110 protein-coding genes and 2 tRNA genes (1 of these 112 only partly in view) are annotated in these 112,518 nt (G+C 66.8%); 56 read left to right on the top strand and 56 right to left on the bottom strand.

What is annotated here, in order from left to right; all coding sequences use genetic code 11:
• Positions 1 to 1,833: the 5' portion of a M16 family metallopeptidase gene (locus VI08_RS08595; protein WP_045829147.1), read on the bottom strand. Its footprint begins 1,044 nt before the window's first position; 1,833 of the gene's 2,877 nt are visible here — the first part of the coding sequence; the start codon lies at positions 1,831 to 1,833; its stop codon lies off the left edge, out of view.
• Between the two features lie 268 nt (positions 1,834 to 2,101).
• Here VI08_RS08595 and VI08_RS08590 point away from each other — a divergent pair, with 268 nt between their 5' ends.
• Genes VI08_RS08590 through VI08_RS08570 form a run of 5 tightly spaced genes read left to right on the top strand, consistent with a single transcriptional unit; the run spans position 2,102 to position 5,808 of the window.
• Positions 2,102 to 2,311 (top strand): hypothetical protein, encoded by a 210-nt coding sequence (locus tag VI08_RS08590; protein ID WP_045829146.1) that lies wholly within the window; start codon positions 2,102 to 2,104, stop codon positions 2,309 to 2,311.
• Positions 2,312 to 2,318: 7 nt separating this feature from the next.
• Positions 2,319 to 2,783: a tRNA (cytidine(34)-2'-O)-methyltransferase gene (locus VI08_RS08585; RefSeq protein ID WP_045829145.1), complete on the top strand. Its 465-nt coding sequence runs from the start codon at positions 2,319 to 2,321 to the stop codon at positions 2,781 to 2,783.
• Between the two features lie 21 nt (positions 2,784 to 2,804).
• Positions 2,805 to 3,446, top strand: a complete 642-nt coding sequence (locus tag VI08_RS08580) for a ubiquinone biosynthesis accessory factor UbiJ (protein ID WP_045829144.1) — start codon at positions 2,805 to 2,807, stop codon at positions 3,444 to 3,446.
• 5 nt (positions 3,447 to 3,451) lie between these two features.
• Entirely contained in the window at positions 3,452 to 5,092 is a 1,641-nt protein-coding gene (ubiB, locus tag VI08_RS08575; RefSeq protein WP_428992139.1) for a ubiquinone biosynthesis regulatory protein kinase UbiB, read from the top strand.
• A gap of 8 nt (positions 5,093 to 5,100) precedes the next feature.
• A complete protein-coding gene (locus VI08_RS08570; protein ID WP_045829142.1) occupies positions 5,101 to 5,808 on the top strand; it encodes a pseudouridine synthase in 708 nt (235 codons plus the stop codon).
• A gap of 8 nt (positions 5,809 to 5,816) precedes the next feature.
• Here VI08_RS08570 and VI08_RS22510 read toward each other — a convergent pair whose 3' ends face one another.
• Together VI08_RS22510 and VI08_RS21990 are read right to left on the bottom strand one after the other, a co-directional pair.
• A complete protein-coding gene (locus VI08_RS22510) occupies positions 5,817 to 6,110 on the bottom strand; it encodes a type II toxin-antitoxin system RelE/ParE family toxin (RefSeq protein ID WP_198148883.1) in 294 nt (97 codons plus the stop codon).
• A gap of 7 nt (positions 6,111 to 6,117) precedes the next feature.
• Positions 6,118 to 6,543, bottom strand: coding sequence for a hypothetical protein (locus VI08_RS21990; RefSeq protein WP_198148882.1), 426 nt, complete (start codon positions 6,541 to 6,543; stop codon positions 6,118 to 6,120).
• A 211-nt stretch (positions 6,544 to 6,754) separates the two neighbouring features.
• On the opposite strand from VI08_RS21990, the gene arfB reads away from it, so the two are divergent.
• Entirely contained in the window at positions 6,755 to 7,177 is a 423-nt protein-coding gene (arfB, locus tag VI08_RS08560) for an alternative ribosome rescue aminoacyl-tRNA hydrolase ArfB (protein ID WP_045829140.1), read from the top strand.
• On the top strand, positions 7,174 to 7,761 hold the full coding sequence (locus VI08_RS08555) for a 1-acyl-sn-glycerol-3-phosphate acyltransferase (RefSeq protein WP_084621377.1): 588 nt from the start codon (positions 7,174 to 7,176) through the stop codon (positions 7,759 to 7,761). The genes arfB and VI08_RS08555 overlap by 4 nt, the downstream gene beginning before the upstream one ends.
• A gap of 9 nt (positions 7,762 to 7,770) precedes the next feature.
• On the opposite strand, the gene VI08_RS21685 is transcribed toward VI08_RS08555, so the two are convergent.
• Positions 7,771 to 7,938 carry a hypothetical protein gene (locus VI08_RS21685; RefSeq protein WP_157006471.1) on the bottom strand — a complete coding sequence of 56 codons (168 nt, stop codon included), beginning with the start codon at positions 7,936 to 7,938 and terminating at the stop codon, positions 7,771 to 7,773.
• Positions 7,939 to 8,031: 93 nt separating this feature from the next.
• On the opposite strand from VI08_RS21685, the gene VI08_RS08550 reads away from it, so the two are divergent.
• Entirely contained in the window at positions 8,032 to 8,481 is a 450-nt protein-coding gene (locus VI08_RS08550) for a hypothetical protein (protein WP_045829139.1), read from the top strand.
• 8 nt (positions 8,482 to 8,489) lie between these two features.
• Here the strand turns inward: VI08_RS08550 and VI08_RS08545 are convergent, their stop codons facing one another.
• The gene (locus VI08_RS08545) at positions 8,490 to 9,521 is read right to left on the bottom strand and encodes a LysR family transcriptional regulator (RefSeq protein ID WP_084621376.1); all 1,032 of its coding nucleotides are present in this window, start codon (positions 9,519 to 9,521) and stop codon (positions 8,490 to 8,492) included.
• A 140-nt stretch (positions 9,522 to 9,661) separates the two neighbouring features.
• On the opposite strand from VI08_RS08545, the gene aceB reads away from it, so the two are divergent.
• A complete protein-coding gene (aceB, locus tag VI08_RS08540; RefSeq protein ID WP_045829138.1) occupies positions 9,662 to 11,260 on the top strand; it encodes a malate synthase A in 1,599 nt (532 codons plus the stop codon).
• A gap of 27 nt (positions 11,261 to 11,287) precedes the next feature.
• Positions 11,288 to 12,577, top strand: a complete 1,290-nt coding sequence (gene aceA, locus VI08_RS08535; RefSeq protein WP_045829137.1) for an isocitrate lyase — start codon at positions 11,288 to 11,290, stop codon at positions 12,575 to 12,577.
• A 231-nt stretch (positions 12,578 to 12,808) separates the two neighbouring features.
• Here the strand turns inward: aceA and VI08_RS08530 are convergent, their stop codons facing one another.
• Together VI08_RS08530 and VI08_RS08525 are read right to left on the bottom strand one after the other, a co-directional pair.
• Complete coding sequence (locus tag VI08_RS08530; RefSeq protein ID WP_045829136.1) at positions 12,809 to 14,308, bottom strand: YifB family Mg chelatase-like AAA ATPase; 1,500 nt, start codon at positions 14,306 to 14,308, stop codon at positions 12,809 to 12,811.
• A gap of 173 nt (positions 14,309 to 14,481) precedes the next feature.
• The gene (locus tag VI08_RS08525) at positions 14,482 to 14,736 is read right to left on the bottom strand and encodes an accessory factor UbiK family protein (RefSeq protein WP_045829135.1); all 255 of its coding nucleotides are present in this window, start codon (positions 14,734 to 14,736) and stop codon (positions 14,482 to 14,484) included.
• Positions 14,737 to 14,911: 175 nt separating this feature from the next.
• Between VI08_RS08525 and glnK the strand changes: the two genes are divergently transcribed.
• The gene (glnK, locus tag VI08_RS08520; RefSeq protein WP_045829197.1) at positions 14,912 to 15,250 is read left to right on the top strand and encodes a P-II family nitrogen regulator; all 339 of its coding nucleotides are present in this window, start codon (positions 14,912 to 14,914) and stop codon (positions 15,248 to 15,250) included.
• Positions 15,251 to 15,269: 19 nt separating this feature from the next.
• Here the strand turns inward: glnK and VI08_RS08515 are convergent, their stop codons facing one another.
• Both VI08_RS08515 and gpmA read right to left on the bottom strand, forming a co-directional pair.
• Entirely contained in the window at positions 15,270 to 15,815 is a 546-nt protein-coding gene (locus VI08_RS08515) for a DUF1453 domain-containing protein (RefSeq protein WP_232309503.1), read from the bottom strand.
• Between the two features lie 177 nt (positions 15,816 to 15,992).
• Positions 15,993 to 16,733, bottom strand: coding sequence for a 2,3-diphosphoglycerate-dependent phosphoglycerate mutase (gene gpmA / locus VI08_RS08510; RefSeq protein ID WP_045829134.1), 741 nt, complete (start codon positions 16,731 to 16,733; stop codon positions 15,993 to 15,995).
• A 146-nt stretch (positions 16,734 to 16,879) separates the two neighbouring features.
• Here gpmA and VI08_RS08505 point away from each other — a divergent pair, with 146 nt between their 5' ends.
• Entirely contained in the window at positions 16,880 to 17,533 is a 654-nt protein-coding gene (locus tag VI08_RS08505) for a hypothetical protein (RefSeq protein ID WP_045829195.1), read from the top strand.
• Positions 17,534 to 17,536: 3 nt separating this feature from the next.
• Here VI08_RS08505 and hemF read toward each other — a convergent pair whose 3' ends face one another.
• Both hemF and VI08_RS08495 read right to left on the bottom strand, forming a co-directional pair.
• A complete protein-coding gene (gene hemF, locus VI08_RS08500) occupies positions 17,537 to 18,439 on the bottom strand; it encodes an oxygen-dependent coproporphyrinogen oxidase (protein WP_045829133.1) in 903 nt (300 codons plus the stop codon).
• An 89-nt stretch (positions 18,440 to 18,528) separates the two neighbouring features.
• Complete coding sequence (locus VI08_RS08495; RefSeq protein ID WP_045829132.1) at positions 18,529 to 19,230, bottom strand: YdcF family protein; 702 nt, start codon at positions 19,228 to 19,230, stop codon at positions 18,529 to 18,531.
• A gap of 89 nt (positions 19,231 to 19,319) precedes the next feature.
• Between VI08_RS08495 and VI08_RS08490 the strand changes: the two genes are divergently transcribed.
• Genes VI08_RS08490 through VI08_RS08475 form a run of 4 tightly spaced genes read left to right on the top strand, consistent with a single transcriptional unit; the run spans position 19,320 to position 23,681 of the window.
• Complete coding sequence (locus tag VI08_RS08490; protein WP_045829194.1) at positions 19,320 to 20,510, top strand: beta-ketoacyl-[acyl-carrier-protein] synthase family protein; 1,191 nt, start codon at positions 19,320 to 19,322, stop codon at positions 20,508 to 20,510.
• On the top strand, positions 20,507 to 21,307 hold the full coding sequence (locus tag VI08_RS08485; RefSeq protein ID WP_045829131.1) for a beta-ketoacyl synthase chain length factor: 801 nt from the start codon (positions 20,507 to 20,509) through the stop codon (positions 21,305 to 21,307). Before VI08_RS08490 ends, VI08_RS08485 begins: the two co-directional genes overlap by 4 nt.
• Positions 21,304 to 22,062: a glycosyltransferase family 2 protein gene (locus tag VI08_RS08480; protein ID WP_045829130.1), complete on the top strand. Its 759-nt coding sequence runs from the start codon at positions 21,304 to 21,306 to the stop codon at positions 22,060 to 22,062. The genes VI08_RS08485 and VI08_RS08480 overlap by 4 nt, the downstream gene beginning before the upstream one ends.
• 23 nt (positions 22,063 to 22,085) lie before the next feature.
• Positions 22,086 to 23,681 (top strand): NAD(P)/FAD-dependent oxidoreductase, encoded by a 1,596-nt coding sequence (locus VI08_RS08475; protein ID WP_045829129.1) that lies wholly within the window; start codon positions 22,086 to 22,088, stop codon positions 23,679 to 23,681.
• Positions 23,682 to 23,686: 5 nt separating this feature from the next.
• Here VI08_RS08475 and VI08_RS08470 read toward each other — a convergent pair whose 3' ends face one another.
• The 4 genes from VI08_RS08470 to VI08_RS08455 all read right to left on the bottom strand — a co-directional run bounded on the left by VI08_RS08470 (position 23,687) and on the right by VI08_RS08455 (position 25,733).
• Positions 23,687 to 24,154: a phosphotransferase gene (locus VI08_RS08470; protein ID WP_232309502.1), complete on the bottom strand. Its 468-nt coding sequence runs from the start codon at positions 24,152 to 24,154 to the stop codon at positions 23,687 to 23,689.
• Complete coding sequence (locus tag VI08_RS08465; protein WP_045829127.1) at positions 24,141 to 25,094, bottom strand: acyltransferase; 954 nt, start codon at positions 25,092 to 25,094, stop codon at positions 24,141 to 24,143. Before VI08_RS08465 ends, VI08_RS08470 begins: the two co-directional genes overlap by 14 nt.
• On the bottom strand, positions 25,091 to 25,396 hold the full coding sequence (locus VI08_RS08460; RefSeq protein WP_045829126.1) for a hypothetical protein: 306 nt from the start codon (positions 25,394 to 25,396) through the stop codon (positions 25,091 to 25,093). Before VI08_RS08460 ends, VI08_RS08465 begins: the two co-directional genes overlap by 4 nt.
• 64 nt (positions 25,397 to 25,460) lie before the next feature.
• Entirely contained in the window at positions 25,461 to 25,733 is a 273-nt protein-coding gene (locus tag VI08_RS08455; RefSeq protein WP_045829125.1) for a phosphopantetheine-binding protein, read from the bottom strand.
• Between the two features lie 176 nt (positions 25,734 to 25,909).
• Here VI08_RS08455 and VI08_RS08450 point away from each other — a divergent pair, with 176 nt between their 5' ends.
• Entirely contained in the window at positions 25,910 to 26,896 is a 987-nt protein-coding gene (locus VI08_RS08450; RefSeq protein WP_045829124.1) for a pteridine-dependent deoxygenase, read from the top strand.
• 36 nt (positions 26,897 to 26,932) lie between these two features.
• Here VI08_RS08450 and glmU read toward each other — a convergent pair whose 3' ends face one another.
• The 13 genes from glmU to queD all read right to left on the bottom strand — a co-directional run bounded on the left by glmU (position 26,933) and on the right by queD (position 37,813).
• Positions 26,933 to 28,306: a bifunctional UDP-N-acetylglucosamine diphosphorylase/glucosamine-1-phosphate N-acetyltransferase GlmU gene (gene glmU / locus VI08_RS08445; protein WP_045829123.1), complete on the bottom strand. Its 1,374-nt coding sequence runs from the start codon at positions 28,304 to 28,306 to the stop codon at positions 26,933 to 26,935.
• Between the two features lie 89 nt (positions 28,307 to 28,395).
• Entirely contained in the window at positions 28,396 to 29,478 is a 1,083-nt protein-coding gene (locus VI08_RS08440) for a DUF748 domain-containing protein (RefSeq protein WP_045829193.1), read from the bottom strand.
• A gap of 108 nt (positions 29,479 to 29,586) precedes the next feature.
• A complete protein-coding gene (locus VI08_RS08435) occupies positions 29,587 to 30,012 on the bottom strand; it encodes a F0F1 ATP synthase subunit epsilon (protein WP_045829122.1) in 426 nt (141 codons plus the stop codon).
• Positions 30,013 to 30,053: 41 nt separating this feature from the next.
• Positions 30,054 to 31,466 (bottom strand): F0F1 ATP synthase subunit beta, encoded by a 1,413-nt coding sequence (gene atpD, locus VI08_RS08430; RefSeq protein ID WP_045829121.1) that lies wholly within the window; start codon positions 31,464 to 31,466, stop codon positions 30,054 to 30,056.
• 72 nt (positions 31,467 to 31,538) lie between these two features.
• Positions 31,539 to 32,447 (bottom strand): F0F1 ATP synthase subunit gamma, encoded by a 909-nt coding sequence (gene atpG, locus VI08_RS08425; protein ID WP_045829120.1) that lies wholly within the window; start codon positions 32,445 to 32,447, stop codon positions 31,539 to 31,541.
• A 126-nt stretch (positions 32,448 to 32,573) separates the two neighbouring features.
• On the bottom strand, positions 32,574 to 34,124 hold the full coding sequence (atpA, locus tag VI08_RS08420) for a F0F1 ATP synthase subunit alpha (protein WP_045829119.1): 1,551 nt from the start codon (positions 34,122 to 34,124) through the stop codon (positions 32,574 to 32,576).
• 58 nt (positions 34,125 to 34,182) lie between these two features.
• Positions 34,183 to 34,716: a F0F1 ATP synthase subunit delta gene (locus tag VI08_RS08415; RefSeq protein ID WP_045829118.1), complete on the bottom strand. Its 534-nt coding sequence runs from the start codon at positions 34,714 to 34,716 to the stop codon at positions 34,183 to 34,185.
• A gap of 2 nt (positions 34,717 to 34,718) precedes the next feature.
• A complete protein-coding gene (locus tag VI08_RS08410) occupies positions 34,719 to 35,189 on the bottom strand; it encodes a F0F1 ATP synthase subunit B (RefSeq protein WP_045829117.1) in 471 nt (156 codons plus the stop codon).
• Positions 35,190 to 35,270: 81 nt separating this feature from the next.
• Entirely contained in the window at positions 35,271 to 35,558 is a 288-nt protein-coding gene (gene atpE / locus VI08_RS08405; RefSeq protein ID WP_045829116.1) for a F0F1 ATP synthase subunit C, read from the bottom strand.
• 81 nt (positions 35,559 to 35,639) lie between these two features.
• On the bottom strand, positions 35,640 to 36,479 hold the full coding sequence (atpB, locus tag VI08_RS08400) for a F0F1 ATP synthase subunit A (protein ID WP_045829115.1): 840 nt from the start codon (positions 36,477 to 36,479) through the stop codon (positions 35,640 to 35,642).
• Between the two features lie 3 nt (positions 36,480 to 36,482).
• Entirely contained in the window at positions 36,483 to 36,848 is a 366-nt protein-coding gene (locus VI08_RS08395; RefSeq protein WP_232309501.1) for an ATP synthase subunit I, read from the bottom strand.
• Between the two features lie 170 nt (positions 36,849 to 37,018).
• Positions 37,019 to 37,345 carry a phasin family protein gene (locus tag VI08_RS08390; protein WP_045829113.1) on the bottom strand — a complete coding sequence of 109 codons (327 nt, stop codon included), beginning with the start codon at positions 37,343 to 37,345 and terminating at the stop codon, positions 37,019 to 37,021.
• Positions 37,346 to 37,459: 114 nt separating this feature from the next.
• A complete protein-coding gene (gene queD / locus VI08_RS08385; protein ID WP_045829112.1) occupies positions 37,460 to 37,813 on the bottom strand; it encodes a 6-carboxytetrahydropterin synthase QueD in 354 nt (117 codons plus the stop codon).
• 186 nt (positions 37,814 to 37,999) lie between these two features.
• Between queD and VI08_RS20805 the strand changes: the two genes are divergently transcribed.
• Positions 38,000 to 38,590: a LuxR C-terminal-related transcriptional regulator gene (locus VI08_RS20805; protein WP_052697784.1), complete on the top strand. Its 591-nt coding sequence runs from the start codon at positions 38,000 to 38,002 to the stop codon at positions 38,588 to 38,590.
• 52 nt (positions 38,591 to 38,642) lie between these two features.
• Here VI08_RS20805 and VI08_RS08375 read toward each other — a convergent pair.
• Positions 38,643 to 38,719: transfer RNA gene (locus tag VI08_RS08375), tRNA-Met, on the bottom strand.
• Positions 38,720 to 38,859: 140 nt separating this feature from the next.
• On the opposite strand from VI08_RS08375, the gene VI08_RS08370 reads away from it, so the two are divergent.
• From VI08_RS08370 to VI08_RS08335, 8 genes are all read left to right on the top strand, one after another.
• The gene (locus tag VI08_RS08370; protein ID WP_045829111.1) at positions 38,860 to 39,405 is read left to right on the top strand and encodes an RNA pyrophosphohydrolase; all 546 of its coding nucleotides are present in this window, start codon (positions 38,860 to 38,862) and stop codon (positions 39,403 to 39,405) included.
• 83 nt (positions 39,406 to 39,488) lie between these two features.
• Positions 39,489 to 39,692 (top strand): (2Fe-2S)-binding protein, encoded by a 204-nt coding sequence (locus VI08_RS08365; RefSeq protein WP_045829110.1) that lies wholly within the window; start codon positions 39,489 to 39,491, stop codon positions 39,690 to 39,692.
• A 122-nt stretch (positions 39,693 to 39,814) separates the two neighbouring features.
• Positions 39,815 to 40,294, top strand: a complete 480-nt coding sequence (gene bfr, locus VI08_RS08360; RefSeq protein ID WP_045829109.1) for a bacterioferritin — start codon at positions 39,815 to 39,817, stop codon at positions 40,292 to 40,294.
• A gap of 116 nt (positions 40,295 to 40,410) precedes the next feature.
• Positions 40,411 to 41,160 (top strand): DUF6776 family protein, encoded by a 750-nt coding sequence (locus tag VI08_RS08355; RefSeq protein WP_045829108.1) that lies wholly within the window; start codon positions 40,411 to 40,413, stop codon positions 41,158 to 41,160.
• Positions 41,141 to 41,569 carry a bactofilin family protein gene (locus VI08_RS08350; RefSeq protein WP_045829107.1) on the top strand — a complete coding sequence of 143 codons (429 nt, stop codon included), beginning with the start codon at positions 41,141 to 41,143 and terminating at the stop codon, positions 41,567 to 41,569. The genes VI08_RS08355 and VI08_RS08350 overlap by 20 nt, the downstream gene beginning before the upstream one ends.
• Before the next feature lie 38 nt (positions 41,570 to 41,607).
• Positions 41,608 to 41,991 carry an iron-sulfur cluster insertion protein ErpA gene (erpA, locus tag VI08_RS08345; protein ID WP_157006468.1) on the top strand — a complete coding sequence of 128 codons (384 nt, stop codon included), beginning with the start codon at positions 41,608 to 41,610 and terminating at the stop codon, positions 41,989 to 41,991.
• A gap of 13 nt (positions 41,992 to 42,004) precedes the next feature.
• Complete coding sequence (gene nudC, locus VI08_RS08340; RefSeq protein ID WP_232309500.1) at positions 42,005 to 42,991, top strand: NAD(+) diphosphatase; 987 nt, start codon at positions 42,005 to 42,007, stop codon at positions 42,989 to 42,991.
• A 44-nt stretch (positions 42,992 to 43,035) separates the two neighbouring features.
• Positions 43,036 to 43,902, top strand: a complete 867-nt coding sequence (locus VI08_RS08335; RefSeq protein WP_045829105.1) for a hypothetical protein — start codon at positions 43,036 to 43,038, stop codon at positions 43,900 to 43,902.
• Positions 43,903 to 43,914: 12 nt separating this feature from the next.
• Here the strand turns inward: VI08_RS08335 and VI08_RS08330 are convergent, their stop codons facing one another.
• The 7 genes from VI08_RS08330 to VI08_RS08300 all read right to left on the bottom strand — a co-directional run bounded on the left by VI08_RS08330 (position 43,915) and on the right by VI08_RS08300 (position 54,168).
• Entirely contained in the window at positions 43,915 to 45,789 is a 1,875-nt protein-coding gene (locus VI08_RS08330) for an MFS transporter (RefSeq protein WP_045829104.1), read from the bottom strand.
• 62 nt (positions 45,790 to 45,851) lie between these two features.
• Positions 45,852 to 47,135, bottom strand: coding sequence for a phosphoribosylamine--glycine ligase (gene purD / locus VI08_RS08325; RefSeq protein WP_045829103.1), 1,284 nt, complete (start codon positions 47,133 to 47,135; stop codon positions 45,852 to 45,854).
• Between the two features lie 39 nt (positions 47,136 to 47,174).
• Positions 47,175 to 48,536 (bottom strand): AMP-binding protein, encoded by a 1,362-nt coding sequence (locus VI08_RS08320; RefSeq protein ID WP_045829102.1) that lies wholly within the window; start codon positions 48,534 to 48,536, stop codon positions 47,175 to 47,177.
• A 16-nt stretch (positions 48,537 to 48,552) separates the two neighbouring features.
• Positions 48,553 to 49,122 (bottom strand): L-threonylcarbamoyladenylate synthase, encoded by a 570-nt coding sequence (locus VI08_RS08315; protein ID WP_045829101.1) that lies wholly within the window; start codon positions 49,120 to 49,122, stop codon positions 48,553 to 48,555.
• 1 nt (position 49,123) lies between these two features.
• On the bottom strand, positions 49,124 to 51,661 hold the full coding sequence (locus VI08_RS08310) for a DNA topoisomerase I (RefSeq protein ID WP_045829100.1): 2,538 nt from the start codon (positions 51,659 to 51,661) through the stop codon (positions 49,124 to 49,126).
• A 96-nt stretch (positions 51,662 to 51,757) separates the two neighbouring features.
• Positions 51,758 to 52,897: a DNA-processing protein DprA gene (gene dprA / locus VI08_RS08305; RefSeq protein ID WP_045829099.1), complete on the bottom strand. Its 1,140-nt coding sequence runs from the start codon at positions 52,895 to 52,897 to the stop codon at positions 51,758 to 51,760.
• A gap of 116 nt (positions 52,898 to 53,013) precedes the next feature.
• Positions 53,014 to 54,168, bottom strand: coding sequence for a LysM peptidoglycan-binding domain-containing protein (locus VI08_RS08300; protein ID WP_045829098.1), 1,155 nt, complete (start codon positions 54,166 to 54,168; stop codon positions 53,014 to 53,016).
• A 208-nt stretch (positions 54,169 to 54,376) separates the two neighbouring features.
• Here VI08_RS08300 and def point away from each other — a divergent pair, with 208 nt between their 5' ends.
• The 3 genes from def to rsmB are packed head-to-tail and all read left to right on the top strand — an operon-like array spanning position 54,377 to position 57,135.
• Positions 54,377 to 54,880 carry a peptide deformylase gene (gene def / locus VI08_RS08295; protein WP_045829097.1) on the top strand — a complete coding sequence of 168 codons (504 nt, stop codon included), beginning with the start codon at positions 54,377 to 54,379 and terminating at the stop codon, positions 54,878 to 54,880.
• Between the two features lie 3 nt (positions 54,881 to 54,883).
• A complete protein-coding gene (gene fmt / locus VI08_RS08290; RefSeq protein WP_045829096.1) occupies positions 54,884 to 55,828 on the top strand; it encodes a methionyl-tRNA formyltransferase in 945 nt (314 codons plus the stop codon).
• Entirely contained in the window at positions 55,825 to 57,135 is a 1,311-nt protein-coding gene (gene rsmB, locus VI08_RS08285; RefSeq protein ID WP_198148881.1) for a 16S rRNA (cytosine(967)-C(5))-methyltransferase RsmB, read from the top strand. Before fmt ends, rsmB begins: the two co-directional genes overlap by 4 nt.
• Here the strand turns inward: rsmB and VI08_RS08280 are convergent.
• Positions 57,105 to 58,232, bottom strand: a complete 1,128-nt coding sequence (locus VI08_RS08280; RefSeq protein ID WP_045829095.1) for a glycosyltransferase — start codon at positions 58,230 to 58,232, stop codon at positions 57,105 to 57,107. The genes rsmB and VI08_RS08280 overlap by 31 nt on opposite strands.
• Positions 58,233 to 58,333: 101 nt before the next feature.
• On the opposite strand from VI08_RS08280, the gene VI08_RS08275 reads away from it, so the two are divergent.
• The 4 genes from VI08_RS08275 (at position 58,334) to VI08_RS08260 (ending at position 62,947) form a co-directional block, all read left to right on the top strand.
• Positions 58,334 to 59,587 (top strand): O-antigen ligase family protein, encoded by a 1,254-nt coding sequence (locus VI08_RS08275; protein WP_052697783.1) that lies wholly within the window; start codon positions 58,334 to 58,336, stop codon positions 59,585 to 59,587.
• A gap of 9 nt (positions 59,588 to 59,596) precedes the next feature.
• Complete coding sequence (locus VI08_RS08270) at positions 59,597 to 60,583, top strand: glycosyltransferase (protein WP_232309499.1); 987 nt, start codon at positions 59,597 to 59,599, stop codon at positions 60,581 to 60,583.
• Between the two features lie 175 nt (positions 60,584 to 60,758).
• Entirely contained in the window at positions 60,759 to 62,627 is a 1,869-nt protein-coding gene (locus tag VI08_RS08265) for an ArnT family glycosyltransferase (RefSeq protein ID WP_428992138.1), read from the top strand.
• Positions 62,624 to 62,947, top strand: a complete 324-nt coding sequence (locus tag VI08_RS08260) for a tetratricopeptide repeat protein (protein ID WP_045829092.1) — start codon at positions 62,624 to 62,626, stop codon at positions 62,945 to 62,947. The genes VI08_RS08265 and VI08_RS08260 overlap by 4 nt, the downstream gene beginning before the upstream one ends.
• Here VI08_RS08260 and VI08_RS08255 read toward each other — a convergent pair.
• The gene (locus tag VI08_RS08255; protein ID WP_045829091.1) at positions 62,922 to 63,827 is read right to left on the bottom strand and encodes a lipid A biosynthesis acyltransferase; all 906 of its coding nucleotides are present in this window, start codon (positions 63,825 to 63,827) and stop codon (positions 62,922 to 62,924) included. The genes VI08_RS08260 and VI08_RS08255 overlap by 26 nt on opposite strands.
• A gap of 55 nt (positions 63,828 to 63,882) precedes the next feature.
• Between VI08_RS08255 and dtd the strand changes: the two genes are divergently transcribed.
• From dtd to VI08_RS08240, 3 genes are all read left to right on the top strand, one after another.
• Positions 63,883 to 64,326 carry a D-aminoacyl-tRNA deacylase gene (gene dtd / locus VI08_RS08250; protein ID WP_045829090.1) on the top strand — a complete coding sequence of 148 codons (444 nt, stop codon included), beginning with the start codon at positions 63,883 to 63,885 and terminating at the stop codon, positions 64,324 to 64,326.
• Positions 64,327 to 64,483: 157 nt separating this feature from the next.
• Complete coding sequence (gene rpoD / locus VI08_RS08245; protein ID WP_045829089.1) at positions 64,484 to 66,352, top strand: RNA polymerase sigma factor RpoD; 1,869 nt, start codon at positions 64,484 to 64,486, stop codon at positions 66,350 to 66,352.
• Positions 66,353 to 66,627: 275 nt separating this feature from the next.
• A complete protein-coding gene (locus tag VI08_RS08240; protein WP_045829088.1) occupies positions 66,628 to 67,269 on the top strand; it encodes a hypothetical protein in 642 nt (213 codons plus the stop codon).
• Here VI08_RS08240 and VI08_RS08235 read toward each other — a convergent pair.
• Genes VI08_RS08235 through VI08_RS08220 form a run of 4 tightly spaced genes read right to left on the bottom strand, consistent with a single transcriptional unit; the run spans position 67,262 to position 71,222 of the window.
• Complete coding sequence (locus tag VI08_RS08235) at positions 67,262 to 67,672, bottom strand: DUF2894 domain-containing protein (protein ID WP_052697782.1); 411 nt, start codon at positions 67,670 to 67,672, stop codon at positions 67,262 to 67,264. The two genes, VI08_RS08240 and VI08_RS08235, sit on opposite strands and share 8 nt — an antisense overlap.
• Complete coding sequence (locus VI08_RS08230) at positions 67,662 to 68,318, bottom strand: OmpA family protein (protein ID WP_045829087.1); 657 nt, start codon at positions 68,316 to 68,318, stop codon at positions 67,662 to 67,664. Before VI08_RS08230 ends, VI08_RS08235 begins: the two co-directional genes overlap by 11 nt.
• On the bottom strand, positions 68,315 to 70,501 hold the full coding sequence (locus VI08_RS08225) for a DUF802 domain-containing protein (RefSeq protein ID WP_045829086.1): 2,187 nt from the start codon (positions 70,499 to 70,501) through the stop codon (positions 68,315 to 68,317). The genes VI08_RS08230 and VI08_RS08225 overlap by 4 nt, the downstream gene beginning before the upstream one ends.
• Positions 70,494 to 71,222 carry a DUF3348 domain-containing protein gene (locus VI08_RS08220; protein WP_045829085.1) on the bottom strand — a complete coding sequence of 243 codons (729 nt, stop codon included), beginning with the start codon at positions 71,220 to 71,222 and terminating at the stop codon, positions 70,494 to 70,496. Before VI08_RS08220 ends, VI08_RS08225 begins: the two co-directional genes overlap by 8 nt.
• A gap of 83 nt (positions 71,223 to 71,305) precedes the next feature.
• On the opposite strand from VI08_RS08220, the gene VI08_RS08215 reads away from it, so the two are divergent.
• From VI08_RS08215 to VI08_RS08195, 5 genes are all read left to right on the top strand, one after another.
• Positions 71,306 to 71,381 (top strand) — tRNA-Ile (locus tag VI08_RS08215).
• Positions 71,382 to 71,517: 136 nt separating this feature from the next.
• Complete coding sequence (locus tag VI08_RS08210; protein WP_045829084.1) at positions 71,518 to 72,009, top strand: YfbM family protein; 492 nt, start codon at positions 71,518 to 71,520, stop codon at positions 72,007 to 72,009.
• 144 nt (positions 72,010 to 72,153) lie between these two features.
• Entirely contained in the window at positions 72,154 to 73,797 is a 1,644-nt protein-coding gene (locus VI08_RS08205; protein ID WP_052697780.1) for a multicopper oxidase family protein, read from the top strand.
• Positions 73,798 to 73,978: 181 nt separating this feature from the next.
• Positions 73,979 to 76,015, top strand: coding sequence for an alkaline phosphatase family protein (locus tag VI08_RS08200; RefSeq protein WP_052697779.1), 2,037 nt, complete (start codon positions 73,979 to 73,981; stop codon positions 76,013 to 76,015).
• Positions 76,016 to 76,086: 71 nt separating this feature from the next.
• Positions 76,087 to 76,533, top strand: coding sequence for a DUF3617 domain-containing protein (locus VI08_RS08195; RefSeq protein WP_045829083.1), 447 nt, complete (start codon positions 76,087 to 76,089; stop codon positions 76,531 to 76,533).
• Here the strand turns inward: VI08_RS08195 and VI08_RS08190 are convergent.
• A complete protein-coding gene (locus VI08_RS08190; protein ID WP_045829082.1) occupies positions 76,530 to 77,621 on the bottom strand; it encodes a J domain-containing protein in 1,092 nt (363 codons plus the stop codon). The two genes, VI08_RS08195 and VI08_RS08190, sit on opposite strands and share 4 nt — an antisense overlap.
• A gap of 142 nt (positions 77,622 to 77,763) precedes the next feature.
• Here VI08_RS08190 and VI08_RS08185 point away from each other — a divergent pair, with 142 nt between their 5' ends.
• The 3 genes from VI08_RS08185 to VI08_RS08175 all read left to right on the top strand — a co-directional run bounded on the left by VI08_RS08185 (position 77,764) and on the right by VI08_RS08175 (position 80,304).
• On the top strand, positions 77,764 to 78,159 hold the full coding sequence (locus VI08_RS08185; protein ID WP_052697778.1) for a lysozyme inhibitor LprI family protein: 396 nt from the start codon (positions 77,764 to 77,766) through the stop codon (positions 78,157 to 78,159).
• Positions 78,160 to 78,364: 205 nt separating this feature from the next.
• Entirely contained in the window at positions 78,365 to 79,948 is a 1,584-nt protein-coding gene (locus VI08_RS08180) for a Gfo/Idh/MocA family protein (RefSeq protein WP_052697777.1), read from the top strand.
• Between the two features lie 116 nt (positions 79,949 to 80,064).
• Entirely contained in the window at positions 80,065 to 80,304 is a 240-nt protein-coding gene (locus tag VI08_RS08175) for a DUF3820 family protein (protein WP_269745832.1), read from the top strand.
• A gap of 8 nt (positions 80,305 to 80,312) precedes the next feature.
• On the opposite strand, the gene VI08_RS08170 is transcribed toward VI08_RS08175, so the two are convergent.
• Positions 80,313 to 81,389, bottom strand: a complete 1,077-nt coding sequence (locus tag VI08_RS08170) for a LacI family DNA-binding transcriptional regulator (RefSeq protein ID WP_232309498.1) — start codon at positions 81,387 to 81,389, stop codon at positions 80,313 to 80,315.
• Positions 81,390 to 81,705: 316 nt separating this feature from the next.
• Here VI08_RS08170 and VI08_RS08165 point away from each other — a divergent pair, with 316 nt between their 5' ends.
• From VI08_RS08165 to VI08_RS08110, 12 genes are all read left to right on the top strand, one after another.
• Positions 81,706 to 82,581, top strand: coding sequence for a sugar phosphate isomerase/epimerase family protein (locus tag VI08_RS08165; RefSeq protein ID WP_045829081.1), 876 nt, complete (start codon positions 81,706 to 81,708; stop codon positions 82,579 to 82,581).
• Positions 82,582 to 82,592: 11 nt separating this feature from the next.
• A complete protein-coding gene (locus VI08_RS08160; protein WP_045829080.1) occupies positions 82,593 to 84,284 on the top strand; it encodes a GMC oxidoreductase in 1,692 nt (563 codons plus the stop codon).
• Positions 84,285 to 84,295: 11 nt separating this feature from the next.
• The gene (locus VI08_RS08155; RefSeq protein ID WP_045829079.1) at positions 84,296 to 84,886 is read left to right on the top strand and encodes a gluconate 2-dehydrogenase subunit 3 family protein; all 591 of its coding nucleotides are present in this window, start codon (positions 84,296 to 84,298) and stop codon (positions 84,884 to 84,886) included.
• Complete coding sequence (locus VI08_RS08150; RefSeq protein ID WP_045829078.1) at positions 84,883 to 85,782, top strand: hydroxypyruvate isomerase family protein; 900 nt, start codon at positions 84,883 to 84,885, stop codon at positions 85,780 to 85,782. The genes VI08_RS08155 and VI08_RS08150 overlap by 4 nt, the downstream gene beginning before the upstream one ends.
• Before the next feature lie 14 nt (positions 85,783 to 85,796).
• Complete coding sequence (locus VI08_RS08145; RefSeq protein ID WP_428992136.1) at positions 85,797 to 86,579, top strand: 3-keto-disaccharide hydrolase; 783 nt, start codon at positions 85,797 to 85,799, stop codon at positions 86,577 to 86,579.
• 78 nt (positions 86,580 to 86,657) lie between these two features.
• The gene (locus VI08_RS08140; RefSeq protein ID WP_045829076.1) at positions 86,658 to 87,569 is read left to right on the top strand and encodes an STM4015 family protein; all 912 of its coding nucleotides are present in this window, start codon (positions 86,658 to 86,660) and stop codon (positions 87,567 to 87,569) included.
• Positions 87,570 to 87,591: 22 nt separating this feature from the next.
• Positions 87,592 to 88,680 carry an STM4014 family protein gene (locus VI08_RS08135; RefSeq protein ID WP_045829181.1) on the top strand — a complete coding sequence of 363 codons (1,089 nt, stop codon included), beginning with the start codon at positions 87,592 to 87,594 and terminating at the stop codon, positions 88,678 to 88,680.
• On the top strand, positions 88,673 to 89,488 hold the full coding sequence (locus tag VI08_RS08130) for an STM4013/SEN3800 family hydrolase (RefSeq protein WP_045829075.1): 816 nt from the start codon (positions 88,673 to 88,675) through the stop codon (positions 89,486 to 89,488). The genes VI08_RS08135 and VI08_RS08130 overlap by 8 nt, the downstream gene beginning before the upstream one ends.
• On the top strand, positions 89,485 to 90,849 hold the full coding sequence (locus tag VI08_RS08125; RefSeq protein WP_045829074.1) for an STM4012 family radical SAM protein: 1,365 nt from the start codon (positions 89,485 to 89,487) through the stop codon (positions 90,847 to 90,849). Before VI08_RS08130 ends, VI08_RS08125 begins: the two co-directional genes overlap by 4 nt.
• Before the next feature lie 5 nt (positions 90,850 to 90,854).
• Positions 90,855 to 91,700, top strand: coding sequence for an STM4011 family radical SAM protein (locus VI08_RS08120; RefSeq protein WP_045829073.1), 846 nt, complete (start codon positions 90,855 to 90,857; stop codon positions 91,698 to 91,700).
• A gap of 62 nt (positions 91,701 to 91,762) precedes the next feature.
• Positions 91,763 to 92,131, top strand: a complete 369-nt coding sequence (locus VI08_RS08115) for a BlaI/MecI/CopY family transcriptional regulator (protein WP_045829072.1) — start codon at positions 91,763 to 91,765, stop codon at positions 92,129 to 92,131.
• 5 nt (positions 92,132 to 92,136) lie between these two features.
• A complete protein-coding gene (locus tag VI08_RS08110; RefSeq protein WP_045829071.1) occupies positions 92,137 to 93,702 on the top strand; it encodes a M56 family metallopeptidase in 1,566 nt (521 codons plus the stop codon).
• 2 nt (positions 93,703 to 93,704) lie between these two features.
• On the opposite strand, the gene VI08_RS08105 is transcribed toward VI08_RS08110, so the two are convergent.
• The 12 genes from VI08_RS08105 to VI08_RS22505 form a co-directional block, all read right to left on the bottom strand.
• A complete protein-coding gene (locus tag VI08_RS08105) occupies positions 93,705 to 94,772 on the bottom strand; it encodes a hypothetical protein (protein WP_052697776.1) in 1,068 nt (355 codons plus the stop codon).
• Positions 94,773 to 94,794: 22 nt separating this feature from the next.
• Entirely contained in the window at positions 94,795 to 96,501 is a 1,707-nt protein-coding gene (locus VI08_RS08100; RefSeq protein ID WP_045829070.1) for a bifunctional sulfate adenylyltransferase/adenylylsulfate kinase, read from the bottom strand.
• Between the two features lie 2 nt (positions 96,502 to 96,503).
• A complete protein-coding gene (locus VI08_RS08095) occupies positions 96,504 to 97,328 on the bottom strand; it encodes a sulfotransferase family protein (protein ID WP_045829069.1) in 825 nt (274 codons plus the stop codon).
• Between the two features lie 12 nt (positions 97,329 to 97,340).
• The gene (locus tag VI08_RS08090; RefSeq protein ID WP_045829068.1) at positions 97,341 to 98,351 is read right to left on the bottom strand and encodes a LacI family DNA-binding transcriptional regulator; all 1,011 of its coding nucleotides are present in this window, start codon (positions 98,349 to 98,351) and stop codon (positions 97,341 to 97,343) included.
• A 10-nt stretch (positions 98,352 to 98,361) separates the two neighbouring features.
• Complete coding sequence (locus tag VI08_RS08085) at positions 98,362 to 101,049, bottom strand: glycoside hydrolase family 2 protein (protein ID WP_045829067.1); 2,688 nt, start codon at positions 101,047 to 101,049, stop codon at positions 98,362 to 98,364.
• A 4-nt stretch (positions 101,050 to 101,053) separates the two neighbouring features.
• Positions 101,054 to 102,415 (bottom strand): APC family permease, encoded by a 1,362-nt coding sequence (locus VI08_RS08080; RefSeq protein ID WP_045829066.1) that lies wholly within the window; start codon positions 102,413 to 102,415, stop codon positions 101,054 to 101,056.
• 8 nt (positions 102,416 to 102,423) lie between these two features.
• Positions 102,424 to 105,624: a TonB-dependent receptor gene (locus VI08_RS08075; protein WP_045829065.1), complete on the bottom strand. Its 3,201-nt coding sequence runs from the start codon at positions 105,622 to 105,624 to the stop codon at positions 102,424 to 102,426.
• 145 nt (positions 105,625 to 105,769) lie between these two features.
• The gene (locus VI08_RS08070) at positions 105,770 to 108,097 is read right to left on the bottom strand and encodes a beta-N-acetylhexosaminidase (protein WP_052697775.1); all 2,328 of its coding nucleotides are present in this window, start codon (positions 108,095 to 108,097) and stop codon (positions 105,770 to 105,772) included.
• Between the two features lie 14 nt (positions 108,098 to 108,111).
• The gene (locus VI08_RS08065; RefSeq protein WP_045829064.1) at positions 108,112 to 109,116 is read right to left on the bottom strand and encodes a glucokinase; all 1,005 of its coding nucleotides are present in this window, start codon (positions 109,114 to 109,116) and stop codon (positions 108,112 to 108,114) included.
• A gap of 150 nt (positions 109,117 to 109,266) precedes the next feature.
• A complete protein-coding gene (locus VI08_RS08060; protein ID WP_045829063.1) occupies positions 109,267 to 110,853 on the bottom strand; it encodes a glycoside hydrolase family 30 protein in 1,587 nt (528 codons plus the stop codon).
• Positions 110,854 to 110,986: 133 nt separating this feature from the next.
• A complete protein-coding gene (locus tag VI08_RS08055; RefSeq protein WP_045829062.1) occupies positions 110,987 to 111,724 on the bottom strand; it encodes a type 1 glutamine amidotransferase in 738 nt (245 codons plus the stop codon).
• Between the two features lie 59 nt (positions 111,725 to 111,783).
• Positions 111,784 to 112,470, bottom strand: a complete 687-nt coding sequence (locus VI08_RS22505) for an NYN domain-containing protein (protein WP_045829061.1) — start codon at positions 112,468 to 112,470, stop codon at positions 111,784 to 111,786.
• Positions 112,471 to 112,518: the final 48 nt, after the last annotated feature.

Genomic DNA, 112,518 nt, shown 5'->3' with positions numbered 1-112,518 from the left:
CGTGATGTCGGCGAACAGCTTGATCGACGGGTCGAGGTCGGTGTTCAGCGCATTGAGCGAGACACTGCAGGAATCCAGTGCGCAGCCGGCACCGATGCTGGCGCCGAGGCGCTCCTTGCGGCGGGCGACCTCCACCGAATCGAGCGCCTTGGTGCTCTCGTTCATCATGGCGGCGGTGAACGCGGCCGTGCCGAGCTTGTGGCCCTGGTCGGCGGCGTAGCCCGCGTTGAACAGCAACTGCACCTGGGTGACCGGGATGGTGTGGCGCTCGGCCAGCACCACTTCGATGCCGTTCTTCAGCTTGCCGCGCTGCAGTTTGGGGAAGGTGAGGTCGGGGAAGCGGGTGACGGCGGGCACGCCACCGGCACGATCAACCGTCGACTTATCGACCTTGTAGGTGGCGGCCGGCGGCATGACGGCCGCGGGGCGGCCCGACGCATCGGCCAGGCCCTTCACGGCCTTGTCCTCGGCGGCCGGGTCGAAGCCCGGCTTGGCCGGCAGCACCGTCAGCGTGTAGCTGCCCTTGCCCAGCCATTCCTTCGATGCGGCAAGCACCGAGGCCACGGTGGCCGACTGCGCGCGCTGCAGGTCCTTCTTATAGGCCTCGGGGTCGTTCCGGTAGACCTGGCCCTCGGCCAGGATGACGGCCTTGCCACCAAAACCACCCACCTTCTCGAGCCCGCGCACGAAGCTGGCGCGGTTGGTGACCTTGGCGCGGGCAAGCTCGTCGTCCGTGGGGCCCTTCGCGAGGAAATCGTTCCACACGTCCGCAATGGCCGCCTCGACCTTCTTCTGGTCCACGCCCTGCTTCACGTCGACCGAGAGCTGCACCTGGCTGGCCAGCGCGAACGGCGAGATGCCCACGCTGACGTCGTCAGCCAGCTTGTCCTGGTAGACCAGGCGCTGGTACAGGCGCGATGTCTTGCCGCCGCCGAGCGCGGTGGTGGCGAGGTCGAGGTTGACGGCGTCGTCGGTGCCCAGTTGCGGCACGATCCACGTGCGCACGATGCGCGGCTGCGCCACCTGGTCGTGCTGCACGCCCGTGGTGTCTTTCTGCAGCGGCGTGATCCACGCCTGCTGGCGCGGCACCGGCGGCCCGGCGGGGATGTCGCCGAAGTATTTTTCGGCCTTTTCCTTCGCCTGGGCCACGGTGATGTCGCCGGCCATCACCAGGGTGGTGTTGGCGGCGCCGTAGTAGTCGTGGAACCACTTCTTGACGTCATCGAGCGATGCCGCGTCGAGGTCGGCCATGGAGCCGATGGTGTCGTGGTGGTACGGGTGGTTGGCCGGGTAGGTGTTGACGAGGATGTTCTCGTCGACGCGGCCGTAGGGGCGGTTCTCGCCCTGGCGCTTTTCGTTCTGCACCACGCCACGCTGGGTATCGAGCTCCTTCTGGCCGATGGCGCCGAGCAGGTGGCCCATGCGATCGGATTCCATCCACAGCGCCATGTCCACGGCGGTGGTGGGCACGGTCTCGAAGTAATTGGTACGGTCGAACCAGGTGGTGCCGTTCATGTCGGTGGCACCCGCCAGCTCGAACGGCTGGAAATACGTGCCCTTGTGGTTCTCGGAGCCCGAGAACATGAGGTGCTCGAAGAGGTGGGCGAAGCCCGTCTTGCGTGCCGGCTCATCGGCCGAGCCGACGTGGTACCAGATGCTGACGGCAACGACCGGTGCCTTGTGGTCTTCGTGGACGACCACGGTAAGGCCGTTGGGCAGCTGGAAGCGGGTGTAGGGGATGTCCGGGATGGTGTCGGTGGACGGCGCTGCCGCGTAGGCGGCGCCAACGACGCCCATGAGGCCTGCGGCGAGCAGGGTGAGGCGCTTCTTCATGCACGGCTCCTATGGGGCCTTCTTGGCCCGTTGTCTCCCGGAGGCTAGCCGTGCGCCGCGGTTTCCGCAATGAGCCGCCCGGCAGGGGGGCGGACGGTGTCCGCCATGGCCACGTGCGTGTCCGCGGACACTCAAGCGCGGCCAGGCAACCTGACAAACCTCATGCGAATCAGCTGATTGGCGCCCCTGAAAAGATGGCACGCGGTTTGCGTTACTACCCATGCCCCGGGGCAACCGCCCCACCCCTGATCCCCTGAAGGAGTACGCCATGAAACACGAACTTCTCGTCCTGCGTAGCCTGCTGGTCGCCTCGCTGCTGGTGTGCGGCCTGATCCTCGGCAACATGCTCACCTACAAGGGCGCGCCGGTGCAGCTGGCCCACGCGGCCCAGCCGGCGCCAAACGCCCTGGGCATGGTGACGGCCCCGGCCTGCGCCCTGCCGCCCGATGGCATCGTTTGCCCGCTCTCGGCCTCATAATGGCGGCATGCCCCACGTCATCCTGTTCCGACCCGAGATCCCGCCGAACACCGGCAATGTGATCCGCCTCTGCGCCAACACCGGTGCGACGCTCCACCTCATCCGCCCCCTGGGCTTCACGCTGGACGATGCCCGGCTGAAGCGGGCGGGCCTGGACTACCACGAGTTCGCCAGCGTGGCCGTCCACGACAGCCTCGACGATTGCCTTGCCACCCTCGGCCAGCCACGCGTGTTCGCCTTCTCCACCCGCGGCAGGCACCTGCATACGGACGTGGCCTACGCCGACGGCGATGCGCTGCTGTTCGGCTGCGAAACCGCCGGCCTGCCGGATGAGGTGCTCGATGCGATCCCGGAGCCGCAGCGCATCCGCCTGCCGATGCGCCCGGGCAACCGCAGCCTCAACCTCTCCAACGCCGTGGCCGTGGCGGTTTTCGAGGCCTGGCGCCAGGCCGGGTTCGACGGCGCGGCCTAGCCAGCGGCTACAATCGAGGGCATGACCCAGAACGCCTTCCTGCCCCGCCCCTTGCGCGTCCTCGCCGGCCGCGCCATGGAGGCCGCGCTCAATCGCACCGTCGACCTCGACCCCGATACCCGCAGCCGCCTCGACGTGCTCGACGGCCGCAGCGTGCAGGTGCACCTCACGGGGCCGGACCTGGCGCTGCGTATAACCGTGGAGAAGGGCCGCCTGCGCGTGGGGCCGCCCGAGGACGGCGGCAGCCTCCGCGTCACCGCCACCCCGGGCAGCCTGCTTGCCATGGCGCTGCGCGGCGACGACGACGGCGTGGCGCCGGGCAAGGTCGATATCGCCGGCGATGCCGAGCTGGCCCGCCGGCTCGAGCGTCTCGCGCGGCAGTACGCGCCGGACGTGGAAGAAGCCTTCGCCAGGACGTTCGGCGACACGCTCGGCGTGGCGCTGGCGAAAGCCCTGCGCGAGGGCCTGGCCCACGCCCGCGAAACCGGCCGCCACCTTGTCGACGATGGTGCCGACTGGCTGCGCGACGAAGGCCGCGTCGCCGTCGCGCCGGGTGAACTGGAGGGCTACCTCGATGGCGTCGATGCCGTGCGCGAACGCACCGAGCGCCTCGACGCACGCCTTGCCCGCCTTGAGCGCGCCCGCAAGGGGGCTGGCGCATGACGCCGTTGCGCCTTGCCCCGCGCCTGCTGCGCGTCGCCGCCATCCTGCTCAAATACCAGCTCGACGAACTCGTCGAGGGCGCCCACCTCTACCGCCCGCTCAAGCTCCTCCGCGCCTTCTTCCCGAAGCCGGCCGCCGATGTGCGCGGCCTGCCGCGGGGCGCGCGCCTGCGCCTCGCGCTGACCGAACTGGGCCCCATCTTCGTCAAGGCGGGCCAGGTGCTGTCCACCCGCCGCGACCTGGTGCCGGCCGACGTGGCCGACGAACTCGCGCTGCTGCAAGACCAGGTCCCGCCGTTCCCCGGTGCCGAGGCCCGCGCCATCGTTGAGCGCGAACTCAAGGCGCCGGTGTCGACGCTGTATGCCTCGTTCGATGAAGTGCCGCTCGCGTCCGCCTCCATCGCCCAGGTGCACGCGGCGACGCTGCACGGCGGCCGCGAGGTGGTGGTGAAGGTGCTGCGCCCGGGCATCGACCAGCGCATCGCACGCGACGTGTCGCTACTGCACTCGCTCGGCGCGCTGGCCCAGCGCTGGCACCCCAATGCCGACAAGATCCGCCCGCTCGAAGTGGTGGCCGAGGTCGAGAAGATGCTCGACAACGAGCTCGACCTGCAGCGCGAAGGCGCCAGCGCCAGCCTGCTGCGGCGCAACTTCGCCAGCGGCATCGACCTGTACGTGCCCGAGGTGATCTGGGACCTGAGCAGCGAAGGCGCGCTCACGCTTGAACGCGTGCGCGGCGTGAGCGCCGACGACATCGCCGCCATCGATGCCGCCGGCCTCGACCGCAAGCAACTTGCCGAGAAGGGCGTGCGCCTGTTCTACGAGCAGGTGTTCCGCGATAACTTTTTCCATGCCGATGCGCATCCTGGCAACATCTGGGTCGATACCTCGCGCATCGACGAGCCGCGCTTCATCGCGCTCGATTTCGGCATCATGGGCTCGCTGCCCGAGGCCGACCAGTACTGGCTGGCCGAGAACTTCATCGCGCTGTTCGAGCGCGATTACGCCCGCATCGCGCAGTTGCACGTTGCCGCTGGCTGGATGCCCTCGACCATCCGCCTCGACGAACTCGAAGCCGCGGTGCGCACGGTGTGCGAGCCCTACTTCACCCGCCCGCTGTCGCAGATATCCATCGCCGAGCTGGTGGTGAAGCTGTTCCAGACCGCACGCCGTTTCGAGTTGACCCTGCAGCCGCAGCTCATCCTGCTGCAGAAGACGCTGCTGAACATCGAGGGTGTGGGCCGCATGCTCGACCCGGAGATCGACATCTGGGCGGTAGCGCACCCGGTGCTCCGGCGCATCCTGCGCGAGCGCTACAGCGTCCGCGCCACGCTGCGCGATGTGCGCCGCCGGCTGCCGGAGTGGATCCACACCGCGCCGCGCGTACCCGAACTGGTGCGCGACGCGCTGCGCCAGGTGGCCAGCGGCGAGCGCCGCGAGGTGGCTGATCCGCGGACACTGCTGCTGGCCCAGGACGAGGCGCGCCGTACGCGGCGCCTGCTGGCGTGCGGCATGCTGGGTTCGTCGCTGCTGATCTGCGCCGCCCTGGTCGGCACGCTGGCGCCGCACGGCGTGTGGCCGGCCGTGGCTGCCGCTGTGCTGGGCGTGGTGGCATTCATCGCCGGCTGGCCCCGCCGCCACGCGTGAGCCGAGCTATGCTTGAGATCCTCTACCAGGACGACGATCTTGTCGCCGTCAACAAACCCGCGAACCTGGCGGTGCACCGCTCGACCTTCGTAGGGCCGGACGATGCTTTCCTGATCGACCTGCTCCGCGAGCAGGTGGAAGGGCGCCTGCACCTCGCCCACCGCCTGGACCGCGCCACGTCGGGCGTGCTGCTCGTGGCACGTTCGCCGGAAGTCGCTGGCTTGATGGGCGAGCAGTTCATGGGCCGCACGGTGAGCAAGCGCTACCTCGCCGTGGTGCGCGGCTGGCCCGACCCTGCAGAGGGCACGATCGACTACCCGCTGCCCGGCTCGCGCGACACGGGGCCGCGCCGCGATGCGACGACGGACTACCGCCAGCTCGCCACGGTGGAAGTGGATATCCCGCTGGGCCGCTACGAGAAGCAGCGCTACGCGCTGGTCGTGGCCGAACCCCGCACGGGGCGCTTCCGGCAGATCCGCAAGCACTTCGCGCATATTCACCACCCCATCGTAGGCGACAGCCAGCATGGGCGTGGCGATCATAACCGGTTGTACAAGCAGCACTTCAACTCGCATCGGTTGCTGTTGCATGCGGAGCGGCTGATGTTCACGCACCCGGTCTCGGGGCAGCCGATGGCGATTTCGGCATCGCTGGATGAGACGTGGGCGCGGCTTGTTGAGCGCTTCGGGTGGCAGGATGCGTTTCCGCTTTCCTGAAGCGCTGCCTAGCGTAGCGATGGCTGCTCGCGACGCGAATGCGAAACCGATAGAACGTGTACCCAATCACACGCCTGCTCGTATTCGTAGCTGATGCAGTAAGGCAATCGGGACAGCGGACTCCTTCGAATGCCGCGTGCATCGACGGGCAAGACAAGTGGATGGGCGGCCACGAGCTGAATTCGATCAAGAAGAGCGCTGATGACGCTGTCACCGGTGGGCGTTGCTCGGTGCCAGGCATAAAACAACTTGATACTTTCGAATTCCTGCTCAGCCGCCTGGGAGAAAGACCAGGAAGCCATGGCGGTGTCAGTCCTTGCGACGATGCTTGCCGTACCGCGCAAGAATCTCCTCAGACGAGATCGCCTGCTCCGTGCCCGCCCTGAGCCGGTCCCGCACGGCGCACGCCTTAGCCGTAATCCTTGCATCGTGCTCGGCCTGCTGCCTGGCAAGCGCCGCGCGATCGACTCGCGGAGCACGCATGCCCTTCAGGTCGAGATCGTCCGCATCAAACTGCATGCGGGTGACCCCCAACTCCAAAAGCTGCTGAATGACGCTGTCCGCCGAAGTGAACAGGCGAATGGCACCGCTGGGCGCCGCCAGGATCGGTGGCGAGGGATCGCCGGTGTGCACGCGGATCACCCAACCACCGACGCGGCCGACAACGTCGATGTCGCCGATGATGTCCGCCTCAAGGAACTCCTGAAGACGGGCGAGTGTGATCGTATCTTCCATGTCGTAACCAAAGGCCGGGTCGAATGCCGGCTCCGCAGCGAGTCTAGCGTTAAGCATAGGGGGCGCTCCATCGAATGAATGAGGAGTGCCATGGTTACGAATCGGAATGAGGCCGCCAATCGGCGTTTTCCGACACCGCGTGTAGGCGTCGCCCACGCTGATTGCGTCGCGTCATGACGCCAGCCGCGACGCTGCTAGAATCCACGCCAACATGCTTATCGTCACCGCCACCATCGCCATCCCCGAGTCCGAGCTGATCGAGCGCTTCACGCGCGCCGATGGCCCGGGGGGCCAGCACGTGAACCGCACGGAAAGTGCCGTCGAGCTGCGCTTCGATGTCGCCAGCTCGCCCTCGCTTCCGGAGGAAGTGCGTGAGCGGCTGCTGATGCGGCGCGACCGTCGCATGACCGATGCGGGCGTCCTGGTGATCCAGGCCCGCCGTTTCCGCGAGCAAGCCCGCAACCGCGATGACGCCCGCGAGCGACTCGTGGAGATCATCCACGCCGCCACGCTCGTGGCCAAGAAGCGCGTGCCCTCGAAGCCCACGCGTGCTTCGAAGGAACGCCGCCTCGCTGGCAAGGCCCAGCGCGGCCAGACCAAGCGCTCGCGCTCGCGCGACTGGAGCAACGATTGAGCAGCGTCTCCGCCGAGCTCCCTCCGAACGCACCGCGGCTGCCCGACTCGTGGTTCAAGCGCCTTTGCCTCTGGGCCATCAAGCTCACGGGTTGGCGCATCGTCGGCACCATGCCGAATGAGAAGAAACTGATTCTCATTGGCGCCCCGCATTCGTCGTACTGGGATGGCGTGTACGGCCTGCTCATGCGCCAGGCCATCCGCCTCGATCTCGGCGTGATGATCAAGCGCGAAGTGCTCAATGGCCCCCTCGGCCCGATCGTGCGCGGGCTACGCCTCATCCCCATCGACCGGAAGGCAGCGACCAATGTGGTCGACCAGATGGTGGCCCGCTTCGCCGCAGCCGATACGCTGTGGCTGGGCATCATGCCCGAGGGCACCCGAAAGCCAGTGAAGCATTGGAAGTCGGGCTTCCTGCGCATTGCGCGTGCCGCGGGCGTGCCGATCCAGACCGTGTTCATCGATTACCCGACGAAGACCTTCACGCTGGGTCCGCTCGTCCATGCAACCGACGACACCGAGGCCGACATGGCGCGTATCCGCGCCATGTTCGTGGGTTACCACGGGAAGCATCGGGACGCCTGATTTCAGGCGTTAGCCGCCCGAGATTCGGTAGCGGACGGTGTAGGTGATGGTCCCGACGGCAGCGGAAATGTTCTGCAGCACAAGCCGGTAGCTGCCGGGGCCGAGTTGCGGCTTATGGATGAATGCACCCGTCGCGATGTCGATCCATTCTCCGCCCGCCTTCACCTGCAGGACCAAACATCACGCCGTTTTCCGACAGCGTGAGTCGGTAATCGCCTACAGCGAATCGTCGCGCACTCCCACAAGGTGGCTCTGTTGACGGAGCCGCCCATGTACATTCCCCCGAAGCGTCCCCTGCCCCTCCTCAGAATCGATCAGCTTGGCTCATCGCACGGCACCGACGATCAGGTCAGACGAACGGTGCGTGGCATATCCGGGCCGCTAAAGAACGATGTCGGCAAACTGGATCTGACGAACGTCCGGCCCAGCGAACTCAACCCCATCGCTGCACGCCTGTGCGAGGAAGGTAAGATCACGGAGGATGTTGCATCCAAGCTGATGCTGCTCAGGGCACCGGGCGCCAGGGGCCTCACGGACAACAGGCCATTCAATCTCATTGAAGCAACGAAACGCGTCGCGCGCATGGTCGGAGCGCTTTCGCCCATGCATGCCGCCGCTGGGCAGCAAGGCGGGTACACGAGCGCACTGTATTGCGCCAAAGGACTGACGACGGTGATCAATGCGCTCAAGACCGGCACGAACTTCGACGCCGAGGCATAGCCTGTGTTCTAGCGCTCCGAATGCCCCGGCTCATCATAGTCGCGATGGGTCAACAACCCTGGCTTGATCAAGTCGATGAACGCGCGCGCTTCGGGGCTGAGGAACTTGCCCTTGCGCATGACGACACCGTAACTGCGCTGCGGGAAATACTGCCGCAGGTTTCGCACCACCAGCCGCTCGCGATCGGCATCAGTGATGCAGATGCCCGTCACGATCGAGATGCCCAGCCCCATCGCCACGTATTGCTTGATCACATCCCAGCCGCCCACCTCGATCGCCACCGTGTAGGGCACGCGGCGCTGCTGGAACACCATGTCGACGAGGCGGAAGGTGGTGAGGCGTTGCGGGGGAAGGATCAGGCCGTAAGGTGAGAGGTCTTCCAGACGGATCGCCTCTTTCTCTGCCAGCGGATGGTCGGGCGGCATGATCAGCATCGGGTCGTAGTGGTACACCGGCGCCCACGCGATGTCGTTGGGCACGTCGAGCATCGAGCCGATGGCGATGTCGGCTTCGTCGGCACGTAGCAGCGCCATGCCGTCCTTGCCGGTGACATTGGCGAGTTGCAGTTGCACGTCGGGGTAGCGCTCGCGGTAGGCCTTCACCAGGTCCGGCAGCAGGTACTGGATCGTCGATGCACCAGCGGCGACGGTGAGCCGTCCCGACTGCTTGCCCCGCGTCTTCGCTTGGAACTCGCGGTCGAGGTTCTCGAAGCCCTCGACCAGGGGCCGGGCCATCTCGTAAAGCGCCTCGCCGGCATCCGTGAGGGTGATGCGCCGGCGCGTCCGCTCCACGAGCGGCATGCCCATTTCGCGTTCCAGCGCCTGCAACTGCAGGCTCACAGATGGCTGCGACAGGAAGAGTGCCTCGGCCGCGCGGCTAAGGGTGCCCAGGCGGGTGATGTAGACGAACGCCCGGAGCTGCTTCAGGCGGTTCCCCTTGTAGTAGAAACGGCCCGAAGGATCATCGGCGCCGCTGACGCGTGCACGCGCCTTCGACGTCTTCGCGGGAGCCTTCTTCGGTGGATTCAGCTTCCGAGGCATCGTTTTTTCCTAAATAAAAACGGTAGCTTGCATTTGCCATTAACAAAGTCAATGTTATGAATTGAAACATATGCTTTGTCAACGCCATGCGGCGGGACGTAGCGTGGCCTCCAGACCCGAAACCACTGGAGGCAGGCCCCATGGCAGTTCCCAAGAGCGAGATCGACCCGCTGGCTGGCGTCCGCCTGTATGGCGGCACCGATGCCTTTGCCGATGTACTGACCCCGGCCGCCCTCGCTTTCGTGGCCGGCCTGCACCGCCGCTTCGATGCCCGACGCCTGGCCCTGCTGGCCGAGCGCACCGCGCGCCAGCTTCGCTACGACGCCGGCGACCTGCCCGATTTCCGCACCGACACGGCAGCCGTCCGCGAGGGGAACTGGACTGTCGCGCCCATCCCGGCCGCACTTCAGGATCGCCGCGTCGAAATCACCGGCCCCGTCGAACGCAAGATGATCATCAATGCCCTGAATTCCGGCGCGAAGGTGTTCATGGCCGACTTCGAGGACTCGAGCGCGCCGACCTGGGCGAACCAGGTGCAAGGGCAGCGCAACCTGCGCGACGCCGTGGACGGCACCATCGACTTCACCAGCCCCGAAGGCAAGCACTACGCGCTGTCGGATTCGCCCGCCGTGCTCGTCGTCCGCCCCCGCGGGTGGCACTTGCCGGAGCGGCACGTGGAGATCGACGGCGACGTGCTCGCCGGCGCCCTGCTCGACTTCGGCCTGTTCGCCTTCCACAACGCGAAGGCGCTGCACGGCAACGACCGCGGCCCCTACTTCTACCTGCCCAAGCTGCAATCGATGGAAGAAGCCGCGCTGTGGGACGACGTCATGGCGCACGCCGAAGACACACTCGGCCTGCCACGCGGCTGCATGAAAGCCACCGTGCTCATCGAGACGCTGCCGGCCGTGTTCCAGATGGACGAGATACTGCATGCGCTGCGCACGCGCGTGGTCGGTCTCAACTGTGGGCGGTGGGACTACATCTTCTCGTACCTGAAAACATTCCGCGCACACGCCGACCGGCTGCTGCCGGAACGCGGCCAGGTGGCGATGACCGTGCCGTTCCTGAAGGCCTATTCCGAGCTGCTGATCAAGACCTGCCACCGCCGTGGCGCGTTCGCCATGGGCGGCATGGCGGCGCAGATCCCCATCAAGGGCGATGACGAGGCGAACCATGCCGCGCTGGCGAAGGTGCGCGCCGACAAACTGCGCGAAGTGACCGCGGGCCACGACGGCACCTGGGTGGCGCACCCGGCCCTCGTGCCGGTGGCCCAGGCCGTCTTCGATGAGCACATGCCCACGCCGAACCAGCTGCACGTGATGCGCGACGACATCGTCGCAAGCCGCGATGCGCTGGTCGCACCCGCGATCGGCACCGTCACGCGCGCCGGCTTCGACAACAACGTGGAGGTGTGCCTTCGCTACACCGCGGCATGGCTCGATGGCCAGGGCTGCGTGCCCATCCACCAACTGATGGAAGACGCCGCCACCGCCGAGATCGCCCGCGCACAGCTGTGGCAGTGGCTACACCACGGCCCGGTGGAATTCAGCGACCACGCGCCTATCACCTTCCCACTTTTCGACCACGCGCTGGCTTCGCATACGCACCGGCTTCGCGAGTCGTCGCACCCGGGCGCGAAGCGTGCCGACGAAGCGGCCGCCCTCATCAGCGCACTAACCCACGCAAGCGAACTGCGCGACTTCCTCACCCTGCCCGCCTACGAACAGCTGGCCTGACCTCACACCCTCCAAGGAGCACCGACGATGAAGACGCATACCGCTGAACAGATCACGCTCGACTGGAAGAACAACGACCGCTGGAACAGCGTCGAGCGCCCCTACACCGCCGACGACGTGGTGCGCCTGCGTGGCACCGTGCAGGTCGAGCACACGCTCGCTCGCCGAGGCGCCGAACGCCTGTGGCGCTCGATCCACGAGCGCCCCTACGTCAATGCGCTTGGCGCGCTCACCGGCAACCAGGCCATGCAACAGGTGAAAGCGGGCCTGCAGGCCATCTATCTCTCCGGCTGGCAGGTGGCAGCCGATGCGAACACAGCGGGCGCGATGTACCCCGACCAGTCGCTATACCCGGTCGATTCCGTGCCGAACGTGGTGCGCAAGATCAACAAGACGCTGCTGCGCGCCGACCAGATCCACCACGCCGAAGGCAAGGATCAACTGGACTGGCTGGTGCCGATCGTCGCGGATGCCGAGGCCGGGTTCGGCGGCGTGCTCAACGCCTACGAGTTGATGATGCACATGATCGAAGCGGGCGCCGCGGGCGTGCACTTCGAAGACCAGCTGGCCAGCGCGAAGAAATGCGGCCACATGGGCGGCAAGGTGCTCGTCCCGACGCAGGAGGCCGTGCAGAAGCTGGTTGCCGCGCGCCTTGCCGCGGATGTCACTGGCGTGCCGACGCTGATCGTCGCCCGCACCGACGCGATGGGTGCCGGCCTGGTCACGTCGGACATCGACGACAACGACAAGCCCTTCCTCACCGGCAAGCGCACGGTGGAAGGCTTCTACGAAACCGAGCAGGGCATCGAGCAGGCGATCAGCCGTGGCCTGGCCTATGCGCCCTACGCCGACCTCATCTGGTGCGAGACCTCGACACCCGACATGGCCGAGGCGCGCCGCTTCGCCGAAGCCATCCACGCGCAGTACCCGGGGAAGAAGCTGGCCTATAACTGCTCGCCGAGCTTCAACTGGAAGAAGAACCTCGACGAGAAGACCATCGCCAGCTTCCAGAATGAGCTGGGCAAGCTCGGCTACGCCTTCCAGTTCATCACCCTGGCCGGTTTCCACGCCCTCAACTACTCGATGTTCCAGCTTGCCCGCGGCTACCGCGACCACCAGATGGAAGCCTACGTGGCCCTGCAGGAGGCCGAGTTCGCGGCCGAGAAGGATGGCTATACCGCCGCCAAGCACCAGCGCGAGGTGGGCACGGGCTACTTCGACCGGGTGAACCAGGTGATCGCCGGCTCGCTAAGCTCGCTGTCGGCCCTGTCCGGCTCCACTGAGGAAAGCCAGTTCCACCCGGCCTCGGCGGCCTGATCCCCGGTACGCACAAAAAAAATCGGCCTGCACCGCTGGGGTGGGCCGACTAAGAGAAAGCGTGTATCGAAGGGGATGGTAAAAGGCCGGTCCCGGTGCTGAAGCGGGGGGAGGGAGGGGTATCCAGCACCGGGACGGGGCAGGCGGCCATTAGCGAACCGCCTGGTACAGAATTTTCCACGCCCTCCCCCTATTTGTCAACTACCCAGTACATGAAATAAGTCTTAAAGATCAGAACCGCCGGTAGTGCATCGCCTCGGCCAGGTGCACCTGCTCCACGCACCCGGGCCCGCCTTCGATATCGGCGATGGTGCGCGCCACCCGCAATATGCGGTGGTAGGCACGGGCCGAAGCACCCTTCTTGTCCAGCACGCCCTCGAGCCACTCGCGCTCGGCGGAGGGCAGCGCGCAATCGCGCTCGAGGTTGACGACGCTGAGCTCGGCGTTCGGCTGGCCGGCGCGCATCAGGGCTTTCTCGCGGGCGGCGACGACGCGCTTGCGCACGGTGGCCGTGTCATCGTCGTGCGGCCCGCGCGGGGCGGAAAGGTCGGCGATAGGCACCCGCGGCACTTCCACGCAAAGGTCGATGCGATCGAGCAAGGGCCCCGAGATCTTCGTGCGGTAACGCGCCACCTGGTCGGGCGTGCAGCGGCACTCGTGCAACGGATCGCCCTGGTAGCCGCACGGGCACGGGTTCATGGCGGCGACCAACTGGAACTCGGCAGGGAACGTGGCCTGGCGGGCGGCCCGGGAGATGGCGATCTGCCCCGATTCCAGCGGTTCGCGCAGCACTTCGAGCACGTGGCGGCTGAATTCGGGCAGCTCGTCGAGGAACAGCACGCCGTTGTGGGCGAGCGAGATCTCACCCGGCCGGGGCAATGACCCGCCCCCGACCAAGGCGACACCCGACGCGGTGTGGTGCGGCGCCCGGAAGGGGCGCCGGCGCCAGTCGGCGGGGTCGACCGGTTCGCCGGCGAGCGAACGGATGGCGCAGCTCTCCAGCGCCTCGGATTCGGTCATGGCCGGCATGATGCCCGGCAGGCGCTCGGCCAGCATGGTCTTGCCGGTGCCGGGTGGCCCGATGAGCAGGATGTGGTGCCCGCCCGCGGCGGCGATCTCGAGCGCCCGGCGCGCCTGGTGCTGGCCGCGCACGTCGCGCATGTCGGGGCCGCCGTGGGGCGGGGTGTCGAGGTCCGCCGTGGCCGGGCTTGCCAGCTCGCCCTGGCCCCGGAGCCAGGCACACACCTCGGCCAGGCTATCGGCCAAGAGGATATCGCCCTCGCCGACCAGGGCGGCTTCGGCGGCGTTGGCTCGTGGCACGACGATGCGGCGCCCGCAGCGGCGGGCGCGGATAAGGGCCGGGAGGATGCCGGGGACCGGGCGCAGCTCGCCCGACAGCGCCAGCTCGCCGAGGAATTCGCAATCGTCCAGGCGCTCGCGCGGTACCTGCGAGCCGGCGGCGAGGATGCCCAGCGCGATGGCAAGGTCGAAGCGGCCGCCATCCTTCGGCAGCTCGGCGGGCGCCAGGTTCACCGTGATGCGGCGGCTGGGGTATTCGAAGGCGGTGTTCTGGATGGCCACGCGGACGCGGTCGCGCGCTTCGCGCACCGCCGCTTCGGGCAGGCCAACGATGGACGTGGACGGCAGGCCGCCCGAAAGGTGCACCTCGACGACGACCTGTGGCGCGGCGGCACCTTCCTGCGCGCGCGAGAGTGTGACGGCGAGGCTCATGACGAGACGTATCGTAACCGCTTACGGATCCGTGGCGGTGTACCCATGTCGCACTCCTTTGCGCGGCTGTGGCGGGGCGGAAAATAACCGCCCCCGACCGCTCTCGGGGTGAGGGTGACGGATCGGGGGCGGTCCCGGGACCTTGCGGCCGTCCTTGAGTCAACCTTCCGTGGTTATTGGCCGCTAGGCGCGTCGCTCGCTTCCAGGCTGGCGACACGCTTCTCCATTATTTCGAGCCTTTCGCGGGTCCGTGCGAGTACCTGGCTCTGAACGTCGAATTCCTCTCGCGTCACGAGATCGAGGCGGCGTAATCCCTGCGCCAGGACATCTTTAAAGTTGGCGCGCAGATCCTCGCGCGCTTGTGCCAGCCCTGGCGGAACCAACGATGCCAGCCGCTCAGCGAGCTGGTCGATACCCTGCACTTCCATCCTGCAACCTCGACGTCGTGGAATAAATTCTAGGCAAATCTCGTGTAGGCGCTATCAGCCGATGCCCCTACGTAGTGTAGGGTTTTTCCTACAAAGCACCTACGAAGACCCGGCCGGGCCCTGTGGCACAATGGCCGTTCGCGCGCCGCAGCCGGTGCGCCCCAAGGAGTTCGACATGAAACTGGTGGTCGCCATCATCAAGCCGTTCAAGCTGGACGACGTCCGCGAGGCCCTCGCCGATGTAGGCGTCCAGGGGGTCACGGTGACGGAAGTGAAGGGCTTCGGCCGCCAGAAGGGCCATACCGAGCTTTACCGGGGTGCCGAGTACGTCGTCGACTTCCTGCCCAAGATCAAGCTCGAGGTGGCCGTGGGCGACGACCAGCTCGAGCGCGTGGTCGAGGCCATCCAGCAGGCGGCCCGCACGGGCAAGATCGGCGATGGGAAGATCTTCGTCAGCCCGCTGGAGCAGGTGGTGCGCATCCGCACCGGCGAGCTCGACAACGACGCCCTCTGACGAGGGCGCCGGCCGCGGGTCAGGCCGCCTGGGCCAGGGCCTGCCGCTTAAAGCGGCGGTGGTGCACCAGGATGCCGGCGTAGTACGAAAGGTAGTAACCCAGGGTGAGGCCTACGATGGCCATGGTCAGCGGGCTGTCGCCGGGGCCATGGGCCGGGGCCGGGCCGCCGTGCATGGCGGCGCCAAGGATGACGAAGCGGTAGACCATGCGGCCCACCAGCAGTGCCGTCAGGGCCGCGCCGAGCCAGGGATTGGGGATGTAGCAGTCGGTTTCCCCGGTTCCCAGCTCGAACCGGGTGAGCCGCAGGCCCACCATGCCCATCGCGCCGCCAATGATGAGGCCGGCCAGGGCGCCCTCCGCCAGCGGCAGGCCGGCGAAACCCACCGTGAGCAACAGGCAGGCGAACAGGGCGAACAGGCCCGTGCGCACCGTCATCTTGCGGGTGTGGATGACCTGGCGACCAAAGTTGCGGCGGATGCGCCGGTAGACCACCCACACCATGAGGCCGCCCATGGCGACGGGGATGAGGGCGGACGTGGACTGGGCGGCGGCCTGGGCGAGCATGGCGGAGTCTCGTGTCGTGGGGTGTGGGGGTACCTTATCGGTGGAGCAGTCGATCGATCAGGCGCAGTCGCCACCCTTCTGGGGTGACGACTGTCAGGTGCCTTGTCGCGCGCGAGCGCGCTCCCACAGGGTGCACTCCCACAGGGTGGGCTGGGCTCTCACAGGGTGGGGGGCTTGTCAGGCCTTGGCCTTGCCCTGGTTGGCCACCGCGGCCATCTTCGCGGCGATCTCGGCCTCGTCGCCAAGGTAGTAGTGCTTCACCGGCTTCAGGTTCTCGTCGAACTCGTACACCAGCGGGATGCCGTTGGGGATGTTGAGCTCGGCGATGTCGTCGTCCGAGATGTTGTCGAAGTACTTCACCAGGGCGCGCATGGAGTTGCCGTGGGCGGCCATGAGCACGTTGTGCCCGGCCTTGATGGCCGGGGCGAGCACGTCGTGCCAGTACGGCAGCACGCGGGCCACGGTGTCCTTCAGGCACTCGGTGAGGGGCACGTCGGCGATGGCCGCGTAGCGGGCGTCGTCGGCGAAGGACATCTCGCCCGGCTTCAGGGCCGGCGGCGGGGTGTCGTAGCTGCGGCGCCAGATCTTCACCTGGTCCTCGCCGTACTTCGCGGCCGTCTCGGCCTTGTTGAGGCCGGTAAGGGCGCCGTAGTGGCGCTCGTTGAGGCGCCAGTCGGTCACCACGGGGATCCACATCAGGTCCATCTCGTCCTGGACGTGCCACAGGGTGCGGACGGCGCGCTTGAGGTACGAGGTGTGGGCCAAGTTGAAGGTGAAGCCGGCTTCCTTGAGCAGGCGGCCGGCCTCGCGGGCCTCGGCCACGCCCTGCTCGCTGAGGTCCACGTCGGCCCAGCCGCTGAAGCGGTTCTCGAGGTTCCAGGCCGACTGGCCGTGGCGGATCATCACAAGCTTGTACATGGCGTCCAACGATGCGAGGGGAAAATCCGATGGTGGAACGCCCGCCCGGGGGCGTCAACTCCGGGTACCCCTGCCGAGAGTCACGCTAAACCTTGCCATGGCGCGGCGCATCCTAGGGGTCCAGTCCACCCGTGGAGCAGCACACCATGCGCCGTACCCTGTTTTCCGTCCTCATCGCCCTCTCGTTCGCCGGTGCCGCCATCGCTGGCGCCGACGACGTCAGCAAGGTCAATGGCACCGCCAGCGTCGACGCCGGCCAGCATGCCGGCGACGTCAGCACCGTGAACGGCTCCGTCCGCATCGGCGACCAGGCCGTGGTGCAGAAGGCGCACTCGGTCAACGGTTCGGTCGACCTCGGCAAGGGCGCCACGGCTGAAGAGGTGCATACCGTCAACGGCAGCGTCACCCTCAACGACCATGCACAGGTCAAGGGCGAACTCGACAACGTCAACGGCCGCATCAAGCTCGAGCAGGGCGCCAACGTGGCGGGCCGCCTTTCCAACGTCAACGGCGATATCTCGCTCGACCGTGCGCACGTCGGCGGCGGCATCGAGACGGTCAACGCGAACCTGACCGTGGGCGAGGGCTCGCAGGTGGAAGGCGGCATCCTGGTGAAGAAGCCACGCATGGGCTGGCACAGCAGCGACAGCCGGCCGCCGACCATCATCATCGGCCCGCACGCCGTGGTGGCCGGCACCATGACGTTCGAGCGCGAGGTGGAGCTCTATGTCAGCGACACGGCGAAGGTCGGCAAGATCGAGGGCGCCACGCCGAAGAAATTCAGCGGCAGCGCCCCGTAAGCGTCATACCCAGTCGCGCGGCTTCAGGTATTCCGCCAGCTTCGCCTCGGCGCTATCCGGCGCCGGGGTGAACGCGTACTCGAAGCGCACGCGCGGCGGCAGGCTCATCAGGATGGACTCAGTGCGCCCGCCCGACTGCAGCCCGAACAGCGTGCCGCGGTCGTACACCAGGTTGAACTCGACGTAGCGGCCGCGGCGGTAGAGCTGGAACTCACGCTCGCGCTCGCCGTACGGCGTGTCGCGGCGCCGGCCCACGATGGGCAGGAACGCATCGAGGAAGCCCTGCCCCACGTCACGGGTGAAATCCATGCAGCGGTCGAACCCACCCTCGTTCATGTCGTCGTAGAACAGGCCGCCGACGCCGCGCGTCTCGCCGCGGTGCTTGAGGTAGAAATACTCGTCGCACCACTTCTTGTAGCGCTCGTACACGTCGTCGCCGTAAGGCGCGCAGAGCGCCTTCGCCACGCCATGCCAGTGGCGCACGTCCTCGTCGAAGGGGTAGTACGGCGTGAGGTCGAAACCACCACCGAACCACCACACCGGCTCGGCACCTTCGCGCGACGCCTCGAAATAGCGGACGTTGGCGTGCGTGGTGGGTATGTAAGGGTTGCGCGGGTGGATGACCAGCGATACGCCGGTGGCGATGAAGCTGCCGCCCACCAGGTCGGGCCGGTGCGCCGTGGCGCTGGGCGGCAGGGGCGAGCCGGCGACCCGGGAGAAATTCACGCCAGCCTGTTCAAACACCGCGCCCTCGCGCATCACGCGCGTGCGGCCGCCACCGCCGGCGGCGCGCTGCCATGCGTCCTCGACGAAACGCGCCTCGCCATCGGCCTGCTCGAGGGCGGTGCAGATACGATCCTGCAGCCCGCGCAGGAACGACTCGGCGATATCGGCTTGTTCGGACATGGGGCACCCGGCTCACGTATGGATGACGCCAAGCTTAGCAAGCGCGCACGGCGTGGCCGCTGCGGCACGCCGCCGCGCGGTGCTGATGCTCAGGAAAGCCGCGACACCACGCGCTGGTTGCCGGTGAGCCTGGCCCAACGGAAACCGGTATCGATCCACATCAGGTAGCCGGCCTCGAGGATGAGGCGGGCCAGGTAACGCGTGGTAAGCGCCAGGGCCGGCTCCGCGGCCACGGGCGTGGCATGGAAGGCGAGCCGCCGCGCCAGGTAAGCGCAACGCGCGAGATGGTAGCGGCTTGTGACGAGCGCCACGGGTGGGAGTACCCCCTCCCCACGCAGCATGTCGCGCGCATGGTGCAGGTTCTCCAGCGAGTCGATCGAATGCTGCTCGAGCAACAACGGCACGCCCGGCGGCCAGCCTGCTTCATCCAGCCATTGCAGCCCGGCCTCGGCCTCGCTGCGGCGGCCGCCGTCGCTGACGCCGCCCAGCACCAGCACGCGGTCGGCCATGCCGTCGAACGCATTGGCGCGGGCGCGGCCCAGCCGGCTGATGAAGTCGGCCTCGGGCTCGCCATGCACAAGGCGGCGGCCGAACACCAGCAAGGTACGCGGCGCCGCCAGCCGCGTGGGGCTAAGCCGGGCGATGCGCCAGACGCGGATGAAGTGCGCGATGTAGAGGGTGCCCAGGCTGGCCGCCAGGGCGACCAGCGTCACGACCGCGGCCTGCAGGATGTCGCGGTCGCCCAGGTAACGCCAGGGGCCGCGGCGCATGGTGGAGGGAAGCCCTGGCATCGCCGCAGTCTAGCGGCATGAACCGTCGTCACACGCCCCACGCGACGATTTCGTGCAAAAAGGATAGGCTCCCGGGCATGCCGCACCTCATGCCTCCCCTAGCCATCCGCGCGTTCACCGCCACTTCGGCGCTTGGACGCGGCCTCGAAGCCCACTCACGCGCCATCGCCGCCTCCGCCGGCGGCCTCGTGGCCAACGATTTCAGCACCTCGCCGCTACCCTGCTGGATCGGCCGCGTCGCGGGCGTCGAAGACGAGCCCCTGCCGCGCGAGCATGCCGAATGGGAGTGCCGCAACAACCGGCTCGCCTGGCTGGCGCTGCGCCAGGATGGCTTCATCGACGCCGTTCGCGCCGCCCGTGGGCGCTACGGCGCCTCCCGCGTGGCCGTGCTGCTTGGCACCTCCACCGCGAGCATCGGCGCCACCGAGGAAGCCTACCGCCGCCTCGACCACGGCGTGGTGCCGCGCGACCTGCTGCGGCCCGCCATCCACACGCCGCATTCGCTCGCCGGCTTCGTCACCCGCGTGTTCGACCTCGAGGGCCCCTGCATCACCGTGGCCACCGCATGCTCTTCCAGCGCCAAGGTGTTCGCCAATGCCGAGCGCATGATCCGCCTCGGCCTCATCGACGCGGCCGTGGTCGGCGGGGTCGATTCGCTGTGCGATAGCGTGCTGTTCGGCTTCAACTCGCTGGAGCTGGTATCTGCCGAGCCGTGCCAGCCGTTCGACGCCAACCGCAAGGGCATCAGCATCGGCGAGGCGGCGGGGTTCGCGCTGCTCGAGCGCGCGGGCGAAGGGGAGCAGGCACCGCTGTTCATCGGCTACGGCGAAGCGAGCGACGCCCACCACATGTCCACGCCGCACCCGGAGGGCCTTGGCGCCGAGCTCGCGCTGCGCGATGCGCTGGCGCGTGCGGGCATCGAGGCGGGCGATGTCGACTACATCAACCTGCACGGCACGGCCAGCCAGAAGAACGACGAGGTGGAAGCCGCGCTTGTCGCGCGCAGTTTCCCGGCCACCACGCGCGCCAGTTCCACCAAGGGCTTCACCGGCCACACGCTCGGCGCCGCCGGCATCCTCGAGGCGACGCTGACCCTGCTGGCGATGCGCGATGGCGTCGTGCCCGCGAACCTTGGCGCCACCACGCCCGATCCGCTCTGCGGCCCGCAGATGGCGTGGCAGGTGGAACACGCCGACGTGCGCATCGCGCTCAGCAACTCCTTTGGCTTCGGTGGAAACAATGCCTGCCTGGCCTTCGCCCGCCAGGGGGTGCCCGCATGAGCGCCGCGCTTACCGTGTGGGTGAAGGGCATCGGCCTGTGGGCACCGGGGACGCCGACGTGGCAGGCCTTCCGCGAGGTGGCCATGGGGGGCGCCATGCCGGGTGGCCACGAGCGCCCCGTGGCCGACACCCTGCCGCCGAACGAGCGCCGCCGCGCGCCCGAGAGCGTGCTGTTGGCCGCCGCGGCCGCCGGGCAGGCCGTGGCGATGAGCGGGCTCGATGCCGCCACCTTGCCATGCGTATTCGCCTCGGCGCACGGCGACCAGACCATCACCGACTACATGTGCGCGACGCTGGCCACCGTACCGGCCGAGCTTTCACCCACGAAGTTCCATAACTCGGTGCACAACGCGCCGGCGGGTTACTGGACCATCGCGACGCACTGCCATGCCGCCTCCAGCGCCATCAGCGGTGGCGAGGAAAGCTTCGGTGCGGGCTTGCTCGAGGCGGCCACCCTGGCCGTGGCCGACGACCGCGACGTGCTGCTTGCCAGCTACGACATCGCCGGCACGGGCCCGCTCGGCGGCATGACCGGCACCACGGGCCCATTCGCGGCGGCGCTGGTGCTGTCGCCGCGCGCCGACGGCGCGGCCATCCGCCTCGATATCTCGCCGGAACCGGGCAACAGCGCCGGCGCCGCGACGGGCGATGCGTGGATGGATGGCGTGGCCGCGAGCAATCCGTCCGCGAAGGGCGTGCCGCTGTTCCGCGCGCTGGCCGCCGCCCGCCCCGCGGCCCTGCGGGTGGGCGCCGCCCAAGGCCTCGACCTACACATCGATATCGGCGGCATCCCGTGAATGCCCGCGGCAACCGCTACTGCGTGCTGATCCCCTGCCTCAACGAGGAGCGGGCGATCGAAAGCGTGGTCAGGGGCGCGTTGTCGCTTGGCATGCCGGTGATCGTGGTGGACGACGGCTCGGACGACCACACGGCCGAGATCGTCGCCGCCCTGCCCGTCACCCTGCTCCGTCACGACGCACGCCTGGGCAAGGGCGAGGCACTGCGCGCGGGGTTCCGCGAGGCCCTTCGCCAGGGGTTCGACGGCGTCATCACCATGGACGGCGACGGCCAACACCTGGCCTGCGATATCCCGGCCATGCTCGAGGCCAGCCGCATGCACCCGGGTGCCATCGTCATCGGCGCGCGCCTGCTCGCGCGCGAACAGCAGCCGACCGGGCGCCGGCGCGCCAATGCCGTCGCCGATTGGGGCATCTCGTGGGCCTGCGGCCGCCCCATCGCCGATACGCAGAGCGGCCAGCGCCTCTACCCGCGCGCCGCGCTCGACCTGGTCGACCTGCCTGCGCAAAACTTCGTCTTCGAAGCCGCCGTGCTGATCACCGCCTGCCGCGAGCGCGGCATCGGCGTGGTCTCGGTGCCCATCGCCTCGCGTTACGCGGGCGACCTGCGCATCAGCCATTTCAGCCCGGTGCGTGACGTGACACGCATCACCACGTACACGATCGGCCGGTTGATCCACTACGGCCACATCGTGTCCAGTTACCGACGTTCGCGCGCCACGCCAACGATCATCGGCGACGCCACCACGCACTGAACCAACCGCAAGGGGTACAAGGGATGGACCAGACCACGCACGACGCCGTCATCCTCGGGGGAGGCCTGGCCGGCCTGTCGCTCGCCATGCAGCTCAAGCGGGCCTACCCCGACATGGATATCGTGGTGCTCGAGCGGCACACGCGGCCGCTGCCAGAAGCAGCGTTCAAGGTCGGCGAATCCACGGTGGAGATCGCCGCGCACTATTTCGCCGATACGCTGGGCCTGCTCGACCACCTCGAGACCGAACAGATCCGCAAGTTCGGCTTCCGCTTCTTCTTCTCCGATGGCCGCGACGACCTGGCCGACGTGCAGGAACTGGGCGTCAGCGCCGTGCTGCCCACGCCCAGCTACCAGATCGACCGCGGCAAGCTCGAAAACTTCATGGGCGACGAAGCCGCCCGCCGCGGCATCGATTTCCGCGAAGGCATCACCGTGCGCGGCTTCGACATCGGCAGCGGCGACGCACCCCACACCGTGCGCTACAGCAGCGAGGCGGGCGATGGCGCACTGCAGGCGCGCTGGCTGCTCGACGCCAGCGGCCGCGCCGGCCTGATGCGGCGCAAGCTCGACCTCACGCGTGATAACGGGCACCACGCCAATGCCGTGTGGTTCCGCGTGGACGACCGCCTCGAGATCGATGGCTGGTGCGACGACAGCGAATGGAAGGATCGCTGCCACCCGCCGGAGCGCTGGCGCTCCACCAACCACCTGGTGGGCCCCGGTTACTGGGTATGGCTGATCCCGCTGTCGTCGGGCGCGCATTCGGTCGGCATCGTCGCCGACGCGGCCACGCACCCACTCAGCGACATGAACACCTTCGACAAGGCCATGGTGTGGTTGTGGGAACACCAGCCCGTGCTGGCGAAGGAAATCGAAGCGCGCAAGGACAAGCTCCTCGACTTCGCGTTCTTCCGCCATTTCTCGTATGGCTGCGCGCGCATGTTCTCGTCCGATCGCTGGGCGCTCACCGGCGAGGCCGGCGCGTTCCTCGATCCGTTCTACTCGCCCGGCAGCGACTTCATCGCCATCACCAACACGTACATCACGCTGCTGGTGGGCCTTGACCGCGAAGGCACGGCGCTGGCGCCGCACGCGCGCCTGTACGAGCGCCTGTTCTTCTCGTTCTACGACGGCACGCTGCGTATGTACCAGGGGCAGTACAACCTGTTCGGCGACCCGGAGGTGCTACCGATCAAGGTCATCTGGGATTACGCCTACTACTGGGGCGTGCTCTGCCAGATCGTCTTCCAGAACCGACTGGGCGATGCCGGGTTCATCGCGCACATGAGCCCGGAGCTCACGGCCAGCCAGGAGCTGAACATCCGCATGCAGGCGTTCTTCCAGCGCTGGCATGCCGTGTCGGCCAAGGTGAACCGCAAGCACATGATGGACCAGCGCGACCTCACCTGGTTCGCCGATATGAACCGCACGCTGCACGACGTGCTCGACGACGATGCGCTGGCCGCACGCCTGCGCAATAACGTCAACATGATGCGCCTGCTCGCCGCCGGCATCATCGAGCGCTCGGCCGCGCTGTACCCGTCGCTGATGGACGGCTACGAAGATATGGTGGATATCGAAGGCGCGCGCACGAAGCTGTTCGATCTCGTGGCGTAAACGCGTTACGGCGCCGCCGGGTGGATCACCGCCGCCCGGCCGCTCGCGATCTCGCGGCCCGCGTGCTCGATGCGGAAGGTGTACTGCGCGCCGGCATCGTCCGCGAGCAGGCACTCGGCGAAGACATCCAGGCGGCCGGCCAGGTCGTCGATGCGGTCGACGGCGAGCTTCACGCCGCGCAGGCTCACCAGCATGCCCGGGCGCGGTTGTGTCGCGCCGCTGGCCCTGGCCCGCAGCGCGCCGTGCACGGCCGTGGCCTGGGCGCCGTACTCCGCCAGGTGCACCGCGTGCAGGCCTCGCGGCCCGCGCAGCGGGTGGTTGGCGGCCACGTGGGTGGTGCTGATCGCGTGGATGGTGTTGTCGTCGAACGCGACCACGCCATCGAGCAGGCACATGTCGCCGGCGTGCGGCACCAGGCTGGCGAAGCCGGCCTTGTCGATCGTCGGGGGCGTGGGGCTATCAGGCATCAGCATGCTGCACTGGTGGGGGCGCGGGGGCCGTGGGCACGCGTGCCGTGCTGGTTTCCTGCCAGAAATCGTAGAAGTTGAACCAGTTGAACGGGTACAGGCGGCAGTAGTGCTCGATGCGCGAGGCGAAGCGCGCCACCAGCGCATCCAGCGCCTGTGCACGGTTGGCACGCGGGATATCGATGCCGTCGGAGAAGTGCTCGAAGATGAGGCGGTAGCGGTTGCCGCCCAGGTAGATACCGAAGCACAGCACCACCGGGATCTTTAGCGCCGACGCCAGCAGCCACGGGCCCGCCGGGAACGGCGCGGGCGTACCGAGGAAGGACACCACGCGCGACGCTTCTTTCTCGTGGCCGCGGTCGGCCAGCAGCGCCACCATGCCGCCTTCCGCCGCCCCTTCGCCCATGGCCAGCGCCACCGAGGTGCCGCCACGGGATGCGTCGATCACCGCCGCCCCCACGTCCGGCGCAAGGGCCTCGAGCAGCGCGGTGAGCGCGGGCGTCTTCTGCTTGTCGAGCACCACCCGCAGCGGCACGTCGGGCCGGCGCTGGCCGAGCGCACGCAGCGATTCGAAGCTGCCCTGGTGCGAGCCCAGCAGCAACACGCCACGCCCCTCGTCAAGGCAATCGTCCAGGGCCTGCAGCCCCTCGACGTCGACATTGAAATCGCGCTCGCCGCGGGAGAGGAAGAACATGCGATCGAGCAGCGTCGCCGAGAACATGTGGATGTGGTGGAACACATCGCGGTTCGTGGGCGCGCGGCCCAGCACGCGTGCGAGGTAAAGGCGCGACGCGAGGCGCTCGGCCGGCCGGCGCAGGAAAAAATACAGTGCGATGGGCCACAGCAGCACGCGCGCCACGCGCCGGCCGAGCCGCAGGCCAATGGTGCGGATGAGCCAGATGGCGAAGAAGCCGCCGCCCTCGCGCTGCTGGAAGTGGCTGCTCACGCCGTGCCCTCGAGCGTGCCACGCAGCAGCACGTCATCGCCGCGCCGCACGAGCAGCCGGTAGCGGTGCTCGCCGGCGTCGGCGAGCTCCAGCACGGCATCCTGTTCCGGTAGCAGGGGGGCGAGGAACTTGGCGTCCACCACCTGGCGCACCGCCACGCCGCGCCACGCGCCCAGTGCCAGCGCGGCCTGTTCGAGGATGAGCACGCCCGCGACGATGGGCCGCCCGGGGAAATGCCCGGCCAGGCTGGGGTGGCCTGCGCCGAAGCGGAAGGCGTGGGTATACGTGCTGGCGTCGGTCATGGTCGTGGGGCCCCGGCTTGCCCGAAGCAAACCATGGCGGACCTCAGTGCGGCCTGAACGGCCGTCAGGCGGCCGCGCGGTTCTGTTCGATGTGCTCGGACAGCGTGCGCAGGCTGGTGAAGATGGTGCGGTTATCCGGGTTGTCGGACTTCAGCTGGAAGCCGTAGCGCTTGGACACCGCGAGGGCGATTTCCAGCGCGTCGATCGAATCCAGGCCGAGGTCGCCGCCGAACAGGGGCGCTTCGGGGTCGATGTCGGCAGGCTTCACCGTCTCCAGGTTGAGGCTGGTGACGATCAGTTCAGCGAGTTCTTTTTGTGCTTCGGTTTGCGTTGCCATGGTGCTCTGTGTTCCCCGGATGATGCCTGCCTCCCCCCGGATGGCAGCGGCGGCGGAGTGTAACACAGGGCTTTTCACCGGCTGCCGGGCCTGTATTCAGCCACGTGAAGGGCCCGCCGTGAACGCCGGGGGCGGGCGCAGGATATGATGGGGCCAGCGTCTTTATGGAAGCCTCGATGCGCACTGGTAGCGAAATGCGCGAGCGATCCCCGCTCGCCGCCCCCAACGCCCCCACGGTCACGTACCGCGAACCGCCGGCGGGCGCCCTGCCGCCCGGCACGCTGGCCGCGTTCGGCTTCGGGTCGGCGGCCGCGGTCAGCAACGACCCGCGCTGGCTGCGCGTGGCGCTGGAGCCCCTGGGCGAGGCCCCGGTCGAGCTGTGGACGGTCGATGGCGACGTGGTGGCCGGCAGTGACGGCGACCTGCGCTGGGCGCGCGGTGGCGGCTGGCTCTACGCCGCCGTGGAATGCTTCGAAGCCGACCACGCCGGCCCCGAAGGCGCTGCCGCATACGCCTACCGCCTGCTGTCGGCCTTTGTCGCCGCCGCACCGGAGTGCCACGTCCAGCGCATCTGGAACTACCTCGGCGACATCAACGTCGGCGCCGGCGACGACGAGCGCTACAAGCAGTTCTGCACGGGCCGCATCGCGGGCATGGGCGAGGTCTTCGCCAAGGGCTTCCCGGCCGCCTCCGCCATTGGCCACCACGGGGCGAAGGGGCTGCTGCAGGTGTACCTGCTGGCCACCGACCGCCCGGGCAGCCGCGTGGAGAACCCGCGCCAGGTCAGCGCCTGGCAGTACCCGCGCCAGTACGGCCGCACGCCCCCCAGCTTCGCCCGCGGCACGCTGTTGCCCGCCGACGATGTGCTGGCCATCTCGGGCACCGCGGCCGTGGTGGGGCATGCCTCCGCGCACACGGGCGATCTCGCCGCCCAGTTGGCCGAAACCGGCCGCAACCTCGATGCGTTGCTGGCGAACGGTGGCGTGCCGGCGGGCTTCGACGCCCGCGCGCCCCTGAAAGCCTACGTTCGCCATGCCGGGGATGCCGCCACGGTGAAGGCCTTCGCCGATGCGCACTGGCCCACGGCGCCGCTGCTCATGGTCCACGGCGATATCTGCCGTGAAGAGCTGCTGGTGGAAATCGACGGGTGGCGTTACCGCTGATCCGCTAATCCCTGTTGAAGCAAAGAGAACCGCGGCTTATTTCTTCGTCGGGCGATGCCAGCCGGCGATCGTCGTCTGGCGGGCGCGCGACAGTGTCAGTTCGTTCGCCGGCGCATCGCGATTGATGACGCTGCCGGCGCCGATGGTGGAACCGGCCCCCAGTGTCACGGGCGCCACGAGGGAGCTGTTCGAGCCCACGAACACCCCATCCTCGATGGTGGTGCGGCTCTTGTTGACGCCATCGTAGTTGCACGTGATGGTGCCGGCACCGATGTTCACCTTGCTGCCGATCACCGCATCACCCAGGTAGGTGAGGTGGTTGGCCTTGGAGCCTGCGGCGATCACGGCGTTCTTCGTCTCCACGAAATTGCCGATGTGCACGCCCTCGGCAAGGTCGGTTCCCGGGCGCAGGCGCGCGAAGGGGCCGATGATGCAGGGGCCATGCGTGACCACGCCATCGAGGTCGCAGTGCGCGAGCACCACGGTTCCCGCGGCAAGCTTTGCGTTGCGCACGCGGGTGAAAGGCCCGATGCGGGCATCGTCGCCGAGCTCCACCTCGCCTTCGAATACCACGTTCACGTCGATCTCGACATCACGCCCCGCCGTGACCTTGCCGCGCACGTCGATCCGCGCCGGGTCGGCGAGGCGCACCCCGGCGAGCGCGAGCTGCCGCGCCATGCGCTCACGGTACATCGCCTCCAGCCCAGCGAGCTGCCAGGGATCGTTGGCGCCGGAGGCATCGACCCGGTCGCAGTCGACACATGCCGCGGGCGTGCCTTCGGCGGCTGCCATCTCGAAAACGTCGGTGAGGTAGTACTCGCGCTGCGCGTTGCTGTTGCCGAGGCGCTGTGTCCATGCAAGCAGCTTCGCGGCATCGCCGGCGACGATGCCGGTGTTGACCACGTCGATGGCGCGCTGCGCCGCGCTGGCATCCTTTTCTTCCACGATCTGGCGCACCTTGCCCGCCGCGTCGAGCACCACGCGGCCGTAGCCGGTGGGATTCGCAAGGCGCGTCGCCAGCATGGCCAGGCCGTCGTCGCCCGAGACCAGCTCGGCGAGCACCTCGCTGCGGATCAGCGGCACGTCGCCGTAGAGCACGAGCACGCGACCCGCCAGGTTGCCGCTGGCCTGCAGGGCTTCAAGAGCCGTGCGCACCGCGTGGCCCGTGCCGAGCCGCTCGCGCTGCTCGATCCAGCCCAGCGCGGCATCCGCCTCGTAGGCCTTGCGCACCTGGTCGCCGTTATGGCCGTACACCACGTGGACGCCCGTGGGCCCCAGGGCGCGGGCGGCGTCGATCACGTGGGTGAGGAGGGGCCGGCCGGCAAGCGGCATCAGGACCTTGGCCGAGGCGGATTTCATCCGCTTGCCCTCGCCGGCGGCGAGGATCAGGACGTGCAGCGGTTGGGACATGGGCGTGCCTGCCAGTTCATCAGGGGCGCACTTTCGCGCGTTTGGGGCGGCGATGCCAAGTCCTTCGTCCGCACTAGCCGGTTCGCCGGCTAGTTCTTCTCGTCGTCCGGCCGGGCGGTGAGGTGCTCGAGGTTGGGCTTGTACGCCTCGACGAAGGCGTTGCGGAGAATGCCCACGATGGCCTGCGAGGTGGACATGCTGCGGTCGTCGATCGTGCCGGAGATGGGCACGCGCGTGGCGAACTGGTCCTTCGACTGGTTCTTGAACACCTTCGTGACGCCCTCGGCCACGGCCTCGTACGCCAGCTTGAGCGGGTTCTTCTTTTCCTGCTGCACATCCTGCTTCCAGCTGAAGATCTGCAGGTTGCGGAACAGCGGCTTGGCGTAACCGTTGAGCTTGCGGTCCCTGGCCTGCAGCTCCATTACGAACTCGCCCTCGCCACCGGCGAAGTCCAGGCCGGAGTACGCGCGGACAAGGTCGTTGGCGCGCACCAGCTTGATGTTGCGCACGGTGAGTTCGTAGCTGAAATCGCCGGCCTTCTCGAGCGGATCGAATTCGGCCTTCGTTTGCAGTGGGGCATCGCCAAGAATGTGCGCCGTGGCATCGAGGTGCGCCACGCGCGAGCCGCCCTGGCGCTGCACGTTGGTGAGGTTGGTGACCGTGCCGTTCACGTCGGTCATCTTCAGGTCCACCTTCGGGCTGGACACGAAGTTGTGGAAGGTCACGGTGCCGTTCACCACGTGAAGCTCGTCGATGCGGGTGGGCACGATGGCACGCAGCTGCTCGCGCCAATCCACGCCTTTGCCCGTCTGCGTATCGCCCTCGCCCTTGCCGTCGACGAAGTTGAGCGTTGGCTCATCGAACTCCACCTTGCCGCGCAGGTGCCCGCGGGTAAGCGCGGGCCAGCTCAGGGAGATATCGGTGCGCTGGGCGTCGAATAGCGGGACGGGCAGCTTCCCGTCCACCTTGGTGATGCGCAGGCCATCGAGCGAATACGCGCCACGCCACAGGTGGATGTCGATGTCGTCGATGTGGCCCGCATATGAGCCCATGTGCGCCAAGCGGCTGTTGAGCTGGTTCAGCACCACCCACGGCATGGCGATGCGCGCCGCCAGCAGGACGAGCGCGATGGCAAGGATGACCCACAGGCTGCGGCGGTAACGGACGTGCATGGCGGGCAGTGTGGCGTGCACGAGGTCTTCGCGCGATGAAGACGGGCAAGAAAAAACCCCGCCGGGGCGGGGTTTTTTCAATTAGCCATGGGCGCTTGCGCGATTCGGCTAGTGCTTCAGCGTCTTGCGCAGGCGCTCCAGCGCCTGCAGTTGGGCAAGGGCTTCGGCGAGCTTGGCCTGGGCCTCCGCCACGTCGAGCTGCTCACCGCGGTTGGCCAGGGCGGCCTCCGCTTCTTCCTTCGCCTTGAGGGCCGCGGCCTCGTCGAGGTCGGCCGCGCGGGCGGCCGTGTCGGCGAGGATGGTGACCACCTGCGGCTGCACCTCGAGGATGCCGCCGGAAACGTAGAACTGCTGGCGCTCGCCGTTGGTGCCGACCACGTCGACATGGCCCGGCTTCAGGCGGGTGATGAGCGGTGCGTGGCGCGGCGCGATGCCCAGCTCGCCAAGCTCACCGGTGGCGACCACGAGCGTGGCTTCGCCGGAGAAGATCTCGGCTTCGGCGCTGACGATGTCGACGCGGATGGTGTGGGTCATGGGCTTTTATCCAGTGCGTAGGTGATGGGGAAAGCAGGCGCTTACGCGGCCTTCTTCGCGCCCATCTCCTCGCCCTTCTTGATGGCTTCGTCGATGCCGCCGACCATGTAGAACGCCTGCTCCGGCAGGTGGTCGACATCGCCGTCCACGATCATCTTGAAGCCGCGGATGGTTTCCTTCAGGGCCACGTACTTGCCCGGCGAGCCCGTGAACACTTCGGCCACGTGGAACGGCTGCGAGAAGAAACGCTCGATCTTGCGGGCGCGCGACACGGCTTCCTTGTCTTCCTGCGACAGCTCGTCCATGCCGAGGATGGCGATGATGTCCTTCAGTTCCTTGTAGCGCTGCAGGGTCTGCTGGACGCGACGGGCCGTGTTGTAGTGCTCGTCGCCGATGACGGCCGGGTCGAGCTGGCGGCTGGTCGAGTCGAGCGGATCCACCGCCGGGTAGATACCCAGCGAGGCGATGCTGCGGCTCAGGGTGACGGTCGCATCAAGGTGGGCGAACGTAGTGGCCGGCGACGGGTCGGTAAGGTCATCCGCGGGCACGTACACGGCCTGGATGGAGGTGATCGAACCCGACTTGGTGGAGGTGATGCGCTCCTGCAGCACGCCCATTTCCTCGGCGAGCGTGGGCTGGTAGCCCACGGCCGACGGCATGCGGCCCAGCAGCGCCGACACTTCGGTACCGGCCAGCGTGTAACGGTAGATGTTGTCGACGAACAGCAGCACGTCCTTGCCCTTGCCGCTCTCGTCCTTCTCGTCGCGGAAGTACTCAGCCATGGTGAGGCCCGTGAGCGCCACGCGCAGGCGGTTGCCCGGCGGCTCGTTCATCTGGCCGTACACCATCGCGACCTTGTCGAGGACGTTGGAGTCTTTCATCTCGTGGTAGAAGTCGTTGCCCTCGCGGGTACGCTCGCCCACGCCAGCGAACACGGAAAGGCCCGAGTGCGCCTTCGCGATGTTGTTGATGAGCTCCATCATGTTGACGGTCTTGCCCACGCCGGCGCCGCCGAACAGGCCGACCTTGCCGCCCTTGGCGAACGGGCACATCAGGTCGATGACCTTGATGCCGGTTTCCAGCAGTTCGCTGGCCGAGGCCTGGTCGTCGTACGACGGGGCTTCGCGGTGGATTTCCCAGGCATCCTGCGCGCCGATGGGGCCGGCTTCGTCGATGGGGTTGCCCAGCACGTCCATGATGCGGCCGAGGGTGGCCTTGCCGACCGGCACCTTGATGCCCGCGCCGGTGTTCTTGGCGATGAGGTTGCGGCGCAGGCCGTCGGTGGAGCCCAGCGCGATGCAACGGACGATGCCGTCGCCCAGCTGCTGCTGCACTTCGAGCGTGATCTCGGTGCCGTCGATCTTCAGTGCGTCGTAGATCTCGGGAACCTGGTCACGCGGGAATTCGACGTCGACGACGGCGCCGATGATCTGGACAACTTTACCCTGGCTCATGGATGTGCTCCGGATGAATCTTTCTTAGGTTCTGTAGCGGCGCCGCAGGTTGCGTCGCCATGGCGTGTTCGTTTAAACCGCGGCGGCGCCGCCCACGATTTCCGAGATTTCCTGGGTAATCGCGGCCTGGCGGGCCTTGTTGTAGCTGAGCGTGAGCTCGCCGATGACCTTGGTGGCGTTATCGGACGCGGCCTTCATGGCGACCATGCGCGCGGCATGCTCGGAGGCCAGGTTCTCAAGCGCCGCCTGGTACACCACCGACTCGATGTAACGCGTCATCAGGTGCTCGAGCACCGTGCGCGCATCCGGCTCGTAGATGTAATCCCAGTCGTGGGTCTGCTCGACCTTGACGCCCTCGGCCGCGGCGCCCTTGGCGTCTTCCAGCTCCTTCGCGACCAGCGACACGGGCAGTAGGGCCTCGACGGCCGGCTTCTGCACGATGGTGTTCACGAAATCGTTGTAGGCCAGGAAAACGCGATCGAGCTTGTTGTCGGTGTAGGCGTCGAGGACCACCTTGATGACGCCGACGAGGTCTTCGACCTTGGGCTTCTCGCCGAGGTGCGTGGCGGTGCCGATGAGGTTCACGCCCTTGATGCGGCGGAAGAACTGCACGGCCTTCTGGCCCACGGCCACGATATCGACCTCGACGCCCTTGCCCTGCCACTCGCGGATGGCCGTGAGCATGCGGCGGAACAGGTTCGAGTTGAGGCCACCGGCGAGGCCGCGATCGGTCGACACCACGATGAAGGCGACGCGGGCGACGTTTTCGCGCTCGGTGAGGAACGGGTGGGTGAAGTCGGTGCTGGCCTGGGCGACGTGCGCGATGACCTTGCGCATCAGGCGCGCATACGGGCGCGAGGCCTTCATCAGGTCCTGCGCCTTGCGGATCTTCGACGCCGAGACCATTTCGAGCGCACGCGTCACCTTGCGCATGTTCTGCGTGCTCTTGATCTTGGTTTTGATTTCGCGGCCGCTAGCCATGGGTACTCGCCGTTACGTAAAGCGTGAAAACTGAGGAGGGTAAATCGTCAAGCGTGCGCCGGCGTTGCCGGCTCAATCGTCAGTTACACCGTGCAACTGACGACTGGCGCTTCACTCTTTACGCCCTTACCAACTACCGGTCTTCTTGAACTCGTCGGTGCCCGCCTTGAAGGTGGCCTCGATGTCCTTGTCCCAGTCGCCGGTGGCGTCGATCTTCGTCATCAGGTCGGCGTTGTTCTGGCGGAAGAAGGCGTGCAGGCCCTTCTCGAACGCAAGCACCTTGTTGACCGGCAGGTCGTCGAGGTAGCCCTTCTCGGCCGCGAACACCGACAGGCCGAGCTCGGCGATGGAGAGCGGCGAGTACTGCGGCTGCTTCATCAGCTCGGTGACGCGCTGGCCGCGATCAAGCTGGGCGCGGGTGGCGGCGTCGAGGTCGGATGCGAACTGCGCGAACGCAGCCAGCTCGCGGTACTGCGCGAGGGCGAGCTTCACGCCACCGGACAGCTTCTTGATGATCTTGGTCTGGGCGGCGCCACCAACGCGCGACACCGAGATACCGGCGTTCACCGGCGGGCGGATGCCCGCGTTGAACAGATCGGTTTCCAGGAAGATCTGGCCGTCGGTGATGGAGATGACGTTGGTGGGCACGAAGGCCGAGACGTCGCCCGCCTGGGTTTCGATGATGGGCAGCGCGGTGAGCGAACCCGTCTTGCCCTTCACTTCGCCGTTGGTCATCTTCTCGACGTACTCGGCGCTGACGCGCGAGGCGCGCTCGAGCAGGCGCGAGTGCAGGTAGAAGACGTCGCCCGGGTAGGCTTCGCGGCCCGGCGGGCGCTTCAGCAGCAGCGAGATCTGGCGGTAGGCCACGGCCTGCTTCGAGAGATCGTCGTACACGATGAGCGCGTCTTCGCCGCGGTCGCGGAAGTACTCACCCATGGCGCAGCCGGAGTACGGCGCGACGTACTGCAGGGCGGCGGCTTCGGAAGCCGAGGCCACGACGACGATGGTGTTGGCCAGCGCGCCGTTTTCTTCGAGCTTGCGCACCACGTTCGCGATGGAGCTGCGCTTCTGGCCGATGGCCACGTAGATGCACTTAATGCCCGAGTGCTTCTGGTTGATGATGGCGTCGATGGCGACGGCGGTCTTGCCCGTCTGGCGATCGCCGATGATCAGCTCGCGCTGGCCGCGGCCGATCGGGATCATCGAGTCGATGGACTTGTAGCCCGTCTGCATCGGCTGGTCGACCGACTGGCGCCAGATGACGCCCGGCGCGACCTTTTCGATCGGCGAGGAGCCGGCGGCGTTGATCGGGCCCTTGCCGTCGATGGGGTTGCCCAGCGCGTCGACGACGCGGCCGAGCAGGCCCGGGCCGACCGGCACTTCGAGGATGCGGCCGGTGGTCTTGGCGGTGTCGCCTTCGCGCAGGTGCTGGTATTCACCGAGCACCACGGCGCCGACCGAGTCGCGCTCGAGGTTGAGCGCGAGGGCGTAGGTATCGTTCGGCAGTTCGATCATTTCGCCCTGCATCACGTCGGCCAGGCCGTGGATGCGCACGATGCCGTCGGACACGCTGATGATGGTGCCTTCGTTGCGTGCCTCGGCACCGAGCTTGAACTGCTCGATGCGGGTCTTGATCAGCTCACTGATCTCGGACGGGTTCAGAGTGGTGCTGGACATGGTCGGTTCCTTGGGCTGCGCCGCTTCAGCGGCACCCGGTGGTATGAGAAGCTCGTAATCAGTGCGTCAGCACGCTGGCCAGCCGCTGCAGGCGGCCGCGCGCCGAACCGTCGATGACCTGTTCGCCCGTGTCGATGACGACACCACCGAGCAGCGCCGGGTCGACGTGCGTATCCAGTTCGATCTCGCGCTTGAAGCGGCGCTTGAGCGAGGCGCGCAGCGCCTCGGCCTGGGCGTTGTCGAGATCCAGCGCGCTGGTGACCGTGACTTTCAGGGTCGACTCCGACTCCAGCTTGTACTGGTCGTAGAGCGCGGCGATTTCCGGCAACAGGTGCAGGCGGCCGTTTTCAGCCAGTTCCTCGAGGAAACGGGCGAACGGCGCATCGGCGGCCATGCCTTGCGGGAGGTGGATCGCGACCAGCTGCGCCGGCTGCACGCGCGGATCGTTGCCGAGGCCGGCGACCTGGGGGTCGACCGCGACCGCGGCGGCGAAATTGAGCGCCGCCGACCAGTCGGCGAGCGCACCGGCTGCGTGTGCCACCTCGAAGGCGGCACGCGCATACGGACGGGCGAGGGTGAGCGCCTGGGCCATGGTCAGATCTCGGCAGCGAGCTGGTCGAGCAGCGCCTTGTGGGCCGCCGGATCGATTTCACGCTGGACGATCTTTTCCGCACCCTTGATGGCGAGCGTGCCCACCTGCTCGCGCAGCTGTTCACGCGCGCGCTGCGCCATGGAAGCGATCTCGTCCTGGGCCTGGGCCTTGAGGCGGTTGATCTCTTCGGTGGCCTCGACGCGAGCCTTCTCGATGATGGCGTTGGCCTGGGCCTGCGCCTTGTCGATGATGTCGGTGGACTGCTGGCGGGCCTGCTTGATCTCGGCCGCGACCTTGGCGTCGGCGTCCTTCAGCTCGGCGCGGGCGCGCTCCGCCGCGGCGAGCCCCTCGGCCACCTTCTTCTGGCGTTCTTCGATGGCACCGTTGAGCTGGGGCCAGATGAACTTGGTGGTGAACCAGACCAGGATCGCAAACGAGATCATCTGGCCCAGGAAGGTCATGTTGATTTCCATGATCTCTCCAAAGACTCCGAACGCTGGGGTACTGACGGTCGCCGTGGCACCAGGGCCACGGCGACAAACACGAACAGGTGCTTAGCCGCCGGTGGCGGTGCGCAGCACGTTGATCAGCGGGTTCGAGAAGGCGAGCAGCAGCGCGATGGCGAGGCCGATGATGAACGCCGCGTCGATCAGGCCGGCGAGCAGGAACATGCGGCCCTGGAGCAGCGGGACCAGCTCGGGCTGGCGGGCGGCCGACTCGAGGAACTTCGAGCCCATGATCGCGATGCCAAGGCAGGCGCCGAGCGCGCCGAGGCCGATGATCACGCCGATGGCGATAGCGGTCATGCCCTGCACGTGTGCGAAGAGTGCGGTGAGTTCCATGGTGTTCTCCTGGGATATCTAAGATGACGAAAGGGTGGAAGCGAAACGAAACTGGACTGGGTCTAACGTCGGTGCGGTGAGTTAGTGGTGTTCACGTGCCGTGGCGATGTAGACGATCGTCAACATCATGAAGATGAACGCCTGGAGGGCGATGATCAGGATGTGGAAGATCGCCCACGCCGTGTTGAACAAGACGCCAGGCACGAAGCCGATCCAGCTCACCATCAGGCCGGCGATCAGCATGAACACCAGTTCGCCGCCGTACATGTTGCCGAACAGTCGCATGGCGAGCGACACGGGCTTCGACAGGGTCTCGACGATGTTAAGAAGCAGGTTGGGGATAAGCAGGACGATCTTGGCGCCCGTGCTTTCCGCATGGAACGGCGCGGTCAGCATCTCCTTGCCGAAACCGAAGCCGCCCTTGGCCTTGATGCCGTGGCTGATGACGATGATCAGCACGGCGACCGACAGGCCGACGGTGGTGTTGATGTCGGCCGTGGGCACGGCGCGGCCATAGGTGTGGTGGGCCACTTCGGGGCCCGCGACGGTGGTCACGATCCAGCCGTACAGATCCACCGGCAGCAGGTCCATGGCGTTCATGAGGAAGACCCACATGAAGATGGACAGGGCCAGCGGCGTGACCGTGCGGCGATCGCCGTGGAAGGTGTCCTTCACCTGGGTATCGACGAACTCGATGATGAGCTCGATAAGCGCCTGGCCCTTGGACGGCACGCCCGAGGTGGCCTTGCGCGCGAACAGCCAGAACCACAGGCAGAAGATGGCGCCGAGGACGAACGAGATGATGATGGAGTCAGCACGCAGGTTCCAGAACCAGAAATGATCGGCGCTGAAGTTCACCGTCATGTGGTTAAGGTGGTGCTGGATGTATTCGGTTAGACCGCCCTGCGGTTCGCTAGCCATGCCTCAACCCTTGAATCTGAATGCGAATACGTTGACCGCGTAAGCCGCCACCAGGCCAACCAATGTTGGCAAGAATGGCAGCTTCCACTGAACCAGGATGAGCAGCAGTCCACCAATGAGGATGATCCAGCGAAGGATCATGCCCACGAGGAACCGCATGAACGTTGCCCCTGCCCCGCCCAGCGTGCTGAACGCTCGCGCAGCTAGCAGCGCGGTGGCGAACGCGACGATGAGCGCACCTGCGAACGCGGCCACGCCAGCGGCACGCCCTTGCAGGCAGAAAGCGAGCCCCGCGACGACAGCCACCGCGAGCTGCGTGGAAACCACGCGCATGGCAAGGTGACGACCGGCGACAAGACTGTTCAGCAACGCGAGGCTCCCGTGGTTTCGCTCGAAGGCGGCACCAGATGGTTCAACGGGCCACGGTTTAATCTGGAAAAGTATACCAGTGGCCTAAACGGCCGGACAAGCGACGAAAGTGCATAACCACCCGCCGGCGCGACGATCCGTCGCGTCGTTGGCGAGGGAGCGGCGGTGGGTCAGGCCCTGGCGGGCTGGCCCACCAATGCGCCGAGGGAGGTGGCCGTCTGCACGGCCACGCCCATGATGTCGCCGGCGGCCGTTGCGGCCCGCTCGACGCCCTCCCGCTGCAGTTCGCCGCCTCGCGCCATCACGGCGCGCAGTGCGTCGGCATCCTGCGCCTGCATCGCATCCGCCATGAGGCCCGTGGCCGCGCGCGCATGCCCCTCGAGGGCCTGCAGCTGGAGATCGGCCACGCGCTCCATGCCGCGCCAGGCAAGCGCCTGCGCGGCGGCGGCCTGTTCCACGAACCGGGCAAGGTCGGCGTAAGCGTTTACATGCACCATCGGGATAACCGTCGGGGAAACGGGGAGGTGCCGGAGTGTAGTCCCGCCTGTTGCAGGGCAGCAACCACATTTTATTGCGATGACAGGTTTCAGGTGGCGAACACGCGCCCGGCCTTACGGAGCGTACTCGGCGCCCGAAGTGCAGGTTTCGTGGACCACCACCTTGCAAAGCAGCGGCACGTCCGGCCTGAGGTGGTCGAAGATCCAGCGGGCAAGGTTCTCGCTGGTGGGGTTTTCGAGCCCCGCGATGTCGTTGAGGTAGTTGTGGTCGAGCCGCTCATACAGCGGCTTGAACGCCGCCTTGAGGTCGCCGAAATCCATGACCCAGCCAAAAACCGGGTCGATGGGCCCTTCCACGTGCAGCTCGACATGGAACGAATGGCCATGGAGACGGGCGCACTTGTGGCCCTCGGGCACGTTGGGCAGCCGGTGGGCCGCTTCGATATTGAACGTCTTGAAGATACGCATGGCGCGCATTGTAGCGAATGGCGGCGGCGTGACCGGGGCCGTGGCCGCTTCACGACGGCCATCGCAGTTTGGCCGATCCGGCCGCCGGGTTCATTGACCTTTCATGACGCAACGGTTGCAGTGGTAACTAGCTGGCGGCGCGAGGGGGCACCGCCCAAACCGGAAGGTTCACAGAAGGAGGCATCGATGTGCCTTGGCCGTGAGACCGCCGACCAGCCGCGCCCGTGCGTGCTGGCCGAGGGAGTGTTTTCCGCGTTGCCCTGGCCCTGCGTGGTCTGGCGAAGCGATGGGGCGAAGGCCGTCATGGTCAACGCCGCGTTCCAGCGTGAGTTCGGCATTGGCCGGGGGCGCGCCGGCCCCGCGTGGCTGGAGGCGCACCTGGTCGCCACCACCCGGCCCGATGAATACCTTTACACGGAGCGCCACGCCGCGCGCCGGCGCTACCGCGTGACCCGTGAGTCGATCGAAGTTTCCGCGACGGCGTTCCAGGCGGTATTCCTCGTGCCGATGGGCGAGGAGCCCGAGGCAGCGGACATCGATGCAGCAGGCACGGCCAGCCTGCCCGCGGGCGTCTCGCTCACGCCGCGCGAATCGCAGGTGCTGGACGGCATCATGCTGGGCAAGCTGAACAAGGTGATCGCCAGCGAACTCAGCATCAGCCCGAAGACCGTGGAACTGCACCGCTCGAACCTGATGGCCAAGCTCCGCGTACATAACGTGGTGGAGTTGGCCCGCGTCGTGCTCGATGCCCCGCCTGAGTTCGAGGCACGGCTTTAGGGAGCAAGAAAAAAGCCGCCCCGGGAGACCGGGGCGGCTTCTTCGTTTCAAATGGTGGCTAGAGGCGGGCTCGAACCGCCGACCTCAGCATTATGAGTGCCGCGCTCTGACCAGCTGAGCTACCTAGCCATGGAACCTGGTCGTCCGCGGGCTGGCCCGCGAAGGCCGGGCAGTTTAATCGGGGCTGGCTCGCCGATCAAGGGGCGCCTTGAAGCCACTTGTCGGGCCGTGGTTGAATCGACCCAACGCGAGCGTATCGCGGAGGGCTGATGATCGACGCAGATGGCTATCGACCGAACGTGGGGATCGTCCTGCTTAACGCGGACGGCCGCCTGTTCTGGGCGCGCCGGGTCAATCGTGATGGCTGGCAGTTCCCCCAGGGCGGCATGCGCAGCGATGAAACCCCGCTTGAGGCCATGTTCCGCGAGCTGGAAGAAGAAACCGGCCTGAAGGAGCACCACGTCGAGGTGCTGGCCGAGACCCGTGGCTGGCTGCGCTACCGCCTGCCCAACCGCTTTGTCCGCCACCACCAGCGCCCCACCTGCATCGGCCAGAAGCAGGTGTGGTTCCTGCTCCGTCTCACCGGCGGTGAGGATGCCCTCAAGCTGGATAACTGTGAGAAGCCCGAGTTCGACATCTGGCGCTGGGTCGATTTCTGGTACCCCGCCAACCACGTGGTGAACTTCAAGCGGCAGGTGTACGAGCGTGCCCTGAGGCAGTTCGCACCCACCGTGGAGACGGTCTGCAGTGTCGAGGTGGGCACCTGCCCGCAGCAGGCCGAGCTGCTCCGCCAGGCGCGCGAGGCGGGCGAGTAGAGGCATCGCGCGCGAGCGCGCTCCCACAGGCCTTCACATTTGTGGTGTTGACAATCGTTCGCATTCGCGTTCGAATTCGCACCATGTACATCTGCATGTGCAACGCCGTCACCGACCACGCCATCCGCCGCCACGCGGCCGAGGGCGTCGCCACCTTTGCCGAGCTCCAGGCCCGCACGGGCTGCTCCGATTGCTGCGGCGCATGCGAGCCCGAGGCCCGGCAGTGCCTGCGCGAGGCGGTGGCCTCGCAGCCGGCGGTGCTTGGGTTCCTTCCCGTTACGGCTTAAGGGGCATCGCGCGCAAGCGCGCTCCCACAGGGCATGCGTCCGGGAAGCGGACGCATTCTCGTTACGCCATGTCGATTCGCGTCCACGTATAGTCTTGCCCTGCATTCCCAGGGAGACGCCACATGAAGGGCGACGCGAAGGTCATCGAATACCTCAACAAGGTCCTCTACAACGAGCTGGCCGCCATCAACCAGTACTTCCTGCATTACAGGATGTTCAAGGACTGGGGCTACAACGAGCTGGCCAAGCACGAGTACGAAGAATCGATCGAGGAAATGAAGCACGCGGACAAGCTCATCGAGCGCATCCTCTTCCTCGATGGCCTGCCGAACCTCCAGCACCTGGGCAAGCTGCGCATCGGCGAGAACGTCGTCGAATGCCTGCAGGGCGATCTCGACCTCGAGATGGTCGCCACGAAGGATCTGCGCGAAGCCATCGCGTACAGCGAAGGCATCCATGATTTCGTGAGCCGCGACCTGTTCAAGTTCATCCTTGGCCAGGAAGAAGAGCACATCGACTGGCTCGAGACGCAGTTCAGCCTCATCTCGGATATCGGCCCCGAGCGCTACATGCTCAGCAAGGTCGGCTCCCTGGAGCATTGACCCAACCAAAGGCCGCCGCAAGGCGGCCTTTTTTCATCCGCGGCCGGCGTCCTTGACCATTTCGAAACGCAGGGGCTATACCATCGCCCCTTCACGTCTCCTGCACGAGCCCGCCCATGGCGCCACGCCAACCGCCACGTTTCGTCGTGCGCACGCACGACGCAGCGCGCGAGCGCCGCATGAAGCTCCTGCTCGGCGCGGGCTGGGCGGCCTCCGTCGCCGCGGCCGCCGCACTGGCATGGGCGTTTTCGGCAGGCCCCTCGGGGCTTGCACGGGCGCCCGCGGGCCACGCCACCCAGTTGCGGGCAGAGAATGACGAGCTGCGCCAGCAGGTGGCCAACCTGCAGCGCGCGGGCCAGGTGGCCGACGTTGCTACGAAGGAACTCAAGAGGAACCTCTCCGAGCGCGACGAGGAGATCAGCGGCCTCCGCACCGACCTGGCGTTCTATGCGCGGCTGGTCGGCGGCGGCGGGCAACGCGACGGCCTGAAGATCCAGGCCGCCCGGGTTTCTACCGTGCCTGGCACGCCGAATGCCTGGAACCTCGTGGTCACGCTGACGCAGAACGCGCGGCGCGGCGACCTGGTCAAGGGCAGCGTGAAGGTGGCCGTCGAGGGCATCGAGGGCGACAAGGTCGCCACGCTCGAGGGCGCCGCCCTGGGCCAGTCCGATACCTCGAAGGGCGTGCCCTTCGCGTTCAAGTACTTCCAACAAGTCCAGGGTAGCTTCACCGTGCCCGCCGGCTTCAAGCCCACCCGCCTGCGCGTCGTCGCCGGCGCCGATGGCGGCGATTCGGCCACGTCCACCGTGGCCTGGGCCGACGCCGCCCGAACCGACGAGGTCGCCAATGTTCAGCAGCAGCCGTAAGAGCCCCACCCCGTCCGTCGGGGCCGCCGCCACCAGCCTCATCGCCCGCGGGGTCACCGTTCGCGGTGACGTGCATTTCTCGGGGGCCCTGCATCTGGACGGCACCATCGAGGGCTCCGTCCATGCCGATCCCGGCAGCGATGGCGTTCTCACCATCAGCGAGACAGGCCGGGTCATCGGCCGCGTCGAGGTGCCCCATGCGGTCATCAATGGTGGCGTCACCGGCGATATCGACGTGGCGGAGCGGCTCGAACTGGCCGCCCTTGCCCGCGTCGAGGGCGATGTCCATTACCAGGTGCTGGAAATGGCCGCGGGCGCCCAGGTGAACGGCAAGATGATCCACCGTGCCCCGGTGACGGTGCGCCAGCTGGCCCAGCAGGCCATCGACGCCGCCCCGGCCCTCTCCTGAGGCTTGACCTCGCGGCGAACGGCGCCATTATGGTCGGCATGAACAACCCATTCCCCATGGCCCCTACCGGCGCGCCGGATTACCGGTCGGCTGGCGCACCGCTGGTCTTCACCGAGGCGGCCGCCCGCAAGGTGCACGAACTGATCGAAGAGGAAGGCAACCCCGGCCTCAAGCTGCGCGTGTATATCAGTGGCGGCGGCTGCTCGGGTTTCCAGTACGGCTTCACGTTCGACGAGGACCAGGCCGAGGACGACCTCGCCATCTCGCGCGAGGGCGTCACGCTGGTGGTCGATCCCCTCTCGCTGCAATACCTCACGGGCGCCGAGATCGACTACGCCGAATCGTTCAGCGGCTCGCAGTTCGTCATCCGCAACCCCAACGCGAAAACGACCTGCGGTTGCGGGTCGTCGTTCAGCGCCTGACCGGCCCGGCTGAGTGAGCGCCGGGCAGGAGCGGGACAAGGCTGCCGCCACGCGCGCCAGGGAAAACGTCTTCGCCGGCATCGCCATCGATCGCATGGCCGAGCGCCGCGACGATCGCCTCTGGGTGGAAGAAACCGAGCGCGGCGCGGAAACCCGCTTCCTCGTGCTCGACACCGAAGGCCAGGCCTTCGTCGCGGGTGACGCCGACACGCCGTGCTGGATGCCGCCCAGCATGCGCAACGAGCGCTTCGGCGATGTCGTCGCCACGCTGCTGGGCCTCGCCGACGGCCGGGCGTGGTTCACGCTGGTGCTCGATGAAGCCCACGGCGAACTTTACGAGACCCTGACCGGGGCGCGGCGCATGTCGCTGCGCGAGGCCGGCCTCCTGTTCGACGCGTTCGAGGCCGGCCTCTTCGCCTACGCCAAGGGCGTGACGCACTGGCAGCGCCAGACGCGCTACTGCACGCTGTGCGGCGCACCCACGGTCGTCGTCGCTGCCGGGCACCGCGTGCAATGCACGAACCCCGATGGCGCCCACCTGCATTTCCCGCGCACCGACGCGGCCATCATCGTCATCGTCGAGCACGGCGACGCCTGCCTCCTCGGCCGCCAGCGCGGCTGGCCGCAAGGGCGGTACTCCACGCTGGCCGGCTTCATCGAGCCCGGTGAATCACTCGAGGACGCGGTGAAACGCGAGGTCCGCGAGGAGTCTGGCGTGGAGGTGCTCCACGCCACCTACCACTCGTCGCAGCCCTGGCCCATGCCGGCCTCGCTCATGGTCGGCTTCACCGCCGTGGCGGCGTCGCGCGATATCCGCCTGCGCGACGACGAGCTGGAAGATGCCCGCTGGTTCACGGCCGACGATATCGTCAGCGGCATGGCAGCGGGCACGCTGGGCGTACCGCCACCGCTCTCCGTGTCGTATCGCCTGATCGAGCACTGGCTCGCGCTTCGCGGCGTCAGCCTGGGCGAACTGGTGGCGAACGCGCCGAAGCGCTAAGGCTTCGCCTACAATCGGGCCATGTCCCGCTGAATGCGCACGCCATGGCCTTACGATTGCTCGCCGTCCTCATTGCCCTCGTCATCGCCTGGAGCGTGCCGCAGCTGGCCCGCTGGCGCGACGATCGCTGGTTCCGCAGCTGGGTGGGCCGCATGGGCGATACGGCGGGCGCAGGCCGCGTCGCCATCGTGCTGCTGGTGCCGGTGGTGGCCTGCGCCATCATCGCCGGCGTGTTCCGCGCCCTGCCCCTGTTCGACCTCGCCTGGCTCATCTTCGCCGTGCTCGTGCTCGTCTACAGCCTTGGGCCGCGCGAGATCGAAACGGATATCGACAACATCACCCGCGCACCCGACGTGCTCCGCCGCGACGAGGCCGTGGCGGCACTGCGCGTCGACGCCGATCCGCTGCCCTGGTTCGCGCCCGCGCTGGTCGAAGCCACCTTCTACGCGGCGCTGCGCCGCCGCTTCGGCGTGCTGCTGTGGTTTTTCCTCCTGGGGCCCGCCGGCGCACTGGGCTACCGCCTCGCCCAGGTGCTGGGCCGTGACGCCGCGCTGGCGCTCGATACCGCCACGCGTGCCGCGGCGCGCCGGGTGGCCGATGCGCTGGACTGGCTCCCCGCCCACCTGATGGTGTTCGCCATGGCGCTGGTCTCGGATTTCGACGCGGTGATCACCGCCTGGAAAACATGGCACCGCCAGAGCGGCAGCCCGCGTTCGCACCTCGACCCTGGTTTCCTCGGCGCCGTGGCCCGCGCGGGCGTCGATGCCGACGTGGAAGCCGGTGACGGCTACGCGCAGGACGTGAGCGACCCGGTGACTGAACTCGAGGATGCGCGCCGCGTCATCCGCCGCGTGCTGGTGGTGTGGCTGGCGGTGGTCGCCGTGGTGGACCTGGCAGCGTGGTTCGCCTGAGGCCGCGCCGCCTCAGGCCTTGTCGCCGCGCAACTCGCTGACGCGCGCCTCGAGCACCGCCGCGTTGGCGGCGCCCCCGGGGTAGGCTGCGCCACCCACCAGTTCGATGCGCGACCAGAACCGCCGTGGCAGCCGCGCGCGGCGCAGCATGCCGTCGCGACGGCTGAAGATGCTGCCCCACATGCCACGTAGCGCCAGCGGCACGACGGGCACCTGCCGGCGGGCCAGGATGCGGTCGATGCCCGGGCGGAAGGCCTGGATCGAGCCATCGCGCGTGAGGCCACCCTCCGGGAAGATGCACACCACCTCGCCCCCGGCGAGCGCGGCATCGATGGCCTCGAACGCTTTTTCCATCAGCGCGGGATCCTCGTTGCGCCCGGCGATGGGGATCGCCCTGGCCGTGCGGAAGATGAAATTCAGCACCGGGATGTTGAAGATCTTGTAGTACATGACGAAACGCATGGGCCGGCGCACGCACGCCATGAGGATCAGCGGATCCATGAAGCTCACGTGGTTGCAGACGACCACCGCCGCGCCTTCGTCGGGTACGTTCGCGAGGCCATCGACGCGCACCCGGTATAGCGTGTTCACCAGCACCCAGGTCATGAACCGCATCATGAACTCGGGCACCAGCGTGAAGATGTACACCGCCACGGCGATGTTCACGAGCCCGGTGACGAGGAAGATGGTGGGCGTATCGAGGCCCATGGCCGTGAGGCCGATGCCAAAACCCGACGCAATGCAGATCAGCAGCGCGTTGACGATGTTGTTGCCCGCGATGATGCGGGACAGCCGCTCGCGCGGCGCGCGGCTCTGCACGAATGCGAACAGCGGCACGACGTAGAAGCCGGCGAACGCGCCAATGAGCGTGAGATCCATGGCCGCGCGCCAGGCGCCGGGCACGGCAAGGAACGCGTGCCATGTCAGCGAGGCACCCGCCGCGACCGCCGGCCGCGCGAAATACAGGTCGATGGCGAACACGGTAAGGCCGAACGCGCCCATGGGCACGAGGCCGATCTCGACGCGCTTGCGCGACAGTTTCTCGCACAGCAGCGAGCCGATGCCCGTGCCCAGCGAGAACAGCGTGAGCACCAGCGTGTTGACCGAGCCATCGCCACCCAGCACGTGCCGCGTGTAGTTCGGCAGCTGCGCGATCATCACCGTGCCGAAGAACCAGAACCACGAGATGCCCAGCACCGCGTTGAACACCGCGCGATCCTCGTGCGTCAGCTTCAGCACGCGCCAGGTTTCGGAGAGGGGGTTCCAGTTGAAGCGCAGCTCGGGCGCCGTGGCCGGCGCGGATGGGATGGCGCGGCACACGAGGTAACCCGCCACCGCAATGGCGATGGTGGTGAGCGACGCCGCCAGCGTGCCGTAGCCCTCGATCAGCATCAGCGAATTGCCGACGATCATGCCGATGAGCATGGCCAGCTGCGTGCCGGTTTCCACCAGCGCATTGCCGCCCACCAGCTCGCTGCGCTCCAGCGCCTGCGGCAGGATCGAATACTTGATGGGGCCGAACACCGTGGAGTGCACGCCCATGAGGAACAGCACCAGCAACAGCAGCGAGATGTGGTGCGTATGGAAGCCGATGGCCGCGATGGCCATGGCGGCGATCTCGAACAGCTTCACGTAGCGGATGATCCGCGTCTTCTCGAACTTCTCCGCGAGCTGGCCGGCGGTCGCGGAGAACAGGAAGTACGGCAGGATGAACAGCGCGGGGGCCAGGTTCGTGTAGAGCGACACTTGGCTATCGGGCAGCGCCATCTGGAACGCCACGAGCATGACCATGGCGTTGCGGAACGCGTTGTCGTTGAACGCGCCAAGCGCCTGCGTCCAGAAGAACGGCGCGAAACGGCGCTTGCCGAGCAATGAAAACTGGGACATCCGTGGTCACCCTGTAGGTTTCGACGAAGTGTAGCCCACCCGCCCGGCAAGGCGATGCGGGTTCAGCGCCTCGCGAGGGCGCGGTGCGCGATGTCGTGGCGGTAATAGACGTCGGCGAACCGGATACCCTCGACGGCCTTGTAGGCGGCCGCGCGCGCGGCCGCGACATCGCTGCCCAGGGCGCAGACGGTGAGCACGCGGCCACCGGCCGTGGTGGGCTGGCCCTGCGCATCGAGCGCGGTGCCCGCGTGGAACACCTTCACATCGGCGCCAAAATCCGCATCGGCACCGGTGATGACATCGCCCGAACGCACCTTGCCGGGGTAACCACCCGCCGCCAGCACCACGCCCAGCGACGGGCGCGGGTCCCATTCCGCCTGCACGCGGCGCACATCGCCATCAAGCGCCGCTTCCACGAGGTCGACCAGGTCGGACTGGAGGCGAAGCATGATCGGCTGCGTCTCCGGGTCGCCGAAGCGGACATTGAACTCGATGACCCGGGGCGTACCTGCCTTGTCGATCATCAGGCCCGCGTAGAGGAACCCGGTGAACGGCACGCCATCGGCGGCCATGCCGGCGAGCGTCGGGGCGATGACCTCGCGCATGACGCGGGCCGACACCTCCTCCGTGACGACCGGTGCCGGCGAATAGGCGCCCATGCCACCGGTGTTCGGGCCGTGGTCGCCGTCGTCGCGGCGCTTGTGGTCCTGGCTGGTGGCCATCGGCAAGGCATGGGTGCCGTCGGCGATGACGATGAAGCTGGCCTCCTCGCCGTCGAGGAATTCCTCGATGACGACGCGCGACGAGGCATCGCCGAAAGCCTTGCCGCCGAGCATGTCCGCCAGCGCGGCCTCGGCCTCGCCCAGGGTCATGGCCACGACCACGCCCTTGCCCGCCGCCAGGCCGTCGGCCTTGATGACGATGGGCGCGCCCTTGTCGCGCACGTGGGCCAGGGCCGGCTCGAGGTCGGTGAACACGGCGTAGTGCGCGGTGGGGATGGCATGGCGCTCGAGGAAGGCCTTGGCGAACGCCTTGCTGCCCTCGAGCTGCGCGGCGGCGGCGCGCGGGCCGAAGCAACGCAGGCCCTCGGCGGTGAAGCGGTCGACCACCCCGGCCACGAGGGGCACTTCGGGGCCCACCACGGTGAGGCCCACGCCCTCGGCCTTCGCCAGCGCCAGCAGGCCGTCGATATCGGTGACGGCCACGCTGGCATTGCGCAGGCCGGGTTCCATCGCCGTGCCGGCGTTGCCGGGGGCCACGATCACCTCGTCGACGCGCGGCGACTGGCCGAGCTTCCAGGCCAGGGCGTGTTCGCGGCCGCCGCTACCGATGACGAGGACTTTCATGGGGATCTCCGGTTCGAGGACCGGCGATTGTAACCTGCCCTAGCGCTGCACCAGCGCCAGCAGGGCGCCACGGGGCAGCTTGCCCGTCTCGTTGCGCGGCAGGGCCTCGACGAGGCGAAGGGGGCGCGGCAGGAAGACGGGATCGATGGCGGCGCGCAGGGCGGCCATGACTGTGTCCGCCGTGAGGCCGGGGGCCACCACCAGGCCGGCGATGCGCCGGACCCCGGCGGTATCCGGCTCGTCGAGCTGGAACAACACGCCATCGCGCACGCCCTCGATGGCGAGCAGGCGGCGGTTGAGGTCGCCCAGCGACGCACGCTTGCCCGCGATTTCGAGCAGGTCGGTGTTGCGGCCACACAGCCGGAAGCGGCGGCCACCCCCATGCAACGTGACGATGTCGGCCAGGGCCATCGGTTCCGCCAGCTGTGGCGCATCGACCAGGGTGCCATCCGGCTGCGAATGCAGGGTGGTGCCCTCGTAGAGCGACCATTCCTCTTCGACGGCCGTGCGGCGGCTGGCGAACACGCAGGTCTCGGTCGAGCCGAACACTTCGTGCAGCGGCGCGTCGAAGCACGCCTCGGCCTCGCGGGCCAGCTCCACCGGCATCGGCGCCGTCGCGGAAACGAAGGCGGCCAGCGAAGGCAGGCGCACCCCCGACTCGACCATGGCACGCAGGTGCACCGGCGTGGTGACAAGCACGCGCGGCTCGGGCATCGACGCCAGCGCGGTGGCCACGTCGGCCGGGAAGAACGGGCGCCCCGCGTGGACGCTGACCTCGGACATCAGCGGCATCACCACCGACATCTCCATGCCGTACATGTGCTGCGGCGGCACGGTGGCCACGATATCGAACGGCCCGCCGATGGCGGCGTTGAGCATCTGGATATTGCCGGTGTTGCTGGCGTGGAAGCTGCCCCACGTCTTGATGTTGGGCTTGGGCTTGCCCGTGGAACCCGAGGTATAGCCGATGGCGACGATGGCGTCGGCGGCGATCGATGGCACCTCGCCATGGGCCAGCGCGGCGGCGTCGAGCGCCGGCATGCGCAGGTAGCCCGCGGGTGCGGGGTCGAGCGCCAGCTCGCCGATGGCGTAGCAGCCGGCGTGGTTCGCCATCACTTCGTCGACGGCGTGCGGCGCGCGCGACGGCGGCAGCAGGTTCACCTGGCCACGCAGCACCAGCGCGGTGAAGGCGACGAGGAACGCGTAGCGGTCTTCGCACAGGTTCACGGCGCCCACGGCCTCGGGCAGCAAGGCCGCCACCTGCCGCACGTGCGCGAGGAACGTGGCGGCGCTGATGGCCTGGCGATCGCGCCACGCGATGGCGCGTGATGGGCCGCCCGCCAGCAGCGGCAGCAGCAACGGCGCGTTTTCGCGCCCGGCACGTTCATGGACAGTCGCCACGGTGTTCCCCCCTTCCTCAGGCGCGGATGATAGCGCCGGTAAGGGCGTCGCGGATGATGGTGGGCCGGTCGAGGCCACCCAGCGGTGCCTCGAGCGCTCCCTCGAGGCGCTCGCCGAAGTAGTGCGCCAGCGTTCCCACGTCACGCGCCGGCGGCTGCCCGTGGGGGTTGGCGCTGGTGGAGACCAGCGGCGCGCCGAACGCCCGGCACAGGGCGACGACGGGCGGGTGCGCCGACACGCGCAGGGCGATGCCCGCGTGCGCGCCGGCGACCCAGTCGGGCACGCGCGCGCTGCGCGGGAACACCCAGGTGTTGGGGCCGGGCCATGTGGCGTGCACCTGCTCCATGACGGTATCGGGCACCGCGGCGCGGTCGATGTACGGCTCCACCTGGGCGAACGCCGCCGCGATGAGCAGCACGCCCTGCGTGGCGGGGCGCTCCTTCAGGGCGAACAGGCGCTCGAAGGCGTCGCGATCGTGCGGGTCGCAGCCGAGGCCGTAGACGGCCTCCGTGGGGTATGCGAGCACGCCGCCGCCGCGCAGGAGCGTGGCGGCGGCATCCACGTCGGGCAACCCGAACCGATGCACGTCAGGCCGCCGGGGTCTTCTTGGCCACGGCCTTCTTCGTGGCCGCTTTCTTCGCCGGGGCCTTCTTGGCCGCCGCCTTCGTCGTGGCCGCCTTCTTCGTCGCGGATGTCTTTGCGGTGGCCTTCTTCGTCGCCGCTTTCTTGGTGGCCGTTTTCTTGGTGGCAGCCTTCTTCACCGCCGCCTTCTTCGCGGCGGGCTCTTTCTTCACCGCGGCCTTCTTCGTCGCGGCCTTCTTCGCCGCCTTGCCACCGCGCGGCTTCTTCACCGGCGCCGCGGCGAGCAGCTCAACGCATTCGGCTTCGGTGAGGGTCTTCGGCTCGCGATCCTTCGGGATGCGTGCGTTCTTCTCGCCGTCGGTGATGTACGGGCCATAGCGGCCATTGAGCACCTGGATGCCGTTGCCGAAATCGAGGATGGTGCGGTTGGCGATGGCCTCGAGCTTTTCCTGCACGAGCTGCAGCGCGCGCGGCAGCTCGATGGTGTACGGATCGTCCTCGGGCTTGAGCGAGGCGTAGGTGCTGCCCTGCTTCACGAACGGCCCGAAGCGGCCGATGCCGACGGTGACATCCTCGCCCGCCTCGGACTGGCCGAGGTTGCGCGGCAGCTTGAAGAGCTCCATGGCTTCTTCAAGCGTGATGGTGTGCATGCTCTGGCCGGGGCGCAGGCTGGCGTACGTGGGCTTGGCTTCGTCGTCCTTGGTGCCGATCTGCGCGTAGGCGCCATAGCGGCCGAGGCGGACGGACACGGGCTTGCCGGTCTTCGGGTCGTCGCCGAGTTCGCGCGCGCCGGTGGCTTCGCTGCGGTCGACGCTCTCGGTCTTGTCATCGACCAGGGTCTTGAACGGCTGCCAGAAGCGCTCGAGCAGGGGCACCCACTGCTCCTCGCCGCGGCTCACCGCATCGAGCTCGTCCTCGAGGCGCGCGGTGAAGTCGTAATCGACATATTGCGTGAAGTGGCCCGACAGGAACTGGCTGACCGCGCGGCCCACGTCGGTGGGGCGGAAGCGGCGGCTGTCGAGCATGACGTACTCGCGGCTGATCAGCACCTGGATGATGCTGGCGTACGTGGAGGGGCGCCCGATGCCGTATTCCTCGAGCGCCTTCACCAGGCTGGCCTCGGAGTAACGCGGCGGCGGCTCGGTGAAGTGCTGGTCGGCGACGATGGCGGCGACGGGCACGCGATCGCCCGTGGCGAGGCGCGGCAGGCGGCGGTTCTCGTCGTCGTCCTCGTTTTTCTGGTCCTTGCCCTCCTCGTACACGGCAAGGAAGCCCGGGTCGACGATGGTGGTACCGGTGGCGCGGAACGCCGACTCACCCACGGGGAACTCGACCGAGACGGTATTCATGGTGGCGTGGAGCATCTGGCAGGCGACCGTGCGCTTCCAGATCAGCTCGTAGAGCTTGCGCTGGTCGTCGTTGAGGAACGACGCCACGCTGCGCGGCAGGCGCATGGCCGAGGTGGGGCGCACGGCCTCGTGCGCTTCCTGGGCGTTCTTCGCCTTCGACTTGTAGACCTGGACGGCGTCAGGCAGCGCGCCCTTGCCGTATTCGCGCCCGATGAGGTCGCGCAGCTCGGCCACGGCATCGTCCGACAGGGCCACAGAATCGGTACGCATGTAGGTGATGAGGCCGACGTTGCCCTCGCTGCCGAGCGAGACGCCCTCGTAAAGGCCCTGGGCCACGCGCATGGTGCGGCTGGTGGAGAAGCCGAGCTTGCGGGCGGCCTCCTGCTGCAGCGTGGACGTGGTGAACGGCGGCGCCGGGCGGCGTTTGCGCTCGCGGCTGGTGACATCGCCAACGGTGAACTGGCCGGCGGCGGCCTTCTCGAGCGCGCTGCGCGCCTTGTGCGCGTCGGCCTCGTTGGTGAGGTCGAACTGTTCGAATTTCTTGCCGTCCAGCTTCACCAGGCGCGCGTCGAAGGCGCCTTCGGCGTGCGTGAGGTTGGCGGCGATGGTCCAGTACTCGCGAGCCCGGAACGCTTCGATCTCGAGCTCGCGCTCGACGATCATGCGCAGGGCGGGCGACTGCACGCGCCCGGCGGAGAGGCCACGCTGCACCTTGCGCCACAGCACCGGCGAAAGGTTGAAACCCACGAGGTAATCGAGGGCGCGGCGGGCCTGCTGGGCATCGACCAGGTCGTGCGAGAGCTTGCGCGGGTTGGCGACGGCCTCCTTGATGGCCTTCGGCGTGATCTCGCTGAAGACCACGCGCTGGACATTCTTGCCCTCGAGCAGGCCGCGCTCTTTCAGGATCTCGCTGATGTGCCAGGAGATGGCCTCGCCTTCGCGGTCCAAGTCGGTCGCGAGGTAGATGGCGCTGGCCTTGCTGGCCGCCTTGGCGATCGCGTCGACGTGCTTCTCGTTGCGGTCGATGACCTCGTAGGCCATGGCGAAGCCATGCTCTGGGTCGACGGCACCCTCCTTGGGCCGCAGGTCACGGACGTGACCGTACGACGCCAGCACCTGGAAATCGGCGCCCAGGTACTTGTTGATCGTCTTGGCCTTGGCCGGCGATTCGACGATGAGGAGGTTCTTTGCCATGCGTTACGGATTCCAGAGGCCGCCTGGGCCAGTGGGCCCGGGCGTATGTATATATTTAGTTGGAAACACACCGCCGTGACGGCTGTCAAGCACCGGCTACCGAACCACGCGCTGGTAACGGTTCCCGGGAAGGACCGCGACCTCGCCCTCCAGTTCCAGCATCAGCAGCATGGATGACAGGGCGCCGGGGGCTAGCCCGGTGCCGCCCACGAGGGCATCCAAAAGGACGGGATCGTAACCCATGGCGTCGATCAGGCGGCGATATTCGTCATCCTGGCGCCAATCGAACGGCCCGGCGGGCCGTTTCGCCACCGGCACGGCGGGCCCGGGACCGGCCAGCCGCGCACGCAGCTCGGCACCCAGCTCCACGGCGGCGGGCCCCAGCGCAGCCAGGATCTCGTCGCTGCGCTGGACCAGCTGCGCGCCCTCGGCGATGAGGGCATGGCAGCCCTCGGCAAGCGGATTGTGTATGGACCCTGGCAAGGCGAAGACCTCGCGCCCCTGCTCACCCGCATAGCGGGCCGTGATGAGCGACCCCGAGCGCAGCCCGGCCTCGACCACCAGCACGCCAAGGCTGAGCCCGGCGATGATGCGATTGCGCATGGGGAAATTCTGAGCACATGAGGGCGTCCCGGGCGCGAATTCGCTGACGATGGCACCCTGTTCGGCGATGCGGTGCGCCAGCGCCCGGTGCTTGCTGGGGTAGACCAGGTCGGGGCCGGTGCCAATGACCGCGACGGTGGGCTCGCCCGCATCGAGCGCGCCGGCGTGGGCAACGCCATCGACGCCGTCGGCCAGGCCGCTGGTGACGAGCAGGCCGCCAGCGGCCAGCTCGGCCGCGAAACGGCGCGTGGTGGCCAGCGCCGGCGCCTGGGCCTTCCTGGCGCCCACGATGCCCACCTGGGGCCGCAGGAGAAGGGCGGCGTCGCCCGCGACGAACAGCGCGGCGGGGGCGTCCGCGATGGCTTCGAGCTGGGGCGGGTAATCCTCGTCGGTGCACAGCAGCAGCCGGTGGTTCGCGCCCTGCAGCCAGGCCGTGTCACGGGCGAGGGCGGCCTCGTCGGGTGCGGCCAGCCACGCGCGCGTCTCCGCCGGCAGGCGCTCCCCGTGCGAGCGCAGCCACGCCATGTACCCGCCGACACCCCCGCGCAGCACCAGCCCCTCGCGGATGCGGCGTGCGCCCTGGCCGGGCGCGCGGATGAGGATGAGCCAGTCGCGGAGGTCGGAGTCGTTCATGCCGACAGTCTAGGGGGGTGCGCACCGGCGCGTGCCCGCGCCGTCGTGTAGGCCTGCGCAGACAAAAAAGGGAGGCCGAAGCCTCCCTTTCGCGTAAGCATGGCCGTGGGCCGTGCTTACTCCGGCATCACCAGCTTGTCGCCGGGGCGCACGGGGCGTAGCGCGTCCATCACCAGCGCGTAGCTGACGTGGTCGAAGGTCTTGAAAACCATGACGTGGCCACCGTACTCATCCGGCAGCTGCGCGCTGCGCGACGTGCTGCGGCGGTTGTAGTTGCCGCTGACCTCGTCGGCGATCTTCTCGCCCCGGCTCATGACCTGGAACGTGGTGCCGTTGTCGACGCCATCGGCACTGCCCACCGAGAGCGACACGACCTGGCGGCTGCCGACGCCGTACGACGCATCGTTGATGCCCGCGACGCGGGGATCGGCCGGCAGGGCCTTCGGCGCATGCGGGTAGAAATACGGGTCGTACGGCTTGTCGTCGACCGGCATGAAGCGGTCGCCCTTGCGGATTTCCATGGTCGAATCGACGACCACCAGGCTGGAAATATCGCCGTTGGTGGTGAGCACCTCGGCGGTGCCGATGACCGATACCTCAACACCGGCATCGCTGCCCTTGCCGTTGTGCGTGTCGTGGCGGGTGTCTTCGCGCCAGGGGCTCGGCGCCATGGAGACATCGCTGTCGAGCGAATCGGCCACGAAGCCGCCGTGGCCCGGGTTGTTCACCATATCGGTGTTGCCCGGGTCGTCGCCGTGGTCGCGGAAGCGATGCGTGGGGCGGACGATGGCCCAGCGCTGGCCGGGCTGGGCCGAGTCGAGGTCGCGGGCGTACACCTTGTTGCCAGGGGTGCCGCGCAGCTGGGCGTCCTCGAAGCCGACCACGTACGGGGCGCTTTCGACGGCGTCGGCGTCCATGACCCGCATATCCTTGAGGAACATGCGCAGCTCGGACAGCGGGATGGCCGTGACCGGCTCGCCCTCGCTACGAACGCGCGGCTGGAGGCCAATGCGCGGGCCGCCACCGAACATGCTGAGGTTCAGCACATCGCCAGGGTAGATGAGGTGCGGGTTGCGGACCTGGGGGTTGGCCTGCCAGATCTCGGGCCATAGCCACGGCTTGCGGAGGAACTTCGCCGAGATATCCCAAAGGGTGTCGCCTTTGCGCACCGTGTAGGTATCGGGCGCGTTCGGGCGCAGCTGGGCCGCCGCGGCGTAAACGGCCACGGTGAAAAACATGCCGCCGAGCAGCATGGCGAACTTCTTGATCATGGCGGGTTTTCCCCCTTCCCCGTTGCTGTCGCGAGTGTAACCGAATCGTTAATGGGCACAATATGTCGCCACGCTCGCCGGGCCCTCGGCGTGAGCGTAGAATATGGCGGCATCGTACAGGGTAGAAGCGCTTGGTTTTCGCCGACTTGCCCGCAATTTTCCGGGCATGGCGCGCCCCCGCCGCCCCGCAACCGCTTAAGGTGACACCGTGTCCATCCTCACCATCCTCGAGTTCCCCGATCCGCGCCTGCGTACCGTCGCCGCCCCCGTCACCGTGTTCGACGCCGAGCTGAAGCAGTTCCTGGCCGATATGTACGAGACGATGTACGCCGCCAACGGCGTGGGCCTGGCCGCCACGCAGGTCAACGTGCACAAGCGGGTCCTCGTGGCCGACATGAGCGAAGACCGCAACGAGCCACTCGCCCTCATCAACGCGGAAATCCTCGAAAAGGACGGCCAGCAGGTTTACCAGGAAGGCTGCCTGTCGTTCCCGGGCATCTATGCCGACGTCACCCGCGCCCTCAAGGTCAAGGTGAAGGCCCATGACGTCGACGGCAACGAGATCATCGTCGAGGCCGAGGGCCCGCTCGCCGTGTGCATCCAGCACGAGATGGACCACCTGGCCGGCAAGGTGTTCGTCGACTACCTGTCGCCGCTCAAGCGCGGCATGCTGCTGAAGCGGATGGAAAAACAGCGCAAGGCCAGCGCCTGATCCATGGCGGCTTCCCCTTTGCGCGTGGTGTTCGCCGGCACGCCCGGATTCGCGGTTCCCTGCTTCGAGGCCTGCCGTGCCGCCGGGGCCGACGTGGTCGCCGCCTATACCCAGCCTGATCGCCCTGCCGGCCGCGGCCGCAAGCTCGCGGCCAGCCCGGTGAAGGAAGCCGCGCTGGCGGCCGGCGTGCCCGTCGAGCAGCCCGGATCGTTCAAGGCCGAGGCCGACCGCGCCCGCCTTGCCGCGTATGCGCCCGATCTCATGGTGGTGGTGGCCTACGGGCTCATCCTGCCGCGCAAGGTGCTTGCCATCCCGCGCCTTGGGTGCTGGAACGTGCATGCATCGCTACTGCCGCGCTGGCGAGGCGCCGCGCCGATCCAGCGCGCCATCCTCGCCGGCGATACCGAAAGCGGCGTCGATCTGATGCAGATGGAGGCCGGCCTCGACACGGGCCCGGTGCTTATCGAGCGCCGCACGCCCATCGCGGGCGACGATACCGGTGGCAGCCTGCACGACCGCCTCGCCACGCTGGGTGCCGACGCACTCGCCGAGGGCCTGCGCCGGGTCCTCGCGGGCGAAACGCTTGCCGCCCGCGTGCAGGCCGCCGAGGGTGTCGAGTACGCCCATAAGCTCGACAAGGCCGAGGCCCGCCTCGATTTCAGCCAGCCCGCCATCGCGCTGGAGCGGAAGGTTCGCGCCTTCGATCCGTGGCCCGTGGCCGAGGGCGACGTGGCCGGCGAGCACCTGCGCGTGTGGGCGGCGGTTGCCATCGAAGGCAAGCCCGGCGCCATACCCGGCACGGTGCTTGCCGCGACGCGCCAGGGCATCGATATCGCCTGCGGCACGGGCGCCCTGCGCCTGACCGCCGTACAGCGCGCCGGCGGCCGCCGCATCGGCGCCGCGGATTACCTCAACGCGCGGCCGGAGCTGAAGCAGGCGTCGGCGTGAGCAAGGCCCCGTCCGTGCGCGCGCTGGCCGCCGAGGCGCTGGCCAGCATCGCGCTCTCCGGGCACTCACTCCGCGAGGTAGCCGATCGCGCACTGCCGAGGCTGCCCGATTCGCGTGATCGTGCCCTGCTCACCGCGCTGCTCAACGACGGGGCCCGCTGGTGGCCCCGATTCGACGCGGCGCTCGACCGGCTGCTCGACAAACCCATACGCCGCAGCGAACCAGTCATTCATGCCTTGCTGGTCACCGGCCTCGTGCAACTAGAGACCCTGGAGCTGCCCGGCTATGCCGCGGTCGCCGCTACCGTGGAGGCGGCGCGCGAGCTGCGCCGCCCGCGCCTTGCCGGCCTGGTCAACGCCGTGCTGCGACGGTGGCAGCGCGAGCGCGAGGCACTGAACGCCGCGCTGGATGCCCTCCCCGCCACCCGGCACGCGCACCCGGCGTGGCTCGCGGACGCGATCGCCCACGACTGGCCGGCGCAGGCCGATGCCGTCCTGGCCGCCGCGAACCAGGAGCCACCGCTGATGCTGCGCGTGAACCGCCGCCGTGCCACGCGCGATGCCGTGGCGGCGGCACTCACGGTGGCCGGGCAGGATGTCGCGCCACATGCGTGGCTCGAGGATGCGCTGGTGCTGCCGCATAGCACCGACGTCACGCGGCTGCCGGGTTTCACCGAGGGCCATTTCGCTGTCCAGGATGGCGCGGCCCAGGTGCCGGCCGACCTGCTCGGCGTGGCCCGCGGCCAGCGCGTCCTCGACGCATGCGCGGCCCCGGGTGGCAAGGCCTGCCACGTGGCCGAGCGCGCCGACGTGGCCCTGCTTGCGGTGGAATACGAAGCCCACCGCGCCAGCCGCATTCGCCAGAACCTTGAACGCCTTGGCCTGCAGGCCGAGGTGGTGGTCGGCGATGCGGGCGCGCCCGCGGCCTGGTGGGATGGCACGCCGTTCGACCGGATCATGATCGATGCACCGTGCTCGGCCACCGGGGTGATCCGTCGGCGGCCGGACGTGCGCCTGCACCGCCGGGCCACCGACATCGATGCCCTGGTGGCGCAGCAGGCGCGGATCCTCGCCGCGTGCTGGGCGACGCTGGCGCCCGGGGGGCGCCTGCTCTATGTCACCTGTTCGCTGTTGCGCCGCGAGAACGAAGGCGTGGTGGCGGCTTTCCTCGAAGGCCGCGACGATGCGGTGGCCGTTCCGATCACGTTGCCCGTGGGCCAGCCGGCCCAAGTCGGCTGGCAGGTGCTGCCCGGCGACGGCGACCTCGATGGCATGTACTACGCCCTGCTCGAAAGAAGCCCGGCGTAGGCGTTCTCCGTCGCCTCGACGAAGTGCTCGAGGCCGAATCGCTCCTCGGCATGGCCGCGCGCGGCAGCCCCCATCGCCGGCAGGGCGGCGCGGTTTTGCCACAGCCCGCGCAACGCCTGGGCGATGGCCTCGGGCTGGCGCGCGGGCACGACCCAGCCATCGACGCCGGCACGGATGTTTTCAGGCAAGCCGGCGTAGTCGCTTACCAGCACCGGCTTACCCATCGCCATCATCTCGCGGCATGCGAACGAGATGGTTTCGACATCCCACGACAGCACGAAGCCGGCATCCAGCGCTGCCACCATGGGCCGCACATCGTCCAGGCGGCCGGTGAAATGCACCGCCTGCGCCAGTCCGAGGGCCTCGATGCGGGCAAGGTCGTCGGCACCGGGCAGGCCGCCAGCCAGCACGACACGGAACCGGCCGCGTTCATCCGGCGGCAGCAGCGCGAGGCCTTCAACAAGGTCCATCCAGCCCTTGTAGCGGGCCGTGCCGGCGTTGCTGCCCACGAGCAGCGCCGCGCCCTCGTCCGCCGGCGCCAGCCAGGCAGGCCGCCCATCGGCAGCGGCGGCGCCGGGCGCGAAGCGGTGGATATCGACGCCGTTGAACACGGTGGCGAGGCGGCAGCGTGCGTAGGGCGAGGCCTGTAGTTGCCGGCGCACGTACTCGCACACCGCGATGGCCATGTCGGTGCCGAACCTTGCACGCCACGCGTGGCCGGGGCCTGTCATGGGCTTGGAGTTGTGCTTGGTCAGCACGATGGCGGGGCGCCGGCGCAGCCCGCGCACGGCCGCCATGGCCAGGCGGTGGTCGGCCGAGCCGTTCACATGGACGATATCGACCTCATGGGCCCGCAGCCACGCCCGCAGATGGCGCAGCGCCCGGCCCCGCGCCGCGAGCTTGCCCAGGCCGTTGGGGAAGGGCTGGTCGATCACGGCCACGCCCTCGATGGCGCGTGCCTCGCGGTTGAGCCGGCTGCCGGGCGGCGCCGCCACCGCCACCTGGTGCCGCGGCGCCAGCCCGCGCGCGAGCGCGGCCACGTACGTGGTGTGCCCACCGCCGTCCCCGGCGTGGAAATTCGTGAACAGGAGCCTCATGCCCGACGCTTGCCTTAGCTGAATTGCGGCATCCGCGATCCGTTAAAGTACCATGCCCAGCGTACGTTCCCGGGCCGCGATTCCTTCACCTCAGGTGCCTAGTGCAAGAAAAACACAACGCATGGCAGCCATGGATCCTTTCGCTGCTCATCGCCGTCATGCCGCTGTCGTTCGCGCTGCCGGTGAAGGCCAAGGCGGTGCCCGCCGCCTTGTTGCTGCTCATGGGTGTCTGGCTGCTTGCCACGCGCGCCGACGCCCGCGATGCGGTCCGCCGCGCAGCCCCCGTCCTGGTGCCCACCATCGCGGCATTCCTGTTCTGGCTGGCCAACACGCTGGCGCACGGCATTTCGCTCAAGGAGTTCGACGTCATGTCGCACATCCTTGCGTTCCTGCTCATCGCCGTCAGCTTCTCCGCGCCGCTGCGCCCCATCGTGCTGCGCATCGGCTTCAGCGCCTCGGCGGCCGTGCTGGGCCTGATCTGCATCGAGCAGCACTACGTCGAAGGCATTGATCGCGTCTACGGCGTGAACAACGGCCTGTGGGGCGCCATCGAGTTCGGCATGTTCATCCTGGTGCTCTCGCTCATCGCCACCCTCCAGGCCCTGCGCCTCGAGCTGCCGCGCGGCGAGCGCGTGCTGCATGGTGTCTTCGCCATCCTCGGCGTCTACGGCGCGCTGCTGACCCAGAGCCGCGGCCCCCTCCTGTCCTGCATCCCCGTCTTCGTCCTGCTCGTGGTGATCCAGGCACGGCGCACGCGGCGCTGGCGCCAGGCGGCTGGCGTGCTTGTCGCCGGCGCGGTCGCCATCGGCGTGGCCACGACGGCCTTCCACGGCGAAGTGGCCGAACGCTTCGCCGCGGTGTCGCAGGAGGTCTCCACCTACAGCGAGCAGGACACCACGGGTGCGGTCCGCGAGCGGCTGGAGATGTGGCGCAACGCCGGCATGGCGGTGGGCGAGCACCCGATGACGGGCGTGGGCCTCAACCAGTTCGGCACGTATGCGCGCACCCGCATCGCCGAGGGCAAGGCCGCGGATTCGATCGAACGCTACGACCACCCGCACAGCGAGTACCTGGAGTGGGCGGTCACCGGCGGCCTGCCCGGGCTGGCGCTCTTGCTGCTGATGTTCGGTTCCACGCTGTGGTTCTTCGGCCGCCACGCCATGCACCGCGACAACGGCGTGGCGATGCCGGCGTGCGCAGGCCTTGCGGTGGCGGGCATGTATACGCTGTGCGGCCTCACCGACAACGTCTTCTACCGCGCCATGCCGCACTCGCTGTACTTCTTCCTCGTGCTGGGGCTCGCGGTGTATGTCGGCCGCATGCTCGGCCAGCGCGCCACCCGCAAGGCGCGCTGAACCGTGGCCATGATCCACCTCATCGCCTGGGACAATGGGCGCGGCCTCACGCACGACATCACGTTGCTGCGCGATGCCCTCGTCGACCTTGGCCACCAGGTGGATGTCACCCCGGTGCCGCGCAAAAGCCGCGGCCTGCCCTGGCGCGCCTGGGGCATCCGGGCCCGCATGCTGCTCGGCTGGCTGCGCGGCCGTGGGCCGCGCCGATATGACCTGGGCATCACCCTCGAACACGTGCACCCCGCGTACCTCGGGCTGGCGCGGCGCAACGCGCTGGTGCCCAACCCCGAGTGGTTGTCGCGGCGCGACCGCAAGCGGCTGCACCGCTTCGACGCCATCTTCTGCAAGACCGAGGTGGCACGCGACACGTTCGCCGCACAGGGTTTGCCGGTGCGGGTCATCGGCTTCCAGAGCATCGACTGCCGGCGTGACGGCATCCCCCGCGACCGCGCGTTCCTGCATCTCGCCGGCGCCAGCCGCATGAAGGGCACCGAGCGGCTACTGGCCGCCTGGCGCCGCCACCCCGAGTGGCCGGTGCTGCACGTGCTGCAATCACCGTCGACAGCCACGCCTGGGGGCACCACCCCTGCCAACCTCGACCACCGCATCGCTTATATCGACGACATCGAAGCGATCCGCCGCTTGCAGAACGCCCATGCGTTCCACGTCTGCCTCTCGGAGGCCGAAGGCTGGGGCCACTACATCGTCGAGGCCATGAGCTGCGGGGCGGTGGTGCTGGCCACCGATGCCGCCCCGATGAATGAGCTGGTACGGCCCGGCCATGGCCTGTTGGTGGCGGCACGCGAAAACGGCAGCCTGAACGCTTCCAGCCTCTGGGCCTTCGACGAGGCCGCCCTTGAAGCGGCCGTCACCACCGCGGTAGCCATGGACGATGCCACCCTCGAGCAGCTCGGCACGGCGGCCCGCGCATGGTACGAACGCAACCAGGCGGGCTTCGCCGCGCGGCTGCGCCAGGCCCTGGACGGCCTGGCCTGAGGCGTCTCGACAAGGCCGCGACAGGGGTAGCGGTACATGGTTAGTCAGCCAATGGCCACGCCATGCGTTTAGAATTCATGATCCCTTAACGGTACCGACGCCCTTGTCCAACCGCGCCTATACCCGATCGGAACACCTGCGAGCCCTGTGGCCCTGGCTGCCACTGTGGGCGGCCATGGCCTTGCTGGCCATTTTCTCGCACGGCCCGATGCCCATGTTCTCCACCCGCACGCTGGCCGTGGCCTGGGAGATGTGGGCACACCACCATTGGCTCGTGCCGCACATCAATGGCGAGCCCTACAGCGAGAAAGTGCCGCTGCTGTTCTGGATGATCCACGCCGGCTGGGCTGTGTTCGGCGTCAGCGATATCTGGCCACGCATCCTCGAGGTGGTCTTCGGCGGTACCCAGCTCGTGCTCGCGTCGCTGCTCGCGAGCCGCCTGTTCCCGTCACGCCCGTGGGTGGCGAAGGCCACGCCCTGGCTGCTGATGGCATTCGCCTACGCGTTCCTGTTCGGCTTGCAGATCATGTACGAGGTGCTGCTCTGCACATGGGTGCTGGGCGCATTGCTGTGCCTCACGCCGACGGCCACGCGGCCCGCGCCGCGCTGGTGGTTGTTCGGCCTGCTCGTCGGTGCCGGCCTGCTCACCAAGGGCCCGGTGATGTTGCTGCACGTGGCGTTCCCCTTCGTGCTCGGCCCCCTGTGGAATGACTGGGCACGCCAAAACAAGGCGCGCTGGTATGGCATGGGCGTGCTGGGCCTGCTCATTGGCTTCGCCATCCTGCTGGCCTGGGCCATCCCCGCCGGCGAGGCCGGTGGCGAGGCCTACCGCCAGCGCCTGTTCTTCACGCAGACGGCTGGCCGCGTCGTCGAGACGCACGCGCAGGATCTGCAGAACCACGCCCGCCCGGCCTGGTACTACCTGCTCTTCCTCCCCGTCATCATCTTCCCGCTCAGCGGGTGGCTGCGCGGCCTCGTGGCCGTACCCACCACGCTGTTCCGCAAGCCGTGGAACACGGGCATGCCGGCTGCCATCGGCTGCACGGTCGTGGCCCTTGTCCTGCTGCTTGCATCGGGGCTGGCACACCTGCCGCCCATCGTCGACAAGCTGCTCGTCATCGTGCTGCTGGTGCCGCTGTTCATCGCCCTGCTGCGCCAGCCGCTGGAGCCCGGCCTGCGGTTCCTGTTGTGCTGGCTGCTACCCACCTTCCTGGTGTTCTCGCTGATCACCGGCAAGCAGCTCTATTACGTGCTCCCGGAACTGGGCGGCGTCACCATGCTGGCGGCCGCCTGCGTGGCCGACCTGCGCGAGCGCCACTCCGGCCTCGCCAACCACTGGGCGCTCGGCACGTGGCCGCTGTCGCTGGGCGCGTTCCTGCTCGCCATCGCGCTGTTCATCATGCCGGCGGTGGTGCCCACCCGTTTCCCTGACAACATCTGGCTGACGGGCATGGCGCCGTACGCCCGGTTCTTTGGCGTCGTCTTCATCGTGCTGGGTGCGTTGCTGCTATTGCGCGGCCGCGGCGAGATGCGCCGCCTGGCCTTCGCGGGGCTCATCGGCACCGTGGCGCTCAATGCCCTGTTCACGCTGGGCCTGTGGTATCGCTACGACCTCACGCCTGCCTCGCTGTACCTGTCGCAGGCCGATGCCGCCGGGCACCCCATCGGCAACCTCGGCGTCTCGTACAACGGCCAGTACCACTTCGCCGGCCGGCTCATGCACCCCATCGCCAAGATCAAGCTCCAGCCCGGCATGGCGGCACCAAGCGACGACGACGATGACGACGTGGTGCACGACGGCGACAGCCTCGACGACTTCGCCCGGCACCACCCCGACGGCCTCATCGTGTCGTATGCCAAGCACCCGCCCGCGGAGGCGTACCGCTTCGCCCGCCTCATCCAGCCCTCGCGCACCGGGTGGCTGATGATCTGGGATGCCGCCACGCTAAGCGCACTGCAGGCAGGCCGGGTGCCGGTCGAGCCGGCCACGCCCACGCAGCTCTACCCGCTGGATTACTGGCGAACCCGCGGCGCCGCGCGATGACCGATCCCCTCGTCGAGCGCCTGCGTGCCCAGGTGGGCGGTGTGCGCGATGGCGCCTTGCTGCGCTTCTCGATCGGCAACGCGCTGCTAAGCGACGGTCAATACGCGGACGCCGCCGAGTCGTTCCGCGAGGCGCTTGGGTTCGACCCGGCCTACTCGGCCGCGTGGAAGCTGCTGGGCAAGGCCTTGCTGGCGCAGGATGACGAAGCCAGCGCCGCTGAGGCGTGGCGCCAGGGCATCGATGCGGCCACGGCCCGCGGCGATGTCCAGGCGGGCAAGGAGATGGCAGTGTTCCTCAACCGGCTGTCGCGGAAGGGCTAGCTTTGTAAGGGTCGGGGCGGTCGTGCGCCGTGAACCGCTTGTAGTGCCACTGGTACTGCGGGTAGGCGATGGCCACGCATTGTTCCACCCCGCGGTTCAGCGCCGCGCAGGCCACCTTCGTATCGGCATCGGCGATGCCCTCGGGCGCGGGCAGCACATGGATGCGGAAGCCCTGCCCCTCCGGCAGGCGCTCGGCGAAGCTGAACAGCACCGTGGCGCCCGTGCGCGACGCGAGGCGCGGCAACAGCACCATCGTTAGCGCATCCACGCCAAAGAACGGCGCGAACTCGCCCTCGCCCTCGCGAGGCTTCTGGTCGGGCAGGATGCCCACCGTGCCGCCCGCCCCCAGGCGCTTGAACAGCGTGCGCACGCCGGCGCCCTCCGCGCGCACCTGCTCCGGCGCCAGCTTGCCGCGGACCTTGCGCAGCAGGGCCTCGATGGCATGGATGCGCGGGGGCCGGTAGAGGATGGCCATGGGCGTCTTGCTGCACAGCCAGTAGTTGAGCAATTCCCAGCAGCCAAGGTGCGGCGCAGCGATGATCACGCCCTTGCCCGAGGCAAGCGCGGCCTCGAACAACGCCCCGCCCACCACCTCGCGCACCAGGCCGAGGGCCTTGTCGGAGCCGCCACCCCAGATGGCGGCGATCTCGGTGGCGCCCTTGCCCTCCTCTTCCATGGTCCGGCGCAGCAGGTCGGCCCGCTCGGCGTCGGCGAGGCCGGGCTTGGTCAGGCGCAGGTTGGTGGCGGTGTAGCGCGCACTACGGGAATTCGAACGCAACGAGCGCCGGCCAAGCCACGCGCCGATGGCGTGGACGGTGCGGAGCGGCAGCAGGCTGACGAGGCGGAGGAAGAGGTAGAGCAGGTAGATATCGGGGCGCATGCCCGAATGTTAGCTTCTCCCTTAAGCTACCGCGTCCCCAGCCGCTACAGCCTCCATGATTTCACTCCTCCAGCGTGTCGAATCCGCGCGCGTCGATGTCGACGGGGAAACGGTGGGTGCCATTGGCGCCGGCCTGCTGGCGCTCGTGGCCGTGGAACCGGGCGATGGCGATGCACAGTGCCGGCGCATGCTCGAGCGGTTGCTGGGGTACCGGGTGTTTTCCGATGCGGAGGGCAAGATGAACTTGGGCCTGGCCGAGACCGGTGGCGGCCTGCTGCTGGTCAGCCAGTTCACCCTGGCGGCCGATACCCGCAAGGGCATGCGCCCCAGCTTCACCACGGCCGCGGCCCCCGACGAGGCACGGCGCTGGTTCGACCACCTGGTGGCGCTCGCCCGCGACGCCCACCCCCCGGGGGTGGAAACCGGGCGCTTTGGTGCCCATATGAAGGTTCACCTGATCAACGATGGCCCGGTCACTTTCCGCCTGGAGGTGCGCTGAGGGCCCTTACCATGCCCATCCCGACGCAAACGCCCGGCCCCAAAGGCTTTCTGGCGCGATTCTTGCGTCCCTCGGATGGGAGCAATCCACTTGAAAACTGGTCAAAAAATCATCAAATGACTATACTGATCGGTTCCTGTAACCCGCGGCGGTCGGCATGACTAACAAAGCTCACGAGCAACAGTCTGAAATCAAGCAGCTCATCTCCAAGGGCCTGGAGCAGGGCTACCTGACGTACGCGGAAATCAACGACCACCTGCCCGACGACATCGTCGACCCGGAGCAGATCGAAGACATCATGGCGGTGCTCAAGGGCGTCGGCATCGAGGTCCATGATTCCGCGCCGGACACCGACACCATCAGCGACGGCGGTGCCCCCGGCTCCGGCTCGGATGACGAATCCGCGGCCGAAGAAGCCGTGGCCCTGCTGTCGGCCGTCGACTCCGAAGTGGGCCGCACCACCGACCCGGTCCGCATGTACATGCGTGAGATGGGTACGGTCGAGCTGCTCACCCGCGAGGGCGAAATCGCCATCGCCAAGCGCATCGAAGAGGGCCTGAACCAGGTCCAGACCGCGCTCGCCTCGTTCCCGCTCACCATCCAGCTCCTGCTCGAGGAATACGACCAGCACCTGGAAGGCAAGCGCCGCCTCAGCGAGATCCTGGCCGGCTTCGCCGACCTCGAAGCCGCCGCCGACGAGGCCCAGGCCGCCGCTGCCGAGTCCGATGCCGACACGTCCGATGCCGACGGTGAAAGCGACGACGACGATGATTCCGGCGACAGCAGCAGCGACGAGGACGAGGGCCCGAGCGGCCCCGATCCGGAAGAAGTGAAGCGCCGCATGGAAGAGCTGCGTTCGCTGCACGCCAAGTTCCAGAAATCGGCCCCCAAGGCCGAGATCGCCGACAAGAAGGTGGCGAAGATCCGCGAGCAGATGTCTGAGGCGTTCCTCAACCTCAAGCTGCCGTCGGCCCTCATCGACAGCTTCGTGCGCAAGCTGCGCGAAGTGGTGAACGATATCCGTCACCACGAGCGCATCCTCATGGACATCTTCGTCAAGCAGGTGAAGATGCCGCGCGCCGAGTTCCTGAAGAGCTTCCCGTCGAACGAAGGCAACCTCGAGTGGGCCGCCGACCTGTCGCGCAAGCGCCAGAAGTGGTCGCCGAACATCAAGAATTTCCGCGAGGCCATCGACGGCGAGCAGGAGAAGCTGGCGCAGATCGAGCGCACGCTGTACCTGCCGCTCACCGACATCAAGGAAATCAACCGTGCCATGTCGGTGGGCGAGGCAAAGGCCCGCCGCGCCAAGAAGGAAATGGTCGAGGCCAACCTGCGCCTCGTCATCTCCATCGCCAAGAAGTACACCAACCGCGGCCTGCAGTTCCTCGACCTCATCCAGGAAGGCAACATCGGCCTGATGAAGGCCGTGGACAAGTTCGAATACCGCCGCGGTTACAAGTTCTCCACGTACGCCACGTGGTGGATCCGCCAGGCCATCACCCGTTCGATCGCCGACCAGGCGCGCACCATCCGCATCCCGGTGCACATGATCGAAACGATCAACAAGCTCAACCGCATCTCCCGCCAGATGCTCCAGCAGTTCGGTCGCGAGCCGACGCCGGAGGAGCTGGCCAAGGAAATGGAGATGCCCGAAGACAAGATCCGCAAGGTGCTGAAGATCGCGAAGGAACCGATCTCCATGGAAACGCCGATCGGTGACGATGAAGATTCGCACCTTGGCGATTTCATCGAGGACACCAATGCCAGCTCGCCGATCGAGTCGGCGACGGAGACGGGCCTCATGGAAACCGTGCGCGACGTGCTCGCCGGTCTCACCCCGCGTGAAGCCAAGGTGCTGCGCATGCGCTTCGGCATCGACATGAACACGGACCACACGCTGGAGGAAGTCGGCAAGCAGTTCGATGTCACCCGCGAGCGTATCCGCCAGATCGAAGCCAAGGCCCTGCGCAAGCTGCGCCACCCGAGCCGCTCGGAAACGCTGCGGTCGTTCCTCGATATCGATTGATGTTTGGGTAACACCGGTGGAACGAAAACGCCCGCGCAAGCGGGCGTTTTTTTGGCCGTGCCTCGGCGATCTCTCACACACCGTGCCGGAAAAAACTTACGTAGGGATCGCCGCCGCCTTACAGAAATCGCAGCCAGACATCGCTAAAACAGAAAACCCGCCTTTCGGCGGGTTTCGTACTGCCAAACCTAGTTTCGTCACCAGTAAGGGTGGCTGGGAGAGGAAGCTCTAGGGCTGCGGTGCCAGTATAACGATCAGGTGGAAGGTGGCAACACATGGATTGGGAAAAACTTGAAAAACACTTCTCGGCCGCACGCATGGCGCGCTACTGCATGCAACGGGGTGGTTGCCGCACTCTTGCCAGCGACGACTACCGTGCGAATTTGCTCATTGCCGGTGCGCTGATGCCTGTGCTGCAGGTTCTGGAGATCGCCCTTCGCAACGGTATTACTGGCCGGCTCACTGAAAAATATGGCACAGCCGATTGGTGGAGCGGCTGGATCGGCAACCCGGCCTATGCGTCGCAGCTCAAGGATATTGCCGCGGCCCGCGAGAAACTACGGCGGCGCGGAGAGCACGCTTCGCCAGACAAGATCGTGGCTGAGCTCACCTTCGGATTCTGGGCGACACTCTTCAACGCAAGGCTTCAGGACGATCTTTGGAAGGATCTTCGCCTGGTGTTTCCACATTGCCCGAAGGCCATGCGCAAAAGACACGAGGTATCCAGCGCGCTTAACCAGATGCGGCTGCTGAGGAACCGGGTGTTTCATCACGAGCCCCTGCTTTGGCTTGCGCCTCCCCTGGTCGACCAGCACAGCCTTGGGCGGCAAGCCATACAGTGGATCGATCCGCAGCTCGCGAATTGGCTGGACGACTTGGACGCGCTGCCCTCACTGTGGGCAGACAAGGTCAGTTAGATGGGGCGTCTTGCTTCTTGCGAGCCCTCGGCTTCGCCTTAGGCTTCTTCGTACCGATCGTCGCCGGTCGCGGCGCTTCCTTCTCAGGCGTCGCCGCGGCGACACTCAGCCGTTCCATCCACGAAAGATCATCGACGTACGACAGGAAGTGCTGCAGGTAGCCGGGCGAAAGTTCGCGCATGAGTTCCATCGCGCGATGGACAAGCGCCGCGGAATTCAGCGGGCCCGTGCTCTCTTTCTCAGGTAGATGAAGCTCGGCTTGCTGCAGCTGGCTGCGGGTGCGCGTGGCGTCCCATAGCTTGCGCACGCGCGACAGCTCGGCGTCGAGATCGACGGCCGGGCTATGCTGCTTCGTCAGGTGGTCGAGCAGCTCACCTAGAGGGCTGGCGGCGCTACGGGCCATGGGCCTTCGCGTCCGCAGCCGTGGCCGTTGGCTTCGGGATCGGCGCGATCTCCACGCGGCGATTCTTTGCGCGGCCGGCCTCATCGGCATTGGAGCTCACCGGCTGCTCGGCGCCGAAGGCGGCGGAGAAGATCGAAGAGCGTGGCACGCCTTCCGCGATCAGCGCACGCGTGACCGTCAGCGAGCGCTCGGCTGAGAGTTCCAGGTTGTCCGCAAAGCGGCGATTACCTTCGTGCACGGCCTGGTCGTCGGTGAACCCGCTGACCATGAGGATCTCTTCGCGCGACTTCAGGTAATTCGTCAGCGGGCCGGCGAGGCTCTTCAGCAGATCACGGCCCTCGGGCTGAAGCTGGTCGGAGTTGAGCGCGAAGAGCACGTTGCCGCTGATGCCAATGCGGCCGTTCACCAGCGTGACGCGGCCCGAAGCGAGCGGTGCGGCGAGCGCCCGCTCCAGCGAGATGCGGCGCTGCTGCTCTTCCTGGCGCTGCTTCGTTTCCTGCTCCAGCTTGTTTGTCAGCTGCAGCTGCATGCCGATGACGCCAACGAGGATGAGCACGAAGGCGCCAAGCAGCACCGACATCAGGTCGCCGAACGCCGCCCAGATGGGCGCGTTCGATTCGCCGTCGACATCGAGCTCGTTGCTCATGCCTTCGCCCCGCCCTTCTTCGCGGCAAGCTGCTGCATGTCTTCAAGAATCTGCTTCTGCGACAGCACGCTCAGGTCGACCACCTCGCGCGCCTGCGCGACGTAGTACGCCAGCTGCTCGTCGCTGCGCGCCAGCGAGCGGTCGAGTGCCTCGCCGATCTCCTGCAGGCGCGCAAGCAGTGCTTCGTTCGACTGGCCGAAGGCCTGCACCGCGCCGCCGAAGGCTTCGCCGAGGCTGGCCACGTTGTCGGCGCTACCGGTGATGCGTTCGGCCACGCCTTCGAGCTTGCCGGTCTCGCCTTCCACGTGGGCGACGAAGCGGGAACCGACGCGATCGAGCAGCTCGGCCGAGGTGCTGACGAGGCCATCGATGGCAGCGCGCTGCTCCGTCGATGCGTGGTTCACGGCACTGAGCAGTGTCTCGACCGTTTCGAGCAGGCGGCTGCGCTCCTCCAGCGTCGCGGTATCGCGGACCATGCTGTCGGAAAGCTTCTGGCGCAGTTCGGCGACAACATCGGCGGCCGCCTTGGGCGCCTCGGACGCTGCGTCGACAAGGCGCGAGATTTCGGCGATGGTGGCGCTGGCATGCGCCTGCGACTGCGTGGTGATGTCGTTCGCGGCCTGCGCCAGCGATTCGCGGATGGCGGCCTGCTGGGCAACGGTGTCCTCGCCCGCCCGCTTCCACTGGGCCACGGCATCGTCACCCGCCTGCTTCCACAGCACGGCGGCCTCGTCACCGGATTGCTTCCACTGCTGCGCCAGCGACGCCGACATGGCCTCGAGGGCGTCGGTCCAGGCGGCGAGGCGTTCGGCATCGCGCGAGGTGAGCGTGGCCTGGAGGTCGGCCTGCGCCTTGTGCATCGTGCTGACCAGCGCGGCAGCCTGCGTGGCGAAGGCTTCCGAGGCGGTGGCCATGGCCTGCTCATGGCGTGCCGCCAACGCGTCGTTCGCCGTGGCCTGGCTCTCAAGTGCGCGCGCCCATGCGTCATGCGTGGCCGAGGCCGAGGCATCGAGGCGAGCGCCCACGTCATCGACCATGGCGCCCGCGCGCTTGTCGAAGCCGCTGGTAAAGGCATCAAGCGCCGTGCGCAGGTCCGTCGCCTGCGCCTCGTGGGCGGTGCGCAACGCATCGGCCTGCGCTTCGTTCGCCGCGCGCTGGCTGGCGATCGCATCGTTCCATGCCGTCGTGACATTCGCCGATGTCGTAGCGAAGCCGGACGACAAGCCTTCCAGCTGGCGCTCGACGGCCGTGTTGATGCTCGCGTGCAGCGTGGCGGTTTCGCGCGCGATACCCGCCATGGTGGTTTCGAAGATGGGCTGCAGCGCGGCGCTGGCCGCGCGTGCGCTATCGGCGACGCCATCCTTCAGCGACTGCTCCACCGACGACGCGAGGCGCGCGAACGTGGCCTCGGCCTTGCTGTGGAAAGCATCCTGGCTATCGGCGTGGCGCTGGCCGGTGGCCGCGTTCTGCTGTTCGATGGCGCTCATCATCGACTGCAGGCGATCGATGAGCGTGGGCATCAGCTCCGTTTGCTGCTGCAGCAGGCGGAAGGATTCATCGCGCTGATGCGCCTGCGAGAACACGCGCAGCGTGGTGGCGGCCTTCAGGTCGAGCTGCTGCACCGCGTGCGTGCGTTCGCGACGCGCCAGCGCCGAGAGCAGGCCCAGCATGGCGGAGGTGGCGACACCGGCGATGGAGGTGCCGAACGCGAAGCCAAGGCCCTTCACGGGTGCGGCGAGCGAACCGCGGATGGACTGCAGGTCGGTGGCGCTTTCAAGCGCGATGCCGGTGCCACGCAGCGTCGCCATCATGCCCAGCAGCGTGCCGAGCATGCCGAGCAGCACCAGCAGGCCGACGAGGTACGGCGTGAGCGACGGCGACGGCAGCGCGCTGCGCTCACCCTCCACGCGCAGGCGCACCGCATGGCGCAGGCTCGGGTGCAGGTGGTCGAGCCAGCCGCCCAGGCTCGCTGGCGTGGACGAGAGCTCGGCGGTCGCGGCATCCAGCGTGGCCGTGGCCTGGCGGTAGCGGAACAGCTCCACGGCGCCCGCGATGTAACCGATGCCGATGAGCAAGGCCACGAGCGCGCCCAGCGGGTTCGAGCCGACATAGCCGAAGCCGACCCAGCACACGATGGCGAGGCCCGCGGCGAACACGGCGAAGGGGAGGATGTTTCTACGCATGACTTACCAGAAGTGGGCTGCGAAGGGCCTCGATGAGGCCTTCGAGCGGTTGGAAACGTACGTCGATCTCGGCGAGGAGGACATCCTGCATCTCGCGGATAAAGACATCGAGCCACGCGGTATCCGCGCTGGCATGGTCTTCGGCGGCACGGCGCGCCTTGTCGAAGCGGCCCTCGAGCAGGGCGGGCACGCCACCCAGCAGGCGCTGCTCGCGGGGGCTGAGCGCGCCCTCCATCACGGCATCGACCTCGGCCAGGCGGGCCAGCTCGGGCGAGGCGGCCGCGAGGTGGTCGCGAAGCTCGCCGCGCAGCTTGCCGGTGGTGCCCTGGATGGAGCGTTGTATCATGAGATAGCGCTCGCGGAGGGCGGAGTACTCCACGCGGACCACGGGCGAGCCCTCGACGCCGCCGGCACGGGCGATGGCGCGGGAACGGGCCCTGGCCCAGCCTTGCGGGTCGGTCACCGCCTCGACGAGGGCGGCCCGGGCGCCGTCCAGCAAGGCGCTGGTGGGCGTCTCACGCGCCCCGGGAAGATCCGCCAACGGCGCCACGGCACCGTCCAGCGCCGACGAGAGGGCGATCGACTGCGTCCAGCTGAGCCACTGGCTCAGCCGGTCAGGCAGGTAACCGCCAGGCTGCCCGGCATCAACCTCGGCCATCCGCGCCAGCAGGCGCACGAAGGTGGATCCCCGGACAGCGGCTCGTGGGTGGGCTTGCGCCATGCTAAGTCGCTAAAAAACCGCAAGTTTACCTCAAGAAGGTGACCGGCTGCCCGGTGCATGGGTAAACTCCCCCGTCCCGCAGGGGGCCTATAGCTCAACGGTTAGAGCAGGGGACTCATAATCCCTTGGTTCCAGGTTCGAATCCTGGTGGGCCCACCAATATCCCTGATCCAGCAGGCATCAAGCTAACCAGCAAGACCTGAATTACCCATCGGGCGCCCCGGGGGTGTCAGGCAATGAAGGCAATGTCAGTCCTTACCGTGTGGGACTACGCAACGACGCAAGGGAGAAATGCATGTCGATGATTGGTAATTTTGTTGCCGTCGATGAAGTCACCCTGAAGCGACTTCAGGAAAGCCCGGGCGAGATTTCCGCCTTCCTCTATCCCGACGCCGGCGATGGTCCGGCCAGACAATTGGATGTGGACAAGGCATGGCACGCTATTCATTTCGTACTGAATGGGTCAGCCTGGGAGGGGTCAGGTGCACTGGGTATGTCTGTACTCGGTGGTACGGAGATTGGGGAAGACATCGGATACGGTCCGGCACGTTTTCTCCTGGCACATCAAGTGACCGACGTTGCCGATGCCTTGTCCAAGGTATCCGACGCGGATTTCCACGCACGTTTCGATGCCCAGGCTATGGACGAGCAGGACATCTACCCACAGGTCTGGTCGCGTGACGCCGACGACGGCCGCACTTACGTCTTCGACTATTTTGTGCACATGGTGAACTTCTACAAGGAAGCGGTAAGCAGGGGCGACGCCATGCTCTTGTTCATCAACTGACCGGCGTCGCGATCGCCGCCACGGACGGCGCATGGTCGAAAACCACGACTCGTCACCGCTTCCGCCAGCGACGGCGCTGAAATATCTTTGTCATTCGCGCGACCTACGTTCGTTTGCTCGACAGGCAACCGACGCTGGCTCACCATGGACTACTCCCGACGCCGTTTCCTGGGCGTAGCCGGCGGATTCGCCGGCGCCTGCGTCTTCGTCGACACACTGCGCATTGCCCAGGCCATGGATATGCCGATGGCCATGCCGATGAAGCAACGCATGGCCATGCCGGGACTGGCCGCGCCGAACGTGCCGCTGGTGAACCCGGTGACGATGGCGAAGTTCGTCGACGCCTTGCCGGTGCCAAAAATCGCCCTGCCCACGGGCACGCGTACCCACGCCGCTTTCGGAAGCCGGCCGCTGCCGTTCTACCGCATGCCGATGCAGGCCTTCAGCGCCAAGGTACATCGGGATCTGCCGCCGACACCGCAATGGGGCTACGCAGGCTCCACGCCGGGCCCCACGATCGTGACGCGCCGTGGCGAGCCAGTCCTGGTGGAATGGGCGAACGAGCTTCCCACCCGGCATTTCCTGCCTATCGACCATGGCATCCACGGCGCGGAGAAGTCCAAACCCGAGGTCCGCACCATTACCCATGTGCACGGTGCGCGCGTCTCCGCGCCGAACGACGGATGGCCTGAAGACTGGTACGTGCCGGGGAAATCACTGACCGCCCTTTATCCGGGCGACCAGGACGCCACTACCCTGTGGTATCACGACCACGCCATGGGCATCACCCGGCTGAATATCTACGCCGGCCTGTTCGGCAGCTTCCATGTGCACGACGACGACGAGAAGGCCCTGGGGCTGCCCTCGGGCGAATTCGATATCCCGCTAATGCTCTACGACCGCTTGCTCGCCAGGAGCGGCAAGCTCTATTACCCGGTGTCGGACGACCCGGAGGCGCCCTGGGTGCCCGAGTGCCGCGGGGACGCGGTGCTGTGCAACGGCAAGCTGTACCCGTACCTCGACGTGGAGCCGCGCCGCTATCGCTTGCGGCTGACCAACGTGGCGAACACCAGCTTCTTCAACCTTTCGCTGTCACATGGCAAGCCGTTCCAGCAGATCGGCAGCGACCAAGGGCTGCTGGCAGCGCCCACCGATCGCCTGAACATCGAACTCTACCCGGCAGAGCGTGCCGAGGTGATCGTCGATTTCAGCGCGTACGCAGGCCAGTCGGTGCAGCTACGCCACCAGGCCGACGGCATCGTCGAGTTCCGCGTTCGCGCCAAGGGCCGCCCGGACACCTCGGTCGTGCCGGCCACGTTGCGGCCGGTCCAGCGCATGGACCCTTCCACGGCGGTGCAAGATCGCGTGCTTGCCCTGGGCGAGCAGGACGATTCGGGTGGCAACCCGATGACGATGCTGCTCGACGGAAAGATGTGGAGCGACCCCATCAGCGAAAGGCCGAAGAAGGGTACGGTGGAAACCTGGACGTTCGTCAACGTGACGGGCGACGCGCACCCGATCCACCTGCACCTTGTTTGCTTCCAGGTGGTCGAGCGCCGCCCGTTCGATCTTTACGCGTGGAACGCCCGCAAGGAACTCGTGTTCACCGGGCCATCGATACCACCGGCAGCACACGAGGCCGGCTGGAAAGACACCGTGCGTTGCGACCCCGGCATGGTCACTCGCATCATCACGCGCTTCGACGGTGAGCCAGGCAAATACGTCTGGCATTGCCATTACCTCGAACACGAGGACAACGAGATGATGCGCCCCTACGAACTCGTTTGAAATAACGATTGTTCGCAACATCTTGCGTTGAAACAGTAACGTCATCACGCACTCGCGCATTGTCGCCGCCATGCCAACGATTCGTCATATGCGGGGCAGATGCTCACGGCGGTCGACGGGCCAACCACAACCTAAGTCGATAAGCACCAGGGGGAAGACTTCCAGTAGGGAGAAATCGCAAATGGTTATTTGGTTGCGCCGCACGCGGCTTACGCCGCTGTTGCTTGGTGCGCTTTCCGTCGGCCTCGCCGGCGTCGTCAGCGCGCAGGACACCACTCCGCCCGACCACGATGCTCAGTTCCGCAGCAACGTGCCCGCGGCACCTTTCAAGAACCAGGCTGGGCTTCCCGGCGGCATCGTCGTCTTGCGCAAGCCGCCCCGCGGCCAGGACAACAGCGATAACACCGTCACCCCGATCAAGCACGTGATCCTGCTGATCGGCGAAAACCGCACGTTCGACCACGTGTTTGGCACGTACACCGCGCCAAAGGGCCAATCGGTGGATAACCTGCTGTCCAAGGGCATCGTCAATGCCGACGGCACGCCGGGCCCGAACGTGGACCTTGCCACGCAGTTCATGGCCTCGAGCACCGGCAAGTACGACATGTCGCCGAAGAAGGCGGGCAAGTATAAGACCCTTCCGCAGATGAACACCGGCGGCGCACCCACCGCCGCGCCCTTCGCTTCCGCGGCGCAGGCACAGGCGCTTGAACCGGCCCTGCCGGAGGGCACCTACGACATGCTCGCTGCCGGTGGCACGGGCTTGCCCAACGGCGTCGTCGACACCCGTTTCCCCGCCAAGCTACCCAACGCGCCGGTGGATATGCATGCGTCGATCAGCTACGACGCCTACGCCAACAGCCCCGTGCATCGTTTCTTCCAGATGTGGCAGCAGCTCGACTGCAGCACCAAGGCCGCGACGGCCGAAAACCCCAGTGGCTGCCGTAACGATCTGTTCCCCTGGGTCGAGACCACCATGGGCGCGGGTAACAACGGCGCCCCGCTGCCAGCGAACTTCAACGACCAGACCACCGGTGAAGGCTCGACCGCCATGCAGTTCCTGAACATGGCCCAGGGCGATGCGCCTTACTTCAAGAAGCTGGCCCAGAAGTATGCGCTGAGTGACAACTTCCACCAGTCGGTGATGGGTGGCACGGGTGCCAACCACATCATGCTGGGCTACGGCACCCTGATCTACTACGCCGACGCCAATGGCAACCCGGCCACCCCGCCCGAAAACCAGATCGAGAACCCGGATGCGCAGTTCGGCACCAATAACTGGTGGGTGCAGGATGGCTACGGTGGCGGTTCGTATGTCGAGTGCGCTGATGAAAGCCAGCCGGGCGTCAAGGAGATCAAGAACTACCTGCGCTCGCTGCCCTACCTTTCGTTCAAGGGCACGGACTGCAAGGCCAGGGCCTTCTACCTGGTGAACAACTACAACCCAGGTTACATGGGCGACGGCACGCCGGCACCGCTGGGCCCCGACCAGTTCACCATCCCGCCGACGACGCAGGAAAACCTGGCGCTGCTGCTGGAGAAGCACAAGGTGTCGTGGAAGTACTACGGCGAAGGTTTCGGTGGTGGCAAGGAAGACGGCGAAGCCGGCACCTTCTGCAACATCTGCGATCCCTTCCTTTACTCCACCCAGGTCATGACCAACCCGGACCTGCGCGCCAAGAACCAGGACATCAACGACCTGTACAACGACATCCAGAACAACACGCTGCCGGCCGTTTCCATCGCCAAGCCGGACGGCATCCTCGATGGCCACCCGGCGTCGTCGAAGCTGGATCTGTTCGAAGGCTATGTGCGCAAGATCGTCGAAATGGCCGAGGCCAACCCGAAGGTGTGGGACGACACCGTGATCATGGTGACCTTCGACGAAGGTGGCGGTTACTACGACTCGGGCTACATCCAGCCGATCGACTTCTTCGGTGACGGCACGCGCATACCGCTGCTGGTCGTGTCGAAGTACTCCCTCGGCGGCAAGGTCGTGCACACGTACTACGACCATGTCTCGTTCGATAAATTCGTCGAGGCCAACTGGAACCTGAAGGATCAGATCTCCGGCCGCAGCCGCGACAACCTGCCGAACCCGGTGTCGTTCAAGGAGCACCCGTACGTGCCGGTGAATGCGCCAGCCATCGGCAACCTCATGGATATGTTCAACTTCACGAAGAAAGATGTCAGCGACGCTGCTGCGATCGCCGACTGACCGATCACCGTTCTATCGATGCCGACCCTGCCCGCGAAAGCGGGCAGGGTTTTCGTGTTGCAAGGGGTCAAATGATGATGAAGGTTTCGCTGCTCAAAACAGGGATTCGGGTAACCGCGGTGTGTGCCCTCGCCTTGGCTGCCGCCACACCGGTCCAGGCCGATCCCGGCGACTTCGGCGCCATGCCGGGGTTGTGGAAGATCCTTGTCCGGCACGTGATCAACGGCAAGGCAGGTAAGCCGGAAGTGCATTGGCATTGTGTCGATGAAGGCGCCGACCCGTGGACCACGTTCGCCGCTTGGACGCCTGCGGAGGGTGAGTGCACCGCCACGGACCAGCAACGCCGGAGCACCTCGCTGGCGTGGAAGCTCACCTGCAAGGGAGCATCGCCAGCATCGGCGCACGTGGATTTCGATAGCGCCAAGCACTACACGGGTAGTGTCACGGTCGAAGGCCGTGGCGAGATTACGCAGGTGGAAGGCGCTCGTTATGCTGCCTGCACCAGTCCGCAGGATTAGCGTGGCTTCATCTCTCTTAGCCAAGGCTTGAGGCGTTGGATATCGCTGACGATACGGATGTCGTCTTCGAACATCCGCACGTAGTCGCGCAGGTTGTCGATGTGGGCGTTCAACGTCCGCTTTATGACCTTGGGCGATGACGAGCTGCGCGGCGTGAGGCCGCAACGCACCTGGAATCCGTGATCCACCTCGGCCAGCTCCTGCTCCAGCCCTTCCAACTGTTCCTTGAGGACCGTGTTCCAGCGCTTGAGCCGCTCGGTGCTCACGCTTTCCATGGCCGCCTGGTCGATTTGCTCAATCTCAAGCTGGATTTCCAGCAGGTCGAGCAGGCTCCGGCTCGCGTAGGCCGCGTTCACTCGCTGCATGAGCGCTGCCTTCCGGGTGCGCTCCGTGGGATCAGCCTCACGATCGGGGTGCAGGGCGCTCGCCAGCTTACGGTAGACCTCGCGAAGCGATAGGTGCGCTTCGGCTTCTTTGGCGCGCGCACGCTCTGCGGCAGCTTCCTTTGCCGACGCCTTCTTACGCGTGGCACGGGAGGCTTCACGCGCCTGGCGCTGTTGGTTCGCACGCCGCTCTTGTTCATCGAGCTGCGCCTGGATATGTGCCATCAGGTCATCGGGCGAATCGATGTCCACGTCCTGTGGCATCTCGAAGCTGACCACCTCTTCGACGTCGCCCTTCGGCTCAGCCTTCACTCCTGCGTCGTCTCGGCCTTCCATCGGCCGGTAGCGCTCATGGATCTCCGCGACGACGGAATCATCGACCGATTCGAGCACCTGCTCGGCCAGGTGGACGATGAGGTCTCCGATCATTCGCCTCTCGCCCTTGGTGAGCCCCTTCATGTCGTACGACTGGTCGAGGCCAAGGATCAGTTTTGTCTGCACGTCGTCCAGGGTTCGCCGCAGCGGGATGTATTCGCCGGCATACCGCCGTTCGAACTCGACGCCATAGGCCTCCCATTCCGCCAGCGTGGCCCGGCGCTTGTTGATCTTGTCCACAAGCGCATTGAAGGACTCTTGCGAACGCGACACCGGCCGCTCGCTCTGGACGACCGGCTTATCGCTGGCAGCGAGGTCTTTCTTGGCCATGGAGCGGGTTCGTCATGCGATAGAGGCGATGTCATATTACATGGCATCCGACGGTGCCAGTAGGTTGGCTACGCGCGTGATCTGCGAGGTATCCTCTCGATCACGCGTCGACGCGGCGCACCCTTACATGGATGCTTGCTCTATGACCACCTGGACTGTTGGGATAGGACTCCTTCTCGCCGCCATTGCAGGGGCCTTCGCTCAGGACACACCAGTGTCTAAGGTGCCTTTGCGGATGTCCTATCACGCTTGCATCAAAACCGCTCGCGGCGTGACCGTGGCGCTCAATAATTGCATCGGTACCGAGCATGCATACCAGGACAAACGCCTGAACGCGGCGTACCAGCGTTTGCGTAAGATGCTTCCCGTTGGCCAGGCCACTTCTCTTCGGGACGAAGAGCGCGCATGGATTTCCCAGCGCGACATGACGTGCGCACCCGACAAGAACGGTGGGACCGCGAGCCTGCTTGATTCAAACCAATGCCAACTCGACCAGACGGCTACTCGCGCGGCCTTGCTGGAAGATCGGGGCAAGTAAGTGCCCGAAGACAAAGGCACTAACGCCGCCATTGCGCTGCCAGGAGAATTAGTTTCATTCGCTCCCAATTCGTCGGGGCCCGGTTGAGCGGGCCGCTTCTTGTTGAATCCTCCCCCGATCTACGCTAATTAACTCCAGCTTCACCACCGCAACCGGGGCCTCGTCCCGGCCGCTTCCTGGTACCAAGCCGGAGACTACAGCGCGCATGTCGGACGAAACGAAGGTCGATAACACCACCCTGCCCCCACCCGCCGCGGCTGCGGCCAGCGATTCGAACGTGGGCATCACCCTCACCCGCCGCAACTTCCTGGCCGGCAGCGCCATCGCCGCGACGGGGCTGCTGATCGTGCCCCGCCACGTGCTCGGCGGCCAGGGCCATACGGCGCCGAGCGACCGCCTCAACATCGCCGGCGTCGGCGTGGGCGGCATGGGCGCGAACAATATCCGCGCGCTGGCCAGCGAGAACATCGTGGCCCTGTGTGATGTCGATTGGGCCTATACGGATAAAAACTTCCGCAAGATGTTCGACGGCATCGCGCAGGCCAAGGCCAAGGTCGACAGCGCTCCCACGGCGGCGAAGCGCAAGGAGCTGAAGGACAAGGTTGACCAGCTGAAGCTGCTCGCCAAGAAGTACGATTCGATCAAGCGTTACACCGATTACCGCCAGATGCTCGAGCAGCAGAAGGATATCGACGCGGTGGTCATCGCCACGCCGGACCACCTGCATGCGGTGATTGCCAGCGCGGCCATGGCGCTTGGCAAGCATGTTTACGTGCAGAAGCCGCTCACCTGGTCGGTTTTCGAAGCCCGCGAAATGGCTCGCAAGGCCAGGGAAAACCCGAAGATCGTCACGCAGATGGGCAACCAGGGGCATTCCACCGACGACACGCGACTCATCCGCGAGTACATCGACGCGGGTGCCATCGGCGAGGTGCGCGAAGTGCATTCCTGGACGAACCGGCCGCTGGGCTACTGGCCGCAGGGCATACCGCGCCCGCAGCCCGTCGCGGCCCCGGCCGCCACCAGCTGGGACATGGACGCCGTGATGGCGCGCCTGGCGAATGCCATGGCCGGCAATTACCCCAAGCCGCAGGGCCTCGAATGGGACCTGTTCCTTGGCCCGGGCCCGGTCGTCGAGTACCACCCGCTCTACCACCCGTTCAACTGGCGTGGCTGGACCGACTGGGGCGCGGGCGCGCTCGGCGACATGGGCGCCCACCTCATCGATTCGCCGTTCTGGTCGCTGGACCTCGGCTTCCCGACGTCCGTGGAAACGGTCTCGACGCCGTACAACAAGGAATCGTACCCGCTGGGCACGATGACCTACTACGACTTTGCCGCGCGCGGCAACAAGCCGCCGGTACGGCTTACCTGGTACGACGGCAACCTGCTGCCGCCAGACCTCGAGGCGCTCGGCGCGGGCCAGATGCACGATGGCGGAACGCTCTACATCGGTGACAAGGGCAAGCTGGTGCACGAAACCTACGGCGACAACCCGCGCCTGCTGCCGCAATCGCTCCATGATTCGGTCGGCACGCCGCCGAAGAAGTACGAGCGCATCACCACGTCGCACGAAATGAACTGGGCGAATGCCTGCAAGGGCAAGGGCAAGACCACCTCGCCGTTCGAGTACGCCGCGCAGCTGACGGAGGTGATGCTGCTAGGCATCGTCTCCCTGCGTACGGGGCACCGCATCGAGTACGACGCTGCGAACATGCGCGTCACCAACATCGACGAGGCAAACCAGTTCCTGCGGCGCGATTACCGCACGGGCTGGTCGCTCTCCTAGGCACGCAAGGCAACGACCATGGCCAAGTACCTCATCTCGTTCCCGAGCCGGGCCATGGTCGCGGCCGCGCACCCGCGCGGCATGCGTTTTTGTTCGATCCCGCATCCTGAGGCACCGTGTTCAAACCCGACGACCTGAAGAGCCTCGTGACGATGCCCATGCCGTATGGCAAGTACCAGGGCCGGCTTATCGCCGACCTGCCGGGCGCCTATCTCGCGTGGTATGCACGCAAAGGCTTCCCGAGCGGCCACTTGGGAACCTTGCTGGCCCTTGCGCTGGAACTTGACCACAACGGCCTGAAAGGCTTACTCGATCCCCTGCGCAAACCACCGCACGGCGCGGGCCAGCGGCGTTAGGCCATCGCTTACCGCAGCGCCTTCGGCGGCGCCGTGGAGCCACGCACCACCAGTTCGGCGGCCAGCACGCGCTTGCGCGGCGGCTCCTCAGGGTCGGCGAGCAGTTCGATCATCATGGTCATGGCCTCGCGCCCCAACGCATTTTTAGGTTGGGCCATGGTGGTCAGCGGCGGCGATGTGTACCGTGAAAAGCGGATGTCGTCGAAACCGATGACCGAGACATCGTCCGGGATGCGCAGCCCACGGGACGTCAGCGCCCGCATGGCACCCATGGCCATTTCATCGCTGGAGCAGAACAAGGCGCTGAACGACTTGCCTTGCGCGAGCAGCGACTCGACGGCACGTTCGCCCGCTTCGATCGAAAAATCGCCGACGACAGTGAGCGCCGCATCAAGCGGAATGCCAGCGCGCTTCAACGCAAGGTGGTAGCCCGCTTCGCGGTCCTCGCAGATCGGGCTCGACGACGGCCCGGCAAGAAACGCGATATCGCGATGGCCCAGTCCGACGAGGTAGTCGATGGCCGTGGCGGCGGCCGCCACGTTGTCGACATACACGCTCGAAATGCCGCTGTCCTTCACGTACTCGCAGGCGTTGACCAGCGGCAGCCGGCCACCCATGGGGATGGCGGGCACGCGATGGAACATGGTGATGATGCCGTCGGCCTGCCGTGCGGCCACCATGTCGGCGTAGGCCTGCTCGCGGACGAGGTTGCTCTGCGTCTCGCCAAGCAGCACGGAATAGCCGTTCTCGTAGGCGACCTGCTCGATGCCACGGATCACTTCGGAGAAGAACGGGTTGGTGATATCCGGGAGCAAGGCGACGATGAGCCGCGTCCGCGCGGTGCGCAGGTTGCGCGCCATGGCATTGGGCGTGTAGCCAAAACGCTTCACCACTTCCTGGATGCGCTCGCGGGTTTCGGGGCTGACGATCTCCGGCCGCTGCAATGCCCGGGAAACAGTTGCGACTGAAACTTTTGCGATGGCGGCGATTTCCTTCACCGTGTGCACGCGCGCGGGCTGCGGCGCAACATCACTGCGCGCGGCCTCGGCATCCTTTCGATCGTGACGCTTTTTGTCTTTAGCCACGCGCTTTGTATCCCTTTGCCCGCCCGGGGCGTCGTGGATGGTAGCTGCCCGCGACGCCCTGAGTATGCTGCAACGCAATGTAATGGATTACATAAAACCGTTGCAGGCCTCTTCACCCATCTGCTACACATCTTGGCATGTCCGCGGCGCGCAGCACCCGTGCACGCCCGAAAAATCATGTAATCGAATACATTTCGATGGCGGCACGCCCGCCGGGGGAAGAACATGGCAAGCCAGTCGATACCGACAAGCGCCAGGAAAGCCGACCGATGATTCTCCGCATGGCACCCGTCGGCACCTTCCAGGAGACCCCATCATGTTGACTCGCAGGCAATTCCTTGGCCGTTCCGCACTGTGTGGCACGGCCCTGGGGCTTGGCCTCGGCGCGCCGGGCAAGATCCTCGCCGCCACCGCCCCGGCAAAGACCATGGGCATCCAGCTCTACATGGTGCTCGACGCCTACAAGGCCGACCCGGCCGGCACGCTCAAGACGCTCAAGGCGATCGGCTACAGCGAGATCGAGGCCATCGTCACCAGCACCGCGGCCACCCTGCGCGACCAGCTGAAGACCGCGGGCCTGGCCTGCCCCAGCATGCATTTCGACAGCATGGGCTTCGAGGCCGGCATCGACGCCGCCCACACGCTTGGTGCGAAGTACATCGTCAGCAGCATGCTGCCGGGCATCATGCAGAAGGAAGCCAACAAACCGGGCGAGCCGGGCTACACGCTCGACGACGCCAAGCGCACGGCCGAGTACGCCAACAAGCTCGGCGAGAAGGCGAAGAAGGCAGGCCTGCAGTACGCGTACCACAACCACCATGCCGAGTTCACCGACGTGGGCGGTGGCAAGGTGTTCTACGACGTGCTGCTCGCGGAGACAGACCACGCGCTGGTGCAGTTCGAAATGGATTGCGGCTGGGTGCACGCGGGTGGAAAGAACCCCGTGGACTACTTCAAGGCAAACCCCGGCCGCATCCCGCTGATGCACGCGAAGGATTTCCTCCCGGGCGGCTCGAAGGATTACCCGGGCGCCGAGCTTGGCCGCGGCACCCTCGATTACAAACCGATCATGGCGGCTGCCGATGCCTCCGGCCTGAAGCATTGCTTCGTGGAGCAGGAAGGCCCGTACGCCCGCATGAAAGACATTGACGCCGCGCGCGTCGACTACGACTACCTGCGCCCGCTGCGCTAGAAGGGAACGGCATGGAAAAGAACACATTCGACGCCATCGTCGTCGGCACCGGCGTCAGCGGTGGCTGGGCGGCCAAAGAACTCACTGAGAAGGGCCTGAAGACGCTCGTCCTCGATCGCGGCCCCATGGTGAAGCACCTCGACTACCCCACCGCCATGAAGAACCCGTGGGAGCTGCCCTACGGCGACGAGCCCACGCAGGCCGACATCGCGCGGTGGCCCAAGCACACCCGCCCCTCGTTCTACGGCATCACCCAGTCCACCAAGCACTGGTTCGTCGACGACATCGACAACCCGTACGAAGAAACCAAGCCGTTCGACTGGTTCCGTGGCTATCACGTCGGTGGCCGCTCGCTCATGTGGGGCCGGCAGAGCTACCGCTTCAGCGAGATGGATTTCGAGGCGAACGGCAAGGAAGGCGTGGGCGTCGACTGGCCCATCCGCTACAACGACCTCGCCAAGTGGTACGACTACGTCGAGCACTTCATCGGCGTCAGCGGCAACAACGACCACCTGGCCCAGCTGCCCGATGGCGATTTCCTGCCACCCATGGACCTCAACTGCGTCGAGAAGGATTTCCAGGGCAAGCTCGATGACAAGTTCAAGCGCAAGCTGATCATCGGCCGCACCGCCAACCTCTCCGCGCCGCTGAAGCACGACCAGAGCCCGCAGCGCGGCACCTGCCAGTACCGCAACCTGTGCATGCGCGGCTGCCCGTTCGGTGGCTACTTCAGCAGCAACTCGTCCACGCTGCCCTCGGCCGAGCGCACGGGCAACATGACGATGGTGACGAACGCCATCGTGTATGAGCTGATCTACGACAACAACAAGGGCAAGGCCACCGGCGTGCGCGTTCTCGATGCCGAGACGGGCCACCAGACCGAATACTTTGCGCGCGTGATCTTCATGAACGCGTCGACGTTCGGCACGACGCACATCCTGTTGAACTCCACGTCGACGCGCTTCCCCAACGGTTTCGGCAACGACAGCGGCGAGCTCGGCCACAACATCATGGACCACCTGTTCGGCACCGGCGCGCGCGCCATGGTCGATGGCCATGAAGACCGCTATTACTCCGGCCGCCGCCCCACCGGCTTCTACATCCCCCGCTACCGCAACATCGGCACCGACAAGCAGCGCTACCTGCGCGGCTTTGGTTTCCAGGGCGGCGCGGGCCGCCAGGACTGGACGCGCCTCGTGGACGAAAACGCGATGGGCGCCGAGCTGAAGAAGGCCGCCGAGGCGCCGGGCCCGTGGTATGTCTCGATGATGGGCTTCGGCGAGATGCTGCCGTCGCACAAGAACTTCGTGACGCTGGATCGCAACCACAAGGACAAGTACGGCATGCCCGTGCTCAACTTCGATGCCGCGCACCAGGAAAACGAGATCATGATGGGCAAGGCCATCATCGACGATGCGCTGGAGATGCTCACCGGCGCCGGCTACCGCGACGTGGGCTCGTTCACCATGAAGGCCAACGTCGGCGCGGGCATCCATGAAATGGGCACCGCGCGCATGGGCCGCGACCCGAAGACCTCGGTGCTCAACGGCTTCAACCAGATGCATGCCTGCAAGAACGTCTACATCACCGATGGCTCGGCCATGGCGTCGTCCGCCTGCCAGAACCCGTCACTGACGTACATGGCGCTGACCGCACGCGCGGCCGACCACGCCGTCCAAGAACTCAAGCGCGGCAACATCTGAGGACCCAGACCATGAACCGTCGTGAATGGTTGAAAAGCATGTCCGCGCTGGCCGTCGGCGCCATCGCGGGCCCGTCGCTGCTCGCGGTGTTCGACGCCCACGCCGCGTCGCAGGCGCCGGCCGCCAAGCCCCAGTTCTTCAACCCGGCGCAGTACAGCCTGGTAGGCACGGTATCCGACATCGTCATTCCGCGCACCGATACCCCGGGCGCCGTGGACGCGGGCGTACCGCTGTTCATCGACCAGATGTTCAGCGCCGTCTACGCCAAGGTGGACCAGACCCGTTACCTCAACGCCATGGCCGCGTTCGACAAGGCCGGTGGCAAGCCGTTCATGCAGCTCAACGACGCGCAGCGCAAGGCGCTCGTCGACAAGCTGCACAAGGAAGCGCTGGCCGTGCCGAAGGGCGGCAAGCCGGCACCCGCGGCGGATTTCGTCATGATGAGCAAGAAGCTCGCGATGCTGGGCTTTTTCCTCTCGCAGCCGGGCTGCACGCAGGTGCTGCAGTACGCCGCCGTGCCGGCGCAGTGGAAGGCCGATATCCCGCTGTCGGAGGCGGGTAACGGCAAGGCCTGGGCCGTCGAGGCTGAACTGAAGATATGACCGACATCGGCCGCCGTACCATGCTGGGCCGCCTCGCCGCCGCTGCCGCGGTGGCGGGCGCCGCCCCCCTCATCGCCACGGCCGGCACCACCGCCGCCGGCAAGGCCACGCCGCCCGGCCCCGTGGGTGGCGGGCGGCTCAAGCAGTCGCTAAGCCGCTGGACCTCCAAAGCCCCGTTGCCCGAACTGTGCACGCGCCTGAAGGCCCTCGGTTTCGTGGGCGTCGACCTGCTCTACGCCGATGAATGGTCGGTGGTGCAGGACCACGGCATGGCCGTGTCGATGGGTTACCCGGCCAAGCGTGACAACTTCATCGAGTTCGGTTTCAACGACCCGGCGAACCACGCCCAGCTGATCAAGGAAATCGAGACGACGATTCCGCTGGCCAAGCGCGCGGGCGTCAAGAGCATCATCACCATGTTCGGCAACCGCAAGGACGGCATCGACGACCAGCGCGCCATTGCCAACTGCATCGAAGGCCTGTCGAAAGTCGCGCCGCTCGCAGCGGAGAACGGCATCACGCTGTGTCTCGAGCTGCTGAACAGCAAGGTCGACCACCATGGCTACCAGGGCGACCACACGGCGTTCGGCGTGGCGGTGACGAAGGGCCTCAACTCGCCCAACGTGAAGCTGCTCTACGACATCTACCACATGCAGATCATGGAAGGCGACGTGATCCGCACCATCCGCGACAACATCCAGTGGATCGGCCATTTCCACACCGGCGGCGTGCCGGGGCGCCACGACATCAACGGCACGCAGGAACTGAACTACCACGCCGTGGCCCAGGCCATCGCCGACCTCAACTACCAGGGCTACATCGCGCACGAGTTCTCGCCCTCGCGGCCCGATCCGTTCGAGTCGTTCGCCGAGGCTTTCAAGATCTGCACGGTTTGACCCCTTCCCAAGGAATGCCCATGACGCGCCGCACCGCCCCCACGATCGCCCTTGCCGCCCTCGCCATCGCCGGCACCTCCTACGCTGCCGCGCAGGACGACCCCAAGGCCACCGAGCAATGGGAGCCGGTGCCCAAGGTGGTGACGCCGGGCGCGAAGGAGAACGCGCCACCCTCCGATGCGGTGGTGCTCTTCGACGGCCATAGCCTTGCCGGCTGGGAGGCGTCGAAGGACCACTCCCCCGCGGGCTGGAAGGTGCACGACGGCATCGTCACGGTCGACAAGACGACCGGCAACATCCAGACCAAGCAGCGCTTCAAGAGCTACCAGCTGCACCTGGAGTGGCAGATTCCGAAGGACATCACGGGCGAGGGCCAGGGCCGCGGCAACAGCGGCGTCTTCCTTGCCTCTACCGGCCCCGGCGACGAAGGCTACGAAATCCAGATCATGGATTCGTTCGAGAACAAGACCTACGTCAACGGGCAGGCCGCGAGCGTCTACAAGCAGGCCGCGCCCCTCGTGAACGCGGCCCGCCACCCGGGCGAGTGGCAGACCTACGACATCATCTGGACGGCGCCGGTGTTCGCGGCCGATGGCACGGTGAAGACCCCGGCTTATGTCACGCTGTTCCACAACGGCGTGCTTGTGCAGAACCACACCGAGCTCACCGGCGAAACCTTCTACATCGGCAAGCCCAAGTACAAGCCGTATACCGATGCGCCGATCAAGCTGCAGGCGCACGGCGACCATTCCCAGCCGATCAGCTTCCGCAATATCTGGGTGCGGCCGCTGGGCTGAGGCATGCGCACCCACGGGATCACGCAACGGCAATAAAGGCTCGGCTACGATAGGCCACCATTTACGCAGGGACGCATCGTGACCATTGGCGAACATACCCAGGTTTACCGCGGCAAGAAGGTCGTCGATTTCTCCATGGGCGGCGCGCCGGATGCCGGCGATGTCGTCTACCGGCTGGTGCAGGAATACGACAGCAAGGAAAGCCAGGCCGAGTTGCTGGCGGACTTCTTCTCCAAGGTGGCGCCAGCGTCGGTCGAAGCGCTGGTCATCGGCGTCTGGTCGGAAGCCTACGACAAGGGCCCCGAGGGCTACCTTGATGGCCTCATCGCCCGCCGCGGCGAGCTGTCCAACCTGAAGGCCCTCTTCGTCGGCGACATGACCTTCGAGGATTGCGAGATCTCCTGGATCATCCAGGCTCCCTACAACGCCTTGCTGGACGCGTTCCCGGGCCTGGCGGCGCTGCGCGTCCGCGGCTCGTCCAAGCTCGGGCTTGAGCCATTCGAACACGCCGGCCTTCAGGAGCTGGCGATCGAATGCGGGGGCTTGCCAAGCGACATCGTCGACGCCATCGCGGCTTCAACGCTGCCAGCGTTGCATACGCTGGAACTTTGGCTCGGCGACGACAATTACGGCTTCGACGGTGACCTCGCGCTCTACCAGCGCCTGCTTGGGGCGATCGATCCCGGTCGCCTGCGCCACCTTGGCCTTCGCGATGCCAGCATCACTGACGAGCTCGCGGTGTGGCTTGCCGGGGAAACGTGGCTCGGCTCGCTGGATACGCTCGACCTTTCGCTTGGCACCATCGGCGACGTGGGTGCGAAAGCGCTGTGCGAAAGCCCGAACCTCGGCCGCCTGCAGCGAATCGACCTGAGCCACCACTACATTTCCGAGGCGTGGCAGCAGAAGCTGGCGGCGCTGCCGTGCACGGTCGTCCTCGACGAGCCCACGACGGAAGATGAAGGCGATCGCTATGTAGCGGTGTCCGAGTAACGCGACGATGGCAGCGTGGCTGCTGATAGGCCCGCGCGGTAGCCGGCGCATCATCGCATTCCAGCAGGCCCTTCTGTCGCACGGCCTGCCGTGTGCACAGGTACTCGACTATGAAACCCTGCTGGCCGACCCCACGCGGCTGGCATCGGCCATGGCCGATGCGCCAGACGCCCTGGTCAAGCTGGAATCGCCGGGCGAGGCGCCCGCCTTGCACCACGAGTTCGTCCTGGATGGCTGGAAGCGATCGGGCGCCCCGGGCGCTGCGCCACATCCCGCCATGCACGGCGAACTGGCGCACCAGCATTTCTGGCACGCGGGCTTCGCCGGCTTGCTCGCCACTCTGCCGCCTGGCATGCGCTATTTCAATGCGCCTGCCGACCTGGCCCAAATGGCCGACAAGCTCGCATGCCAGCAGCAGCTCGCCAACACAGGCGTGCCGGTGCCGCCGCTGTTCGGCTTGGTCAACGGGTACGACGACATGCGGGGACGGATGCGGGCGGCGGGCTGCCATCGCGTCTTCGTCAAGGCGCGCTTCGGTTCATCCGGGGCGGGCGTGCTCGCCTATGCGTGCCACCCTGACGGTCGCGAGGTGGCATATGGCTCCGCCGAACTGGCCCAGGGCGGCGGCCACTGGCGGATCTTCAATTCGCTCCGCCAGCGCCGCTACGAGCGGCACGACGAGATCGCGCGGCTCATCGACATCGTCACAGCACAAGGCGCCTACCTGGAGCGCTGGATCCCCAAACCCGCGGTGGGGACGCATGGCCGTCACCGCTTCGACGTGCGCATGGTGGTAATGGATGGCCAGCCAAGGCAGCGGGTGGCGCGCATAAGCACCGGTGCCCTCACCAACCTGCACTTGGGTAACGCTCGCGGCCGGCTTGGGTCGTGGCTGGACGCCGATGCCGTCGAAACCCTGGAATGCACCGCGATGGCCGCCGCCGCGAGCTTCCCGCGCAGCCGCATGGTCGGGTTCGATCTCATCGTGCGCGGCAGGCGCAGCTGGGTGCTAGAGGCCAACGGCTTCGGCGACCTGCTCCCCGGCTTACGCCACGCGGGCCACACTACCTACGACGACCAGGCCCTGATGGACGCACCTGCCCATGCATGACACCGCGATACCCGACATGCGTGCGATCGTCGGTAAGCACGACATCGTGATGATCACGCTCGACACACTGCGCTTCGATGCCGCGCAGCGATGCTTCGGGCGCGGTGAACTGCCGACGCTGGCGGCCCACCTGCCGGCCGCTGGCTGGGAGCGGCGTCACACGCCCGGTAGTTTCACGTACGCCGCCCATGCCGCCTTCTTCGCTGGGTTCCTACCTACGCCTGCTTGCCCCGGCCCACATCCACGCCTGTTCGCACTCGACTTCGAAGGCAGCGAGACGATCGTACCCGGGACGCACGTATTCCACGACCGCGCCGATATCGTCGGCGGGTTCCACGATGCCGGTTACCGCACCATCTGCATCGGCGGCGTCGGCTTCTTCAACAAGCGCAACGCGTTGGGTTCGCGGCTGCCTGCCCTTTTTGACGAGAGCCACTGGCGACCCGGGTTCGGTGTCGCCTCCGTCGATTCGACGGCGCGCCAGGTGGCATGCGCCATCGAGCAGCTGGCATCGGCGGGATCGCAACCATGTTTCCTCTTCATCAACGTCTCGGCCATCCACCAGCCCAATCGCCACTACCTCCCGGGCTGTGCCGAGGATGGGTTTGATAGCCACTGCGCAGCGCTTAGATATGTCGATGGCGAGCTGGCCGCGCTCTTTTCGTCGTTGCGCGCACGCGGCCCGGCCTTCGTGCTTATCTTCTCGGACCATGGCACCGCATACGGCGAGGACGGCTTCCATGGCCACCGGCATGCCCACGACACCGTGATGACCGTCCCCTATGCGCATTTCCTGCTGAGCCCATGAGCACACCATCGCTAGCCGATCTGCTGAAGCTCGAACCCTACCAGGCATACTCGTATTCGTACCCGCACAAGTCTGCGTACCGGCCGATATCGCCAGGGCGGCCTCTTGCGGATGCCTGGTGCGCCGAGCCGCGCGATGCACTGTTCCTGTACATGCACGTGCCGTTTTGCAGTTACCGCTGCGGCTTCTGCAACCTGTTCGCGATGGCGCGCCCCGCACAGGCACAGGTCGACGCCTATGTCGTGCAGATGCAGCGCCAGTTACGGGCCACGACGGATGCGCTTGGTGACCATCGCTTCGTGCGCTTCGCCCTTGGCGGAGGCACGCCTACGTACCTCGATGCATCACAGCTGCAGCGCGTGTTCGACATGGTGCATGCGCACGCGAGCATCGAGTTGCGGGCCATTCCCGCGGGCATCGAGGTATCACCCGAGACCGTGGATGCAGTGAAGATGAAGGTGTGCCGGGACGCCGGCATCGACCGCGTCAGCATGGGCATCCAGAGCTTCAGCGAGGCCGAGGTCCGCGCCCTGGTGCGCCCGCAACAGCGCTCAGTCGTCGAAGAAGCGATCGCGTGCATACGAGGCGCAGGGTTCCCCACCTTGAACCTCGACCTGATCTACGGCATCGCAGGGCAGACGGTCGCCAGCTTCCTTGCCTCCATCGAAAGCGCGCTGGCGTATCGGCCCGAGGAACTCTACCTTTATCCGCTCTACGTGCGGCCGCTTACCGGCCTTGACCGCATGGGCGCAAAGGACGCAGGCGGCAAGCGTACGATCGCCATCCAGCCCACGCCGGTCGACAACCGCCTCGCGCTCTACGAGGCCGGCCGTGACCGACTGCTCGCTGCGGGCTACGAACAGGTTTCCATGCGAATGTTCCGGGCGTCGGATGCCCCCGACGCCGACGGCCCGATCTACTGCTGCCAGAGCGACGGCATGGTAGGCATCGGCTGCGGCGCGCGCTCGTACACACGCGGCCTGCACTACTCGAGCGAGTACGGGGTCAGCCGCCGTTCGGTGGCCGATATCCTTGCGCACTACCTCGAACGCGACGAGGCTTCGTTCGCGCAGATCGATTACGGCGTGACACTGGATGAGGATGAGCAGAAGCGACGCCACGTCATCCAGTCCTTGCTGGTGCGGCCAGGGCTGGACCTCGCGCGGTACCAGGCGCGCTTCGGCTCCGGGTGCCTCGACGACTTCCCCCAGTTGCTTGAGCTGTTCGACCTTCGCCTTGCCACGCAGGTGGATGCGCTGGTCGCACTTAACGCGGACGGCCTCGCCCGTGCGGATACGATAGGCCCCTGGCTGGTCTCGTCGCGCGTGGCCGAGCGCATGCGCACCTATGCCGTAGGCTGAGCGGCATGCCCCTGTCGATCCTCTACCGTGGCCGCTTGAGCAGTTGCAACTACGACTGCCCATACTGTCCTTTCGCCAAACACCACGACTCGCGGGCCGCGTTGGAACACGACGCGCGGGATCTCCGTCGCTTCGTCGACTGGGCGGCCGGGCAGGCCAGAATGCTGTCGATCCTCTTTACCCCCTGGGGGGAGGGCCTGGTGCGCCGCCACTACCGGGACGCCATGGTGAGCCTGAGCCACCTGCGCCACCTACGTAGGGTGGCCATCCAGACCAACCTATGCGTCGGCACGCGCTGGCTTGACGAAGCCAATCTCGACACCCTGGCATTGTGGTGCACGTACCATCCCGGGCAGGTGTCGCGGACCGCGTTCGTGAAACGATGCCAGGAGTTGCATCGACGCGGCGTACGCCATAGCGTGGGCATGGTGGCCATGCAGGAACACCTGGACGAGATCGATGCCCTACGGGACGCGCTACCAGCGTCCGTTCCGATGTGGCTGAACGCCTACGATGAGAGGCCGGCCGGCTATTACAGCGAGGGTGATGTCGAGCGCCTTAAGCAAGTGGATCCGCATTTCCTGCTCAACCTGGAGCCGCCACCGAGCCTGGGTGCTCCCTGCGCCACGGGCGAGGACGTTGTATCGGTCAACGGCAATGGCGAGGTCACGCGGTGCCATTTCGTGGCCGCACCGCTCGGTAACCTCTACGACGGAAGCTTCGAACGGTACCTTGGCGCCCGGCCTTGCCCGAATGCCCGCTGCGACTGTTACATCGGATATGCACACCGGAAGGATCTGCCAATCCAACGCGATTATGCGACTGGCTTGCTTGAGCGCATAAGGCGTTGACAAGCGTGCACGCGCCACCTATATCTACTAACGTTCTAGTAGCCATAGGCGGCGCGGGCACCATGAAAATCACCCTCACCGACCGCGAAGCGGACATCATGCAGGTGCTGTGGGAACACGGCCCGTCGCTGGTGGCCGAGGTGCGCGAACGCCTCAGCGACACGCTTGCCTACACCACCGTGCTGACCGTGCTGCGCACGCTGCAGGCTAAGGGCTATGTCGGGTATGAGGAAGAAGGCCGCGGCCATCGCTATTTCGCGAGCGTGAAGCAGCAGGCCGCGCGCAAGAACGCGCTGCAGCACCTCACCGATAAGCTGTTCAAGGGCTCCACCGAGCTGCTCATGACGCAACTGGTCTCCGACCAGAAGCTGACGCCGGCGCAGATCGCCCGCATGCGCAAACTGCTGGCCGAGCGAGCCGGCAAGGAGTAGCAGGCATGCTCGCATGGATGGTCTATGCCGCCCTTGTCGCCCTGGCGTTGAGCGGCGCTGCATGGATCGCCGAGCGGGCGGCGAGGCAGCGCCAGGTGCCCACGCGGTGGCCGTGGGTGCTTTCGCTGGCGGCGTCGGTCGTAGTGCCCCTTGCGATGGCCAACGTGTCATTGCCGCGCCCGTCCTTCCTGCAGCCAGCAGCCCATGCCGGAGAGACCCATGCACCGGCGTCATGGGCACTACGCGATGTGACGTCGTTGCCGCTCGCCGCGCGCGTCATCGACTGGAGTGGTGCCGCGCATTTCACGTCGTCGATGCGCGCCAACCGCCTGGCACTCGATCTGTGGCTGGCCAGTTCCTTCACCCTTGTGCTGTTCCTCGGTTTCGCCACGGCCTTGTTCCATCGACGGAAACGCGACTGGATCGGCGACACGCTGTGCGGCCTCCCGGTGCTCGTCTCGCCGGACGTGGGCCCGGCCGTCGTCGGCCTTGTCCATTCGCGCGTGGTCGTGCCCGGCTGGGTGATGGACGAGCCTGCCGAACAGCAGCGTTACGTCATGGCGCACGAGCAGTCGCACCTGGAAGCGCGCGACCCGCTGTTGGTCGCCATCGCCATGACGCTCCTGGTCGCCATGCCCTGGAACCCGCTGCTGTGGTGGCAGTTCCACCGGCTTCGCTGTGCCATCGAAGTAGATTGCGATGCCCGCGTGCTGGGTAGCGGCGGCGATCTTCGCGGCTACTGCGAGACGCTGATCCAGGTCGGGCAGAACCAGTCGGAATACGTGGGTGCGATCACGGCCATGTCCGAGTCGCCCACCTTCCTCGAACGAAGGATACATATCATGTTGGCGAGGCCACGAAAGTGGGCGCGCGCGTCGGCATTCGTGCTGGTCAGTGGCGCGCTGGGCATGGCGGTGTTCGCGGCGCAGGTGACGCCGCCCGAGGCGACGAAAGCATCCACCGGTTCCGCGGTCCACGTGGATCCCGGCCTGCTTGCCTCGTACGTGGGCACGTACGAGATCAGTGATACCTCTTCCATCACGGTGCGGCGCAAGGGCGACGGGCTTTCCATCGAACCCATCGGGCAGCTCTCAGCGGCGGGCATCATCGACATGACGACCCTTAGCGACGATACGTTCCTCGTGCCTTATGTCGATGCGAAGCTGAAGTTCTCGAATGCCGGTGCCGCCATCAGCGTCCACGAGCAGCCTTTCATGACGGCGCCGCGCGTCAGCGAGGCAAGGGCACAGCGGATACGGGAGGCCCTGGCCGCTCGGGTCAGGGAGCAGAAGCCCTACCCCGCCAGTGAACGCGCACTTCGTGTCGTGCTCGCCCATTCCGGCAGCCGGGAGGGCATCAGCCCGAGAACCGCGCCGGATGACCCGGACAACTTTGCGTCGCAGGAGGGCTACTTCGCAAAACTCGGCCCCGTGCAGTCATGGCGCTTCAACGGCGTCACGGACTACGGCTGGGATACCTATGACGTGCAACACCAGAATGGCGCCGAGCAGGTCTTCTTCCTGCTCGACCATGATGGCCTGATCGTGAGCAGCGTCGTGCGCCGCCAGTAGCTTCAGTGCGCCGCGACCTTCCGGACCAGCGTATCGAAGGCCGTTGCCGTCTCCTCATCCGTGAAGTTGCAGTGGCCGTCGCCCGAGGGTGGCAGCACGGTTAACCACTTGCCGTTGCCTGCGGCCTGTACCTGGTCGGGATACGCCCCATGGAACCGTGCGGGAATCGTCGGGTCGAACGCGTTCCACTGCATGACCACGGGCGTGGCGATGTGGCCGGTCAACGTGACGTTCTTGCCCACGTAGGCCATGGCACCCGGCGTGCCCGCGTAGCGATGGGCTTTCTGATTGAGGCCGGCATCGTCGCCATAGCCCTTGTAGAGCGTCTTGCGGTTGTCCACCGGCATGCCACCCGCGCGCTTCTCTATCTCCCGCAGCGCCATGTAGTAGAGCGCAAGGGTCGGCAGCGTTTCCGTCGTCTCCTCGAGGCGCTTTGCGAGCACCGCCGCTTCCCTGGGGTGGGCCTGCACCGCCTTGGCGATGGTGTCCGGGTCGACCGCTGGCGGGGAATCGGGTGCGGCGAGGTCGGGAATCACGCCCGGGATGAGGGCGTCGAAGGCAACGAGCGGTTCAACGGCGCCACGCGCGAGGAAATCCGGTGTCGAAACCGTCAGGCCGCAGGTGATCATCGCGCCGCTGTACGCCTTGGGATAGCGCTCGATCGTTGCCGCCGTGGCCAGGCCGCCCATCGAGAAGCCGTAGGCAAACGTTTGGGCAGGCTGCTTGTAGGTGTGGGTGAAGTACTGGCGCAGCCGTTCGTTATCGGCGATGGCATCGGCCATGGCCCAGCCTTGCGACGCGTACTGGCTCTGCGCCACCGCGTAGCCTTTCTTCAGGAAGACGGGCGTGGAGTCCGCCGCTTCCATCGGTGTCTTCAAGGGCGCACCGACTGGCTGGTAGCCATGCATCAGCATGACGAGGCTGCCGTTCCAGTGGTCGGGGATGTCGATACGGTACGCCGCGCCCTGCAGGGTGCCCGAGTAGGTGCCCGGCTTAACGTCCGCGGCGCTGGCGGCGGCGCACCACGCGAGCCAACTGATGAGGGCAAGCCTTGATGTTGCACGCTTCATGGCACTTCGCTCCCTGCTGTGGTTACCCGGACAGTAACTGCCGTTGCTTCAGGATGTCCATGATGCGCGCGGCCAGCGACGCCGGCGTGCCTTCACCACCATCGAGCCGGAGCTCTGGCGCGTCGGGCACCTCGTACGGATCACTGATGCCCGTGAACTGCTTCAGCACGCCCGCGCGTGCCTGTGCATAAAGGCCCTTGGTGTCGCGCGCCTCGCACACATCGAGGCGGGTGCTGACATGCACTTCGATGAACTGGCCATGGGCCTCCACCAGCGCCCGCGCAGCGGCGCGATCCTGCGCGTACGGCGCGATCGGCGCGCAGATGGCGATGCCCCCGTGGCGGACGATCTCGGCGGCGACATAGGCGATGCGCAGGATGTTGGCGGAACGGTCCTCGCGCGAGAAGCCAAGCCCGGCCGACAAGGTCCTGCGTACCTCGTCGCCGTCGAGCATGCTGACCTGCCGCCCCGCCTGCTCGAGGATGGCCGCCATGAGCGCCTGCGCGATGGTGGACTTGCCCGCACCCGAATGCCCGGTGAAGAAGATGGCGCAGCCCTTGCCTTCGGTGCGCGGGAAGCGCTGCCGCAGGATGGCCTCCACCTCGGGGTACGTGAACCATGGCGGGATTGGGCTGCCATCGCGCAGGTGCTTGCGTAGTTCCGTGCCGGAGACATCGTTGACGGCTTCGCCGTCGCGCAGCTCGTCGGTGCCTACATAGGCGTCCCGCGACGGCGAGTACACCATGGGCGCGAACGGCAATACCGTGATGCCCAGCTCAAACGCATGGGCCTGCACGAGCTTCTGCGCCGCCAGTGGGTCATAGAACGGCTGGCCCGCGGCATCTTTGCCGGGCCCGGCATGGTCGCGCCCCACGATGAAGAAGCCGGCACCGAAGTTCTTGCGGATGATGGCGTGCAACAGCGCTTCGCGCGGGCCGGCCATGCGCATCGCCAATGGCAGCACCGACAGCTTCACCGAACCTTCCGGGTACTGCGCAAGCAGCGCGCGATAGCAGCGCACCCGCGTATACATGTCGATATCGCCTTCTTTCGTACGGCCGACGACAGGGTGCAGGAGCAGCTTGCCATCCACGGCGGCCATGGCGCGACGCGTCAGCTCCACATGGGCCCGATGCAGCGGGTTTCGCGTCTGGAAAGCGACGACGCGGTCCCATGCGCTGCTGATCAGCAACTCGCGCATCTCGCGCGGCGACGCACGCAGGTCGGTAAAATCATGGTGCGCCGGGCGCTGCAGGCCGCGAAGGCAGCCACCGATGTAGACGTCGCCACGGCGGAACAGATCCGCTACGCCAGGGTGCTGGCGATCCGACGTGCCGTATACCTGCAGGGCTTCACGTTCCTTGTCTGGGCGGTAGATGTCAGCCACCGTGAGGATGGCCAGGGCCGTGCCTTGCACATCGCGCAGCACGACGTCCTGCCCTGCTGTCAGCGGCGCGGCGGCTCCTTCGGTGATATCCAGCGGGATGGGCATCGGCCACAGCGCGCCATCGGCAAGCCGCATGCCGTCTACTACCGCGCGGTAGTCCGCCTCGCCCATGAAGCCTTCAAGCGGCGAGAACGCGCCATCGAGCAGCAACTCGAGGTCGCACAGGTGGCGATTGTCGAGCACCACGGAAGGTAGCGTGCCCGATGCGCGGCGCGCGTCATGGGCCTCGTCGACAGGCAGGTAAAGATCCTTCAGCACGCCACCGTGCGGCTCGACCAGCATGGTCAAACGATGGTGACCTGATTGACGTTGTTCTTCGGGTCCGCCCAGAACGCCTCATTGGCAAAGCGGCCGAAGACCTCGCGCGGCAGCACGGGCGGCCGCTCGACGGCCTCGACTTTCGCGCGAACCGTGTGCAGGCCGGGCATGCCGACGCGGGCGTCGAACTCATCGGCGTTGTACTGGATGTGGTTGAAGTCGTGCTCGAACCAGGGTTCACCAAGGAACGCGTAGACCGCCCGGACGGAGGCTTCCGGGGCGCGCACGAGGCTCTCGTATGTGAGGAGCAACAGGTGGTCACGCGCATGTTCGCCGTAGAAGGCTTCCTTCGTGGCCTGGTAGGCGAAGCCCACCATGCCGCGTGGATCGGTCAGTGCCTCGACGCGCGAATATACCGTGGTGTTGGTGTCGTAGCGGAACACCTTGCTGACGCTGACGGGCTGCTTCTGCACCAGCCGCTCCATGCTGTCGAGCACCCAGGCCAGCTGGCGGACGCAGGCCACCACTTTCACACCCGGGAACAGCGCGTTGAGCAGGCCCATGCGGCTGCACCACAGGCGGCTCATGTCGAAGATCACTTCCGTCTCGGTATCCACCGAGTAAAAGTTCTCGACGAGGCCGCGCAGCAGTGCCGTGCGCTGTTCGTCGGTGACATCGAAGGCGAAATCGTTCCTGGTGCTGGCCTCGGCCACGACGACACCCATGATGTCGGCCACCGGGCTGGTCATGCCCGCCCGGAACCGCGGGTTCTGGTTGAGGATGGCGGCGAGCAAGGTGGTACCCGCACGCGGCAGGCCAGAAATGAAGTGGAACCGGCGCTGGGGTGCCATGCGGTGCGTCCTCTATCGGGGTGCGGGCGCGGTGGAATCGCGCAACCGCATCAGGTAATCGACTTCGACCATGCGGGGCTCGCCCTTGCCGAGCAGCCCCAACAGCAGTTCTTCGGTAGCCCGCTTGCCCATGTCGCGTACGGGCTGGTGCACCGTGGTGAGCAGGGGCCACACCTGGGTGGCGATGGTGGTGTCGTCGAAGCCGCAGATGGAGACCTCGCCAGGCACTGACACGCCCGCTTCGGCGGCCGCCCAGATGGCGCCGACGGCCATGTCGTCGTCGGCCGCGAAGATCGCGGTGGGCCGCTGCTTCAGCTGTAGCAACTGCCGCGCGGCCTTCACGCCGGATTCGAACGAGAAGCGGCCCTGCACCATGTACTCGGCGCGCTCCTCGATGCCCGCACGCTCCAGGCCATCGCGGAAGCCCGCGAGGCGCCACACGCCGGCGCCGTGTTTCGGGTCGCCGATGATGTGCGCGATGCGCCGGTGCCCCAGCGCGACGAGATGGTCCACCATCGCCGCGGCAGCTTCCCGTTCCTGGAGGATCACCCCCGCGATGCCCTTGGGCTTGCGCGGCGCGATGGACGTGAATGGCGTGCCCGTGGCGCACAGGTGCGCGAGCAAGGCCGGGTGGTCGGTAATGGGCGGTGTAAGGACCAGGCCATCGGGGCGGTGGCGCCACAGGATGCCTTCCACGCGCTCCATGAAATCCGCCGCCGTGGAATCCAGCGGCTGCACCATCATGCTGTACTGGTGCGCCTCGCAGGCCTCCTGCACGCCGGCCTGCACTTCCATGACGTAACTGGGCGACAGGTTGTCGTACAGCAGGCCGATCATGAAGGAGCGATTGGATGCGAGGCTGCGCGCCGATGCCAGCGGCCGGTACTTCAGCTCGGCGACAGCGGCCAGCACGCGGTCGCGCACTTCCTTGCGCACGCCCGGCTCCTGGTTGAGCACGCGGGAAACGGTCTTCTTCGACGTATCGGACGCACGAGCCACATCGTTGATGGTCACGCGCGACATGAAGGCCTCTTCAATGCTTCGTTCCCTGGGTGGCTGCCGTATTCCAACCGGATACCTCGACCACCGCGGCCGCGTTGCCCTGCGCCGGGTAGCGCGCCGTGAGTACGACCGACTGGCCGGGCCACAGCGTCACGTCATTGTCAGTCCACCTCACGGGCAGCGCAAGGTCGCCCTTGGCGCCACGACGGATCGAAAGATGTTCCTGCACGGCGACGGCCGGGGACGAGGCAGGTACGGAGAGCGTGACGGTGGCGACCTCCTCGTCACCCTCGCGCGCCGTCGACACCCGCAGCGTGTGGGTGGCCCTGGGTAGCGAGGCCAGGGCGGTGAAGTCGCCGTACTGCGTCAGCGGCGTGAGGTACCAGTTCGACTTCGCCCAATCCAGCTTGTCGGGGCGCGTGGAGAGCCAGTACACGTTGCGGCTGGCCTGCTTGCCGTCGGCACCCGCGAGGGTGAGCTCGATGAAGTAGACGGGCGACAGCCCGGTGACCGCCGGCAGGTCGAGCACGGCCTGGGCGTGGTTGCCTTGCAGGTCGATCCCTGCCACCTGCTTCTCGAAGCGCACGCTGCCGTCGAGGTTGCGGACCTTTAGCGAAGCCACCAACCCGTGGCGATCCTCCAGCGTATGGTTCACCACCATGACGGCGCGCGAATCGTACGAGTACTGGATGTGCACCGGCTCGTTCGCCTTCTTCGCACCGTAGTAAGCGCCGGCCGGGTTCAGGTAGTAGTCGTAGAGATGCCAGTGCAGCGATGGCCACGCGTTGTTGAGCATCCAGTAGATGACGCCGGTGGCCGGGTTGGCCGCACCCATGCGCGCATTGAACGCTTCGAATTGCGCACGCACGCCGTCGTAGTTATCGAGCTGGGCTTTCGCCACGTAGTCCTCGAGGCCCTTGGGTGCGCCGTAGCGCTTCGCCAGCGCCGTATCGAACGGCGTGAGCACGGCGAAGGTGGACCAGTCGGCCGATGCATGGAACTGGCGCGTTTCCGGGTATTTCCACAGGGCTTCCTGCTCCTGGACCGAAAGCATGCGCTGCACGTCTTCGAGGCGCGGGATCACGGCACCGGCGCTGACTTCAGAGTCAAACCCGAAGGCCGCACCGAATTTGTCGGCATACCAGTACGACGGCGGAATCCAGTCGTACGGGCCCGCCATCTTCGTACCCGAAAGGCCGGCCTCGGGCGTGCCTTCGGGTACCGCGGCCGAGATGATCGGCAGCGTCCAGCCCTCGGCATGCAGCGTATCGGTGTACATCTTCGACAGCGCGGGCGGCGGCGCGTGGTCGCTGCCGATGAAGAAGCCGATCACCGAGGGGTGGTTGCGAAGCAGGCGCGCCTCGCTTTCCATCGATGCCTGTGCCACGCGCATGTCCGCGTCATTCCACGGCAGGCCACCGGTCTTGGCGGCGGCCTCCCACTTGTCGCAACATTCCCAGCCGGCCAGCACCATGATGCCGTTGCGGTCGGCGAGGTCGTAGAAGCGATCATTCTCCAGCTTGCCTTCGCTGCGGATCGTGTTGATGCCCAGGTTCACGACGTAACTGAATTCGGCTTCCATACGCGCGGGATCGTCGCGGAGAAACATGTCGGGCGCCCAGCCACCGCCACGGATCAATAGCGGCTTGCCGTTGATGGTGAACTGGCGGTAGCCCTGGCGCGTCAGCGCGGACTCGACGCGGCGCACGCCGAACGTCGTGGCCGCGCGGTCCGAGGTCGCGCCATCGACGGTCGCCGACACCTTCATGTCGTAGAGCGGGTGTCCACCCATGCCGATGGGCCACCACACCTTCGGGTTATCCAGTACCACCGACGGCGATGCGCCGGTCGCTAGCGACACCACCTTCGTTTCGCCGGAACCGAGATGGACGGTCTGCTGGATGGGTTTGTCGGCGACCGTGCCGGACAGCGTCGCATCGTGCGCCACGGAATCCAGGTTCCTGGCTGTTACCGTCGTGGCCAGCGTGGCCTGCTTGAGATCCGCCGAAAGGGTCGTGGCCACGTGGGGTGCGCTGAGCGCCACGGGCCCGGTCTGCAGGATATCCACCCCGCGCCACGGGCCCATGTTGTTGTCGGGCGGCGTGGGGTTCCAGTCCACCCAGCCGATGGACAGGACCATGCGCGGGTCACCGGGATAGACCTTCAACGCCACGGCGTTCGCACCGCCGTGTACCGCCTGCGTGATATCGATGTCGCGTACGGGATAGGCCCCGGCAACGTCCGCATGGTCGGCCACCTGCTTGCCGTTCACCCACACGTCGGCGCTGGCGATGATGCCGTGCGTGCGCAGCAACGTGTGTCGCCCCGCGCCCGCTTTCGGCAGCACCACGCCGGCGCGATACCACCATGGGGTCACGAACAGGTTGCCGCTCGCATCGGGTACCTGCACGGCGCGGAGGTTATCGCTGTGGAACACGTCGCCTTTGAAGACGTCGTTCTCGAGCAGGCCCGCCATGACCGTCGCACGGCCGGTAACCGGGTACCACTCCTTCGTGGCGAAGCCGCTGGCGGAAATGGCCGCGCCATCCTGTGGCGCCTTGGCGACATCCTGGATATGCCAGCGGCTGATGGGCGTAACGGTGCCCGCGTCGGCGGCGACGCGTGTATCGGCATAGGTGGTCGCGGCCATCGCGACGGGGGCGACGGCCAGGCACGCCACGAAGGCGGCGGTGACGGCAGAACGGAGGGTGGTGTGCATGGTGCTACGACTCCCGCACGGCGGCGTGCCGGGTTTCCAGGGGGGCGAACGGCCATGCGGCATTGACGCGGGCCCAGAGTGCGAAAACGACGAGGCCGGCGGCGATCCATGCGCCCGACAGCATCAGCGACAGAGTGGATGCGGAGACGTAGACATACACCCAGCCCACTAGCGCGATGATGCATGGCACCGGGTAAAGCCATTGCCTGTAAGGCCGCGGCAACCCCGGCTCCCGGCGGCGGAGCACGACGAGCGCCACGACCTGGGCTATGGACTGCACCAGGATCGTCGCGGTCAGCAGCATGTTGATGACCTCGGTGAGGTCGAAGAACGTGCCGATGGCCGTCACGATGCCCATGGTCAGCAAGGCGACATGCGGGAAGCCACCCTTCGCATGAAGGCGGCCGAAGGCCGACAGGAATACCTTGTCCCGTGCGGCCTCGAAGGGCACGCGTGAACCACCCAGCAACCCCGTGAATACGGATGCCAGCGCCGTGATGATGATCAGCGTGGTCATGACCGCCGCCGCGGCATGGCCCCAGCTACGCTCCACCACGAGCGACGCGACCGACTTGGACGTGGCAATCTCCTGCCACGGCGCCACGCCCAGCACGCTGATGTTCAACAGCAGATACACCACCATCATGGCCATGATCGAGATGATGATGGTGCGCGGCATCGTATGCCCCGGGTCACGCAGCTCATCGCCGATATAGGCCGTGGTGTTGTAGCCCAGGTAATCGTAGACGCCGATGATGAGGCCGGCCCCGAGCCCGACGAAGAAGCGCGAGCCAAAGGCCCCGGGCGGGAAGTTGAATGCCAGCTTCGCATCGAAGTGCGAGAACCCGGCCGCCGCCACGCCGATGATCGACACGAGCATGATCACCCACAGCGCGATGGTGATGACGCGCACCGATTCGATCCGGCGGTAAAGCATCCAGGTGACCAGCCCCGTCGCTGCCACGCCCACGACGTGCGTGGTACCCCAGCCCATGTTCGGGAAGAAGAACTGCAGGTACTCCACCATGCCGATGATGCCCGTGGACATGAGCAACGGGATGGCCAGCAGCATCGTCCAGATGAAGAGGAAGGGCATGAGCTTGCCCGTCCGCTGCTGGAACGCCTTGCGCAGGTACACGTAGGTGCCGCCGGAGCCGGGCATGGCCGCGCCCAGCTCCGCCCACACCAGGCCATCGGCCATCGCCAGCAGGGCACCGACGACCCACCCGACGATGGCCTGCGGGCCGCCCATGGCCGCAACCATCAACGGGATGGTGATGAATGGCCCGATGCCGCACATCTGCGTCATGTTGATGGCGGTGCCCGAGAAGACACCGATCGACCGATGGAAACTACGCTCGCTCATGGGTTCCCCTACCACTGGCCACGGATGCCGAGCATGAACATGCGCTCGGAGAACGACGAGTGCCCGGGCTGGTCTTTCCAGGTCAGATAGTAATGCTGGTACTCGTTGGTGAGGTTCGTGCCGTTGAGGAACACTTCCAGCTGCTTGGCGAACTTGTACGAGATGGAGGCATCGATGTACTTCTGTGGCGCCTCGTACATCTCAAGGCCCGTGATGCCGCCGACGCTATCCTCCACGGCGCGCTTGGAGCGGTAGTTGTACGCCACGCGCGCCTGGAAGCGGTCGTCCTGGTACCACAGGATGAAGTTACCCGATTCGGTGGAGTTATCCTGGAACGGGATCTTCTTGCCGGCAAGGTCCTTTTCGCCCGAGTTGCTGGGCGCATAGGTAGCGTTGACCTCCATGCCGGTCTTGGAGAGGATGCCCGGCAGGAACGTGAAGCCCTGGCGGTAATCCAGCTCGGCGCCCTTGATGCTGTTACCCGTGCCCTGCACCGGCTGGGTGATGACGATGCAGTGGTTGCGCACCACGCCATCCTCGTCGGGCAGCGTGCAATCCGTGACGCTGCCGTTCTTGATGAAGCTATCCACGTTGATGCGGAACAGCGCCAGGCTGACCATGCTGCTGGGGTTGATGTAGTACTCCGCGGATGCGCCGAAGTTGGTGGAGCGCCACGGGTCGAGGTGCGGGTTGCCCGACGAGGTACCGTTCGACACGCGGTAGAGCGGGCCGTCCGGCGTTTCCGAGAGCGAGTAGTTCAGCTGCAGGCCACCGGCCCATGTGCTGAGGTTCAGCGGCATCATGTTCTTGGAATAGGCCAGGCGCACCTTCAGGCTGTCGGTCACGTCCAGTGCGAAGTTGGCCGACGGCAGCACGTCCTGGTACGAGCGCTTGGTGATATCCCGGCCCACGTCCTCGGCCTCGTCGCCGTAGGCACCCGGGTCGCCACTGAGGTGCTGGGTCACGTCCAGCTTGCTGCGGATAAGCCGCACGCCAACGTTGCCGCTGTAGGGCATGTTGCCGATCATGCCGTTGAAATCGCCCTGCAGGTAGCCCGAGAGCTCCTTGAGCCGCACGCCCCAGGTCGTGCCGGGTTCGCCGACGCGCACCGTATCGGGGTATAGCGATTTCCAGTAGGCCTCGGGGTCCTTCATGGCATTCGGGTCGATGGCCCAGAAGTTGATGCCCGAGCCGAGCAGGTTGTTATACGCCTTGAAGTTGTTCGCCAACGGTGCGGCCGTGTTTGGCATCGCGAGGGCCGACAGCGGGCCACCACGGTAATAGCCCAGCTCGTTGCCGGCCGTACACGAGCCACTGTTCAGTACCACGTCGGCACCGACATAGCGCACCAGGCACCCGTTGGGGTCGGTGGCGCCCATGCCGGCGTACACCGGCACCTCGAACGTCCAGCCCTCGTTGCTCGCATCGCGGATGCTGTTGCGTACACCGAACTTGAGCTTGAAGCCGTCGCTGAACTCGAACTTGCCATCGAAGCGCAAGGCGTTGAGGGCTACCTTGCGGTCGTAGTTACCCGAGGATTCGAGCGTCTTCATGGTCCATGCGTTGGGGTCGGCGAACGCCGCCGCGAGCTCGGCAGGCGTGCTGATCTTGAGGTACCGGCCGCGGAAATCGGCCGTGATGGGTATCGTGTTCTGCGGTATGCCGTTGGCGTTGAACACGCGGTTGCCACCCAGTTCGGCGGGGTAGATCATCGTGCCCGGCGGCACCTGGTCCTCGGTCACGCCATCCGCCAGCACGTTGGGCCACAGCGCGCCATCGGAGTCCGAAATGTTGACGTCGGTTTCCTGCAGGTGCTGCGCCGCCGTGTCATGGATGCCACGCAGCGTTGCGGTGAAGGGGCCACCGTCGTCGTAATCCAGCTGCAGGTTCAGGTTCTTCGCGTCGGAGAACTTGCGGATCATCTGCGAGTACGACTCCACGTCGCCCGGCCACTTCTGGTACACCTGCGTGGTGAAGATGTTCGAGCCTTCCCAGCCTGGCTCCGGCGTGCCGTACGAACCCAGTGCCGGCTGGCCGGTATCGTGGGACTGCAGCGGTACGTACGTCGCGCCCTGCCAGTTCGTGGAGTTGAACTGGATACCGGCGTTCCGGTCGAACTCGTGCTGCTGCGAGTAGAAATAATCGGCCGTGAGGCTGAGGCCGCTGCCGATATCGAACTGGAACGACGCATTGGCCGACTTGCGCTTGCGCTCGGTGAAGATCTGGTTGATGGCGAAGTTCTGGCTACCCATGAACACGCCGTTGGACTTGCCATCGCCGTTCACGTCGACGCTGCCGTCGGCGTTCTGCACGATCTGCGACGGTATCGGCGCGTCGTTCCACGGGGTGAGGAAGCCGTTGTAGCCCCCGGCGCTGGCGGCGTTTTCGCCGTTGAGCACCACGCCGTACGAGTCCAGGCCCTCGGTGGAGTTCATGCGCCGGGTATCGGAGTAATCACCCGAGAGCAGGAAGCCCCAGCGCCCGTTGTCGTTGTACGAGAAGAGGCCGTTGGCCTCGGGGCCGGTGTGCTTCGTCGTCGAGCCCCGCTCGCCGTTCGCCGAATAGCTGTACGTGAAGCCGGAAGGAAGATCCCACGGCCGGTAGGTGTGCAGGTCGATGGCGCCGCTGATGCCCGCGTCGGTCTCGTCGGCGGTGGCCGACTTCACCACGTCCGCGCCGTGGAACAGCGTGGAGGGAAGCATGCTGAAATCGGGCTGCTGGGAATCGATCTGGTCGGCCGTGATGAACACTTCGCCGTTCAGCATGGTGCCGACCTGGGGCAGGCCGCGCACATCCACCGAGGTGCCCACGCCGGCATCGCGGTTGATCTGCACGCCCGTGATGCGCTGGAGTGAATCGGTGATCGTCGTGTCCGGCAGCGCGCCGATGTTCTCGGCGGTGATGCTGTCCTGGATCTTGTCGGCATCGCGCTTCACGTCGATCGCCTTCATCTGCGATGCGCGCACGCCGGTGACGGTGACGCCCGAGAGGTCGACGGCGTTCTGCGCCTGGTCGCCCTCCCCCTCCTTGCCAGCACCCTTCTTCGCCGCGGGCGGGGGCGAGGTGGCTTGTGTCGTCGTGGCCTGGGCCGGTTGCCCGTCCTGCTGCACGTCGAAGAACGTGGAGGCACCCGCCTGCGTCGAAGCGACGGCCAGCAGGGTTACCGTGATGGCGAACGACAAGGGATGCTTGCGAAGTGCTCTGGACATGGGCCGTTACCTCTGACTGGTGCCTGTCGGAACGAATGGACCTCTCTTTGCGGGAACGCGGCATGCGCGGCCGCGCCCGTGGCGCGCGCCGTGGTGATGCCAATGCATGCTTGCCCCAACCCCCGGTGCGCCCCAGCGCACCGCCCTACTTTGAAAACGAAACCTTCCCCAGCGCCCACTGCCCCTTGCGTGGGTCGCCCGTTGCGAAAACACATAGCGTTTGCTTGCCCGCCGCGATGGGCGCGGCAAGCGTTGCCTCCAGGTGTACCGACCCGGACGCCGACGCGCCCGCCGCGAACGGCAGCGCGGCAACGCGCGGGCCATCGCAGCCGTTCGCATGGATCTCGAAGCCGGCGGCGGCACCGTGGCTGTCGTGCACCACCGCACCGCGGGATTCATCGCCGTAGCGCCACGGCAGCTTCTCGGCCGTTACGCTGACATGGGTGGCGCCCTGCACCGCCGCGTCCGGCCAGAGCCAGCAGGCGTTGCCAATTTCCACGGCGTAAACCGCGCTGCTACCCGCCTTCGGCTTTGCGCCCTCAAGGCGCGATGGCGGCTCACCGGAGCAGGTGCGCAGTGCGGCGCTGTCACGGCGCCACAGCGTTGCGTCATCGACGGTTACCGTACGGGCGTCCGCAAGCACGGTGCCGTCGGCCGCGAACGTCGCGGCGCGCACGGTCGTTCCCGCCGGCAGTGTGAGTGGCTGGGTATACGCCGGCGATGTGGCCGTGGGTGCCGAGCCGTCGGTGGTGTAACGGATGGCGAAGCCCGGCACTTGGCTATCGATGGTGACGCGATAGCCTTGGCCTTCCGCACGCGACAGCTCGAAGGCCGGTGCGAATGCCGTATCAGCCATGCCGATACCGAGCCCGCGATAGCGCGCGACCTGCGCGGGCAGCCGCGCCATGAAGCCGTCCCAATCGTGCGTCGTCGCCGGTGACCAGCCCAGTTCCGCCAGCGCGGCGAGGCGCGGGAAGGTCGCATGCTGGGTATGGGCGAAGGTCAGCAGCTGTTCGGCCCACAGGCCGGCCTGCACGCCGACGATGTGCTTCGCTTCTTCCGCGGTCGTGCCCGGGGGCACGAGTTGCGTGTCGTACGCCTCGCGCAGCGTGACTTCGGGTGGTGGGCCGGCCCATTCATCCGGATGGCCGGTCTGCCGGTGGTCGAAATACAGCGATTCCTGGGGCGTCATGACCACGTCGTGGCCTTGGCGAAGTGAGGCAAGCGCCACGCGCTCGTCGTGGTCACCATGCCACGACATCACCAGCTGCCCGCGCGGCAGCGCGACACCGGCATCGACTTCGTCGTCCCAGCCCACCGGGGTGCGGCCATGCTTCACGAGGTAATCCGCCACCTGCTGCATGAACCAGCCTTGCAACTCATCCATGTTCGCGAGCTTCAGCGCCTTCATCTGCGCGTTCACTTCCTTGGAAGCGTTCCACTGCTGTTTGTCAGCTTCATCACCGCCGATGGAAACGTAGTGCGACGGGAACAGGCGCATCACCTCGTCCATTACGTCGTTGACGAACGTCAGCGTCTTCGCGTTCGGATTGAGCAGCCACGGGCTCACGCCCCACGCGGTCCATACCGCTGGCCGCTTGCCGGTCACGCCGAGCCAGGGGTAGGCCGCGATGGTGGCCTGCGAATGCCCGGGCAGGTCGATTTCGGGCACGACGTCGACGTAGCGCTCGGCGGCGTAGCGCACGATGCCCTTGATTTCGTCCGCCGTGTAGACCTTGCAGTAAGGCTTGTCGCGGCCACCCGACACCTGCGCGTCGTTACCCACGGGCTCGCGGCACGCACCCTTCGTCGACAGTTCGGGGTACTTCGGCACCGGCAGGCGCCAGCCCTGGTCATCGGTGATGTGCCACACCACGACGTTGAGCTTATCGAGCGACATCCAGTCGATGAGCCGCTTGATGTCGTCCGCGCTTTGGTAGTGGCGGCTCGAGTCGAGCAACACCGCGCGCCATGCGAAGCGTGGGTGGTCCTCGATGCTGCCGTACGCCACGCGCGCGGGGGCACCCTTCGTCCAGCCCGGCTGGGTGAGAAGCTGCCAGACGGTCACGCCACCGTAGAAAGCGCCGCGGGCGGAGCGCGCCGTCACGACGATGCCGTGTTCGCCGATGGCGATGGCATAGCCTTCGTCGCCCGCCACCGCTGCGTCGGGATTCACCTCGAACGTGATCGTGGCCGGTGCGCCCCCAACAGCAGCCTTGCGCAAGGCAAGGCCACGCGTGGTGGCCACACGCTGCATGAAGCGATCGACCACGGCCGATAGCGCCGGGTCGGTACCGCGCACGGCCACGCTTGCACCCGTGTCGACCACCAACGAACTCTTGCCGGAAGGCGTTGCTACCGCGGGCATGGGCATCAGCGACCACGCAGCGGGCGCCGAGGCGATCGCGCCCGTGGTTACGGCCGCCGCCGCCATGGCCGCGCATGCCAGCGCCATGCGGCGGAGCCAGGCCATGGGCGAGACGCCCCTCACGCGGCCGCGCCCTCTGGCGTGGCGACGCCGGGCGTCGCGCGATGATGCAAATACCAACGGGCGGCGCCGTGTACGCCATGGGCGCCGTGCTCCGCCACCCATACCGGCACCTGCGCGAGCAGTGCGCGCACGCTGCGGCCATGCAGGAAGCGCTCTTCGAACGCGCTGTGCTTCAGCATGTCGAAAATGGACGACAAGAAGCCACCGGCGAGGAAGATGCCACCTGTGGGCATGTAAGTCATGGCGACACTGCCTGTGAAACTACCGAGCGCCGCGCAGAACAGCTCGACCGCCTCGACGGCGTGGCGGTCGGCGCGCGCGGCCGCGGCGGCCGTCACGGCCTTGGGCGTGGCGAGTGCCGGCACGTCGCCATCCAGGGCGCACAGCGCCTCGTAGACGGTGAGCAGGCCGGGGCCCGAGACGATGTGCTCGACAGGCACGTAGCCACCCGCGGGCGCCAGCCATGCCAGCACCTCGCGCTCGCGCAGCGAGTGGGGGGCGAAATCCATCTGGCCGGCTTCGGTGGTGAGGACGGCCGCGTGGGGCGCCCCGGGCACGTGCGCCGCGGCGCCCAGCCCCGTGCCCGGCCCGATGACGAGCGAAGGGCCATGGCCGCGCGTGGCGGGGCCACACAGGTGCCGACCGCTCGCGGCCAGCGGCCCCTCGATGGCATAGGCCAGCGCCTCGAAATCGTTGAGCAGGGCGACCTCGTCCAGGCCGAGCGCGGTGCGCAGGCCATCGAGGCGCACGGGCCACGCGAGGTTGTCGTTCAGCACCTCGTCGCCCAGCACCTGCCCGGCACACGCGAGGACGCAGTGCGACACGGGGGAGCGCACCTCGCTATCGATGAAAGCCTTCAGCAGGTCGGCGAGCGACGGGAACGCCGCACACGGGTACACGCGGTAGGCCAGCACCTCGAGTGCGCCCGAGCCGCCTTCGGCGGCGCGCATGAGCGCGACGTGGCCGTTCGTGCCGCCGATATCGCCCGCAAGAAATTGCATCCCCGATTTCCCCAACCGCTTTGCACCAAAGGGTGGAACGCGTCATCCGTGGTGCCCCCCGCACCGGATTCGACATCAGGGTGTAACGGGACTGACACCGGTGTCAAGTCGTGGCGCAACAGGTGCCCGGGCGGGGGTGGGCGGGTCTGCTCAGGGGCTTTGAGGGGGGGCCGACGCCTCCGGGGCGGGTGCACCGCCCCGGTTGAGCCATTGCAGGGCGCGTCGCATCCACACACCGACCGGGGCCTGGCTCCAGCTGAACGTGGCAACGCTTTCAGGCGGCATGAGGTAGTCGAAGTGCCGCTCGCCTTCGGCCACGGCGACGTGCCGCGACTCCTTGCGGATATTGACCACGACCAGCGCCATGGAGCCGTCGGGGTTCTGGAAAGCCACGTTGGCGAGCCCCTTCTCCGCATCGGTATCGTTCGACTTCACCCGGTACGCGCCGGGTAGCACGAAGCGGCTGAAGTGCTCGATGGCGTAGTACTCGTCGTTGCGGGTGACGTCGCCCGACGACGAATCAATGGTGACGAGGCCCTTGCACAGCGCGCAGCCGCCAAAGTGCGGGCCATGGTTTTCATCGAGCGCGAGGTTCCAGTAGACGACGCCGCGCGCCCACTGGCGGATGCCGGTGACAAGCAGGTTGCGTGCTGACCACAACAATTCACCGTTCATGTTGAGCGACCAGTCGCCGCCGGAGCATTCGGTGATGTAGGTGTTCTTGTCGGGGAACGCGCGATGCACGCGGCCCTGCTCGTGCTGGCTGCCTTCGTAGCAATGCCACGCCACGCCGTCGACATAGGGCGATGCCTTGGCGTCGCCGAATACCGTGAGCGGCTCGTCGGGGTGGCTCCAGTTATGGTCCCAGTCGAGGATACGCGTGCCGGGCGCACGCTTCGCCAGGCGCGGGCCCAGGTAGTCGCCGATGATGCGTGCGCGGGTATCCGCGGGCATGCCCATGCCGGGGTAGCTGATGGGCTGGAAGCGCGGCTCGTTCTGCAGCGTGATGGCGAAAAGCGGGATGCCCAGCGCGCGGTAGGCCGTGACAAAGTGGATGAGGTAATCGGCGTACGCGCTTTCGAATTCCTCGAGCAGCTCGCCACCGTAGAGGTTACCCGTGGTCTTCATCCATGCGGGTGCCGTCCAAGGCGACGCGATGATGAGCAGGCCGGGATTGATCGACAGCGCCTGCTGGATCGACGGCACGACGTCGGCCATCACCGGCGCCGTGTTGAAGTACTTCAGTTGCGGATCGGTCTGGCCGAAGGGGATGTCGTCGAGCGTGTAGACGTTGAGCGAGAAATCGGACGAGCCGATCGTCACCCGCATCATGTTGAGGTTGAGGTTGGGCGGCGGCCCGTACAACTCCTGCATCAGCGCACGGCGCTGTGCCGCATCCATGCGGTTGTGCACCAGCCACGCGGAGGAATCGGTCATCGCCGCGCCGAAGCCCACCATGCTCTGGTAGCGCTCGGTGACGTCGATGGTGATGTCGGCGGGCGCGTTGCCGCCACGCGTGATGGCGAGGTCGTCCTGGGGCGCCATCTTGAGGCGCCGGTTGGCGGTACTCAGCCACATCTCGACGACGGGACGCAGCGGCGAGGCGGCGGGCACCGTTTCGACGGAGGCGGTTACCGTGCGCAAACGCGGTGCGTAGAACGTGGCCGCCGTGAGCAGGCAAAGGAGGACGATGGCGACGACGGCCGCCTTGCCAGGTACGAACCGCTCTTGACCCATGGCGCGCGCTAACCCTTCTGCCTACCGCTTACCCGGCTTCTGGTGTTGCGACATGTGTCCTCCGGGCAGTGCATGCGATGGGCCACTCTATCGCATGCACCCCCAAGGGCCCAAGGGCCGGTGCAGCGCGCCGCTAGGCCGGAATGGCTGTCTTGTGGCCGATGTAGTCGCTCACCAAGGCATCGAGGAAGGCGAAGAGTGCCTCGTTCATGGCACCGTAGCTGCTTGCACGCAGCACATCCGGCGGCTGGACGAACGGGCGGCCGGCAAGGCGCCGCAGTTCGTCCGTCGACGCGGCGATAAGCCCCTCCACAACGTCGCGCGTGAACTCCATGTGGCACTGGAAGCCGTAGACGAGGGGCGTGTATTCGACGATCTGCCGTGGGCAGCCCTCGCTGACCGCGATGACGGTGGCCCCCGGCGTGAGGCCCGGCATGTCACCGTGCCAGTGGCCGACGGCAAGGCCATCGCCCAACGCGGCGAACTTCGGGTTGGTGCGACCATCGCGAGTCAGCGCGATGGGAAAACTGCCGATCTCGGGCTCCGGGCTACGCGCATGCGATGCGCCAAGGGCCTCGCCGATCAACTGGGCCCCCAGGCAAACGCCCACCACGGCCTTGCCAGCGGCGATAGCCAGGTTGATGAGGGCCATCTCGGCGCGTGCGTCGAAGTGCGGGCATTCGGCCAGTGTCGTGGCGGGCGATTGCGGCCCCCCGAACACAACGAGTAGATCGATGTCGCCGACCCCTTCCGGCAGGGATTCGCCCGCGTACACGCGGCTGCGCGAGACGGTTTGGCCACGATCGCGTGCCCAGGCCTCGAAGGCGCCAGGCGCCTCAAAGGCCTCATGGATGATGAAGTGGATGTTCATGGCGCACCGACGAGTCAAGTACCTGGCTGGGGACGATATCAGCGCCGCTCCATGGCTGACTACCATGGGCCAGGAAGCAGCACGCGCTCCGCGGGCCGCGGGCATGTCGTCCTTAGCCCGTCGACATGTTCCTGCAAGCCATCAGGGATATGCGCCCAGAGTGGGTCAAGCACGAAGTCGATCCCCTCCCGTCGCGCCTGCTTCGCGGCGGGCACGAAGTCGGCATCCCCTGCGATGAGGACGATCTGGTCAACGCACCGTTTAAAGGCCAGCGCAGAGACGTCTATGCCGATCCGCATGTCGACTCCTTTCTGTCTAACGCCGGGTACAACGTGTTCTGGCGCCAGCTCGTCAAAGGACATCTTCTCCTTGAGAAGCTTCTCGATCGCCTCCGGCGTAAGAGTCCACCGGACCTGCTTGGACAGGTGACCGAGCCTAAGCGCCATCTTTCTCTTCACACGGAGGTGTGCGTGAAGCTCGTTTCGAAATTGAGCTTCTTCGGACTTCGAGAAGTCGACGCTCCGCTTCGTCAGCGGATGGTGGAGCTTTGTCGTAAGTGGTGGGCAGTCGTAGAAGAAGATGCGGTAGAGCTCGCGACGAGGCGCGCCCTTGCCGGAGGCAAGGTGCGCGAGCGCCCAGCGATGTGCGCATTCCGCAGCACGAGCTGCGTTCCAACGATTCTGCGGTTCAATTCGACGAAAGCGCTTAATGAAAAACGCGCCATCGATCAGTATCGCTGTCGGCATTCCTTGCCGCCTCCGTCATCCTGACGCAAAAAAAAGGTTCATCGCGGA

The organism is Luteibacter yeojuensis (genome assembly GCF_000964085.1).
In the GTDB taxonomy this organism is placed as follows: domain Bacteria; phylum Pseudomonadota; class Gammaproteobacteria; order Xanthomonadales; family Rhodanobacteraceae; genus Luteibacter; species Luteibacter yeojuensis_A.
This window is presented reverse-complemented; position numbering and strand designations above follow the sequence as displayed.

Excerpts from the sequence above, each read along its gene's own strand:
- atpG (WP_045829120.1), bottom strand. The coding sequence starts at position 32,447 with ATGGCTAGCGGCCGCGAAATCAAAACCAAGATCAAGAGCACGCAGAAC.
- VI08_RS08220 (WP_045829085.1), bottom strand. The coding sequence starts at position 71,222 with ATGGCGCAAGCCCACCCACGAGCCGCTGTCCGGGGATCCACCTTCGTG.
- glmU (WP_045829123.1), bottom strand. The coding sequence starts at position 28,306 with ATGTCCCAACCGCTGCACGTCCTGATCCTCGCCGCCGGCGAGGGCAAG.
- VI08_RS08590 (WP_045829146.1), top strand. The coding sequence starts at position 2,102 with ATGAAACACGAACTTCTCGTCCTGCGTAGCCTGCTGGTCGCCTCGCTG.
- aceA (WP_045829137.1), top strand. The coding sequence starts at position 11,288 with ATGAAGACGCATACCGCTGAACAGATCACGCTCGACTGGAAGAACAAC.
- VI08_RS08435 (WP_045829122.1), bottom strand. The coding sequence starts at position 30,012 with ATGACCCACACCATCCGCGTCGACATCGTCAGCGCCGAAGCCGAGATC.
- VI08_RS08085 (WP_045829067.1), bottom strand. The coding sequence starts at position 101,049 with ATGCACACCACCCTCCGTTCTGCCGTCACCGCCGCCTTCGTGGCGTGC.
- VI08_RS08505 (WP_045829195.1), top strand. The coding sequence starts at position 16,880 with ATGCGCCGTACCCTGTTTTCCGTCCTCATCGCCCTCTCGTTCGCCGGT.
- purD (WP_045829103.1), bottom strand. The coding sequence starts at position 47,135 with ATGAAAGTCCTCGTCATCGGTAGCGGCGGCCGCGAACACGCCCTGGCC.
- VI08_RS08580 (WP_045829144.1), top strand. The coding sequence starts at position 2,805 with ATGACCCAGAACGCCTTCCTGCCCCGCCCCTTGCGCGTCCTCGCCGGC.
- VI08_RS08280 (WP_045829095.1), bottom strand. The coding sequence starts at position 58,232 with ATGAGGCTCCTGTTCACGAATTTCCACGCCGGGGACGGCGGTGGGCAC.
- VI08_RS08475 (WP_045829129.1), top strand. The coding sequence starts at position 22,086 with ATGGACCAGACCACGCACGACGCCGTCATCCTCGGGGGAGGCCTGGCC.
- VI08_RS08180 (WP_052697777.1), top strand. The coding sequence starts at position 78,365 with ATGTCGGACGAAACGAAGGTCGATAACACCACCCTGCCCCCACCCGCC.
- queD (WP_045829112.1), bottom strand. The coding sequence starts at position 37,813 with ATGCGTATCTTCAAGACGTTCAATATCGAAGCGGCCCACCGGCTGCCC.
- VI08_RS08105 (WP_052697776.1), bottom strand. The coding sequence starts at position 94,772 with ATGAAGCGTGCAACATCAAGGCTTGCCCTCATCAGTTGGCTCGCGTGG.
- VI08_RS08370 (WP_045829111.1), top strand. The coding sequence starts at position 38,860 with ATGATCGACGCAGATGGCTATCGACCGAACGTGGGGATCGTCCTGCTT.
- VI08_RS08495 (WP_045829132.1), bottom strand. The coding sequence starts at position 19,230 with ATGCCAGGGCTTCCCTCCACCATGCGCCGCGGCCCCTGGCGTTACCTG.
- VI08_RS08095 (WP_045829069.1), bottom strand. The coding sequence starts at position 97,328 with ATGGCACCCCAGCGCCGGTTCCACTTCATTTCTGGCCTGCCGCGTGCG.
- VI08_RS08365 (WP_045829110.1), top strand. The coding sequence starts at position 39,489 with ATGTACATCTGCATGTGCAACGCCGTCACCGACCACGCCATCCGCCGC.
- VI08_RS08260 (WP_045829092.1), top strand. The coding sequence starts at position 62,624 with ATGACCGATCCCCTCGTCGAGCGCCTGCGTGCCCAGGTGGGCGGTGTG.
- VI08_RS08240 (WP_045829088.1), top strand. The coding sequence starts at position 66,628 with ATGGATTGGGAAAAACTTGAAAAACACTTCTCGGCCGCACGCATGGCG.
- erpA (WP_157006468.1), top strand. The coding sequence starts at position 41,608 with ATGAACAACCCATTCCCCATGGCCCCTACCGGCGCGCCGGATTACCGG.
- VI08_RS08300 (WP_045829098.1), bottom strand. The coding sequence starts at position 54,168 with ATGATCAAGAAGTTCGCCATGCTGCTCGGCGGCATGTTTTTCACCGTG.
- atpB (WP_045829115.1), bottom strand. The coding sequence starts at position 36,479 with ATGGCTAGCGAACCGCAGGGCGGTCTAACCGAATACATCCAGCACCAC.
- VI08_RS08200 (WP_052697779.1), top strand. The coding sequence starts at position 73,979 with ATGGTTATTTGGTTGCGCCGCACGCGGCTTACGCCGCTGTTGCTTGGT.
- VI08_RS22505 (WP_045829061.1), bottom strand. The coding sequence starts at position 112,470 with ATGCCGACAGCGATACTGATCGATGGCGCGTTTTTCATTAAGCGCTTT.
- VI08_RS21990 (WP_198148882.1), bottom strand. The coding sequence starts at position 6,543 with ATGGAAGATACGATCACACTCGCCCGTCTTCAGGAGTTCCTTGAGGCG.
- arfB (WP_045829140.1), top strand. The coding sequence starts at position 6,755 with ATGCTTATCGTCACCGCCACCATCGCCATCCCCGAGTCCGAGCTGATC.
- VI08_RS08075 (WP_045829065.1), bottom strand. The coding sequence starts at position 105,624 with ATGTCCAGAGCACTTCGCAAGCATCCCTTGTCGTTCGCCATCACGGTA.
- VI08_RS08485 (WP_045829131.1), top strand. The coding sequence starts at position 20,507 with ATGAGCGCCGCGCTTACCGTGTGGGTGAAGGGCATCGGCCTGTGGGCA.
- VI08_RS08490 (WP_045829194.1), top strand. The coding sequence starts at position 19,320 with ATGCCTCCCCTAGCCATCCGCGCGTTCACCGCCACTTCGGCGCTTGGA.
- hemF (WP_045829133.1), bottom strand. The coding sequence starts at position 18,439 with ATGTCCGAACAAGCCGATATCGCCGAGTCGTTCCTGCGCGGGCTGCAG.
- VI08_RS08190 (WP_045829082.1), bottom strand. The coding sequence starts at position 77,621 with ATGGCCAAGAAAGACCTCGCTGCCAGCGATAAGCCGGTCGTCCAGAGC.
- VI08_RS08585 (WP_045829145.1), top strand. The coding sequence starts at position 2,319 with ATGCCCCACGTCATCCTGTTCCGACCCGAGATCCCGCCGAACACCGGC.
- VI08_RS08460 (WP_045829126.1), bottom strand. The coding sequence starts at position 25,396 with ATGACCGACGCCAGCACGTATACCCACGCCTTCCGCTTCGGCGCAGGC.
- VI08_RS08120 (WP_045829073.1), top strand. The coding sequence starts at position 90,855 with ATGCCCCTGTCGATCCTCTACCGTGGCCGCTTGAGCAGTTGCAACTAC.
- VI08_RS08355 (WP_045829108.1), top strand. The coding sequence starts at position 40,411 with ATGGCGCCACGCCAACCGCCACGTTTCGTCGTGCGCACGCACGACGCA.
- VI08_RS08515 (WP_232309503.1), bottom strand. The coding sequence starts at position 15,815 with ATGCTCGCCCAGGCCGCCGCCCAGTCCACGTCCGCCCTCATCCCCGTC.
- VI08_RS08055 (WP_045829062.1), bottom strand. The coding sequence starts at position 111,724 with ATGAACATCCACTTCATCATCCATGAGGCCTTTGAGGCGCCTGGCGCC.
- VI08_RS08125 (WP_045829074.1), top strand. The coding sequence starts at position 89,485 with ATGAGCACACCATCGCTAGCCGATCTGCTGAAGCTCGAACCCTACCAG.
- VI08_RS08310 (WP_045829100.1), bottom strand. The coding sequence starts at position 51,661 with ATGGCAAAGAACCTCCTCATCGTCGAATCGCCGGCCAAGGCCAAGACG.
- VI08_RS08335 (WP_045829105.1), top strand. The coding sequence starts at position 43,036 with ATGGCCTTACGATTGCTCGCCGTCCTCATTGCCCTCGTCATCGCCTGG.
- VI08_RS08165 (WP_045829081.1), top strand. The coding sequence starts at position 81,706 with ATGTTGACTCGCAGGCAATTCCTTGGCCGTTCCGCACTGTGTGGCACG.
- VI08_RS08225 (WP_045829086.1), bottom strand. The coding sequence starts at position 70,501 with ATGCGTAGAAACATCCTCCCCTTCGCCGTGTTCGCCGCGGGCCTCGCC.
- VI08_RS08150 (WP_045829078.1), top strand. The coding sequence starts at position 84,883 with ATGACCGACATCGGCCGCCGTACCATGCTGGGCCGCCTCGCCGCCGCT.
- VI08_RS08100 (WP_045829070.1), bottom strand. The coding sequence starts at position 96,501 with ATGCTGGTCGAGCCGCACGGTGGCGTGCTGAAGGATCTTTACCTGCCT.
- VI08_RS08205 (WP_052697780.1), top strand. The coding sequence starts at position 72,154 with ATGGACTACTCCCGACGCCGTTTCCTGGGCGTAGCCGGCGGATTCGCC.
- VI08_RS08185 (WP_052697778.1), top strand. The coding sequence starts at position 77,764 with ATGACCACCTGGACTGTTGGGATAGGACTCCTTCTCGCCGCCATTGCA.
- VI08_RS08470 (WP_232309502.1), bottom strand. The coding sequence starts at position 24,154 with ATGCTGATGCCTGATAGCCCCACGCCCCCGACGATCGACAAGGCCGGC.
- dtd (WP_045829090.1), top strand. The coding sequence starts at position 63,883 with ATGATTTCACTCCTCCAGCGTGTCGAATCCGCGCGCGTCGATGTCGAC.
- rpoD (WP_045829089.1), top strand. The coding sequence starts at position 64,484 with ATGACTAACAAAGCTCACGAGCAACAGTCTGAAATCAAGCAGCTCATC.
- VI08_RS08410 (WP_045829117.1), bottom strand. The coding sequence starts at position 35,189 with ATGGAAATCAACATGACCTTCCTGGGCCAGATGATCTCGTTTGCGATC.
- VI08_RS08265 (WP_428992138.1), top strand. The coding sequence starts at position 60,759 with ATGGCCTTGCTGGCCATTTTCTCGCACGGCCCGATGCCCATGTTCTCC.
- atpD (WP_045829121.1), bottom strand. The coding sequence starts at position 31,466 with ATGAGCCAGGGTAAAGTTGTCCAGATCATCGGCGCCGTCGTCGACGTC.
- VI08_RS08530 (WP_045829136.1), bottom strand. The coding sequence starts at position 14,308 with ATGAGCCTCGCCGTCACACTCTCGCGCGCGCAGGAAGGTGCCGCCGCG.
- VI08_RS08230 (WP_045829087.1), bottom strand. The coding sequence starts at position 68,318 with ATGAGCAACGAGCTCGATGTCGACGGCGAATCGAACGCGCCCATCTGG.
- VI08_RS08235 (WP_052697782.1), bottom strand. The coding sequence starts at position 67,672 with ATGGCCCGTAGCGCCGCCAGCCCTCTAGGTGAGCTGCTCGACCACCTG.
- aceB (WP_045829138.1), top strand. The coding sequence starts at position 9,662 with ATGGCAGTTCCCAAGAGCGAGATCGACCCGCTGGCTGGCGTCCGCCTG.
- VI08_RS20805 (WP_052697784.1), top strand. The coding sequence starts at position 38,000 with ATGTGCCTTGGCCGTGAGACCGCCGACCAGCCGCGCCCGTGCGTGCTG.
- VI08_RS08270 (WP_232309499.1), top strand. The coding sequence starts at position 59,597 with ATGATCCACCTCATCGCCTGGGACAATGGGCGCGGCCTCACGCACGAC.
- atpA (WP_045829119.1), bottom strand. The coding sequence starts at position 34,124 with ATGTCCAGCACCACTCTGAACCCGTCCGAGATCAGTGAGCTGATCAAG.
- VI08_RS08210 (WP_045829084.1), top strand. The coding sequence starts at position 71,518 with ATGTCGATGATTGGTAATTTTGTTGCCGTCGATGAAGTCACCCTGAAG.
- VI08_RS08550 (WP_045829139.1), top strand. The coding sequence starts at position 8,032 with ATGTACATTCCCCCGAAGCGTCCCCTGCCCCTCCTCAGAATCGATCAG.
- VI08_RS08570 (WP_045829142.1), top strand. The coding sequence starts at position 5,101 with ATGCTTGAGATCCTCTACCAGGACGACGATCTTGTCGCCGTCAACAAA.
- VI08_RS08195 (WP_045829083.1), top strand. The coding sequence starts at position 76,087 with ATGATGATGAAGGTTTCGCTGCTCAAAACAGGGATTCGGGTAACCGCG.
- VI08_RS08545 (WP_084621376.1), bottom strand. The coding sequence starts at position 9,521 with ATGCCTCGGAAGCTGAATCCACCGAAGAAGGCTCCCGCGAAGACGTCG.
- bfr (WP_045829109.1), top strand. The coding sequence starts at position 39,815 with ATGAAGGGCGACGCGAAGGTCATCGAATACCTCAACAAGGTCCTCTAC.
- VI08_RS08090 (WP_045829068.1), bottom strand. The coding sequence starts at position 98,351 with ATGTCGCGCGTGACCATCAACGATGTGGCTCGTGCGTCCGATACGTCG.
- VI08_RS08450 (WP_045829124.1), top strand. The coding sequence starts at position 25,910 with ATGCGCACTGGTAGCGAAATGCGCGAGCGATCCCCGCTCGCCGCCCCC.
- glnK (WP_045829197.1), top strand. The coding sequence starts at position 14,912 with ATGAAACTGGTGGTCGCCATCATCAAGCCGTTCAAGCTGGACGACGTC.
- VI08_RS08145 (WP_428992136.1), top strand. The coding sequence starts at position 85,797 with ATGCCCATGACGCGCCGCACCGCCCCCACGATCGCCCTTGCCGCCCTC.
- VI08_RS08070 (WP_052697775.1), bottom strand. The coding sequence starts at position 108,097 with ATGGCCTGGCTCCGCCGCATGGCGCTGGCATGCGCGGCCATGGCGGCG.
- dprA (WP_045829099.1), bottom strand. The coding sequence starts at position 52,897 with ATGAACGACTCCGACCTCCGCGACTGGCTCATCCTCATCCGCGCGCCC.
- atpE (WP_045829116.1), bottom strand. The coding sequence starts at position 35,558 with ATGGAACTCACCGCACTCTTCGCACACGTGCAGGGCATGACCGCTATC.
- VI08_RS08525 (WP_045829135.1), bottom strand. The coding sequence starts at position 14,736 with ATGGAAGTGCAGGGTATCGACCAGCTCGCTGAGCGGCTGGCATCGTTG.
- VI08_RS08330 (WP_045829104.1), bottom strand. The coding sequence starts at position 45,789 with ATGTCCCAGTTTTCATTGCTCGGCAAGCGCCGTTTCGCGCCGTTCTTC.
- VI08_RS08115 (WP_045829072.1), top strand. The coding sequence starts at position 91,763 with ATGAAAATCACCCTCACCGACCGCGAAGCGGACATCATGCAGGTGCTG.
- VI08_RS08415 (WP_045829118.1), bottom strand. The coding sequence starts at position 34,716 with ATGGCCCAGGCGCTCACCCTCGCCCGTCCGTATGCGCGTGCCGCCTTC.
- VI08_RS08160 (WP_045829080.1), top strand. The coding sequence starts at position 82,593 with ATGGAAAAGAACACATTCGACGCCATCGTCGTCGGCACCGGCGTCAGC.
- VI08_RS08255 (WP_045829091.1), bottom strand. The coding sequence starts at position 63,827 with ATGCGCCCCGATATCTACCTGCTCTACCTCTTCCTCCGCCTCGTCAGC.
- VI08_RS08065 (WP_045829064.1), bottom strand. The coding sequence starts at position 109,116 with ATGCAATTTCTTGCGGGCGATATCGGCGGCACGAACGGCCACGTCGCG.
- VI08_RS08130 (WP_045829075.1), top strand. The coding sequence starts at position 88,673 with ATGCATGACACCGCGATACCCGACATGCGTGCGATCGTCGGTAAGCAC.
- VI08_RS08350 (WP_045829107.1), top strand. The coding sequence starts at position 41,141 with ATGTTCAGCAGCAGCCGTAAGAGCCCCACCCCGTCCGTCGGGGCCGCC.
- VI08_RS08390 (WP_045829113.1), bottom strand. The coding sequence starts at position 37,345 with ATGGTGCATGTAAACGCTTACGCCGACCTTGCCCGGTTCGTGGAACAG.
- VI08_RS08440 (WP_045829193.1), bottom strand. The coding sequence starts at position 29,478 with ATGCACGTCCGTTACCGCCGCAGCCTGTGGGTCATCCTTGCCATCGCG.
- fmt (WP_045829096.1), top strand. The coding sequence starts at position 54,884 with ATGGCGGCTTCCCCTTTGCGCGTGGTGTTCGCCGGCACGCCCGGATTC.
- VI08_RS08110 (WP_045829071.1), top strand. The coding sequence starts at position 92,137 with ATGCTCGCATGGATGGTCTATGCCGCCCTTGTCGCCCTGGCGTTGAGC.
- VI08_RS08455 (WP_045829125.1), bottom strand. The coding sequence starts at position 25,733 with ATGGCAACGCAAACCGAAGCACAAAAAGAACTCGCTGAACTGATCGTC.
- VI08_RS08155 (WP_045829079.1), top strand. The coding sequence starts at position 84,296 with ATGAACCGTCGTGAATGGTTGAAAAGCATGTCCGCGCTGGCCGTCGGC.
- gpmA (WP_045829134.1), bottom strand. The coding sequence starts at position 16,733 with ATGTACAAGCTTGTGATGATCCGCCACGGCCAGTCGGCCTGGAACCTC.
- VI08_RS08080 (WP_045829066.1), bottom strand. The coding sequence starts at position 102,415 with ATGAGCGAGCGTAGTTTCCATCGGTCGATCGGTGTCTTCTCGGGCACC.
- VI08_RS08060 (WP_045829063.1), bottom strand. The coding sequence starts at position 110,853 with ATGGGTCAAGAGCGGTTCGTACCTGGCAAGGCGGCCGTCGTCGCCATC.
- VI08_RS22510 (WP_198148883.1), bottom strand. The coding sequence starts at position 6,110 with ATGGCTTCCTGGTCTTTCTCCCAGGCGGCTGAGCAGGAATTCGAAAGT.